A 114614-nucleotide genomic window follows, 5' to 3' on the forward strand; every position below is an offset into this window, starting at 1 on the left:
GCTCCAGCACGAGGTGCAGGTGGAATCGTTCGGCGGTGACGTCGTCGACGTCGAAGTGTCCGCCAAGAACAAGACCAATCTCGACAAACTGCTTGAGATGATCGCGCTCCAGGCCGAAATCCTCGACCTCAAGACCAATTCGGAGCGCCCGGCCGAAGGCACCGTGATCGAAGCCAAGCTCGATCGCGGCCGTGGTCCGGTTGCGACCGTGCTGGTCCAGCGCGGCACGCTTCGTGTCGGTGACATCATCGTCGCCGGCGCCGAGATGGGCCGTGTCCGCGCGCTGATCTCGGATCAGGGCGAGACGGTGCAGGAAGCCGGCCCCTCGGTGCCGGTCGAGGTGCTCGGCTTCAACGGCCCGCCGGAAGCCGGCGACCGTCTCGCGGTGGTCGAGAACGAAGCCCGCGCCCGTCAGGTCACGAGCTACCGTGCCCACCAGAAGCGCGAGAACGCGGCGGCCTCGATATCGGGCATGCGCGGCTCGCTCGAACAGATGATGTCGCAACTGAAGACGGCGGGCCGCAAGGAATTCCCGCTGATCATCAAGGCCGACGTGCAGGGCTCGCTGGAAGCGATCCTCGGCTCGCTGGAGAAGCTCGGCACCGACGAAGTCGCCGCCCGCATCCTGCATGCCGGCGTCGGCGGCATCTCGGAATCGGACGTGACGCTCGCGGAGGGCTTCAACGCCGCGATCATCGGCTTCTCGGTTCGTGCGAACAAGGAGGCCGCTGCGGCCGCCAAGCGCAACGGCATCGAGATCCGCTACTACAACATCATCTACGACCTCGTGGACGACGTGAAGAAGGCGATGAGCGGCCTGCTCGCGCCGACCTTGCGCGAAACCATGCTGGGCAACGCCTCGATCCTGGAGATCTTCAACATCTCCAAGGTCGGCAAGGTTGCCGGCTGCCGCGTCACCGACGGCACCGTGGAACGCGGCGCCAATGTGCGCCTGATCCGCGACAACGTCGTCGTGCACGAAGGCAAGCTGTCGACGCTGAAGCGCTTCAAGGACGAAGTGAAGGAAGTCCAGGCCGGTCAGGAATGCGGCATGGCCTTCGAGAACTATCACGACATGCGTGCCGGCGACGTGATCGAGTGTTATCGCGTGGAGACGATCCAGCGCTCCCTGTAAGTCCAAATCTTACCGAAGCGCCCGGATCTTTTTGAGCTGAAATTGCGGGAGTGCGATGGCCGGATTTTTTCCGGCCATCCACGCTCCATTCGTTTCAACAGGACAAATGACAATGCTCGTGTCCCAACGCGGGCACGACGAGGTGATTTTCAACCATGCCACGGCATCATCAGAAAAAGAGTTCCGCGCCCGGCGGCTCGCAGCGCCAGCTGCGCGTCGGCGAGCAGGTTCGCCACGCGATAGCCGATATTCTGGCGCAAGGCAGCGTGCATGATGCGGATCTCGAAGGCCACATCATCACCGTGCCGGAGGTGCGGATGTCGCCCGACCTGAAGCTCGCGACAATCTACGTGATGCCGCTTGGTGGCCGCGACACCGAGCTCGTCATCGCTGCGCTCGATCGCAACAAGAAATTCCTGCGCGGCGAAGTCGCGCGGCGCGTTAACCTGAAATTTGCACCTGACATTCGCTTCCGCGTCGACGAACGATTCGACGAAGCGGAACGGATCGAGAAGCTTTTGCGAACACCTGCGGTGCAAAAGGACTTGGACAGGAATCCGGATCAGAATCCGGATTCGGATCGGGAAGAAGAACAATGATGATGGACCCCGCACACGGCACGATCGCCAGCGAAGAGCCCGATACGCGCGACGTGCAAAAAAATAGTTTTGCCGATGCCGTCGGCAATGGAATGCCGCATCAGGAGACGCGTCGCGTCAACAGCGATCCGCGCGCGGGCAAGCAGAAGGGCAATCAGGTGCGCCGCGACCGGCGCGACGTGCACGGCTGGGTCGTGCTCGACAAGCCGATCGGCATGACCTCGACGCAGGCCGTTGCCGTGCTCAAGCGCCTGTTCAATGCCAAGCGCGCGGGCCACGCCGGCACGCTCGATCCGCTCGCCTCCGGCGGCCTGCCCATTGCACTTGGGGAGGCCACCAAGACGGTCCCCTTCGTGATGGACGGCCGCAAGCGCTACCGCTTCACCGTATGCTGGGGCGAGGAGCGCGACACCGACGATATCGAAGGCCAGGTTACCGCGACGTCCGACCAGCGTCCGACCCGCGAGGCCATCCTGGCCCTGCTGCCGCGCTTCACGGGCGTGATCGAGCAGGTTCCGCCGCGCTACTCGGCGATCAAGGTCCAGGGCGAACGGGCCTACGACCTGGCCCGCGACGGCGAGGTCGTGGAGCTGGCGCCCCGTCCTGTCGAGATTCACCATTTAACCCTTGTAGATCAACCGGATAACGACAGAGCCGTGTTCGAGGCCGAGTGCGGCAAGGGTACCTATGTCCGGGCGCTCGCCCGCGATATGGGCCGGATTCTCGGCACTTTCGGCCATATCTGCGCGCTGCGGCGGACCCTGGTCGGCCCATTCAGCGAAAATGACATGATTCCGCTGGATCAGCTGGAGGCTTTGTGCGATAGAGCCGCGTCCGGCGAGGGAAGCCTCGCCGACGCGCTGATGCCCGTTGAGACCGCGCTGGACGACATCCCGGCACTGGCCGTCACTCGGGCTGATGCGGCAAGGCTCCATCGGGGCCAGGCCGTTTTGTTGCGCGGACGGGATGCGCCCACAAGTAGCGGCACAGTCTATGTCACGGTGGCAGGCCGTCTTTTGGCGCTTGCTGAGGTTGGCAATGGCGAAATCATCCCCAAGCGTGTGTTCAACCTGACCGGCTTGACTGCCTCAACCGGTCGCAACGAGAGAAATTGACGATGTCGATTGCCGCAGAACGCAAAGCGGAAGTCATCAAGACGAATGCTACCAAGGCCGGTGATACCGGTTCGCCCGAGGTTCAGGTCGCGATCCTGTCGGAACGCATCAACAACCTGACCAGCCATTTCAAGACCCACGTGAAGGACAACCATTCGCGTCGTGGCCTCTTGAAGCTGGTCTCGACCCGCCGCTCGCTCCTCGACTACCTGAAGAAGAAGGACGAGGCGCGGTACAAGGCGCTGCTCGAGAAGCACAACATTCGTCGTTAAGAGTTCTTGCGCGCGCCACTGGCGCGCGTTTTTGCGCGTGGTTTCGAGCAAAAGCGCTTATTGCAGGGTTTTTGATCGAGGCTCACGCGGACGTCCGGTGCGAGCCAATGATGCTTCGCATCCGGGGGCATGAAGCGCGAAGACCGCGGTTCGGTGTTCGCGAACGTGCCGACTGACAGTCCAGCAGCAATCCGGCGGCTGGGCGCAACGGGCAAGGTGCCCGTATGACCCGAAAGGATGGACGCCATCCGACATCCAAAGACCATGGCAGGATCGCAGGACGCTGATCACCCGCTCCGATCAGCGTCCTGCAATCTTGACATGGTTTTTGTTTTTCGAGCCGTCCCTTCTTTCGAGAACCCATGAAAGAAGACCTCTATGTTCAATAAGCATTCAGTCGAGATCGACTGGGGCGGACGCCCTCTCAAGCTCGAAACCGGCAAGATCGCACGACAGGCCGACGGCGCCGTCATCGCCACCTATGGCGAGACCGTGGTGCTCGCCACCGTCGTCGCGGCGAAGGCGCCGCGTGAAGGCGTCGACTTCCTGCCGCTGACCGTCGACTATCAGGAGAAGACCTACGCAGCCGGCCGCATTCCCGGCGGCTATTTCAAGCGCGAGGGTCGCCCGACCGAGAAGGAGACGCTGGTCTCCCGCCTGATCGACCGTCCGATCCGTCCGCTGTTCGTCGACGGCTGGCGCAACGAGACCCAGGTGATCGCCACCGTGCTGTCGCACGACATGGAGAACGATCCCGACATCGTTGCTCTGGTGGCCTCGTCGGCCGCGCTCACCCTGTCCGGCGCGCCGTTCAAGGGCCCGATCGGCGCCGCCCGCGTCGGCTTTGCCAATGACGAGTTCATCCTCAATCCGACGCTCGACGAGATGGTCGACACCCAGCTCGACCTCGTCGTCGCCGGCACTGCGGATGCCGTGCTGATGGTGGAATCGGAAGCCAAGGAGCTGAACGAGGACATCATGCTCGGCGCCGTGATGTTCGGTCACCGCCACTTCCAGCCTGTCATCAACGCGATCATCGAGCTCGCCGAGAAGGCCGCCAAGGAGCCGCGCGAAGTCACCGTGATCGACAACGCCGCGCTCGAGAAGGAAATGCTGGGCCTGGTCGAGGCGGAGCTGCGCGCCGCCTATGCCATTCCGGTCAAGCAGGATCGCTACGCCGCGGTCGGCAAGGTCAAGGAAAAGGTGATCGCCCACTACTTCCCCGAGGGGCAGGAGCCGAAATACGACAAGCTGCGCATCAGCGCCGTGTTCAAGGAGCTCGAGGCGAAGATCGTTCGCTGGAACATCCTCGACACCGGCAAGCGCATCGACGGCCGTGACTCTAAGACCGTGCGCAACATCATCGCCGAAGTCGGCGTGCTGCCGCGCGCCCACGGCTCGGCGCTGTTCACCCGCGGCGAGACCCAGGGCCTGGTCGTGACCACGCTCGGCACCGGCGAGGACGAGCAGTACATCGACGCACTGTCGGGAACGTACAAGGAGACGTTCCTGCTGCACTACAACTTCCCTCCCTACTCGGTCGGTGAGACCGGCCGCCTCGGCGGCACCAAGCGCCGCGAGATCGGCCACGGCAAGCTGGCCTGGCGCGCGATCCATCCGGTGCTGCCGCCGCATCACGAGTTCCCGTACACGATCCGCGTGGTCTCCGAGATCACCGAATCCAACGGCTCCTCGTCGATGGCGTCGGTCTGCGGCGCCTCGCTCGCGCTGATGGACGCCGGCGTGCCGTTGAAGCGGCCGACCGCGGGCATCGCGATGGGCCTGATCCTCGAAGACAAGCGCTTCGCGGTTCTCTCGGACATCCTCGGTGACGAGGACCATCTCGGCGACATGGACTTCAAGGTCGCCGGCACGGAAGCCGGCATCACCTCGCTGCAGATGGACATCAAGATCGAGGGCATCACCGAAGAGATCATGAAGGTGGCGCTCGGCCAGGCCAAGGAAGGCCGCATCCACATCCTCGGCGAGATGGCGAAGGCGCTCACCAACGCCCGCGCCGAGCTCGGCGAATATGCGCCGCGCATCGAGACCTTCAAGATCGCCACCGACAAGATCCGCGAAGTGATCGGCACCGGCGGCAAGGTGATCCGCGAGATCGTCGAGAAGACCGGCGCCAAGGTCAACATCGAGGACGATGGCACCGTGAAGGTCGCATCCAGCGACGGCGAGGCGATGAAGGCCGCGATCAAATGGATCAAGTCGATCGCGTCCGATCCGGAAGTCGGCCAGATCTATGACGGCACCGTCGTCAAGGTGATGGAGTTCGGCGCCTTCGTGAACTTCTTCGGTTCGAAGGACGGCCTCGTCCACATCAGCCAGCTCGCGGCCAACCGCGTGCAGAAGACCTCCGACGTCGTCAAGGAAGGCGACAAGGTCAAGGTCAAGCTGCTCGGCTTCGACGACCGCGGCAAGACCCGCCTGTCGATGAAGGTCGTCGACCAGACCACCGGCGAGGACCTCGAAGGCAAGGACAAGGGCGGCGAGGGCGAGAAGGCCCCGCGCGAAGCGGCCGGCGAGTAATCGCTTCAGCCACATCGGAAACACGAAGGGCGGCCGAAAGGCCGCCCTTTTTGTTTGTGTTCGGGAGTGAGCGACCTCTCCCGCGAGCGGGAGAGGTGCAACAAACTCAGGCCACGATGTCGAACCGGTCGAGGTTCATCACCTTGGTCCAGGCCTTGGCGAAATCAGCCACGAACTGCTGCTTGGCGTCCGACGAGGCATAGACCTCGGCGAAGGCGCGGAGCTGCGAGTGCGAGCCGAAGATCAGATCGGCGCGCGTGGCGGTCCACTTCACCGCGTTGGTCTTGCGGTCGCGGCCCTCGTAGGAGCCGTCGGCCGCCGGCGTCCACGCCGTGCTCATGTCGAGCAGGTTGACGAAATAGTCGTTGGACAGCGTTCCCACCTTTGAGGTGAAGACGCCGGCCTTCGAGCCATTCGCATTGGCGCCGAGCACACGCAGGCCGCCGACCAGCACGGTCAGCTCAGGCCCCGTGAGCTTGAGAAGCTGCGCGCGATCAACAAGCGCCTCTTCCTGATGCATGAACTGATGCTTCTTGCCGACATAGTTGCGGAAGCCATCGGCCCGCGGCTCGAGCGGAGCAAAGGACTCGACGTCGGTCTGATCCTGCGTCGCATCCATGCGGCCCGGCGTGAAACCAACCTTGACGTCGACGCCGGCATCCTTGGCGGCCTTCTCGACCGCGGCAGAACCGCCGAGCACGATCAGGTCGGCGATCGAGACCTTCTTGGCGCCCGACGAGGCGTTGAAGTCCTTCTGGATCGCTTCGAGCTTGCCGAGCACCTTGGAGAGCTGGGCCGGCTGGTTCACCTCCCAGTCCTTCTGCGGGGCAAGACGGATACGCGCACCGTTGGCGCCACCGCGCTTGTCCGAGCCGCGGAACGTCGAGGCCGAAGCCCAGGCGGTCGAGACCAGCTCGGACACCGAGAGACCCGAAGCCAGGATCTTCGACTTCAGCGATGAGATATCCTGTTCGGATACCAGCTCGTGATTCACCGCCGGAATCGGATCCTGCCAGATCAACGTCTCCTTCGGCACCAGCGGGCCGAGATAGCGCTGGACCGGGCCCATGTCGCGGTGGGTGAGCTTGAACCAGGCGCGGGCAAAGGCGTCCGCGAACTGATCGGGGTTTTCCAGGAAGCGGCGCGAGATCTTCTCATAGGCCGGATCGAAGCGCAGCGAGAGGTCGGTGGTCAGCATCGTCGGCCGGTGCTTCTTCGACTTGTCGAACGGATCTGGAATGATCGCGTCGGCACCCTTGGCGGTCCACTGGTTCGCACCGCCCGGGCTCTTGGTCAGCTCCCATTCGTACTTGAACAGGTTCTCGAAGAAGTTGTTGCTCCACTTCGTCGGCGTCGTGGTCCAGGTCACTTCGAGACCGCTGGTGATGGAATCACCGGCGAGGCCCGTGGCGTGCTTGCTCTTCCAGCCGAGGCCCTGGTCTTCCAGCGCGCCCGCTTCCGGCTCGGGGCCAACCAGCGACGGATCGCCGGCGCCATGGGTCTTGCCGAAGGTGTGGCCGCCCGCGATCAGCGCGACGGTTTCCTCGTCGTTCATCGCCATGCGGAAGAAGGTCTCGCGGATGTCCTTGGCCGCGGCGACCGGATCCGGCTTGCCGTTCGGGCCTTCCGGATTGACGTAGATGAGGCCCATCTGCACCGCACCGAGCGGCTCGGCGAGCTGACGCTCGCCGCTGTAGCGCTCATCGCCCAGCCAGGTGCCTTCCGGACCCCAATAGAGCTCTTCCGGCTCCCAGACGTCGGCGCGACCGCCGGCGAAGCCAAACGTCTTGAAGCCCATCGACTCCAGCGCGACGTTGCCGGCGAGCACCATCAGATCGGCCCAGGAAATCTTGCGGCCGTATTTCTGCTTGATCGGCCAAAGCAGCCGGCGCGCCTTGTCGAGATTGGCGTTATCGGGCCAGGAGTTGAGCGGAGCGAAGCGCTGCTGACCGGCACCGGCGCCGCCGCGGCCGTCGGTGATGCGGTAGGTGCCCGCGCTGTGCCAGGCCATGCGGATCATGAGGCCGCCATAGTGACCGAAGTCGGCGGGCCACCATTCCTGCGAGTCCGTCATCAGGGCGGTCAGGTCCTTGATGACCGCGTTCAGGTCGAGCGACTTGAATTCCTTGGCGTAGTCGAACGCCTCGCCCATCGGATCGGACAGGCCGGAATTCTTGTGCAGCATCTCGATGCTGAGATTGGTGGGCCACCAGTCGCGGTTCGCTGGCACGCGTTTGCCGCCCGAAAACGGGCACTTCGAAGTGTCGTCCATGAATACCTCCTCTGGTGGCGTCGCACTCGCGCCATTGACCAGGTCGAGGCACTGTAAGCGCCGCGTTCGATCAGGGGAAGTTGACTTTAGTGATCGCTGCGATAGGATTTTCTGATGATCAATCTGACGCTACGCCAGCTGCGCTATTTCGACGCATTGGCGCGCCATGGTCATTTCGGCCGCGCCGCGGAGTCTTGTTCCATCTCGCAGCCGGCGCTGTCGATGCAGATCAAGGAACTCGAGGAGGCGCTCGGCGGGCTGCTGCTGGAGCGCAGCGCCCGGCAGGTTGCGCTGACCCGGTTCGGCGAGGAGCTCGCGCAGCGCGTCCGTGACATCCTGCGTTCGGTCGATGAACTCGGCGATTTCGCCCGCGCCTCGCAGGACCGTTTTGCCGGGCGCCTGCGCATCGGCATGATCCCGACCATCGCACCGTACCTGCTGCCCAAGATCACCAAGAACCTCACGCGGATGCATCCGGAGCTCGACATCCGCGTGCGCGAGACGATGACGCCGCGGTTGATCCAGGAGCTGGTCGAAGGCCGGCTCGACACCGCGATCGTCGCCCTGCCGGTCTCCGAGCCCTCGCTCACCGAGGTCGCCTTGTTCGAGGAGAAATTCCTGCTGGTGCGGCCGGGTACGGATGCGGGCACCCCGGCGCCGTCGCGCGAGATGATGCGCGAGATGCGGCTGTTGCTGTTAGAGGAGGGCCATTGTTTCCGCGACCAGGCGCTGTCGTTCTGCAACATGCAGTCGGCGCCGCCGCGCGAGATGCTGGACGCAAATTCGCTGTCGACGCTGGTCCAGATGGTCAGCGCGGGCATCGGCGTCACGCTGATTCCGGAGATGGCCGTGTCGGTGGAGACGCGATCGGCCTCGGTCTCGCTGTCGCGCTTCCGCGATCCCGAGCCTTCGCGCACCATCGGCATGGTCTGGCGCAAGACCAGCCCGCTGGCGCGCCAGCTCCTGCAAATCTCCGAGGTGGTGTGCCTGTCCGCCGGCAAGGCACGACCGCGGCAGGCCGCGCGCGGGCAAAAGGCTTGAAGCCGCTATGTCAGATCTGATCATCCGCCCGGCCCGCACCGACGAATATGACGAGATCGGCCGCGTCTGGATGGAGAGCTGGGTGTCGACCGGTCTCGCCGAGGTCAGCGAATTCCTGCTGGCGAACCTGCGTGCACGCATCCGACGCGAGATCGAAAACGGTTGGACCCTGTTCGTCGCCGACGATTTCGGCACAATCGCCGCCATGCTGGCGCTGCATCTGCCAAAACTCTATCTCGACATGCTCTTCGTCGGGCCCGCCTACCAGGGCCAATCGCTCGGTCGCAAGCTGCTCGCCTTCACGCGCACGCAGATGCCCGACGAGATGTCCCTGCGCTGCGTCCGCGAGAACGAGAAGGCCTGGCGCTGGTATGAGCGCGAAGGCTTTGTGTTCGAGAAGGAAGAGGTCGAGCCGTCGAATGGGTTCGTGATGAAATACTACCGGTGGAAGCGGCCCACGCGGTAGGCGTCGAACTCCGGCCGCAGCTTGCGGTTGTCACGATCCCCACCTAGTGTGGCGAGACTGACGACCTCCTGCCTCTGATCTCCCGGAATCCATGCTCCGCATTGCTGTCTCGCTGATCGTGCTCTCGTCCATTTGGACCTCGGCAGTCGCGCAAACTCCTCCAACACCCGCCGTGCCTCCCGCTCGGACTGCGGCGCCGGCCAAGCCGGCGGTCAAGCGGGCAGCGCCGAAGGCCAAGCCGGCTGCACAACAGCCGGTCGCGGCGGAGAGCGTCCCGTGTCAGATCCATTGCTGCGTGACAGCACACGCAGCCTGCTCACGACTCAGCTGGACAAGTATCTACCCGCATACATCAAGGGCGAGTGAGCACCCTTGCTGACGGGACGCGACAAAGCATATCGCTGGTCCGCTTCCTGCGGCTGGCCGCATTTGACGTTCTGGCTCGGGTGGTCGTCACTGCGGCTGTCCTGTGGTGCTTTTCGACATCTGCTTCGGCGCAGACCAAATCGGAAACACGAGGGACGCAGACGGCAGGACCGGCGGTCAAGCAAGCCAACAGCAAATCGGCTGCTGGTCGTGAAGCGACGGGCAAGCCCGTGGCCGGTGGCTCGTGCGACTTCGGTGTCGTGGTCACCACCGGCGATGAATTCACCGTGCAGACGACCGGGCTCACCATATACCAGTATAAGAAGGTGGTGGTCCCGATCCCGGGCTGGGGGCTCAAGGATCTGATCTTCGCGCGGACTCGCGCCGCGATCCCTGCCGGCGTGTCCGTTCTGAGAATCCCCTACAACCCGGCGAAATTTCCTCCCCGCGATGAGTCCAAGGACACATTGAAGGATAGGTTGTTTCGCGATCTCGACGCGGAGCTGTCCGGATACATGCGCGAGGTCGCGAAAGGAACGAATTGCCGGCACTACATCCAGATCCTCAATTCAATCAGCCCTATCGGCACATCGAACTATACGGTCCGCGGTTTCGGCATCCTCAACCAGGATGTGGTGCTAGGGCGTCGCATCTTTCTGTATGCCCTGGCGTTTATCCGCATTTTTGACGGGCGCGACTTCTCCGTTGTCAGACAGAGCTCTGCGCTGATCAACCTGCATCATTCCCTGGTGGTACAGAGGCTTCTGGGCAGGCTAGTCGGCGGCCCCTATCGCGAATTACCTGCAGAATCGTTTCCAACGCGCCCTGAAGATGCCGCCGAAAATCCCGCACTGCGCGACGGCGTGCGCGCCATGCTGACCGAAAGCCTCGACAAGACGCTGCCGCTTTTGCTCGGGGTTCGATCAGCAGCGCGTCAAAGCGGCGCAAAAGAACGTTGACCCACATGTCGTTCACACCGCTTGCCGTCTGCCTAGGCGTAGTGCGTTGCGGATAAACGGCAAACGCGGCATGAATTGCGCGCTGTTGGCCTTCCGACGATGAAAGGTTACCACCATGATCAAGCTCTACTGGTCGCCGCGTTCCCGTTCGTTCTCGACACTCTGGCTGATGGAAGAGAGCGGGCTGCCCTATGAGCGCGTGCTGACCGACATCTCGACGGGCGCGCAGAAGGCGCCGGACTATTTGAAGATCAACCCGATGGGCAAGGTGCCGGCGCTTGCCGATGGCGACGCCGCGCTCGGCGAAGCCGCGGCGATCTGCGCCTATATTGCTGACCGCTATCCGGAGACGAAGCTCGCGCCAGCCGTGACCGACCCGCGCCGCGCGCGTTATCTGCAATGGCTGTTCTTTTCGCCGAGCTGCATCGAGCCGGCGATCATCCAGATCTTCACCAAGATCGAGGTGCCGACTTCGACCGCCGCGTGGGGCAGCGCGACGCAAGTGTTCGACGTGCTGGAAGCGGCGCTCGAAAAGGGGCCGTGGATTCTCGGCGAAGAGTTTTCCGCGGCTGACATCACGATCGGCGCGGGTTTGAATTTCGCGGTGCGCCTGTTCAAGATGGTGCCGTCGCGCCCGGCCTTCGATGCCTACATCGCACGCTGCATGGCGCGGCCGGCGTTCCAGCGCGCGGAGAAGATCGCGGCGGGTTAGCCGTCCGCCTTCAAATCGTCCGGCCGCGGCATCAGCACGATGTTGTAGCCGGAATCGACGTAGTGGATTTCGCCGGTCACGCCGCCGGAGAGATCGGACAGCAGATACAGCGCCGAACCGCCGAGCTCGTCGAGCGTGACGCCGCGGCGAAGCGGCGAATGCTTCTGCATGAAGGCGAACATCGCCCGCGCCTCGCCGATGCCGGAGCCGGCCAGCGTGCGGATGGGGCCGGCGGAGATCGCATTGACGCGGATGCCGTGCGGTCCGAAATCGGAGGCGAGATAACGCACCGAGGCTTCCAGCGCCGCCTTGGCCACGCCCATCACGTTGTAGTTCGGCATCGATCGCTCCGAGGCGCCGAAGGTCAGCGTGATCATGCTGCCACCGTCCGTCATCAGCTCGGCCGCGCGTTTTGCCACCTCGGTAAACGAGAAGCAGGAAATCACCATGGTACGCGAAAAGTTCTCGCGGCTGGTGTCGGCGTAGCGGCCCTTCAGCTCGTTCTTGTCGGCGAAGCCGATCGCGTGGATGACGAAATCGAGTTTGCCCCACTTCTCACGCAGCGCAGCGAAGGTCGCATCGACGCTGGCGATGTCCTCGACGTCGCACGGCAGCACCAGCTCCACGCCAAGCGATTCCGCCAGCGGCTTGACGCGCTTGCCGAGCGACTCGCCCTGGAAGGTGAAGGCAAGCTCGGCGCCGTGAGCATGCAGCGTCTTCGCCATGCCCCAGGCGATCGAATGATCATTGGCGATGCCCATGATCAGACCGCGCTTGCCGTTCATCAAACCTTCCATTGCCTAGCGGCTCCCATGATTTCGGTGTCATCGCCCGGCTTGACCGGGCGATCCAGTATTCCAGAGACAGCAGCAATTGAATCGAGAGGCCACGGCGTACTGGATGCCCCGGTCAAGCCCAGGGGAATCGCATGTGGGTTTGAGGGTGGTATTGCGCGGGCCAGCGATATGGATTCTGAAGAGGACTCCCGATTCGGCGTGGGGGTCCTATGCGCAAGATTCGCAGTATCTTCAGTACGTTGCCAGATCCGCGTGCACCCAACGCACTGCACGACCTGCTGGACCTCATCGTCATCGCGCTGGCAACGGTGTTGTGCGGAGGACAGGGCGCGACGGATATGGAGGTTTTCGCGTCGTCCAAGGAAAAGCTGTTGCGGCAATTCCTTCGGTTGGAGCACGGAATCCCCAGTCACGATACGTTCAGCCGGGTCTTCAACGCGCTCGATCCGGGGGCTTTCGAACAGGCCTTCCGAAGCTTTATGGCAGCATTCGCAGAGGCCAACGGGATCAAGCTCACCGGCGTGGTGGCAGTCGATGGCAAAGCTGTTCGAGGAGCTTACGAACGCGGTCGCAGCGCCACGCCACTGCACATGGTCAATGTCTTTGCAACCGAAGCCCGCATGGCCCTGGCTGCATGCAAGGCGCCAGGCCGCAACGAGGCCCAAGGTGCCCTGGATGTGCTGCAAATGCTTTCGCTCGAAGGCTGCATCGTCACTGCCGACGCCCTGCATTGCAATCGTCCCTTCGCCAAGAAGGTGCTCGAGCGTGGCGCCCACTACGTGCTGGCTCTCAAGGAAAATCAAAGCAAACTGTTCGCGGAGGTCGAGCGCTGCTTTGCCCGCTCGGGCAAGCGCAGCGTGGCTCAACGACGCGAGCCGAGCACGCACGATCGATGCGAATCCCGGCGCGCCACCGTCATGCGCAACATCAGTCTGGGTACGACAAACCGCTTTCCCGGAGTGGCGGCCGTGGCTCGCATCACTTCGCGCCGCCGACTGCATGGCAAACCCGCCGGCAAGCCGTCCGTGCGATATTACTTGTTGTCCAAATACCTGCCCGCAAGACGATTGTTGCAGGTCGTCCGAGGCCATTGGAGCATCGAGAATCAGTTGCACTGGGTGCTCGATGTCGTCTTTGGCGAAGACGCTTGCCGAACCAGAAAAAACAACGGCCCCGAGAACTTCGCGATCTTGCGGCGAGCTGCAATCAATCTCATTCGAGCCCACCCCGCCCGCATCTCCATGCGACAGAAGGTCAAACGAGCAGGCTGGGAAGACGAATTCCTTCTCAGCCTTATCGGTCACATGCGATAGCCCTGCGGTCAAGCCGGGGCATGACAGCGAGCTGGCCGTCACACGTCCATCCGGCTAAACACCAGCGTGGCGTTGGTGCCGCCGAAGCCGAACGAATTCGACAGCACGGTGCCGATTTTGACGTTGTCGATGCGCTTGCGCACGATCGGCATGTCGGCGAACACAGGATCGAGCTCCTGGATGTGCGCGCTCTCGCAGATGAAGCCGTTGTTCATCATCAGCAGCGAGTAGATCGCCTCCTGCACGCCGGTCGCCCCCAGCGAATGGCCGGTCAGCGCCTTGGTCGCCGAGATCGGCGGGCACTTTTCGCCGGCGCCGAACACGCGACGGAGCGCGTCGATTTCCGGCGGGTCGCCGGCCGGCGTCGAAGTCGCATGCGGGTTGATGTAGTCGACCTTGGTCTTCACCGTCGACATCGCCATGCGCATGCAGCGCTCGGCACCTTCGCCCGACGGCGCGACCATGTCGTAGCCGTCCGAGGTCGCGCCATAGCCGACGATCTCGCCATAGATCCGCGCGCCGCGCGCCCTGGCATGCTCGAGCTCTTCCAGCACCAGCACGCCGGCGCCGCCGGCAATGACAAAACCGTCGCGATTGACGTCGTAGGGACGCGAGGCAGTGGCGGGCGTGTCGTTGTACTTCGAGGACATCGCGCCCATGGCATCGAACAGCACCGACAGCGACCAGTCGAGCTCCTCGCAGCCGCCGGCGAAGATGACGTCCTGCTTGCCGATCTGGATCGTTTCATAGGCATTGCCGACGCAGTGGTTCGACGTCGCGCAGGCCGAGGAGATCGAGTAGTTCACGCCCTTGATCTTGAACCAGGTCGCAAGCGTCGCCGACGCCGTGGACGACATCGCCTTTGGCACGGCAAACGGACCGACGCGCTTCGGTCCCTTGGTGCGGGTGATGTCGGCAGCTTCGACGATGGTGCGAGCGGACGGGCCGCCGGAGCCCATGATGATACCGGTGCGAATGTTGGAGACTTCATCAGGCGACAGACCGGAGTCCTGGATCGCCTGTTCCATTGCGATGTGATTCCACGCAGCGCCCTGACCGAGGAAACGCATCGCACGGCGGTCGACGACCGTGGAAGGATCGAGCGTGGGCGCACCTTGCACCTGCGACCGGAAACCGAGCTCGGCATATTTCTCGGCCCGCGAAATGCCCGACTTCGCCTCGTGAAGGCTTGCAAGCACTTCCTGGGTGTTGTTTCCGATCGACGAGACGATACCCATCCCGGTGACCACAACCCGCCTCATGACAGCCTCGCCTAAATCGTTGTCTTCTTGGTGATGCGCTTAGCCCAGGCTCGTGCCTTGCTTGAACAGGCCGACCTTCAGATCCTTGGCGCGATAAATAATCTGGTCGTCGACCGAAAGCCATCCGTCGGCAATGCCGAGCACCAGCTTTGAACGCATCACGCGCTTGATATCGACGTTGTACACAACCTTGCGAGCCTCGGGCAGCACCTGGCCGCCGAACTTCAATTCGCTGAGGCCAAGCGCACGGCCGCGACCTTCGCCACCGACCCAGCCCAGATAAAAGCCGACCATTTGCCACAGCGCATCGAGGCCGAGGCAACCCGGCATCACCGGATCGTTCTTGAAGTGGCAGCCGAAGAACCAGAGGTCGGCCTTCACGTCGAGCTCGGCGCGCACCAGGCCCTTGCCGAATTCGCCGCCATTGTCGTTGATTTCCGTGATGCGGTCGAACATCAGCATCGGCGGCAGCGGCAATTGCGCGTTGCCGGGGCCGAACATCTCACCGCGGGCACATGCCAGCAAGTCTTCGTATTCGTAACCGTTGCGCCTGTTCAGCATGCGGAAGCCTCTGTTTGAACCCCGATTGAGCGGCGTTTCTGGCAAAAATGGGCCCCGTCCTGCTCGGAAGGCAACACCAATTGCCGTCCTCAGGCGCCGATACCGAGAGCCGGATCGACCGCGCGCCGGGTCCCAATGCCTGGCCGCGCCAAAATCGGTTGGGCGGAACCGCGCGCTCTCTAACACAGGCCTTTTCGGGTAGCAAAGCCGTCCCATGAAGGTAAAATGACGGAGCTTCGGGTGGGTTCCTGAGCTGATTAGAACCACTCTAGTTGCGAGAAACTTGCATCTGCATCTATCTGTCCATATATTGCAGGTAGATAGTGTTCACGCGTGCCCGAATTCTGGAAATGAGCGAAAACAACGCGATCCGTCACGACGAAGATGCCCATGCGGCCCTTCTGTCCGGCCGCCAGCCGGCCCTGACCGGCTGCCCCTGGCACGACGTCAACGAAATGCTCCAATCTGCCGGCTTGCGCCCGACGCGTCAGCGCATGGCGCTGGGCTGGCTGCTGTTCGGCAAGGGTGCGCGCCATCTCACGGCTGAAATGCTCTATGAGGAAGCGACGCTGGCCAAGGTCCCGGTCTCGCTCGCGACCGTCTACAACACGCTGAACCAGCTGACCGATGCAGGCCTGCTGCGCCAGGTCAGCGTCGACGGCACCAAGACCTATTTCGACACCAACGTCACCACCCACCACCATTACTACCTCGAGAACAGCCACGAGCTGGTCGATATCGAGGACCCGCATCTGGAGCTGTCCAAGATGCCGGAGGTGCCGGAGGGATACGAGATCGCGCGCATCGACATGGTCGTGCGGCTGCGCAAGAAGCGCTGAGATCACCCTAGAATCGAACTGAGATCACCATGGCCGGGCTTGTCCCGGCCATCCACGTTCTCGGGGCTAGCGAAGTACGCGGATGCCCGGGCCTTCGCCTCGCCGAAGCGGCTTCGGCCGCGCAGGCGGGACAAGCCCGGGCATGACGGCAGTAGCTCGGGCTTCAGCCTACGGCGTCAATTCACCTGCTCGTCCGCGTAGACGCCCCAGAGGCGTTCCTGCTGGATCCAGCCGTCAAAGCCGTTGCCGGTGACGTGGCACCAGCTGGTGTTGCATTTTTTCACTGACGTCACGACGCCGGCCTGGAGCTTTGCGGCCACTGCGCTGTCGGGATCGGCGCGGTCATAGATCGGCGCGAGCTCGGCCTTGTTCTTCATGGTGACTACCGCAGTGCGGCGGCCCGACAGCAAGGAGTGATAGACCCAACCCTCAGCACCTTCGGAATCGCGTACCCGGCGCCAGTTCTCGAACTCGGCGGTGATTTCGACCGGCAGGCCGGCGCGGGTGTAGACCCAGGCCACGTCATTGTCCTTGGTGGGGCCGGCGCGGACGTTGACGTGATCCGATTTGAGACTGACATAGCGCGGCACCGGCAGACCGCTGGCGGTCTGGGGTGTGGGGTCCTTGGCCGAGTGCGAGGGGCCGACCGAAGCGCTCCACCAGGTGCAAACGAGCGCCATCACCGAACAAAAACGCCCCAACGCCATCAACCCGTCTCCTGTCGAAGTCCCGGCTGAACCGGGTCCTCACCCCAAATTCCAAAACCTGCCGCGTACGCCCCCTCTCCCGCCCCACGCGGGTGTTCCCGAAGCGCCAGCCCTGGTTCTTGTCTTGGCCCGGCCTTCTGCTAGAGAGGACGGACATCTGAACAACCAGTTTGCCCCGATTTTCCGGTCGGAAAGCGGGGTGATAGCTTGAAGGAAACGCCGGGGACGACACGGCAAAAGCAGTGTCGAACAACCGGGTTAATGAGGCCTCAACAGCCGGCCATTGGCGACAAAGGCGGCCTGCAACGCCTCATGAGGGCAGGACATGTCGGTGAAGAAAAAGCCCCTCGTCGTCGTGACGCGCAAGCTGCCGGACTCGATCGAGACCCGGATGCGCGAGCTGTTCGACGCACGCATCAATCTCGACGACACGCCGATGTCGGCCGAGCAGATCGCGGAGGCCGCCCGCACCGCCGACATCCTGGTTCCAACGGTGACCGATCATATCAGCGCCGACGTCGTCAACCAGCCCGACTGCAAGCTGAAGCTGATCGCCAATTTCGGCAATGGCGTCGACAATATCGACGTCGAGGCCGCACATGCCCGCGGCATCACCGTCACCAACACGCCGAAGGTCCTGACCGAAGACACCGCCGACATGACCATGGCGCTGATCCTGGCCGTGCCGCGCCGGATGATCGAAGGCGCCTCGGTGCTGACGGAAGGAAAACCCTGGGCCGGCTGGTCGCCGACCTGGATGCTGGGCCACCGCATCGGGGGAAAACGCCTCGGCATCGTCGGCATGGGCCGCATCGGCCAGGCGGTCGCGCGCCGCGCCCGCGCCTTCGGCCTCCAGATCCACTATCACAACCGCCGTCCCGTCGCCCCGAAGATCGCCGAAGAGCTTGGCGCGACCTATTGGGAAAGCCTCGACCAGATGCTGGCGCGGATGGACATCATCTCGGTGAACTGTCCGCACACGCCGGCGACCTATCATCTGCTGTCCGCGCGACGGCTGAAGCTGATCCGCAAGGATGCCTACATCGTCAATACCGCGCGCGGCGAAGTGACCGACGAGGACACGCTGATCAAGTTGATCGAGGGCGGCGAGATCGGCGGCGCCGGGCTCGACGTCTACGAGCACGAGCCGGCGGTCAATCCGAAGCTGGTGCGGCTTGCAAAGGCCGGCAAGGTGATCCTGATGCCGCATATGGGCTCGGCCACGATCGAGGGCCGCGTCGAGATGGGCGAGAAGGTCATCATCAACATCCGCACCTTCCTCGACGCCCACAAGCCGCCGGACCGCGTCCTGCCGAGCATGCTGTAAGGCGCGAGAACTGATCGCACTCAGGTGCGATGGACGCTGAGATCCGACATCACCGGCCCGTCGCCATTGAGCGGATTGGCCGGATCGCGCCCATAGCGCAACGTTTCGAAGCGCATCGCGCGCGCGTCGATCATCAGGAGACGGCCGACCAGGCCCTCGCCGAAACCGACGATCTCGCGGATCGCCTCCAGCGCCATCATCGAGCCCATCACGCCCGCGAGCGCACCCATGACGCCAGCTTCCGCGCAGGCCGGTACGGTGCCGGGCGGCGGCGCTTCCGGAAACAGGCAGCGATAGGTCGGGTTGAATTCGCCCTGCTCGTTCGTCTCATGCGCGCGGATGGTGGTGAGCGAGCCATCAAACGTGCCGAGCGCCGCCGTGATCAGCGGCCGCTTCGCGAAGAAGCAGGCATCGGAGGTCAGATAGCGCGTCGAGAAATTGTCGGAACCGTCGAGCACCAGATCGTAATCGCCGATCAGCGCAAGCGCATTGTCGGCGTTGAGCCAGGTGGCATGGCCGACGAAGGAGACATGCGGATTGAGGGCTGCGATCCGTTCGGCCGCGCTCTCGACCTTGTGCCGGCCGATATCGGGCGTGGTGTGGATCACCTGGCGCTGCAGGTTGGACAGCGACACCACGTCGTCATCGACCACGCCCAGCGTACCGACGCCGGCGGCAGCCAGATACATCAGCGCCGGCGCGCCGAGCCCGCCGGCGCCGATCACCAGCACCGAGGCTCGCTTCAGCGCAGCCTGGCCCGGTCCGCCGACATCGCGCAGCACGATATGGCGGGCATAGCGCTCGAGTTCGTCCGGGCTCAACACTGTCTGTTACTCCTGAACCACCGCAACATTGTTCGCGACCAACGAGATGTGCTTCAATGGCTGTGCGTTCAATGGGCTGGCTGGATTTGTCATGAGATCGATGCTTGCGGCAACACTGATGTTGGCGTCCGCCACAGGCGCCAGCGCCCAGATGACGACGCCGCAGCTCCCCGGCTCCAAGCCGAAAGTGGTCCAGACCGTTCCGATCAAGCCGCCCGCGCTGCAAACGCCGTCGGAAACGGCCGACGCGATGGCGCAGGCCGAGCGGCTGTCGCTCCAGTCCGACCTCGCCTGGGTGGGCCAATATAACGGCGCCATCACCGGCGACGTCAGCTCGCGCATGGTCGACGCCATCAAGGACTACCAGAAGGCCAAGGGCGGCAAGCCGACCGGCGTGCTCAATCCGCAGGAGCGCGCCGCGCTCGCCGAGACCGCACGGCGCAAGCAGGACAGCGTCGGCTGGAAAATCGTAACGGAGATGACCAGCGGCGCGCGGCTCGGCATTCCCGGTAAGCTGGTGCCAAATCAAGCGACCGACGCCAACGGCTCGAAATGGACTTCGCCGACCGGCACGGTGCAGGTGCTGCTGAGCCGCCGCAAGGAGGCGAACCCGACCACCGCAAAACTCGCTGACACCGAGAGGAAAGAGCCGGCCGGTCGCAAGGTCGATTACACCGTGGTGAAGCCCGACTTCTTCGTGATGTCGGGCTTGCAGGGCCTGAAGAAATTCTACGTGCGCGGCACCTTCAAGGGCGACGAGGTCCGCATCATGACGATCCTCTATGACCAGGCCATGGAGAACACGGTCGAGCCCGTCGTGATCGCGATGTCGAGCGCGTTCAGTGCGTTTCCCTCGGGGCCGCAAGCCGGACCGCCGCCGCGCAAGACCGTCGAATACGGCACCGGCATTATCGTCAGCGAGGACGGCGCGATTCTGGCGGACCGTCTCGTCACCGATTCCTGCCTCGCCATCACGATCGGCGGCTACGGCAATGCCGACCGCCTCGCCGAGGACAAGGAGCACGATCTCGCGCTGCTGCACATCTATGGCGCCCGCGGCCTGAAGCCGCTCAGCCTCGCGAGCGGCGCGGCGAAGACTGGCGTCGATGTCGTCGGTATCGCCGATCCGCAGAGCCAGGGCGGCGCAGCCGGCGTGTCGAGCGTCAAGGGCGCGCTGGTGCCGGTCACGGCGAGCGATTCCGCGCTGACGCCGCCACCCGCCGTCGGCTTCTCAGGCAGCCCTGCGATTGACGGCGATGGAAAGTTCGCGGGCATCGCGCTGCTGAAGCCGGCGATGGTTGCAGGCCCCGCGACGACTTTGCCGGCATCACAGGCGGTGATGGTTTCCGCGGAGACGGTGCGCGATTTCCTGAAAGCGAATGCCGTCACCGCGAATGGCACGTCGACCGACGCGAAGGCCGCCGTCGTGCGCGTGATCTGCGTGCGGAAGTAACTCGCTTGTCCCGGACGCACTGCGGCACGCAGTGACGCCGCGCAGAGCCGGGACCCATGCCACTTCAGGGTCGGTGCACGAAGATTCTGGGCCCCGGCTCAGCAGCGCATCACACCGGACGATGCTTCGCATCGCCGGGGGTGCTGCGCTGCGTCCGGGGCACGAGACTAGCTCAACCTGAATCGTACACCAGTCTTCGCAAGCCCGCCGGAGATCCCGACCGGCGTGCCATCCGCGCGCCAGCAGGCGGCGCCGGTCATGGTGCCGTCGTCGTGGAAGGCGATGCCGTTCATGCCGCCGGCGACGGTCGCGACGGGCTGGACCTTGTGTCCGAGCGCCGTAAGTTTTGAGCGCACCGCTGCCGGCACAGCCTGTTCGACCTCGAGCGCATTGCCTTCGGTCCAGACGCGGGGCGCTTCGACCGCTTCCTGCAACGTCATGCCGTGATCGATCAAATTGACCAGCGCCTGCATCGCGCTCGGAAAGATGCGCTTGCCCCCGGGCAGGCCGAGCGCATAGCGCAGCTTGCCGCCGCACAGCGCCATCATCGGCGACATCGAGGTCGTCACGCGCTTGCCCGGCGCCAGCGACAACGCATGGCCGGGACGCGGGTCGAACAGGTTCATGTAATTATTGGCGATGGCTCCTAAGCCCGGGATCATGATCTTGGCGCCGAACAGATTGTTGATGGTCTGCGTCGTCGCAACCACATTGCCGAAACTGTCCGCCGCCGTCATGTGCGTGGTGTGCGCGCTTTCGAGTTGCGTCACACCGGCGCCAAAAGCCTGCGCACGCGCCGAATCGATGGCGCGACGGCGCTCCTCGGCATAGGCCTTCGAGGTCAGCTTCTCCACGGGCACGCCGACATAATCAGGATCGCCGCTGGCCGCGGCGCGATCGGCGAAAGCGATTTTGAGGACTTCGGCGAGGTAGTGAATGGTCTCCGATGTACCGAAGCCGAGGCCGCCGATGTCGTAACCTTCGAGAATATTCAGCATCTGCGCGATGTGGACGCCGGAGGCCGCGGGCGGCGGCGGGCCCAAAATGGTCCAGCCGCGATAGTCGGCGCGGATCGGCTGCCGCTCGACCGTCTTGTAGCTCGTCAGATCATTGCGGCGGATGAAGCCGCCCGACTTCTCCATGTAATCGACCAGGATGTCGCCGAGCGGCCCGTCGTAAAGAGCCTTCTCGCCATGCTCGGCGATGTGGCGCAGGGTCTCGGCATATTCTGCCTGCACCACGCGCTCGCCGACCTTGAGCGGCTCGCCATCGGGCAAATAGATTGCCGCGATCGGCTTGTCCTGGCGCATCGTGGCGGCGCTCTCGCTGATGCATTCGTGCAGATAGGGCGTCGCCGCATAGCCGCGCGCGGCGTGCTTGATCGCGGGCTGCATGACGTCGGCGAGGCTCATGGTGCCGAACCTTTGCAGCGTCTCGCACCAGGCTTTCAGCGAGCCCGGCGTCGCGACCGCTTTCGGCCCGTTCAAATTCTCGTTGCCGACGGTATCGAACACGTCGTGAGCCGAGCCCGGCTTCGAAATGTAGGTGGTGTCGCGCACGGAAGCGGGCACGGTGCTTTGGCCGTCGATGATGCGGTGGCTGCCGTCGGCGAGGCGGATATGCGCCATGCCGCCCCCGATGATGCCGACCATCATCGGCTCGACCACGGTCAGCGTGAACAGTGTGGCGATCGCCGCATCGACAGCGTTGCCGCCGGCCGCCAGCATCTCGGCGCCGGCGCTGGACGCCAGCGGGTGGTTGCTCACGACCATGCCGCGGCTCGACACCGCCGGCATCTTCTGACATTCAAAGCTCGTCGCCGTCCGGTCGCGCCAGTTTCCGCCCATGCCTGATGTCCTTCTTGTTCACGATAGCGAGCACATCACACGCAGGATTACGGGTCCAGTAATGGTACGGATTAGCTGGCATTCCTGATTCTGCCATCATCGTTAGCGTTGATTCGGACATCCGCGGTCCCCCCTTTGGATCGGGCAAGGCACGTCCTGAGCGAGAAGAGCTCAGCATCGAAAAAGCGATGCACGTTCGCGTGGCGTTATCCCAGACCCAAGCACTCCAAAGGATTCAACTCTCCATGCACACGATCGTACTCGCCACCCAAAAGGGCGGCAGTGGCAAGAGCACCCTCGCCATCGGCCTCGCGCTGGCTGCAAAGCAGGCCGGCTTCACCGTCCGCCTGATCGAGACCGACCCGCAGGGCACCCTGTCCAACTGGGCGCGCCGCCGCAACAATGACGATGTCGTCGTCGAGCCGATCTATCACGCCGCCGATTTCGCGCCGCGGCTGAACATGCTGGCCGACAGCGGCCTCCAGCTCGCGATCGTCGACACCGCGGCCGGCCTGTCCGCCGCCACCACCGCCGCGATCCGCCACTCCGACCTCTGCCTGATCCCGGCCCGCCCGAGCGTCGCCGACATCGAGGCCACCGTCTCCACCGTCAGCGTCGCGCGCGCCTGGAAGCGCCCCTACAGCTTCGTGCTGAACCAGACGCCGATCCGCGGCCAGCGCATCGACAACGCGGCGAGCGCGCTCGCCGAGGAAGCCGCCCTCGATCTCACTGACGTGCTCGCCCGCCCGCTGATCGTGATGCGCAACGACCACCAGGACTCGCTCGCCTCGGGCCTCGCCGTCAGCGAGTTCGCGCCGAACGGCAAGTCGACCGAGGAGGTGCGCGGCCTCTGGCGCTGGATCGAGACCCGCCTCGAGCTCTCCGCCGGCAATCTCCTGATCGATCAGGTCATGTCGGCGGCGGACGGAGTGCTGCATGCCGCCACCGAGCTTTCGGCGGACGAGACTACGGTTCTGGCGTCCTGAGCGGGGCGATCGCTCAAGGTCCAGACGGGCTCTTCGCCATCCGGTGAATGAGCCCAAGCGACGAAGCAATCCGGCCACCAGCCCGGCCGGATTGCTTCGCTTCGCGTTTCAGGCGGGAACGAACGCGGCCCCGGCCAAAATCTCGAAAACAACCCCATGCACAGTAGGACCGCGTCCAGCCGAGTTATCGCGGCGACGGCACGCAGATGTCTGACTTGTCGGGCAAAATGGCTGTTCGCGAGCGACGGCGCTCTATCCCGTCATTGCGAGCGCAATGACGTGGTGGGGCCGTCGTCTTCGCCGAGACTCACGACCTGTCGGCGGCAGGCCCGATCTTCACTTCTGACATTTCGGACACCAGAACGTCGATCGCCCGTTCTGGGTGAAGCGCTTGATGGTGCCGCCGCAGCGCGGCGTCGTGCATGTCTCGCCTTCGCGGTCATAGACGTTGAAGGAGTGCTGGAAATAGCCGAGCTCGCCGGAGGTCTGGCGATGATCGCGCAGCGACGAGCCGCCGGCCTTGATGGCGTCGTTGAGCACGGTGTGGATGGCGCCGACCAGTCGCTTGGCATGATCCGTGGCTTCGCCCTTCTTGGTCGAGAGCGTCGCGGCGATGCGGCGCGGCGACAAATGCGAGCGGTGCAGGGCTTCGCAGACATAGATGTTGCCGAGGCCGGCGACGACGCGCTGGTCGAGCAGCGCGGCTTTCAGGCTGGTAGCCTTGTCCTGGCAGGCGCGCGCCAGCATCGCGGCGTCGAACTCGTTGCCGAGCGGCTCGGGGCCGAGGCCGCGCAGCAGCGGCTCGTCCTCGAGCGCACTGCGCGCGATCACTTTCATGTAACCGAAGCGCCTGGGATCGTTGAAGACGATGTCGGCGCCCGAGGACATCCGAAACAGCACGTGGTCGTGCGCGGAGTCCTTCCCCTTGGGATAGTGAAACTCGCCTGATACCGCCTCGTTGTCCGGCTTGATGACGCGGAACGAGCCCGACATGCCCAGATGCATCAGCAGCACGTCGCCGGAGCCGAGATCGGCCATGAGATATTTTGCACGTCGGCCGAGCCCCGTGACGATCTGTCCCTGCAGCCGGGCCACGAAATCGGGCTGGAACGGAAAGCGCAAATCGGGCCTGCGGGCCTCCGCGACCATGATTTTCGCACCCTCCATGACGGGCTGAAGGCCGCGGCGGACGGTCTCGACTTCGGGCAATTCAGGCATGGTCAGGCATTCACCTTATGAGGGCGGTGTGATAGCGCCATTGCGGCGGGCGGGCTATGGTCCGCCCAGTGGAGTAGAGTAATGGATCGGCCGGGCGAAACTACGCATTTTGGCTTCAAAGACGTTCCCCTGGGGGACAAGCAGACGCTGGTGAACGATGTGTTTCACAGCGTGGCGTCGCGCTATGATTTGATGAACGATTTGATGTCCGGCGGCCTGCACCGGGTCTGGAAGGACATTATGATCAACACGCTCGACCCGCCCCGCGGCGACCGGCCGTTCGCGCTGCTCGACGTGGCCGGCGGCACCGGTGACATCTCGTTCAGGGCCGCCAAGGCGGCGGGCCCCGGCTTCCACGCCACCGTCTGCGACATCAATTCCGACATGCTCGCCGTGGGCCGCGAGCGCGCCGCCAAGCGTCATCTCGAGAGCCAGGTCGATTTCGTCGAAGGCAATGCCGAAGCGCTGGCCTTCGCCGACCGCAGCTTCGACGCATATACGATCGCTTTCGGCATTCGCAACGTGCCCCAAATCGACAAGGCGCTGCGCGAGGCCTATCGCGTGCTCAAGCCCGGCAGCCGTTTTCTCTGCCTGGAATTCTCCACGGTCGAGGTGCCCGGGCTCGACAAGCTCTATGATCTGTTCTCGTTCAAGGTGATCCCGCCGCTCGGACGCATGGTCACTGGCGATGCCGAGTCGTATCAGTATCTCGTCGAATCGATCCGCAAGTTTCCCAAGCCCAACGCCTTCGCCGACATGATTCGCGAGGCCGGCTTCTCCCGCGTCAGCTGGCAGACCCTGACCGGCGGCATCGTCGCACTGCATTCGGGCTGGCGTTTGTGATTTCTGCCATCACCCACATCACGCGCCTGATCCGCGCTGCGTTCGTGTTTGCGCGCGAGGGCGTGTTCGGCGCCGTCGACCCGAGCCTGGTGCCGCCGCCCGGTCAGCTTGCGCTGAAGCTGGCGCGTCTCGTCGAACGCCGCGGCGTCAAGCAGGGACCGCGGCTCTCGCGCGCGTTGACGCGCATGGGCCCGGCCTATCTCAAGCTCGGCCAGTTCCTCGCAACGCGCCCCGACGTCGTCGGCTTCAACATGGCCCGCGACCTCGAAAGCCTGCAGGATCGCCTGCCGCCGTTTTCGCAAGCCGAGGCGGAAGCCGCGATCGCGACGTCGCTGGAGCGGCCGCTGAAGGATATTTTCGTCACATTCGGCCCGCCGGTGGCGGCCGCCTCGATTGCGCAGGTGCATCGTGGCGAAGTGATGCGTGACGGCATCCGCAAGGCAGTGGCGGTCAAGGTGCTCAGGCCCAACGTGGCCTCGCGCTTCCGCCGCGACCTCTCCGATTTCTTCTACGTCGCGCACAAGGCCGAAGCCTATTCGGCCGAGGCACGGCGGCTGCGCCTCGTCGAGGTCATCAACACCATGTCGCGCTCGGTCGCGATGGAGATGGATTTGCGGCTTGAAGCGGCCGCGCTGTCGGAGATGGCGGAGAATACGGAAGGCGATCCTGATTTCCGCGTACCTGATGTCGACTGGGACCGCACCACGCACAACGTGCTGACGATGGAGTGGATCGACGGCATCGCGCTGAACGATCACAAGCGCCTGGAAGAGGCGCAGGTCGATCTGCCCGATCTCGGCCGCAAGGTGATCCAGAGCTTTCTGCGCCACGCGCTGCGCGACGGCTTCTTTCACGCCGACATGCATCCGGGCAATCTGTTCCTCGATGACGCCGGCCGCCTCGTCGCGGTCGATTTCGGCATCATGGGCCGGCTCGGCATGAAGGAGCGGCGCTTCCTCGCGGAAATCCTGCTCGGCTTCATCACCCGCGACTATCGACGCGTCGCCGAAGTGCATTTCGAGGCGGGCTATGTACCCTCGCATCACTCGGTCGAGAATTTCGCGCAAGCGATCCGCGCCATCGGCGAACCGATCCACAACCGCACCGCCGAGGAGATCTCGATGGCGCGCCTGCTCACGCTGCTGCTCGAGGTCACCGGCCTGTTCGACATGACGACGCGGCCCGAGCTGATCCTGCTGCAGAAGACCATGGTGGTGGTCGAGGGTGTGGCGCGCGGCTTCGATCCCAGGCTCGACATCTGGAAGGTCGCCGATCCCGTCGTCCGCGAATGGATCGAGCGCAATCTCGGACCTGTCGGCCGTATCCAGGGCGCGATGTCCGGCGCCGGTGTGCTGGGTCACCTGCTTTCGAAACTACCCGAGATCGCGAACCGCGCCGTCACCGTGCTGGAGCAGATGGAAGACATGACTCGCGAGGGTCACTTCCTGTCGCCGGACACGATCGAGGCCTTGGGTCGCAAGGAGGCCAAGAAAGCCCGTGTCAGCACAATCGCGCTCTGCGTCATCGCTGCCGCCTCCATCGGCATTCTCGTCGCCCTGTTGCGCATGTGATTGCATTGCAATCACGCTAATGATAGCATCGCTATCATTCCGTGCTGGAGGGCGTCATGGCAAGCCTGACCATCCGTAAGCTCGACGACACCGTCAAAGCCTATCTGCGGCTGCGCTCGGCCAGGAATCACAGGTCGGTCGAGGAAGAGGTCCGGGTCATCCTGCGGGAGCTGATCGAGGGCCGTGAGGAGCCGCTGACGCCGTTCTCGGCGCCGCCCGAGGCATCTCCCGCGCCGGCGCCCGTGCGCTCCAGCGCCGTCCCCGAGGCCAGCGTCACCCTCATTATCGGCGGCGGGATCGCGGCCTTCAAATCGCTCGACCTGATCCGCAGGCTGAAGGAACGGCGCATCGAGGTGCGCTGCGTACTGACCAAGGCGGCCGAGCAATTCGTCACGCCGCTCTCGGTCAGCGCGCTCTCCCATGAGCGCGTCTATATTGATCTGTTCGATCCCCAGAGCGAGTTCGACGCCGGCCATATCCGCCTGGCGCGCGACTGCGACCTGATCGTGGTGGCACCGGCGACCGCCGATCTGATGGCGAAGATGGCAAACGGCCATGCCGACGATCTCGCCAGCGCCATCCTGCTCGCGACCAACCGCAAGATACTTCTGGCGCCGGCCATGAATCCGCTGATGTGGAACAACGCCGCGACCCGCCGCAACGTCGCGCAGCTTCAGCGCGATGGCGTGCTGCTGATCGGCCCCAATTCCGGCGAGATGGCGGAAGCGGGCGAAGCCGGCGTCGGCCGCATGTCGGAAGCAATCGAGATCGCCAATGCTGCCGAGAAACTGCTACGGCCGCCGCTGCCGCGGCCGCTCGCCGGCAAGCGCGTGCTGATCACCGCGGGCCCCACGCACGAGCCGATCGATCCGGTGCGCTATATCGCCAACCGCTCCTCCGGCAAGCAGGGTTTTGCCATTGCTGCCGCAGCGCAAGCCGCGGGCGCGGAAGTGATCCTGGTGAGCGGCCCTGTGGATCTCGACGATCCCGCCGGCGTCACCGTGAAGCACGTGGAATCGGCGCGGCAGATGCTGGAGCAGGTGCAATCGGCGCTTCCCGCCGACATCGCGATCTTCGCTGCCGCCGTCGCCGACTGGCGCGTTGCCGTCGAGGGCGAGCAGAAGCTGAAGAAGACCGCGGCCGGCATGCCGCCGCTTCAATTGGTCGAAAACCCCGACATCCTCGCCACGATCTCGAAGCTCGCCGACAAACGTCCGCCGCTGGTGATCGGCTTCGCCGCCGAGACCGAGCATCTCATCGACAACGCGAAGTCGAAACTCGCGCGCAAGGGCTGCGACTGGATCGTCGCCAACGACGTCTCGCCTGCATCAGGCGTGATGGGCGGCGACCGCAACACCGTGCATCTCATCAGCAAGAATGCCGAGAACAACGGCGAGCTCACAGTTGATTCCTGGCCCGTCATGACCAAGGAACAGGTCGCCATCGAACTGGTCGCGCATATCGTGAAAAGCGTGACCGACAAATCCGTCGACAAATCGTTGGAGCCGGCCTCTTGAGCAGCAAAGTCACGGTCGAACTGCAACGCCTGCCGCACGCGGAAGGCTTGGCCCTGCCGGCGTACCAGACCGCAGAGGCCGCCGGCCTCGATCTGATGGCGGCGGTGCCGGAGGGCGAGCCGATGACGCTCGCGCCGGGCCAATACGCGCTGGTGCCGACCGGGCTTGCGATTGCCTTACCGCCCGGGCACGAGGCCCAGGTGCGGCCGCGCTCCGGCCTTGCGGCCAAGCACGGCGTCACCGTGCTGAACTCGCCCGGTACTGTCGACGCCGACTATCGCGGTGAGATCAAGGTGATCCTGATCAACCACGGCCCGGCGCCATTCGTGATCAAGCGCGGCGAGCGCATCGCGCAGCTGGTGATTGCGCCCGTGGTGCAGGCCGCGCTGGTTCCGGTGGCGACGCTGTCGCCGACCGATCGCGGCGCCGGCGGGTTTGGGTCGACGGGGCGGTAAGCCGAGCTGCGAGTTGGTCTCACCTCTCCCGCTTGCGGGAGAAGTCGCGCCGAAGGCGCGGGTGAGGGTTCTTTCCTCCGGGGGAGTGTCCCGGTGTGGAGAGAGCCCTCTCCCCAACCCTCCCCCGCAAGCGGGGGAGGGAGCGCACCTTGCTTCGCGGAAACAATCTCATCAGCCGCTAACACCCAGCACCACCAACCAAATCACCGCAGAATTACGTGAGGCTGGAACTCCTCGCCGCGCATTTTTTTGGGGCCGGGTTTGCGTTCACGGTCTGGACTCTTACCGGTGGAGTCGCGGTGGGGGTATTGTCGTTTGATTCGCGCGCGACGGGGGTCGCCGCGAGGTCAATTCGTGCGGTCTTGGGGCAACTATGTCAGGCGTGATCGTGTCGATGCGTCGGACGCTGCTGTCGTGCACTTCGTTGGCGCGCAACAGCCTGTTGGGAGGCGCTCTCGCGGCGCTGTTGCCGGCTGAGCCGGCTGATGCCGCCGACCTCGTCGACACACTCTCGATATTGCTGGATTTCAACCGGCAGGAGCTCGCGGTGCTCGCCACCGCGCTGGCTCTGCTCGGCTTCACGGTCGTGGCTGCAATCCTGTTGATGCGGACTCGCGTGCGCACGGCCAAGAACGAGGCGGCGCTGCAGGAGCGGATCCGGGAACTCCAGTTGCAGACCGACCGCTTCGGCGCACTGCTGTTCGCCGAGCCGCAGATCCTGATCTCGTGGCCGGCGGGCGATGATCGCGCGCAAATCTCGGGCGACATCTCCATGGTGGTGCCACGCGACTCGTCGCCGCAGCGCGTGCTCGCCTTCGGAACCTGGCTGCCGCCGGAACCGGCGCTGCAAATGGATCACGCCGTCGACGGCTTGCGCGAGCGCGGCGATGGTTTCCAGCTGACGCTGACCACCGCCAACGGCCATACGCTGGAAGCGCTGGGCCGCGCCATCGGCGGCCAGGCCATTGTCCGGATTCGCGAACTCTCCGGCCTGCGGCGCGATCTCGCCGAGACCAATCTGCGCTACAAGGCGCTCTCGGACGAGACCGAGATGCTGCGCGGCTTCGCCACCGCCGCGCCATGGCCGATCTGGGCCAAGGGCGAGAACGGCGCGCTGACCTTCGCCAATCCGGCCTATGTGCGGGCGACCGAGGCCACGAGCATCGCGGATGCCCAGGACCGCAGGCTCGAGCTGCTCGATAGCGCCGACCGCAGCGCGATGGAGCGCAGCCTGAAGGATACCGCTCACTTCACCTCGCGGCTGCCGATCGTGATCAGCGGCGAGCGGCGCATGTACGACGTGCGCTCCGTCAATGTCGGCCACGGCAGTGTCGGTGTCGCGATCGACGCATCCGAAGCCGATGCCCTGAGCGCGGCGCTGGTGCGGATGGCGGAGGCGCATCGCCGCACGCTCGACCAGCTCTCGTCGGGCGTTGCCGTGTTCGACGGCCAGCGCCGTCTTGCCTTCTACAACGATTCCTACCGGCGGCTGTGGGACCTCGATCGCAATTTCCTCGACACCCACCCCGACGATTCCAGCGTGCTCGACCAGCTTCGCGCCGCGCGCAAATTACAGGAGCAGCCTGATTTCCGCGCCTGGAAGGCCAAGCTGCACGAGGCCTATCGCGCGGTCGAGGCCGCCAAGGACACCTGGTACCTGCCCGACGGCCGCGCGCTCTCGGTCGTCACCACGCCGAACCCCGAGGGCGGCGTCACCTATCTGTTCGACGACGTCACCGAGAGCCTCGAGCTCGCCCGCCGCTTCGACGGCATGATCCGGGTGCAGCGCGAGACGCTGGACAGCCTCGCCGAGGGCGTCGCCGTGTTCGGCAGCAACGGCAAGGCGCAGCTGTTCAATCCGGCTTTCCTGCGGATGTGGAAGCTCTCCAACGACGCCATGCGCGAGGAGCCGCATATCCAGACCGTCGAAGGCTGGTGCCATCAGCTGTTCGACGATCCCGTGGTGTGGCGCCAGATCCGCGAGGCCATCACCTCGATCGAGAACCGCAGCGACGTGCCGCTCAAGCTGGAGCGCAAGGACGGCAGCGTGCTCGACGGCATGATCCGGCCGCTGCACGACGGCGCGACCATGCTGACTTTCCTCGACATCACCGACACCGAGAATGTCGAGCGCGCGCTGCGCGAGCGCAACGAGGCGCTGGAGGCGGCCGACCAGATGAAGGTGGATTTCGTCCACCACGTCTCCTACGAGCTGCGCTCGCCGCTCACCACCATCATCGGCTTCGCGCATTTCCTCAGCGATCCCTCGACCGGGCCGCTGACGCCGAAGCAGGCCGAATATCTCGACTACGTCACCAAATCGACCAACGCGCTGCTGGCGCTGACCAACAACATCCTCGATCTCGCCACCATCGATGCCGGCGCCATGAAGCTGGAGCTCGGCCCGGTCGACGTCAGCAAGACCATCGAGCTTGCCGCCGAAGGTATCCAGGACCGGCTCGCCACCGATCGCATCCGCCTCAAGGTCGAGATCGCGCCCGATGTCGGCAGCTTCATCGGCGACGAGAAGCGCGTGGTGCAGGTGCTCTATAACCTCCTCGCCAATGCCGTCGGCTTCTCGCCGCAGGATTCCACCGTCGGCATCAGCGCGCGCCGCACCGAGCGCAGCGTGGTCTTCATTGTGACAGATTCCGGACCTGGAATACCTGCCGACATGAAGGACAAGGTGTTCAACTGGTTCGAAAGCCGCTCGCAAGGCTCGCGTCATCGCGGCGCCGGCCTCGGGCTGTCGCTGGTGCGCTCCTTCGTCGAGCTGCATGGCGGCAAGATTCAGGTGGATTCGGTCGTCGGCAAAGGCACGGTCGTCACTTGCGACTTCCCGACCGACCAGGCGGCGCATCGCGACGCCGCCGAATGAGCGAACCCGCCAAACTCTCCGTCGCGCTCCACAACGAGACGGCGACCGCGCAATTGATGGCCGACCTCGCGCTGCTGGTCGGCCCCGGCGACACCATCACGCTGACAGGGGATCTCGGTGCCGGCAAGACGGCCGCGGCCCGCAGCCTGATCCGCTATCTCGCCGGCGACGACGCGCTGGAAGTGCCGAGCCCGACCTTCACGCTGGTGCAGAGTTACGAGCTCGCAGCCTTTGCCGTGATGCATGCCGACCTCTACCGCGTCGAGGACGAGAGCGAGCTCGAGGAGATCGGATTGTCGCCGCTGCCCGACGCGACGCTGGTGCTGATCGAATGGCCCGAGCGTGCGCCATCGGCCATGCCTGAAGACCGCATCGACATCGCGCTGACACATCGCCCGGCGCTGGGCTCGAATGCGCGCGCCGCCGACATCACCGGCTACGGCAAGAGTGCAGCCACCGTTGCTCGGCTGAAGACGCTGCGCGAATTCCTCGAGGCGTCAGGCTATGTCGATGCGACGCGCAAGCACATGCCCGGCGATGCCTCGACGCGCTCCTATGCGCGCCTGATCCGCGACGACGGCAGCGTCATCCTGATGAACTCGCCGCAGCGCCCGGATGGCGCTGCGACCTACAATGGAAAGTCCTACAGCGCCGCGGTGCATCTGGCTGAGAACATCAAGCCGTTCGTCGCGATCGACGAAGGTTTGCGCGCGGCGGGGATCTCGGCGCCGAAAATCCACCATTGCGACCTCGACCATGGCTTTCTGATCTCGGAAGATTTCGGCAGCGAAGGCGTGATCGAAGGCAATCCGCCGCGGCCGATTCCCGAACGCTATGAAGCCGCGACCGACGTGCTGGCCGTGCTCCACGGCAAGACGCTGCCGGAGACGCTGCCGCTGGACGGGCAGACCTATGCCATTCCGGCCTGGAACACCGAGGCGCTGCTGATCGAGATCGGCTTGATGGCTGAATGGTATCTGCCCGATCGCAACGCGCCATTGAGCAGCGAGAAGCGCGCGGAATTCTTCGCGATGTGGCGCGAGCTCCTGAAGAAGCCACTGGCCGCGCCAAAGACCTGGGTCATCCGCGACTACCATTCGCCGAACCTGATCTGGCTCGCGGATCGCTCCGGCATGGCGCGCGTCGGCGTGATCGACTTCCAGGACACCGTGCTCGGCCCGCGCGCCTATGACGTGGTGTCGCTGCTTCAGGACGCCCGCATCGACGTGCCCGAGAGCCTCGAGCTGACGCTGCTGTCGCGCTACATCAAGACGCGCCGTGCAGGAGACGCGAGCTTCGATGCGGCCGGCTTTGCCGAGCTCTATGCCATCATGTCGGCGCAGCGCAACACGCGCCTGCTCGGCACCTTCGCCCGGCTCAACCGCCGCGACGGCAAGCCGCATTATCTGCGCCACCAGCCGCGGATCTGGACCTATCTTCAGCGCTCGCTCGCGCATCCGGCCCTCGTGCATTTGCGCGACTGGTATCTCGCCAACGTCCCGCCGCCGCAAAGGCCGCCTGGAGGCTGAGCCGGAACCGATTTACCGGCTGTTAGCCATCACACCGGTATCATCGCCCGCGGGCAGCCGGACAAGGACGGGCTGGAGCTTGAGGCAGATGGCGGTCAAGACGGATCATCGCGGGAATAACAGGGTTGTTTTCGAGCGCGGGGTTTTGGCCCAGATGATGGGCATTGACGGCACCTGGCGGCGCGAATGCACCATGGAGGACGTCTCCGAGAGCGGCGCCAAGCTGACCATCGACGGCTCGGTCGAGGGTCTGCATCTGAAGGAATTCTTTCTGGTGCTGTCGTCCACCGGGCTCGCTTATCGGCGCTGCGAACTGGCCTGGGTGAATGGCGACCAGATCGGCGTCAATTTCCTGAAGGTCGGCGACAAGAAGAAAAAGGCGCGTTCCACAGCCGTCGGGGCGTGACGGCAACACACGTCGCACAACCGTCACGGCGGGAGCTTAAGGCCGTTGAGATGCGGTGCGGCCGACTGCGGTCCGTGCTAGGATTGCTGCAAACGCGAATTCGAGGTTCGAGAAAGCCAAAGCATGTCCGTCAAACCGACCAAAGCCATGGTGCTCGCCGCGGGGTTCGGCCTGCGCATGCGTCCGCTGACGGACAAGATGCCGAAGCCGATGGTGCCGGTGGCCGGCCAGCCGCTGCTCGACCACGTGCTCGACAAGCTCGCCCAGGCCGGCGTCACCGACGCAGTGGTCAACGTGCACTATCTGCCCGACCAGATCATCGCGCACACCAGAGCGCGCCAGCATCCGCGCGTGACCATCTCGGATGAACGCGACCAGGTGCTCGGCACCGGCGGCGGCGTGGTCAAGGCACTGCCGCTGCTCGGCGATGCGCCGTTCTTCCACGTCAATTCCGACACGCTGTGGATCGACGGCGTGCGCTCCAATTTGACGCGGCTCGCGGAAAATTTCGACCCCGCAAGCATGGACATCCTGCTGCTGATGGCGCCGACCGCAACCAGCATCGGCTATAGCGGCCGCGGCGATTACGGCATGCTGCCCGACGGCGCCCTGCGCAAGCGCAAGGAAAAAGAGATCGTCCCGTTCGTCTATGCGGGCGCGGCGATCCTGTCGCCTAAGATCTTCGAAGGCGCGCCGCAGGGCGAATTCTCGCTGACCAAGATGTTCGACCGCGCCAACGAGCAGGAGCGCCTGTTCGGCCTTCGCCTCGACGGCGTCTGGATGCATGTCGGCACGCCCGATGCGGTCCACGCCGCGGAAGAGGCTTTTCTGGAGAGCGTGGCGTAGGGGCCGCTCCTGTGTCCCCGACGCGGTGCGGCGCGAAGTGCCGCTCCGCAGAGCCGGGCACCACGTCGCCACAATCACTATGACGCAGCATGGGCCCGGCTCAGCAACGCGTCATTTCTTGCCGCGTTGCATCCGGGGCACGCGACCGGTCGCAAACAGCGGGGACTATCTCCTCCCCACCCATGACCATTCTCGCCCGCGTCCCTATATTGCCTGATCCTTCGAATCAGGCAGCTCATGCGCGTATTCAGCGTTCCCCTCTCGGTTCCGTTCCTGCGCACGATCGTCACGAGCCTGCTCGACGGCCGGCTGGTCGAGGGATTCGAGGCGCGCAAGGAACCGGCGCGGCTGGCTGACGCGACGCTCTATCTGCCCACACGTCGCGCCATGCGCGTGGTGCGCGAGATCTTCCTCGACGAGATGGCAGCCGACGCCGTCGTGCTGCCGCGTATCGTCGCGCTCGGCGATATCGACGAGGACGAGCTCGCTTTCGCCGACGAAGGCGAGCCATTTTCAGGCACCACGCCGCTCGAGATTCCGCCGCGGCTCGGCGAGCTCGAACGGCGGCTGACGCTGGCGCAACTCGTCGCCGCCTGGGCCAAGGGCCCGGTGCTGGCGCCGCTGGTGGTCGGCGGCCCCGCCTCGACGCTGGCGCTGGCCGGCGACCTCGCGCGCCTGATCGACGACATGGTGACGCGCGGCGTCGACTGGAGCAAGCTCGACGGGCTCGTGCCTGACATGCTCGACCGCTACTGGCAGCACTCGCTCGAGTTCCTGCGCATCGCGCGCGTTGCCTGGCCCGCTCATCTCGCCGAGATCGTCAGGATCGAGCCGGCGGCGCGGCGCGATCTCCTGATCGCGGCGGAAGCAAAGCGCCTGACCGCGCATCCGCATGGCCCGGTGATTGCGGCCGGTTCGACCGGCTCGATGCCGGCCACCGCAAAATTCCTGCATGCGGTTGCCTCGCTGCCGCACGGCGCCGTTGTGCTGCCGGGTCTCGACACCGATCTCGACGAGGAAGCCTGGCGGATCATCGGCGGCAGCAGGGACCTGCTGGGCGTCACCGAGAATCCCACCTCGAACCATCCGCAATATGCGATGCACGGATTGCTCCAGCGCTTCGGCATCAAGCGCAGCGACGTCGAGATCCTGGAGCCAGCTGCACCGCACGGGCGCGATCTCCTTGCTTCCGAATCAATGCGGCCGTCGAGCGCAACCGAGAAATGGCATGACCGGCTGAAGCAGCCGGATGTCGCCGCGAAGATCGCAGGCGGCATGAAGAACCTCGCCGTGGTCGAGGCGCCCAATCCGGAAATGGAAGCGCTCGCGATCGCCATCGCCATGCGCGAGGCGCGGCATCTCGACAAATCAGCGGCGCTGGTGACGCCCGACCGCGCGCTGGCGCGCCGCGTGATGGCCGCGCTGACGCGATGGGATCTCGCCTTCGACGATTCCGGCGGCGACGCGCTGATGGAAACATCCGCCGGCGTCTTCGCGCGCCTTGTGGCGGAGACCGCGACCAGGGGCTCGGAGCCGCCGACGCTGCTGGCGATGCTGAAGCATCCGCTGTGCCGGCTCGGCCGCGCACCCGGCGCATGGAAGGCGGCGATCGGGGATCTGGAGCTTGCGGTCCTGCGCGGCACGCGCCCGCCCGCGGGCACCGGCGGTCTGCTCCGCGAATTCAATCGCTTTCGCGAGGAGCTGGCAAAGCTCTGGCGCAGGGAAGTCTCCGCGCTGCACGCGGCCGAGCCGCGCGCGCGTCTCAAGGCGGAAGATCTCGATGGCATCCAGGCGCTGATCGATTCGTTGCAGAAAGCCCTGGCGCCGATCGAGAGCCTCGCAGCATCAAAGCCCTTCGACTTTGCCGAGCTCGCGCACCGCCATCGCGAGATCATGATCGAGCTGTCGCGCGACGAGCAGGGCATTTCGCTCGCCTTCGAGGAGCGCGAAGGCCTCGCGCTCGCCGGCGCCTTCGACGATCTCCTGCGCGGCGGCACCACCAGCGGATTGATGGTGACGCTGCCCGATTATGCCGACGTCTTCCAGACCGCGTTCAGCGACCGCGCGGTACGCCGCAGCGACAAGCCCGGCGCGCGCCTGCAGATCTACGGCCCGCTGGAATCGCGCCTGATGCAGGCCGACCGGATCATCATCGGCGGGCTGATCGAGGGCGTCTGGCCACCGGCGCCGCGCATCGATCCCTGGCTGAGCCGGCCGATGCGGCATGAGCTGGGTCTCGATCTGCCGGAGCGCCGCATCGGGCTCTCCGCGCATGACTTCGCCCAACTGCTCGGCGGCAATGAAGTCATCCTCACCCATTCCGCCAAGGCCGGCGGCGCACCGGCCGTCGCCTCGCGCTTCCTGCATCGGCTGGAAGCTGTTGCGGGCGACGAACTCTGGATGGCGGCTGTCCGCGCCGGCGAAAAATACGTGCAGTTCGCAGGCGCGCTGGACCAGCCCGCCGAGGTCAAGCCGATCAAGCAGCCCGAGCCGCGACCGCCGCGCGCGACGCGGCCGCTGAAGATGTCGGTGACCGCGATCGAGGACTGGCTGCGCGATCCCTACACGATCTACGCCAAGTACATCCTGCGGCTCGATGCGCTTGATCCCGTCGACATGCCGCTGTCGGCGGCCGATCGCGGCTCGGCGATCCACGATGCGATCGGTGAGTTCACCGAGACCTACGCTGCACGCCTGCCCGATGATCCCGCCCGCGTGCTGCGTGCGATCGGCGAAAAGCATTTCGCGCCGCTGATGGAGCGGCCCGAGGCACGGGCGCTGTGGTGGCCGCGCTTCCAACGCATCGCGCGCTGGTTCGGCGAGTGGGAGACGGCGCGGCGCGACGCGATCGAAGCCATCACCGCGGAAACCCGCGGCGAGATCTCGATCCGGCTCGACCAAGAGCGCAGCTTCATTCTCTCGGCCCGCGCCGACCGCATCGAGCGGCGCCAGGGCGGCGGCTGCGCGATTCTCGATTACAAGACCGGCCAGCCGCCGACCGGCAAGCAGGTCCGCATGGGCCTGTCGCCGCAGTTGACCCTGGAAGCCGCGATTCTGCGCGAGGGCGGTTTCCCCGACATCGACGCCGGCGCGTCGGTGAGCCAGCTCGTCTATGTCCGCCTCAGCGGCAACAACCCGCCGGGCGAGGAACGCATCCTGGAGCTCAAATACAAGCCGGGCGACGAGCCGCAGCCGCCCGATACGGCTGCAGCCGAAGCGCGGGCCAAGCTGGAGGCGCTGATCCGCGCCTTCGACGACGAGAACCAGCCCTACACCTCGCTGAACCTGCCGATGTGGACCAACCGCTACGGCGCCTATGACGATCTCGCCCGGATCAAGGAATGGTCCGCGGCCGGCGGCCTGGGGATCGAGGAATGGTAAGGCTGCCGCGCCCCATCCCCGACGAGGTGCGCGCGCGGCAGGCGCGCGCATCCGATCCGACTGCGTCGGCCTTCGTGTCGGCCAATGCCGGCTCGGGCAAGACGCATGTGCTGGTGCAGCGCGTGATCCGCCTGCTGCTATCGGGCGTGCCGCCGGAAAAGATCCTCTGCATCACCTTCACCAAGGCCGCCGCCGCCAACATGGCGGAGCGCGTGTTCACGACGCTGGGACATTGGGTGACGCTCGACGATACCAGTCTCGATGCCGCGATCCGCGCCGTCGGCATCCCCCATCCCGATCGCAAATTACGCCGGGAGGCGCGAAAGCTGTTCGCCTGCGCGCTGGAGACGCCGGGCGGATTGAAGGTGCAGACCATCCACGCGCTCTGCACCCGCCTGCTCCAGCAATTCCCGTTCGAGGCCAACGTGCCGGCGCGGTTCGCCGTCATGGACGATCGCGACCAGACCGACATGATGGAGCGCGCCAATCTGAAAGTGCTGCTGGAGGCCGCGCGCGATCCTGACAGCGTCACCGGCCGCGCATTGCTGACCGCGATGGCGAGCGCCGCCGACGTCACCTTCAAGGAGGTCGTGCGCGAGGCGTGCCTGAGCCGCGACCACTTCATGGCCTGGACCGACGAGGCCGGCAATGCGGGGGCTGCGGCCGAACAGATGGCAGCCGTGCTGGGCGTCGACGCGAGCGACCGCATCGAGGATGTCGAGACCGAAATCCTCGACGGCCCTTTCCTGCCGCGCTCGCGCTGGGACGATATCGCCTTCGCGCTGGAAGACGGCAGCAAATCCGACAACGACCAGGCGGGCCGCCTTCGCGAGGCCAAGGCGTTTTCCGGCGCGGCGCAGGTCGATGCGTATCTGTCCGTCTTCCTCACCGACGAGAAGCTGCCGCGCAAGGCGGTGCTGACCAAGAAGTTCGGCGAGCAAAATCCGTCCGTTGCGCGGCTGTTCGAGAACGAGGCGTCTCGCCTGTGTGGCCTGATCGAGAAGCGCCGCGCCGTCACCATGCGTGACCGCACCGCGGCCCTCCTGCACATCGCGACCGCCGCCGCCGCAAACTATCGCCGCGAGAAGCAGGAACGCGGTCTGCTCGACTACGACGATCTCATCGACAAGACGCTGGCGATGCTGAATCGCATCTCCTCCGGCTGGGTGCATTACAAGCTCGACCGCGGCGTCGATCACGTGCTGATCGACGAGGCCCAGGACACCAGCCCGCGGCAATGGGACATCGTCGCGCACATCATCTCGGAGTTCACGGCCGGCGAAGGCGCACGCGAGGGGCTCAACCGCACGGTGTTCGCGGTCGGCGACGAGAAGCAGTCGATCTTCTCGTTCCAGGGCGCGGCGCCCCACGAATTCGACGCGCGCCGGCGCGAGCTGCACCGCAAGTTCACCGCGGCCGGGCTGAAATTCGATCCGGTCGCTTTCACCTATTCGTTCCGCTCGGGTGCTGCGATCCTGCATTCGGTCGACCACGTCTTCCGCGATCCCGCGATCTACAGGAGCATCCACTCGGTCGAGATCGGCCATCCCCTGCACAACGCGCTGGCCGATGCCGGCCCGAGCGTGATCGAGCTGTGGGATCTCGCCGAGGCCGACGACCGACAGGAGATCGAGGGTTGGCGCGCGCCGTTCGACGGCGTCGCCGTCACCAGCCCCGAGGTCAAGCTCGCGCGCCGCATCCAGGCCGAGATCAAGCGGCTGGTCGAGAGCGGCACGCTGACGGGGCACGAGGGCGAGCGACGCCCCCTGCGCTATGGCGACATGCTGATCCTGGTGCGCCGGCGCGGCAATGCGTTCGACGCGGTGATCCAGGCGCTGAAGCACGCCGGCGTCCCCGTCGCCGGCGCCGACCGGCTGAAGCTGACCGAGCACATCGCCATCATCGATCTGATGAACCTCGCCGATGCGCTGCTGCTGCCGCAGGACGATCTTGCGCTGGCGGTGGCGCTGAAGAGCCCGCTGTTCGGTCTTGATGACGACGATCTGTTTCAGCTCGCTCATGACCGCAAGGGATCGCTGCGCCGCGCGCTCGGCGAGCATGCGGCTGACAGCGAGAAATTCGCGACCGTGCTGCGTCGCCTGGAAGCCTGCGAGATTCGCGCCCGCGAGGAGACGCCGTTCGCCTTCTACGCCTGGCTGCTCGGCGGCGATGGCGGCCGCGCGCGCATCCTGCGCCGGCTCGGTCATGAAGCGAATGACGCGCTCGACGAATTTTTGGAGCTGGCGCTGAATTGCGAACGCAAGGCACCGGCCTCGCTGCAAGGCTTCATGGCCTGGCTGCGCTCCGCCGACACTGAAGTGAAGCGCGACATGGAAATCACCCGGGACGAAGTCCGGGTGATGACGGTGCACGGCGCCAAGGGCCTCGAGGCCTCGGTCGTGTTCATGGTCGACACCACGTCGTCGCCCGCGGACTCCCAGCGTATCAGGCTCATCAACGTGCCGCGCGGCAATGGCGGCGAGGTGGTGGTGTGGGCCGGGCGCAAGGCGGATGATCCAAAACCCGTCGCCGACGCGCGCAAGGCGATGCTGGAGGAGACCGAAGACGAATATCGCCGCCTGCTTTACGTCGCGATGACGCGCGCGGCCGACCGCCTGATCGTCGGCGGCTGCATGCCCGGCAATATGCGGACGGTCCGCAAGCTGAGCTGGTACGACCTAATCGATACCGGGCTCACCGGCTCGGGCCTGGATAAGCAAACGGTCGAGACGCCACTCGGCAAGGTGACCCGATTCGCCCGTCCCGAGGATGCGGCGGCGCTGGGCACGCCGGCGGCATCCGAGGACCAGACCATCACCTTGCCGGGCTGGCTGCGGACGCCGGCACCGCGCGAATTGATCGACGACGATCCGGTTCGCCCCTCCGGCCAGCCGGCCGAGGAAGGCCGCGCGGTCCGATCAGGTGAATCAGTTCAGTCCCGCGCACTGGCGCTCCAGCGCGGCACGCTGGTGCACCGGTTGCTGCAGTCGCTGCCCGACCTCGCCACCGAGCGCCGGCGCGAGGCGGCGCTCGGCTTCATGGCCCGCAATGCGACTGACTGGACCGAGGCCGACCGCGCCGTTTTGGCCGACAAGGTGCTCGCCTTGATCGCCGAGCCGCGATTCGCTGCGGTCTTTGCCGCGGGCAGCCGGGCCGAGGCCGCCATCGTCGGCCGGCTGGAGCGGCCGGGCCGCTCGCCAGCGCTGGTGTCGGGGCAGATCGACCGGTTGGTGGTGACGCCATCAGAGGTTCTGATCGTCGATTTCAAGACCAACCAGACGGCTCCGAAGAGCGCCGCCGATGCGCCCGCCGCCTATGTCAGGCAGCTCGCGCTGTACCGGGCGGTGCTTTCGCGGCTTTATCCCCAAAGGCCCATCCGCGCCGTGCTGCTCTGGACCGAGACCCTTGAATATATGGAGATTTCGGCCCCCGCGCTGGACGCGGCGCTGGCATCTCTTCATCTCGGTGTGAGCGTCCTTGACCCGGCAAGGGGCCGTTCATAGGTTGACGCCATGATCCCCGGCGCGATTCCAGGTCGCGCCGATTCTCTTTCAACCGAGTGAGGTACTCCAATGGCCGTTGGCAAGGTTTCCGATAGCGATTTCGAAGCCGAAGTGCTCAAGGCGAACGGCCCCGTGGTCGTCGATTTCTGGGCCGAGTGGTGCGGTCCCTGCCGCATGATCGCCCCCGCCCTCGACGAGATCGCCGGTGCGATGGGCGACAAGGTCAAGATCGTGAAGCTCAACGTCGACGAGAGCCCGAAGACCGCATCGAAATACGGCGTGATGTCGATCCCCACCCTGATGATCTTCAAGGGCGGCGAGATGGCCTCCCGCCAGGTCGGCGCCGCGCCGAAGGCGAAGCTGCAGCAGTGGATCACCTCCGCGGTCTGATCCACGCCGCAATGCGGTGATTTTCGACAACGGCCGGCGCTTCGCCGGCCGTTTTATTTTGCTCGTAGCCCGGATGGAGCGCAGAGCTGCGCCCCATCCGGGCTACTCATCAGCGCGCTCATTGCCTTCGACGAGTGCCTGAAACATCGCGACCAGCCGCTTGGTATCGGACCCCAGTGGCTCAAAGAACGCGGTGTCGGCCTCCTCGACCGCCACCACGGCCTTGCGGGCAAGATCACGTCCCGTCTTGGTGACCGAGATTGCCTTGGCGCGCGGATCCTCGGGGTGGTCGATCCGCTGGATCAACTGCGCCGCTTCCAGCGCCCGCAGCACCTGCGACGTCGTCATGGGATCGACGCCGCAGAGCTGCGAGAGCCGCGCCTGGGTCAGCGTCTCCGAGCTACCGAACCACGTCGCCGTCGCCAGCAGCACGAATTGGGAATGCGTGAGCTCATAGGGCTGGAGCGCGGCCCGCTGCCGCCGCTGCCAGGCGTTCGAGATCTTCCAGAGCAGAAAGCCCGGGCTTTCGGCGGGGCCGGACAGACGGGTCGGGAGCGGCGACTTCGTCATCGCGTCCCTTCAGCCAGTTTGGCAAGGCTGGCCAGCACTTCGGGAAAGTCGGCGGAAACGGCCGGACCGATCTCGGCGGCCTGCGGCCCTCGGGCATCGACCGCGTAAACGATGCGCGTGCGCGCCGGGCCAAGCGGCTCGATGCGATGGACGACAAGGATGGCGAGATGGCCGACCCGCGTTTCATCGACGAAGCAAACGTTCTCGCGAACATCGACCAGGAGCGATCGCAGCGCCTCCTCGCCGGGCGGCTTCATGGTGAACCAGGTGCCTGATGCAAACGGCCCGTCGATGGCGATCTGCTCGATGCCCGCATTCCAGTTCTTCCAGGCGGGAACATCGCGAAAGATGCTCCAGATCGTCTCTGGAGAAGCCGACGTCTCGATGGCGTATTCGCTCCGCCAGGTGCTTTCGTCGCGCATGCATGACCTCCCGCTTGATATGTGCGCTTATAATAAGCGCGCATATGATATTGTCAAGCCAGGAGCCCGGATTGCGCTGCGCTCAATCCGGACTAGGGGGGATTGGTCTACTTGATCCACCCCGTCGCCAGCGCGTTCGCCAGCCCCGGCTGGTTGTTGCGGCGGGCGAGTACGGCCATCGCTTCATGGTCATAGGCGATCTGGCGGAACGTCACCTGCCAGGCGCCATCGACTCGTTCGAGGATCGCGTAGCGCGCGTGTGGCGTGCCGGCTTCGACGACGTGCGGGAATGGATGCTTGTCGCGATAACCGGGGCAGCCGACACTTCCGGGATTGACGATCAACCTGGCGTCGCGAAGCCGTACAGCGCGGGCGAGATGGGTGTGGGCGCACAAGATCAGCGACTGCGTGACGCCTTGCGCGAACTGCTCGATGCGGTCGAGCGGTGATAGCGCCACGGTGCCATCAGGGTGCACGGTATCGAGCCAATAGATTTCGTCATCCTCGGGCGTCGCGTGGCAAAGGAAGACCTGATCCCGAAACACGCGCGTCATTGGCTGCGCGCGCAGCCAGTCGAGCTGTGCGGCATTGAGCTGCGCATGCGCCGGGCGATCCCACGAGCCCATCTTTTCCGGCGGACGATCGAGCAGATAGCGGTCGTGATTGCCGAGCACGTGCACGGCATCGAGCGCCATCAGGATCTCGATGGTGCTGACAGCATCGAGCGGACCGCTCAGCATGTCGCCGAGATTGACGATGTCGGCAATGCCTTGCGCGCGGATGTCGGCGAGCACCGCCTCCAGCGCGAGATGGTTTCCGTGGACGTCGGCAATCGCGGCGAAACGCATTTGGGATTCTCTCTTGCCCCGGACGTAGCGCAGCACGTCAGTGGTGCGCTGCTGAGCCGGGGCCCATGTGGCGGCATTCTGGGTCCCGGCTCTGCGCAGCAACGCTAGGGCGTTGCAGCGCGTCCGGGACACGAGAGCTCATGCAGGAGGCGTGCCGTTGAGTCCGAGCACGTGGCCGGCGAGATAGAGCGAGCCTGTGATCAGGATGCGCGGCGGCACCTCATAGGCGAGCTTCGCCAGGGAGCGCAGCGCGGCCTCGATACCGGGCGCGATCTCGACGCGCATGCCGAGGCTGCGGACGGCATCCGCAAGACGGTCGACCGGCATCGCATTCTCGGTGTCGGGAATAGGCACCGCGATGATGTGACGCGTGAGCCCGGCGAAATTGGCGAGAAACGCCTTCGCATCCTTGTTGGCCATCATGCCCGCGATGACGACGAGGGGCCGCGACACCCGCTCTTCGAGATCGCCGAGCGCGGCGGCGGCGACGCGGCCGCCTTCGGCATTGTGCCCGCCGTCGAGCCAGATCTCCGACCCCTGCGGTCCGAGAGCGAGCAACTCGCCCGAAGTGAGCCGCTGCATCCGCGCCGGCCATTCGGCGCTGAGGATGCCGGCCTCGAACGCCGCCTGATTGACCCCAAAAGTCTGGATCGCACGCAGCGTCGCAATGGCAAGGCCGGCATTGTCGAACTGGTGGCGGCCGAACAGGCGCGGCGCAGCGAGATCCATCAGGCCGCGCTCGTCGGAATAGACCAGGCGGCCATGCTCGACATTGACGTGCCAGCTCTCGTTCGCGGCAAACAGCGGCGCCCGCATCTGCCTGGCCTGCGCCTCGATGACGGCCATCGCCTCGCCCGTCTGCTCGGCACAAATCACCGGCACCCCGCGCTTGATGATCGCGGCCTTCTCGGCGGCGATCGAGGCCAGCGTGTCGCCGAGGAAATCCATGTGGTCCATGCTGACAGGCGTGATCACGCAGGCCGCCGGCGTATCGACCACATTGGTCGAATCCAGCCGGCCGCCGAGACCGACTTCGAGCAGCACCGCGTCGGCAGGGTTTTGCGCGAACAGCAGGAATGCGGCTGCGGTCTTAAGCTCGAAGACCGTCGCAGGCTCGCCGGCATTGACGCGCTCGACCTGTTCCAGTGCCGCGCGCAATTCGTCGTCGGAGACGAGCACGCCGCCACCGGCGCGGCCGAGCCGGAAACATTCGTTGATGCGGACCAGATAGGGCGAGGTGTAGGCGTGGGCGCGCAAGCCGGCCTTCTCCAGCGTCGCGCGCAGATAGGCCACCGTCGAGCCCTTGCCGTTGGTGCCGGCGACGTGGATCACCGGCGGCAGCTTGCGTTCCGGGTGATCGAGCCGCTCGAGCAGGCGATGCATCCGCTCGAGCCCGAGATCGATACGCTTCTGATGCAGGGCCGACAGCCGCCCGATCACTGCATCGAGCGACGCCTTTGCGCTGTCAGGAGATGCGTTCACGCGTGCGGCGCGGCCGGGGCCGTCTCGGGAGCCGATACGATCTGCGCCGGGGTCGTCACCGGCTGGACCGATTTCGAGGCGCCATCAAGCGCCGGCGCCCTGGTCAGCAGCCGGCACAGCCGCGCCAGCGTCGGACGCAGCTCGTGGCGATGCACGACCATGTCGACCATGCCGTGCTCTTTCAGATATTCGGCGCGCTGGAAACCTTCCGGCAGCTTCTCGCGGATGGTCTGCTCGATCACGCGCGCGCCGGCAAAGCCGATCAACGCGCCGGGCTCGGCGATCTGCACATCGCCCAGCATCGCATAGGATGCGGTGACGCCGCCGGTGGTCGGGTTGGTCAGAACGACGATGTAGGGCTGCTTGGCCTCGCGCAGCATCTGCACCGCGACGGTGGTGCGCGGCATCTGCATCAGCGACAGGATGCCTTCCTGCATGCGCGCGCCGCCCGAGGCGGCGAACACGATGAAGGGCGACTTCTTCTCGACCGCGAGCTCGAGCCCGCGGACGATGGCTTCGCCCGCGGCCATGCCGAGCGAGCCGCCCATGAAATCGAAATCCTGCACGGCGACGACCACGCCGGCGCCTTCGAGCTTGCCGTAGCCGACCTTGATCGCATCGTTCAGATTGGTGCGCGCCCGGGCATCCTTGATGCGGTCGACATACTTCTTCTCGTCGCGGAACTTCAGCGGATCCGGCGTCACGTCGGGCAGGGCGACGTCGAACCAGGTCTCGTTGTCGAAGATCGACTTCAGCCGCGCCACCGCGCCCATGCGCATGTGGTAGTTCGAGCCGGGAATGACGAACTGGTTGGCCTCGACGTCCTTGTAGAACACGAGCTGTCCGGAATCCGGGCACTTGATCCAGAGATTCTCCGGCGTCTCCCGCCGCAGCATGTTGCGGATCTTCGGCCGGACCACATTGGTAAGCCAGTTCATGGTTTGCTCCGATGTGCGAACCCGCTGGGGATCGCCTGAAGGGATATATGGCGGCCGGGTCTTTGCCCGGCAAGCCGCGGTGCCGCCCGCGTTAGAGCATGATCCGGAAAAGTGTGAAGCGGTTTTCCGACAGGATCATGCTCAAACGAAAGCCAAAGCGGAATTATGGCCTATTCGGCCGCTTGTTTGGCGGCCTTGACGCCCTGGGCCAGGGCCGCAGTCAGCTCGGCCACGGCGTTAACGGTTTTGGCGGTTGCCCGTCCCTCGGCATCGAGGCTGTTCTTGAGCGCGTCGACCAGCGCGGTGCCGACCACCGAACCATCGGCCTTCTCGGCAATGGCGCGCGCCGCCTCCGGCGTTCGGATGCCGAAGCCGACGCAGATCGGCAGCCCGGTATGCCGCTTGATGCGCGCGACGGCCTGACCGACGACATTGGCATCCGCTGCTGCTGCACCGGTGATGCCGGCGATCGAGACGTAATAGACAAAGCCCGAGGTGTTCGTGAGCACTGCGGGCAGGCGCTTGTCGTCGGTGGTCGGGGTCGCCAGGCGAATGAAGTTCAGCCCCGCCTTCAGCGCGGGAATGCAGAGCTCGTCGTCTTCCTCCGGCGGCAGATCGACGATGATGAGGCCGTCAACGCCTGACGACTTGGCATCCGCCAAGAACTTGTCGACGCCGTAAATGTAGATCGGATTGTAATAGCCCATCAGCACCAGCGGCGTGACGTTGTCCACCTTGCGGAAGCCGCGCACGAGATCGAGCGTCTTCTTCAAGGTCATGCCGACCTTGAGCGCGCGCAAACCTGCCGCCTGAATCGAGGGACCGTCCGCCATCGGATCGGTGAAGGGAATGCCGAGCTCGATGACGTCGGAGCCGGCCTTTGGCAGCGCCTTGACGATCTCGAGCGACGTCGTGGGATCGGGATCGCCCGCCATCACATAGGTGACAAAGGCCGCGCGGCCCTGCTTCTTCAGCTCGGCGAAACGGGTGTCGATACGCGTGGTCACTTGCTCTTGCCCCTCAGGATGTCGCCGACCTGGGGGACGTCCTTGTCGCCGCGGCCGGAGAGATTGACGACCATCAGGTGGTCTTTCGGCCGCTTCGGCGCGAGCTCCATCACCTTGGCGATGGCGTGTGCGGGCTCGAGCGCGGGGATGATGCCTTCGAGCTTGGAAAGCAGCTGGAACGCGGCGAGCGCCTCGTCATCGGTCGCGGAGAGATAATTGACGCGGCCAACCTCATGCAGCCACGAATGCTCCGGGCCGATGCCGGGATAGTCGAGGCCGGCGGAAATCGAATGCGCGTCCTGGATCTGGCCGTCGGCATCCATCAGCAGATAGGTGCGGTTGCCATGGAGCACGCCGGGACGGCCGCCTGCGATCGAAGCGGCATGCAGTTGCGTGAGCCCGTGGCCCGCGGCTTCGACGCCAAAGATTTCGACGCTGGGATCGTCGAGGAACGGATGGAACAGGCCCATGGCGTTGGAGCCGCCGCCGATGCAGGCGACCAGCGAATCCGGCAGGCGGCCCTCGACCTCCTGCATCTGGGTCTTGGTCTCGTTGCCGATGATCGACTGGAAGTCGCGCACCAGCGTCGGATAGGGATGCGGGCCCGCCACCGTGCCGATGCAGTAGAACGTGTTGTGCACGTTGGTGACCCAATCGCGCAGCGCCTCGTTCATGGCATCCTTCAGCGTGCGCGTGCCCGACTGCACCGGGAACACCTTGGCGCCCAGCATCTCCATGCGGATGACGTTGGGCTGCTGCCGCTCGACGTCGACGGCGCCCATATAGACCACGCATTCCAGGCCAAAGCGCGCGCACAGCGTCGCGGTGGCAACGCCATGCTGGCCGGCGCCGGTCTCGGCGATGATGCGCTTCTTGCCCATGCGCCGCGCCAGCATGATCTGGCCGAGCACGTTGTTCACCTTGTGCGAGCCGGTGTGGTTGAGCTCTTCGCGCTTCAGGTAGATCTTGGCACCGCCGAGATGCTCGGTGAGACGCTCCGCGAAATACAGCGGCGAGGGTCGGCCGACGTAGTTCTTCAGATAGCCGTTCATCTCGGCCTGAAACGCCGGATCGGCCTTGGCCGCGGTGTAGGCCTTCTCCAGATCGAGGATCAGCGGCATCAGGGTTTCGGCGACGAAGCGTCCGCCGAAGATGCCGAAATGGCCGCGCTCGTCCGGGCCGCTGCGATAGGAATTTGGTTTGGCGATGTTCATCGAACGCTCAACTCTCGAGTGGCGCGCGCGGCGCGAATGAAGGCCTTGATCAGCTCCGGGTCTTTCACACCGGGGGCGCTCTCGACACCGGAGGAGACGTCGACGCCGCCGGCACGGGTGATGCGAACGGCCTCGGCGAGGTTTTCGGCATCAAGGCCGCCCGAAACCATATACGGCAGATCGAGCTCCAGGTTTTCCAGCAGATGCCAATCGAAGGGCGCGCCCAAGCCGCCGGGGCGGGTCGCATCCTTCGGCGCCCGGGCATCGAACAGGATGCGATCGGCGACCGCGGCATAGCCGGGCAGCACGGCGAGATCCGCGGATGTTGCAACCGGTACCGCCTTCATCACCGGGCGGCCGAACTTCTGCTTGATGTCGCGCAAGCGCGCCACGCTCTCCCGGCCGTGGAGCTGGAAGATGTCGGGCGACAGCGCGTCCATGATGTTGTCGAGCGTGGCATCGTCGGCATCGACCGTGAGCGCCACTTTCAGTGCGCGCTTTTTCACCTGCCGGCCGAGTTCGCGCCCCGTCTCCAGCGAGACGTGCCGCGGCGAGGGCGGAAAGAACACGAAGCCCACCATGTCGGCGCCCGCATCGAGCGCCGTTTGAAGCGTCTCGCGCGTGGACAGGCCACAGATCTTGACGAGCAGGGACATGGTCTCAATGCAGATGGTGGCCGCAAGTGGCGGCCGGGAAACGGGCTTTTCAGTTGGGCCGCTTCTACAACGTCGCGCGCTGCTTGTCTCGCCCGATGGCCCCGTAAAGGCCGACCCCTGAGGGCACCGGGAGGCGCTGGGCCTCGGGCTTTGCCGGGGCCGTCTGGGCCCGCAGGCCGGCCAGTTCGCTCCTTACGGCCCGGGCATCGGCCTCATGCCGGCGTGCGGCACGCCGCCAGTGCCGCTGGCCGAACCAGACGGCGCAGCCGCCGGCGATGACGCCCACGGCAGCCACCAGGATCAGCAGGAGAAACAGCGGCAGCGTGACCGACAGGGCCGGATCGGCCGCCATGAAGGGATCGAAGGAGACAGTGACGAAATGCCGGTTGGCGACGGCGAACGTCACCAGGATGAGACCCAGCGGAATCACGATCAGCGCGGTCAGGAATTTTCGCATCGCGATCGCTCGTCTTGAATCAAGCTTGCGGCCGCATCATGCGGCCATCAGGTAAAACCCGGACGACAGACTTAATCGGGCGCGCCCGGATCCGGATGGTCGCGGTTGAGCCGCTCGCGCATTTCCTTGCCGGTCTTGAAGAACGGAACGCTCTTCTGATCGACGGGGACATGGGCGCCGGTGCGCGGATTGCGGCCGGCGCGGGCGGGGCGATGCTTGACCGAGAAAGCGCCGAAGCCGCGCAGCTCGACGCGGTCACCGCGTGCGAGTGCCGCTACGATCTCTTCGAGAATCGCATTCACAATGTTCTCGACATCCCGCTGGTACAGATGCGGGTTGTGCTCGGCGATACGCTGAACAAGTTCGGATTTGATCATCGAGAGATAGGACCCGGAAGCGTGCGGATGACCATTTCCGTGAAAATGCCTTGATCTGTCAAGACGCTAAATGAAGGTTGCGCGTCGTGAAAATGCGTGACATTTGCCGAAAAAGCGGGCTGCGAAGCTACCCGCCAGACGGGAAAAAGGTCCGGAGCTCGCGCGGTTCCGTCAGTTTCAGGTCAATTCGACGCAGCCGGCTCCCACAGGGCCAGCATTCCATCCAACCCGGCACGATCGACCGCCTGCGCAAGGCCGGTTTGCTCGATTTGATGCGCAATCGCGCTGAATCCAAGCGCTTCCAGCGTTACTGAGGCCGCGGTCTTGAGGAACGTCAGGTCGCCGAAGCGGGGCTCGAGCTTGTAATCGCGCACCGAAAGACCCTTCTTGACGCCCTTCTGCTCCTCGAGCCAGGTCACCGCGGTCTTCTCGTCGCCGAGCTGATCGATCAGCTTGAGATCGATCGCCTGGCGGCCCGTGAAGACGCGGCCATCGACCACTTTTTCGAGCTGCGTGTCATCCATGCCACGGCGCTGCTTCACCAGATCCTTGAACCAGGCATAGGAATCCTTCACCAGCGCATCCAGCGCCGCGCGCGCTTCCGGACTGGTCGGCTCAAAACCGTTGGGCGCGGCCTTGAGCGGCGTGGATTTTACCTCCTCGACCTTGACGCCGATGGTCTTCAGCAGCTCGGTGAAGTTCGGAAACTGGAACAGCACGCCGATCGAGCCGACCAGCGAGCTTTGCTGGGCGATGATGTGATCGCTTGCGATCGCGGTGATGTAGCCGCCGGAGGCCGCAAGGCCCTCGACCACGACGACCAGCGGCTTCTTCGCCTTCAGGCGCGTCAGGGAATCATAGAGCTGCTCGGAGCCGGCGGTGGTGCCGCCGGGCGAATTGATGTGAACGATCACGGCAGCGGCCTGCGAATTCTCCAGCCGCTCCAGCGCGTGCGTGCGCTCGGCATCGCTGCGGATCAGGCCCTCGATCTGCACACGCGCGATGGAGCCTGCGGAGACGAAGCTGCCGCGCGCGCCAGGCGTCGCGATCATCGCAATGCCCGCGATCGCGGCGATCGCGATCAGCGCGGCCATCACGCGCCAGAACGTCAGCTTGCGGCGGATCCTGCGGCGATCGACGATGATGTCCGAATCGAGCGACATCGAGATATCTCCAAATGAAAGGCCGCTGGCAGTTGTGCCGTCACGACGTGACCATCAGCTTGTCTGGATACATCAATTGCGGCGCAATTTGAAGAAAACAAGGCCTGGTGAGAGCCAAGGAAGCCGCAACAAACTCATTCGTCATCCCCGCGAAGGCGGGGATCCATAGCGACCGCAACAAAAAAGCCCCGGCTCGCGCCGGGGCTTCCCTGTCAGCGAAACGAACGTTTCGCTTACTTGCTGTCGCGATTCTTGAGCGCGGTGCCCAGGATGTCGCCGAGCGTCGCACCCGAATCCGAGGAGCCGTATTGCGCGATGGCTTCCTTCTCTTCGGCGACTTCGAGCGCCTTGATCGACACCTGGACCTTGCGGGCCTTCTTGTCGAACTGGATCACGCGGGCATCGACCTTCTCGCCGACGGCGAAGCGTTCGGCGCGCTGGTCGTTGCGGTCACGCGCGAGCTCCGAGCGCTTGATGAAGGTCGAGAAGTCGGTCCCGGCGATCTTCACCTCGATACCGCTTTCCTTCACTTCGAGCACTTCGCAGGTCACGACGGCGCCCTTCTTGACATCGCCCGGCTCGGCGAAGGGGTCGCCTTCGAGCTGCTTGATGCCGAGCGAGATGCGCTCCTTCTCGACGTCCACATCGAGCACCACGGCCTTCACCATGTCGCCCTTCTTGTAGTTGTCGATCACCTGCTCGCCCGGAAGCTTCCAGTCGAGGTCGGAGAGATGGACCATGCCGTCGACGTCGCCCTCGAGGCCCAGGAACAGACCGAACTCGGTCTTGTTCTTGACTTCGCCCTCGACCACCGAACCGGTCGGGTGACCTTCGACGAAGACCTCCCAGGGGTTGCGCATGGTCTGCTTGAGGCCGAGCGAGATGCGGCGCTTGACGGAATCGACTTCCAGCACCTGCACGTCGACTTCCTGCGAGGTCGACACGATCTTGCCGGGGTGCATGTTCTTCTTGGTCCACGACATCTCGGAGACGTGGATCAGGCCTTCGATGCCCGGCTCGAGCTCGACGAACGCACCGTAGTCGGTGATGTTGGTGACGCGGCCGGTGAAGCGGGCACCCAGCGGGTACTTGGCTTCGATGCCCTGCCACGGATCGTCCAGCAGCTGCTTCATGCCCAGCGAGATGCGGTGCGTCTCGTGGTTGATCTTGATGATCTTGACCTTCACGGTCTGGCCGATCGAGAGCACCTCGGTCGGGTGGTTGACGCGGCGCCACGCGATGTCGGTGACGTGCAGCAGGCCGTCGATGCCGCCGAGATCAACGAACGCACCGTAATCGGTGATGTTCTTGACCACGCCGTCGATGACCTGGCCCTCTTCGAGGTTCTGCACCAGCTCCTGACGCTGCTCGGCGCGGGTCTCTTCGAGAACCGTGCGGCGGGACACGACGATGTTGCCGCGGCGGCGGTCCATCTTGAGGATCTGGAACGGCTGCGCGTTGTTCATCAGCGGCGCAACGTCGCGGATCGGACGGATGTCGACCTGCGAACGCGGCAGAAAGGCAACGGCACCGTCGAGGTCGACGGTGAAGCCGCCCTTGACCTGGTTGAAGATGACGCCCGTGACCTTCTCGTTGTTCTGGAATGCCTTCTCCAGCTTGCCCCAGCTCTCCTCGCGGCGCGCCTTGTCGCGCGACAGCACGGCCTCGCCGAGGGCGTTTTCGATGCGATCGAGGAACACTTCCACCTCGTCGCCAACCTTGATTTCGCTGTCACGGCCGGGGCCGGAAAATTCGCGCAGCGCAACGCGGCCTTCGGTCTTCAGGCCGACGTCGATGACGGCCATGTCCTTTTCAATAGCAACCACCTTGCCCTTGACGACGGAGCTCTCCTGCAGGTTGCCACCTGCGAAGGACTCGTCGAGCATCGCGGCGAAATCGTCACGCGACGGGCTATAGGTATCAGCGGAAGTCGAAGCCATTTGTTCTCCAGTTGCGGATGTCTTGCCGGCCGTTGGGTTCATGGGCGTATCGCGCACGCAGTGTCGGAAGGCCCGCAAGACCTTCGAGCGACCGCTCGTTGCTCCGGCCTGGAGCCGAAACAGCGAAAGCGGGCCGGCAGAGGCCCGCGCGTTCGATACGTGGAAATCGTTGTGTCCGGAGCCTGGATCGCGTCGGTCCCCAAGCAGGGACCGAGAGTATCGACCTCAAAGAGCGGGAGCGGGCGCTTCCTCCAATGACGGCTGCGGCTTAACCCCGCGACCGGCCCGCTCGGACGGCCTCGATAATGTCGATGGCGGCCCGGACGCCGCCTTCTATATCCAGTTGGGAGTTATCTAGCAAGTAAGCATCCGCCGCTGGTTTTAAGGGCGCAATCGGCCGGTTCTTGTCCCGTTCGTCGCGCTGGATGATGTCCGCCAGCACGGCTGCCTCGTCCGCCTCCTCGCCCCGCGCCTTGGCCTCCATGGTGCGCCGGCGGGCCCGAACCCTGGGGTCGGCCACGACGAAGATCTTCACGTCGGCATCCGGGCAGATCACGGTTCCGATGTCCCGTCCGTCCAGCACCGCCCCGGGCGGATCGGCGGCGAATTGCCGCTGGAAATTGACCAGGACCTCGCGAACCCTCGGGATGGCCGAGACAATGGAAGCGCCCTCGCCGGCCTTCTGGGTCTTTAGCGCGGGATTGCCGAATTTTTCCGGATCGAGTTCCAGGGCGGCCTGCACCGCGGCGACCTCGTCCCTGAGATCATGGCCTGATTCCATCAGGGCGTAGGCGACCGCGCGATAGATCACGCCGGTATCGAGATGACGATAACCGTAGTGATGGGCAAGGCGCTTGCCGAGCGTGCCCTTGCCCGAAGCTGCGGGTCCGTCGATGGCGATGATCATATGACTTAAACCTTGGCTGTCTGCGGCCGGCGCGCGCGTCGCAATGGCCGTTCTTCGGTGAAAATATTGCGGGACGCGAATTCTGCGGGGCTGGCGAAGGTGAGATATTCGCGCATTGCGTCGGACGGGGATGACGCGGTAAACCACGGCTCAGCTAGACGCCGGGCCGGATTGCAGACCCACGCCGGCACCCGGCCAAGCCGACGTTGCTTGGATAGATATTCGGCGATCGCGCCGACCAGGGCATCGAGCCGGTCGTTTTGCGTCAATGCCGGCTCGTCCTCGATTGTCTCGTATTGAGCCTCGCTCGATCCAGCCAAATCGAACGTGTCTACGAATTCGGCCAACGTCGCGTCCTGCGGTGCGCCGGCGCGAATGCAGTCGACAGCTTCAGCGAGGGTATTTGGGCGCATTCGCTCCTCCCCCGAGGTCCATGTGCTTCAACAAGAAGCGCTGCTTCTCCGAGGACGCCGCGCTCACCGGAAAATACCGGCCGAGCAGAACTATAGCTTCCTCTACGGTCGAGATCCCAACCACTTTCATCAAGTTCAAGATATCCAGCCGTTCCGTCTCCCCGCGTACGGGATCCGCGATGCGGAAAGCCTTCAATTTCAATGCGAGAAGGTAAGCAGCAGACGGCACCGAAACCTCAAGCCCTGGCGGTGAGCCGTCGCGCGGGAAACTGCCGAATTCGAGATGATCCGCGGCGCGGTCTGCCAACGGGCTGAGATGGAAGACGACGTGATCGTTGAGCCAGTCAGCGTCCCATCCGTTTCGCGCGGCGATTTCGGCTGTCGTCCGCGCCAGCCAATCGGGCAGGGGATGCTCCAGCTTCGAGACATCGACGTCTTCGGTCGCAAAGCGAAAATTGCTGGCGAGCATGAGGGCCGAGCCACCATAGACCGCAATTTGAAGCTTGGTTCCGGCCTCGGCCGCAGCACGGCCGATCGAATCGAAAGCATCCAGCAGAGCATCGCGGTCGAAGGCTGCGCTCATGGCAGCTGCCTCATGAAAACTCGGCCCCAAGCGAACGCATCATTGGAATGAAGTCAGGGAAACTGGTCGCGATGAACGCAGTGTCGTCGACGGTCACCGGCTGGTCGGAGGCGCAGCCCATCACCAGCGCCGACATCGCGATACGATGGTCCATATGCGTGGCGACGATACCGCCGCCGGGGACATGGCCGCGCCCCTCGACGATCAGATCGTCGCCGGAGACGGTGACCTTCACGCCGTTGACGCGAAGCATGTCGGCGGTGGCCTCGAGCCGGTCGGATTCCTTGACGCGGAGCTCCTGCAGGCCCCGCATGATCGTGGTGCCTTCGGCAAACGACGCCGCCACGGCGAGCACCAGATATTCATCGATCATCGAGGGCGCGCGCTCCGGCGGCACCTCGACGCCGCGCAGCTTTGAGGCGCGTACCCGCAAGCGCGCCATCGGCTCGCCGGCGTCGCCGCGCACTTCGCTTTCCTCGATGGACGCGCCCATCTCACGCAGCGTCGTGAACAGGCCGGTGCGGAGCGGATTGGTCATGACATCCGAGAGAACGATGTCCGAGCCTTCGACGATCAATGCCGCGACAACAGGAAAAGCCGCCGACGAGGGATCCGCGGGCACGATGACGGTGGCGCCATGCAGCTCGGGCTGGCCAACAAGCGTGATGCGGCGGCCGTGAGCGCCCTCGGCAATCGAAGTGACGTCGGCACCAAAATGCTTCAGCATCAGCTCGGTGTGGTCGCGGCTGGCCTCGTTCTCGATCACGGTGGTGGTGCCCGGCGCGGCGACGCCCGCCAGCAGCACCGCCGATTTGATCTGGGCCGAGGCGACCGGGGTCTTGTAGGTGAGCGGCAGCGGATCGCGCGCGCCCTGGAGGGTCAGCGGCAGGCGGCCGCCCTCGCCGCCAGAGACGACCTTGGCGCCCATCTTTTCGAGCGGATCGAGGATCCGGCGCATCGGGCGGCTGCGCAGCGAGGCATCCCCGTCGAAAATTGCCGAGATCGGGCAGCCGGCGACGGCGCCCATGACCAGCCGGCAGCCGGTGCCGGAGTTGCCGAAATCCAGCGCCGCCTTCGGCTGGGCAAAGCCGCCGACACCCACGCCGTTCACCTTCCAGGCGAAATCGCCGGTGCGCTCGACCTTGGCGCCGAGGGCCTGCATGGATTTGGCGGTGTTGAGGACGTCCTCGCCCTCGAGCAGGCCCGTAATGCGGGTCTCGCCGACCGCCAGCGCGCCCAGGATGAGGGCTCGGTGGGAGATCGATTTGTCTCCGGGCACCCGTACTTTTCCGGTCAGGGGACCGCTCGAGCTCGACTTCAGCGGTGTCGGCTTGTCGGAATGGGTCAAGATTGTGTCCTTGGATGCGCCTCAGAGGCTGGCGGGCACCTACCACATGGCCTCCCCGCCGTCACGAGCATGTCTTTCTCTCGTAATGCGCTATTGACAGCGGGCCGCCAACTAGCCAAGTGAAACACCGCTTTTCAGACATTCCCAGGATTCCTCTGCCGTGGCCAAGTCCGAACTCGGAACCAAACGTATTTGCCCGACCACGGGCAAGAAGTTCTATGACCTCAACAAGAATCCGGTGATCTCGCCCTATACCGGCGAAGTCGTGCCGATCGCGCCCGTGGCGCCAGCCCGCATGCCTCGCGGCGCCGAGGCTCGTCACGCAGCAGCCACCGATACCGCGCCGGAGCCCGCCGAGGTCGAGGAGGTCTCGCTCGAGGAGGCCGATGCCGAGGAGAACACCGGCAAGGTCAAGGCCGTCGTCCCCGAATCCGAGGACGATATCGAGGTCGACGAGACCCTCGACGACGACGATGACGATGATTCGACCTTCATTGCCGACGAAGAAGAGGGCGATGAGGACGTGACCGACATCATTGGTGATGTCGGAGGTGATGAAGAGACTTGAGATCAGTCCTGATCTGTGAAAAAGGGTGCACCGCGCGAGTCGGAAGGCTCGCCGGCCGGGAGTGATCCCCCAGGATCATCCCGAGGGTTAAGGGGCCATAGCTCAGCTGGGAGAGCGCTTGCATGGCATGCAAGAGGTCGGCGGTTCGATCCCGCCTGGCTCCACCAGGCTTCGCCCTTCGGGCTACGCGTGGCGCAGCCACGACGGAGCCTGAAGGGCGAAGCGTGGTGTCCGGCGAAGCCCGAAGGGCGAAGACGGACTGGTAGCGTTCTGAGATTCCTTCCTTCTCTATCTTTGTCCGACTGCCCAGACGCGAGCCGTCAATGTGGTACGTCTACATCCTCCGCAGCATCGAATTTCCGGATCAGGAATACATCGGCGCCACGGAAGATCTGAAGCGCCGACTTCCGGAGCACAACGCCGGCAAGTCCGCTCACACCGCCAAGTTCAAACCGTGGAAGCTGGTCTGGTACTGCGCTTTCCCCGACAAGATGAAGGCCTTGGCGTTCGAGACTTATCTCAAGTCACACTCAGGCCGCGCTTTCTCGAAAAAGCGGCTCTGCTGAGGCCCTACTCCCCAATCACCGCATTCAACCGGTCCCGCAACGCCACGATCTCGTCCTTCATCGCGACCAGCTCCGACACCGAGCAGTCCGAGGCCGCCAGGATCGACTGCGGCACGTTGCGCGCCTTGTCTTTCAGCGCGTGGCCCTGCGGCGTCAGCGCGATCAGCACCTGGCGTTCGTCCTCGCTCGAGCGCGTGCGCTTGACTAGATGCACGGACTCCAGCCGCTTCAGCAGCGGCGTCAGCGTGCCCGAATCCAGAAACAGCCTTTCGCCGATGTCCTTCACCGGTACGTCGTCGCGCTCCCACAGCACCAGCATGACGAGATATTGCGGATAGGTCAGGCCGAGCCGCTCGAGCAGCGGCTTGTAGACGCGGTTGAAGGCATGCGCGGCCGAATAGATCGCGAAGCAGATCTGATTGTCGAGGCGTTGCGGATCGAGGGTCGCTGATTTCCGGGCCATAGAGAATCTCTCGAGACTGACCCGCATTGTGGGACCGGGCGGATCTACATTCAATTGCGAACAATTAAATGTGAGACATGCCGATTTCAATTGCGCACAATCTAATTGTTTGCGATATGAAAGCCACCCAAACCGAAGCCCCCAAGGGAGACGAAAATGTCAGTGAACGTCCTGTACAAGACCAGCGCAAAGGCCACCGGTGGCCGCGACGGCCATGCTGCGACCCTCGACGGCGCGCTCGACGTCAAACTCACCACGCCGAAGGAACTCGGCGGTGGCGGCGGCGCCGGCAACAATCCCGAGCAGCTGTTTGCGGCCGGCTATGCCGCCTGCTTCATCGGCGCAATGAAGTTCGTGGCCTCGCAGGGCGGCCCGAAGGTTCCCACTGACGCCTCCGTGACCTCGACCGTCGGCATCGGTCCGCGCTCGGCCGGCGGCTTCGGCCTCGACATTGACCTCGCCGTCTCGTTGCCGGGCCTGTCCCGCACCGAGGCCGAGGCGCTGGTCGAGAAGGCGCATCAGGTGTGCCCGTACTCCAACGCCACCCGCGGCAATGTCGAGGTTCGCCTGACGGTCGTCTGATCCGACGGTGAATTGGCTGGCCCGGGATCCTCTCGGGCCGGCCGCTTCCATGAGATTTTCCACGCCGCGGATTGCGCGGCGACGCATACGCCCCCACGCGACAAGCCATTGCTGGCGCGATCGAACCTCGCTAGGCCTGAGATCAATTTCGACACAGGGGAAGCGACGGCATGACTGAAGCAGCCGGTTCTGAAGCAGCGTTGGGCGCAATGAGCGGATTGCGCGTCATCGATCTCACGCGCGTGCTCGGCGGTCCCTACTGCACCCAGATCCTCGCCGACCATGGCGCCGACGTGATCAAGGTCGAGCCGCCCGCCGGCGACGAGGTGCGCGATTGGGGCCCTCCCTTCCACGACGACGACGCGGCCTATTTCATCGGCATCAACCGCAACAAGCGTTCGATCGGCCTCGACCTCGCCTCGGAAGGTGGCCGTGTCGTGCTGCGGAAGATGCTGGAGACGGCCGACGTCCTGATCGAGAATTTCAAGCCAGGCACGCTGGAGAAATGGGGCATCGGCAACGATGTGCTCAGCAAGAAATATCCGCGCCTCGTGCATTGCCGGATCTGCGGCTTCGGCGCCGACGGCCCGCGTGGCGGCAATCCCGGCTATGACGCCATCATCCAGGCCATGACCGGCATGATCGCCGCGACGGGGTCGCCCGAGAGCGGCCCGATGCGGATCGGCGTGCCGCTGGTCGACATCACCACCGGGCTCTACGCGGCGATCGGCATCCTGATGGCGCTCTCCGAGCGGCAACGCTCGGGCAAGGGCCAGTTCCTGGAGACGACGCTGTACGAAACCGGCCTCGCCATCATGCATCCGCACACCGCGAATTATTTCATGCACGGCAAGCCGCCCGGCCTCACGGGCAACGAGCACCCGAACCTCGTGCCCTACGCGATCTTCCCGACCAAGACCGACAACATCTTCATCGGCGTCGGCAATGACGGCACCTTCCGCAAGCTTGCCAAGGAGATCGGCAAGCCCGAGCTCGGCACCGATCCGCGCTTTGCCCGCAACAAGGATCGCATCGCCAATCGCGAAGCGCTGCGCGCCGAGCTCGCCGCCGTGTTCAGCCAGCACGAGGCCGAGCCGTTGTGCAATCGCCTGCTCGCCGCAGGCCTGCCCGCAGGCCCGGTGCAGAAGATCGACCAGGCGCTGACAAACCCGCACACCATCGCCCGCGGCGATGTGATCGAGAAGGACTGGTACAAGGGCGTGGCTTCGCCGATCCGGCTCGATCGCAGCAAGCCGAGCCTGCGCCGACTGCCGCCGAAATTCAACCAACACTCCCAGGAGGTACTGGGCGAGTTCGGCTACTCAAAGTCGGAGATCGACGCCATGGTCGAGACCGGCGTGGTCTGCGGGCCGGAGCGCAAGCGCTAGATGCTGCGCTCCCTCGCCGCAAGCGGCGAGGGAGCAGAAAAACCCTGGCGATGCCGCACTGCGGCGCGGGCACAAGTGTGCACCGCGAACGATTGCGGCTGCGCGCGGCGCGTTCGCCTATTTGATGGCTTCCCTTTTCCAGCGCTTGCCGCTTTCGTTTCGGCCGCTTACACAGTCATGTGAACGTCATACGGCGCTGCTAGCGCAAGCGCTTCTTTATTGACGGCTGAGGGAGGTTTCTTGATGGCTCTTCGATTCTTTGGGGCGGCTGCCACTGTTGCAGTCGCTGTCGGCATGACGGCTTCGCCGGCGCTGGCCGTGACTGAAATCCAGTGGTGGCACGCGATGACGGGCCCCAACAACGACGTCGTGGTCAAGCTTGCCAACGATTTCAACGCATCTCAGAGCGACTACAAGATCGTTCCGACGTTCAAGGGCAGCTATGCCGACACGCTGAACGCGGGCATCGCGGCGTTCCGCGCCGGCAACGCACCCGGTATCATGCAGGTGTTCGAGGTCGGCACGGCGACCATGATGGCCGCCAAGGGCGCCATCAAGCCGGTCTCCGACCTCATGAAGGAGCAAGGCGAGAAGTTCGACCCGCAATCTTATCTGCCGGCCATCACGGGTTACTACTCGACTGCAAAGGGCGAGATGCTCTCGTTCCCGTTCAACTCGTCGAGCATGGTGATGTGGGTCAATCTCGACGCCCTGAAGAAGGCCGGCATCGACGCGCCGCCGAAGACCTGGCCCGAGGTGTTCGCCGACGCCAAGAAGTTGCACGCGACGAGCCCGACATGCGGCTTCTCCTCGAGCTGGATCACATGGGGCCTGATCGAACAGTTCTCGGCCTGGCACAACATTCCGATCGGCACCAAGGCCAACGGCCTCGACGGCTTCGACACCGTGCTGGAATTCAACAACCCGCTCGAGACCAAGCTGCTCGAAAACCTCGTCGAGCTTCAGAAGGACAAGAGCTACGACTATTCCGGTCGCACCAACACCGGCGAAGGCCGCTTCACTTCGGGCGAATGCGCGCTCTACATGACGTCGTCGGCCTTCTATCCGAACGTCAAGGCGAACGCGAAGTTCAACTATACGGCCGTTCCGATGCCGTACTTCCCGGACGCCAAGGATGCGCCGCAGAACTCCATTATCGGCGGCGCCTCGCTGTGGGTGATGGGCGGCAAATCCAGTGAAGAGTACAAGGGCATCGCGAAGTTCTTCACCTTCCTGTCCGACACCGATCGTCAGGTCTATCTGCACGAGGTCTCCGGCTATCTGCCGATCACCAAGGCGGCCTACGACAAGACCAAGGCGTCGGGCTTCTATGAGAAGAACCCGATCCTGGAAGTGCCGCTGAAGGAACTCACCAACAAGCCGCCGACCGAGAACTCGCGCGGCCTGCGTTTCGGCGGAATGGTGCAGATGCGCGACGTCTGGTCCGAGGAGATCGAGGCGGCGCTCGCCGGCAAGAAGTCGGCGAAGGAAGCGCTCGACGCTGCCGTCTCGCGCGGCAACCAGATGCTGCGTCAGTTCGAGCGGACCGCGACCAAGTAAGATCTCATCGGTCGTGGCTGCGGACGGTCCGCAGCCACGACTTTCAGCGAGTGAGGCGGGGGCTTCATGGAGAACCGGGCGATCTTTCCAGGCAGGCTGCTCGCCTGCCTCCTGGTGTTTCCGCAGCTTGCGGTCTCCCTGATCTTCTTTTATTGGCCGGCCGCGCAAGCCCTCTGGCAATCCTTCCTGGTGCAGGATGCCTTCGGGCTCTCGACCGAGTTCGTCTGGTTCGAGAATTACGCCAACCTGCTGAAGACGCCCGAATATTATCACGCGATCGGCACGACCTTCGTATTTTCACTGCTCGTCGTGTTCTTCTCTCTTGCGATCGGCCTGCTGCTCGCCGTCATGGCGAACCGAAACATCGCAGGCGTGCAGATCTATCGCACCTTCCTGATCATTCCCTACGCGGTCGCACCTGCAGTGGCGAGCGTGCTGTTCATCTTCATGTTCCAGCCCGGGCTCGGCATGATCGCGCGCGCCTTGCAGCGTAACGGCATCGATTGGAATCCGGTGCTCAATGGCACGCATGCCATGATCCTGATCGTCATCGTCGCGGTCTGGAACCAGATCAGCTACAATTTTCTGTTCTTTCTCGCCGGCCTGCAGTCGATCCCGAAGAGTGTGATCGAGGCCGCGGCGATCGACGGCGCACGGCCGATGCGGCGGTTCTGGACCATCGTATTCCCGCTGCTGTCGCCGACGACGTTCTTCCTGATCGTCGTCAACATCACTTACGCCTTCTTCAACACGCTCGGCATCATCGATACCGCAACCGAAGGCGGGCCGAACGGCTCCACCTCGACGCTCGTCTACAAGGTTTTCCTGGACGGCAAGGCGGGCTCGGACCTCGGCGGCTCGGCCGCGCAATCCGTGATCCTGATGATCATCGTCGTCGTGCTCACCGCAGTCCAGTTCCGCTACGTCGAAAAGAAGGTCCATTACTGACAATGGTCGAGCATCGACGATTTGGAAATCTGTTGCCGCACCTGGTGCTGATCGCCGGCGTGATCGTGGTCGCCTTCCCGGTCTATCTCGCGATCATCGCCTCCACCCACGACAACTCCGTGATCGCCAACGGCCAGATGCCGCTCTATCCGGGCAGCCACGCGCTGGACACCTACTGGAACACGATCATGTCCGGCACCGGCAAGACGACGCGCGAGCCGGTGGGCAGCATGCTGCTGTCGAGCTTCATCATGGCGGTCGGTATTGCGCTCGGAAAAATCGCGATCTCGATCATATCGGCCTACGCCATCGTGTTCTTCAATTTTCCGTTCAGGATGGCGACGTTCTGGACCATCTTCATCACGCTGATGCTGCCGGTCGAGGTGCGTATCTTCCCGACCTACAAGATCACGTCCGACCTGCACATGCTGGATTCCTATTCCGGCCTGATCCTGCCTCTGATCGCGTCGGCAACCGCGACGCTGCTGTTCCGGCAGTTCTTCATGACGGTGCCGAAGGAGCTGGTCGAGGCCTCGAAGATGGATGGAGCAGGTCCGATCCGCTTCTTCTTCGATACGCTGTTGCCGCTCTCGGTGACCAACATCGCCGCGCTGTTCGTGATCCTGTTCATCTACGGCTGGAATCAATATCTCTGGCCGCTCCTGATCACGACGCGCGACGACATGCAGACCATCGTGATCGGCATCAAGAAGATCATCGATGTGAAGGACGCACTCACCGAATGGTCGGTCGCCATGGCCACCGCGGTGCTCGCGATGCTGCCACCGGTGGCGGTCGTCGTGCTGCTGCAACGCCTGTTCGTCAAGGGCCTGATCGAAACGGAGAAATAGGCCCATGGCCAATGTTACGCTGCGCAACGTCCGCAAGGCCTATCCCAACGGCTTCGAGGCCATCAAGGGCGTCGATGTCGATGTGGCCGACGGGCAGTTCTGCGTGCTGGTCGGCCCTTCGGGCTGCGGCAAGTCGACCCTGCTCAGAATGGTCGCGGGGCTCGAGACCATCACCTCCGGCGAGATCGACATCGGCGGCCGTGTCGTCAACCAGGTCGAGCCGGCCGACCGCGACATCGCGATGGTGTTCCAGAACTACGCGCTCTATCCGCATATGAGCGTCTTCAACAACATGGCTTACGGCCTGCGCAATCGCGGCATGAAGGAAGCCGAGATCAAGACCCGCGTCGAGGAAGCCGCACGCGTGCTCGAGCTCGGGACCATGCTGACCCGCAAGCCGGGGCAGCTCTCCGGCGGCCAGCGCCAGCGCGTCGCCATGGGCCGCGCCATCGTGCGCCAGCCGAAAGTGTTCCTGTTCGACGAGCCGCTCTCCAACCTCGATGCCAAGCTGCGCATCGCGATGCGCGTCGAGATCCGCAAATTGCAGCGCCGGCTCAACGTCACCTCGATCTACGTCACCCACGACCAGCTCGAGGCGATGACGCTCGCCGACGTTCTCGTCGTGATGAACGGCGGCCAGGTCGAGCAAATCGGCAATCCGCTCGCGATCTACGAGAAGCCGGCGACGACCTTCGTCGCCTCCTTCATCGGCGCACCGCCGATGAATTTGATGTCGACGCGCGCGGACGAGATCAAGTCGCAGCTCGGCAGCGCGGGCGACGCCGGCATCCTCGGCATCCGCCCGGAGGACTTCGTCATCACCGACCAGACGCCAGCGGGCGGCGTTGCGCTGTCGCTGACGGTGGAAGCGATCGAGCGGGTCGGCGCGGAGACTTTCGTCTACGGCGCGCGCGCCCAGGACGAGCAGCGCGTCGCGGCGACGCCGGGCGAGCTGCCGCCGGGCGAGGTCATCGTCCGCATCCCCGGAACCGAGGCCCCGGCCATCGGCGCGAGGATCCGTGTCGCCGCTATCCGCAACAAGCTGCATCTGTTCAGCGGGGACGGGCGGACGCGGATCGAGATCTGACCGGTTCCGCCCCCGATCAGCGAAAACAACCCCATGCACAGTAGAAGGGGGTCTGTTTTCATTGGGATAATCGGCCGGAGAGTTTGTCACCGCCGTGCGAGAGCGGAAGCAGTGAATCCACAGCCCCCGGCCACGTCCTTGAACCCGCTCGGGGATATGACCATATTGCTGACCAAGGGGCGCCTTCCCGGGCCCTGAAATGCCAAAGTCGCTTTCCGCGAGGACTTTGTAAACTATGTCTCGTGTTCCAACGCTTTCCAGTCCGTTCCTTCTGGGCTTCGACGAAATCGAGCGCGTGCTTGATCGCGTCGTCAAGGGCGCCGACGGTTATCCTCCCTACAACATCGAGAGATGTGGCCAGGCGGACGGCCAGCCCGAGCGTTTGCGCATCACACTGGCGGTCGCCGGCTTCACCCGCGACCAACTCGATGTAACCATTGAGGAAAACCAGCTCGTGATCCGCGGGCGGCAGCAGGACGACAAGACCCGGCAATACATCCACCGCGGCATCGCCGCGCGCCACTTCCAGCGCACCTTCGTGCTGGCGGAGGGGATGCTGGTGCTGGGTGCGGATCTGAAGAACGGGTTGTTGTCGATCGACCTGGCCCGGCCAGAACCGGAGAGGATCGTTAAGACAATCGCTATCAATGAGCACGAATAATGGAACGAGTAGCGGACTCGACCGCTTAGTTTCTGTGAAGGAGTCGAGACCATGAGTGAAGGTCACGTTGCGTTCGAATACGAAGCCAAGAACGTCTCACCCGAGACGCTGGCAAACCTCGGCGAAGGCCACATCGCCTATGTGAAGCAGATCCGCTCCGAGGATGTGCCCGGCCTGTTTCCCGAAGCCCCGAAGATCGCGCCCGGCCTCAAGCTGTTCGCGCTCCACGCCGCCGACGGCACGCCGATCATGCTGACTGACAGCCGCGAAGCCGCGGTCGCCAACGCCTGGAGCAACGAGCTGCAAGCGGTGAGCGTGCACTGAGGCGCGCGCGAAGCACGAAAAGAGTTTTGGCGGGCATGCCTTCGCACGAAGGCGTGCCCGTTTTCATTTGCGATGTGATGTTTCGCGTCGCTATTGCGAGCCAACGGGATTCGATGATGCTCCTGCCCGCCTGCGGGGCGGGGCAATCGCATATGTTTGCATGATGCGGCGGCATCGGCACTAGGCTCCCTCTCCCGCTTGCGGGAGAGGGCTGGGGAGAGGGTGTCTCCGCAACGGGACAATCCCCAAGAGGAAAGAACCCTCACCCGCCACGCTCGGGACGATGCTTCGCATCGCCCGAGGCGTGTCCGCCTCTCCCGCAAGCGGGAGAGGCGGAGCAAACCACAGGCAATCCTCGTGAAACCCATATGCGATGTCCCTGCCCACATGCGGGGGCGGCCTCGGCTCACACGCGCGCACGAGACCGTCATCAATCCGTGATTTGACATTTCATCCATCTTTGTCAAATCTGACAAAATGCAGGCCAAGGCCCCACCCCAGGACCGCATCCTCGACGCCGCCATGCGCGTGTTTCGGCGCCACGGCTTCCGCCGCTCCTCGATCGAGCAGGCGGCGGAGGAGGCCGGGCTGACGCGTCAGGCGCTGTACCATCACTTCGCCTCCAAGGAGGCCCTGTTCCGCGCGGTGATCGAGCGGCTTTATGAGCAAGGGCTTGCCGCCGAGATCGAGGCGGCAAAGGCGGCCGAGGTGGAAGGCCTCGAGCTTGCGGAGATCCTGGTTGCCGAGATCGGCGCGCGGATGCAGTCGCTGCTCGCTTCGCTCAAGGACTCGCCCCATACCGAGGAGCTGTTTTCCGAGCACCTCGCGCAGGCGCGCGACCTCTACCAGAGCTATTCCAGCCGCTTCGCCGACGAGATCGCAACCACGATTGCGCGGGTGTGCCGCAAGCGAAAGTTCACGCTCGCAAGCGGCATCACGGTGCGCGAGCTCGCGCGCTGCGTCGAGATGGCGGTCCACGGCACCAAATCCGCTTTCCCTGCCATGCAGCCGGTCGAGGCGTTTCTGAAACAGCTCGAGACCATGCTGCGCATGCTGATCGCCGGCGCGATGGCGCCGTCAGCGAAGAAGTCCCCACGCAAAACGGGAGTTCGAAAATGACCACCACGACCGTCAATGGAAGGCCTTTTGCGCTCCCAGACGATCCGGATGCGCTCTTGATCGACGTGATCCGCGACGGCGGCCTCACCGGCACCAAGCTCGTCTGCGGCTCCGGCGTCTGCGGCGCCTGCACCGTGCTGCTCGACGGCACGCCCGTCGTGAGCTGCCTGTTGCCGGCGCAGGCGGCCGCCGGCAAATCGCTGACGACCATCGAGGGCATAGGAGCTGCCGGATTGCATCCGGTGCAGAAGGCGTTCATGGCGCACGACGCCCTGCAATGCGGCTTCTGCACGCCCGGCTTTGTCGTCGAAGCCACCGCCTTCCATGACAGCTGGCGCGCGACCAGGGGCGCGGCGACACCCTCGCGCGAGGAGATCGCCGCCGCGCTCTCAGGGCATCTCTGCCGCTGCGGCGCCTATGAAGGCATTTTTCGCGCGGTGGCGGAGGCTTGCTCGGGCCGCTTCGACGGCAACGATCCCATCGCACCGCGGCTGGAAGCCCGCGACAAGGTGACGGGCCTCGCCCGTTACACCGTCGACATCCACCATGACGGCCAGCTCGAAGGCGTCATCCTGCGCGCGCATGTCGCGCATGCGCGGATCACCTCGCTTGATCTGGCGCCGGCGCGCGCCGTGGAAGGTGTTGCCGCGGTCGTTCCGCTGCTCGACGACGACAACATGATCCGCTTCGTCGGCGCGCCGATTGCAGCCGTCGCCGCCAGGGATCGCCGCACCGCGCTGAAGGCGATCGCCGCGATCACCTTCAAGCTAGAACCTTTTCCCGCGGTGATCGGGCTCAATGCCGCGCGACGCGACGATGCGCCCGTCGTGTTCGACAAGAAGGACCGCAAGCGTGCCGGCAACGTGTCCGAGGGCGCCGGCGGCGCTCCGGTGTCGTGGAAGGGCAATGTGCGCGGGCCTTCGGCGCCGTTCTCGCAGAAAGCCAAGCAGGCCAAGAGCTGGCTCGACGAGGCGCGGGCGCAACGCAATCCGCTGCTGGTCGAGGAAACCTTCCGCGTCTCGACGCAACAGCACGCAAGCCTCGAACCGCATGCCGCCGTGGCCAGGCTCGATGGCGATCAGCTCACCGTGCACATCTCGACCCAGGCCATTCACGAGAGCATGGAGAAGATCGCCAAGCGCTATGGCCTTCCGCACGACAAGGTGCGTGTGATCGCCGATCATGTCGGCGGCGGATTCGGCTCCAAGGGCAGCGTTGGGCTGGAGACCATCGCCGCGATCGAGCTTGCGCGCGCCGCCAAGGCGCCGGTGCGGGTCGCCTTCGATCGTGAGGAGGAGCTTTCCGTCACCGGCTATCGTCCGGCCGCCGAATTGAAGCTCTCCTTGCTGCCTTCGGCGGACGGCCGCCTCAAGGCGCTGTCGCTCACCGCGCATGCCGATACCGGCGCTGCCGTGAACTCGCTGATCGCCGGCCTGGCGCGGCTGATCTATCCGGCCGAAGCAAAAGAACTCGTCGACTTCGACGTGCTGAGCAATCTGCCGCCCGGCGCGCCGTTCCGCGGCCCCGGCGGTCCGCCGATGTCGTTTGCGCTGGAGCAGGCGGTCGATGAAGCCGCGCTCAGGATGAACGTCGATCCGATCCAGTTGCGCAAGCGCTGGGATACCGATCCCAACCGGCAGCGGCTTTACGACTGGGCCGCCGGCCTCGACGTCTGGAAGAACCGCAAGCCGGCCGCCTCGCAAACCGGCCGTTTCAGGCGCGGCGTCGGCGTCGCCACCGGCTACTGGCTCTATCTCTGGCAGACCGGCTCCTCGGTCGAGCTCGCGATCAAGGGCGGCCGCATCGTCGCAAGCTGCGCGGTGCAGGACATCGGCACCGGCACGCGCAGCGTGATCGCGAACACCGTCGCGAAGGCGTTCGATCTCGACCCGCAGGACGTGGACGTTCGCATCGGCCGCTCCGACCTGCCGCCCGGGCCGGGCTCCGGCGGCAGCCGCGTCACCGCCTCGGTGGTGCCGCCGACCCTGCTCGCCATCGACAAGCTGAAAGCGGAAATCAAGCGCACCGCGTCTCGCACGCCTGCTCCGGGCTCGAACGCGCCCTGGCGAGAGATGATCGCGGCGTCCCCTGATATCGCCGTGTCGGCGAAACGCCAGGAGGACGGCAAGCCGCCGCCCGGCGTCAGGCCCGCGCTGCACGAGGCTGGCATCATGGGCCGGGTGTTCGGTTGGGTGCTGCGCTTGATGAACCACATGGTGGTCGGCGCCGGCGTGCCGAGCTCGGTGCAGGTGATGGAAGTCGAGGTCGATACCTGGCTCGGCCATGTGCGCGTGCTCAACGCCTATACGGGCCTTGCGATCGGCAAGCTCGCCGCGCCGGCGCTGGCGCGAAGCCAGGCCGCAGGCGCGGTGATCCAGGGCATCGGCTACGCACTCTATGAAGCGCGAGAGACCGATCCTTCGAGCGGCCACATCCTGAGCGGCAGCATGGAGGATTACCGCATTCCCGGGATGGCCGACATGCCGAAACTGGACGTGCATTTCGACGAGGCCGGTTTCGAGCATGTGCCGGGCGGCAGCGTCGGCATCGGCGAAGTCGCGACAGTGCCGACCTCGCCCGCGATCGCCAACGCCATCCGCGATGCGATCGGCGTGAGGCTGACCGAAATTCCGTTCCGGCCCGATCGCCTGGTGGCCGCGCTGAAAGGGAGGGATGCAGCATGAGTGTTGCGGTCATGACCGCCGAGCCGACTGCCAAGCCCACGCCTGAATTCCGCGCCGGAGGAACCGACCTCAGCGAACGCCGCCGCAGTGGCGTCTCGCAGGGACTACTGATCGATATCTCGGCCACCGGCGACAAGGCGATCACCTGGGCCGCCGACGGATCAGCCAAGATCGGCGCGCTCACCACCATCGCCTCGATCGCGACGGACGCGCGCATCGCCGCGGCCTATCCCGGCATGGCGGCGGGCGCACAGGGCCTCGCCACGCCACAGGTGCGCCAGGTTGCGACGCTCGGCGGCAATCTCGCGCAGCGTTCGCGCTGCTGGTATTTCCGCCGCGCCGACATCGATTGCCTGAAGAAGAGCGGCAGCACCTGCCCTGCCCGGTCTGGCAATCATCTCTACGGCGTTGCCTTCGATCTCGGCCCGTGCGTCGCGCCGCATCCCTCGACCATGGCGGCGGCGCTGCTCGCCTATGATGCGACCATCACAACAAGCCAGCGCAGCGGGCTCTCGATCGCGGATCTGCTCGGCGACGGCTCGCTCGCGCACGCCGATCATGCCCTCGCAGCCGGCGAGATGATCAAGAGCATTGCGCTTCCTGCTCCGCTCGAGGGCGAGCGCGCCTCCTACAAGCGCGCGATCAGCCGGAGCCATGCGGAATGGCCGCTGGTGGAGCTCTGCGCCCGCGTCGTGATAGCAGACGGCAAGTTCCTTCTCGTGCGTCTCGCTGCCGGCGGCATCGCGCCCGTGCCGCTTCGCCTCACCGCCGCCGAAGTCGCGCTCAATGGCAAGATTGCCAATGCGGCATCGATCGCAGACGCGGCGAAAGCTGCGACCTCGGGCGCCAAACCATTGCCGATGGCGGAATACAAGCTCGATCTCCTGCAAGGGCTGGTGCGCGACGTGCTGGAGCGGCTTGTGGATTAGCTGGTCGCGCACGCGTGTCCCGGACAAGCCGCAGCGCGAAGCGTTGCGGCGCAGCGTCCGGGGCACGAGAGCGAATTGTTGGAGATTACGCCGCGGTTGCCGGCGGCAGGGCGAGCACCGAATAGATCGCCTGGGCGTCGCGCGAGGCGCGGAGCTTCTTGGCGATATCCTGGTCGCGCAGGAGGCGTGCGATGCGGGCGAGCGCCTTGAGATGATCGGCACCGGCGCCTTCGGGCGCGAGCAGCAGGAACACGAGATCGACCGGCTGGCCGTCCATCGCCTCGAAATCGATCGGACGATCGAGCCGGGCAAACAGGCCAAAGATCTTCTCGAGCTTGGGCAGCTTGCCGTGCGGAATGGCAACGCCGTAGCCGACCGCGGTGGTGCCGAGCTTCTCGCGCTGGAGCAGCACCTCGAACACCGAGCGCTCGTTTTGGCCGGTGAGTTCGGCGGCCTTGGCCGCGAGCTCCTGGAGCGCCTGCTTCTTGCTGTTGACCTTCAATGCCGGGAGAATCGCCTCGGGGGCGACCAGATCGGTAATCGGCATGGAAGTGTTCCGAGGTGAATTAAACCGTCAGGTTCCGAATTGGCCGTCTCGATCAGATCGAGCCCGACCGGCGTCAAGAAGGTCAAGCAGGAGGGGGACTTAGCCCCGGTCCTGATGTGGGGCGCTTCTACTCCAACGCAATCCCGGTGCCAACTCCCGCGTGCGGCTTTGCAACGGTCATTGTTAAGACCTGTGGTTGATACGGGGTTGCCCCCGGACACCGGGGTAGATTCTTTGTTTGACGCGTTTTCTTCACGCGAACCGGCATCCACTTCGCTCGAAAACGCTCTAATCGCCCGGTTTGGCACCCGGCGGGTCGATCCAGCCTACATTGCCATCGGCCCGGCGGTAGATGATGTTCACCCGGCCGGAGGAGCCATGCTGGAATACCAGGCAGGGTGCCCCGCTGAGGTCGAGTTCCATGACCGCCTCGCTGACGGACATCTGCTTCAGCGCCGTCGTGGCCTCGGCGATGATCACGGGGCTGTAGCCGGTGACCTCGTCCTCGTCGTCGCCCTCGCCGGGGGCCTCGAGCACATAGGCGGTGGCGTCGAGCGCGGCCAGCGCCGCGGAGGCGACATGGGCCTTGCGAGCCGAACGGTCCTTGAGCCGGCTCTTGTAGCGCTTGAGCCGCTTCTCGATCATGATCAGCGCCTGGTCGGCGCTGGCATAGGCATCCTGCGCATTCGAATCGGCTTCCAGCGTGATCCCGGAATCGAGATGCAGCGCGCAGTCGGTGCGGAAGCCGAAGCCATCCTTGCTGAGCGTGATGTGGCCGGAATAGTTGCCGTCGAAATATTTCCGCAGGACCTCTTCGGTCCGGTCGGTGACGCGGCCGCGGAGGGCCTCACCGACGCTAACGCTCTTGCCCGAAATCCGAAGAGTCATGTGATGCCTCGCTTGGTTCAATTGGCTGAGATGCGACGACGCGTCATCGCATCTCAGGTCATTTCCCTGCGCATGATCTTGTCGGAAAACCGCCGGACACTTTTCCGGATCATGCGCCTGCTTGGATCGGTCGCGATTGGGGGAGGAGAGTAGCGCGATTTCGCGCCAGCGCAATCAGGCCGGCTCGGTGTTGCGGGAGCGATCGGGCATTGCGGTGGAAAGGACGTTACCAAGAGCGCTCTGCTTGTCGCGGCGGCGTTGCACCGAGGACGGAATGCGCATGGCTTCGCGGTACTTCGCGACCGTGCGGCGGGCAATATCAATGCCCGAAGCGCGCAAGCGTTCCACGATGGTATCATCCGACAGGATCGCGGTAGGCAGCTCCGAATCGATCAGCTGCTTGATGTGGTGACGCACGGCTTCGGCCGAATGCGCCTCGCCGCCGTCGGCCGAGGCGATCGAGGCCGTGAAGAAATATTTCAATTCGAATGTGCCGCGATTTGTCGCCATGTATTTGTTGGCGGTGACGCGCGACACCGTGGATTCATGCATCTGGATGGCGTCGGCAACCGCTTTCAGATTCAACGGCCTCAAATGTGCGACACCATGGGTGAAGAAGCCGTCCTGCTGGCGCACGATCTCGGTCGCGACTTTCAGGATGGTGCGGGCGCGCTGGTCGAGCGCGCGCACCAGCCACGTCGCGTTCTGCAGCGCATCCGTGAAATACGACTTGTCGCCGTCCTTGCCGATCTTCTTCGACAGCTCGGAGTAATAGGTCTGGTTGACCAGGACGCGCGGCAGGGTGTCGCTGTTGAGCTCGACGTGCCAGCCGCCATCCGGGCCCGGGCGGACATAGACGTCGGGCACCATGGCCTGAAGCCGCGCGGAGCCGAACTTCATGCCGGGCTTGGGATTGAGCCGCCTGATCTCGCCGATCATGTCGGCGATGTCCTCGTCGTCGACGCCGCAGAGCTTGCGCAGGGACACAATGTCGCGCTTGGCGAGGAGATCGAGATGCTCGACGAGGGCCTGCATCGCGGGATCGTAGCGGTCGAGCTCGCGGAGCTGGATCGCGAGGCACTCGCTCAGGCTACGCGCACAGACACCGGGCGGATCGAATTTTTGCAGCACGGCAAGAACGTCCTCGACGTCCTGTTGCGTTGCGCCAAGCCGCTCGGCCGCGCCGCCGAGATCGGGCGGCAGATAGCCGGCTTCGTCGACGAGGTCGATCAGATACTGCCCGATCATGCGCTGCGCCGCGCCGGTGAAGGCCACCGACAGCTGCTCGGCGAGATGGTCGGAGAGCGTCATCTCTGCCGCCACGAAGGCTTCGAGATTGTAGTCCTCGTCACCAGAGGCGCCGCCGCCCCATTCGGTGTAGGTGGTCGGCGCGGCATCCTGGGCGTTGCGCGCGGCCGCCTCGGCCGGCTCCTCGGAGAAGACGTTGTCCAGGCCCGTGTCCAGGGTCTGCTCGATCTCGGCGCGGGTGCCAAGATCCTTGCTCATCCATTCTTCCTGGCCCGGCTCGAAGGCCTCGCCGCTGCCGCCAAAGCCGTCGGCATCACCCTGATTGCCTGAATCATCGCCATCATGGTCGCTAAACTGGCCAGCCTCCGGGGCTTCGCCACCGCCCTCCTCGTTGGCCCGCTCCAGCAGAGGGTTACGCTCGAGTTCCTCTTCCACGAAGGTGGTGAGATCGAGATTGGACAATTGCAGCAGCTTGATCGCCTGCATCAACTGCGGCGTCATGACCAGCGACTGCGATTGCCGGAACTCTAATCTCTGCGAAAGCGCCATCTAACAAGAACCGTTCCCGAAAATTGGTCCGATTCTTGCTTATCTTAGTCCCAGCCCGATGTACACGGCTTGACGAAACCGAAAAAAGGGCTAGAGGCGGAATTCCTCGCCAAGGTAAAGGCGACGGACATCCGGATCCGCGACGATCTCGTCCGGGCTGCCCTCTGTCAGGATTTCACCGGCATAGACGATATAGGCGCGATCGGTGAGGCCGAGCGTCTCGCGGACATTGTGGTCGGTGATCAAGACGCCGATGCCGCGATTGGTGAGGTGGCGGACGAGGTCCTGAATGTCACCCACCGCGATCGGATCGATGCCCGCGAACGGCTCGTCGAGCAGCATGTAGTTCGGACGCGTTGCCAGCGCGCGCGCGATCTCGACACGGCGGCGCTCGCCGCCCGACAGCGCGATCGAGGGCGATTTCCGCAGGCGCGTGATGTTGAATTCGTCGAGCAGCGAGTCGAGCTGCTGCTCGCGCTTCTTGCGCGAAGGCTCGACCACTTCGAGCACGGCGCGGATGTTCTGCTCGACGGTGAGGCCGCGGAAGATCGAGGCCTCCTGCGGCAGATAGCCGATACCGAGCCGCGCGCGCTGATACATCGGCAGCTTGGTGACGTCGTGACCGTCGAGCTCGATGGCGCCGCGATCGGCCTTGATCAGGCCTGTGATCATGTAGAACACGGTGGTCTTGCCGGCGCCGTTCGGACCGAGCAGACCGACCGCTTCGCCGCGGCGCACATAGATGCTGACGCCGCGCACGACCTGGCGGCTGCCAAAACTCTTTTCCACGCTATGCACAGCCAGGAAGCCGGGCCGCCGCAACAGCTGCGGCCCGCCAGCGCCATTGGACCTTGCCGCAGGCCTGGCTTTGGGCGGTTGAGCGGCCGCCGCCGGCCGCAGCCGTGCCGGAGCCTCGACGCCATAGGGATCCGCGGCGTGCATGGGCTGGTCACGCGCGATCGGGGGCGCATCCCTGACAGGGCTCGGCATGAGCCCGCCGACGCTGTCCCCGAGTGCCGTGATGTCCTGACGGGCAAATCCTGGCCGGCCGCGCTTGGCGGGGCGCCGTCGGAACATGCTGAATAGATCGACCATCCCCGCCTTCTAGCCTTTCACGACAATCTTGCACGACGATCGTGCGTGATCTCGCGATCTGCTGCACCGGCCCCAGCGATTCGCCAGCACAGCATGAGTGAAGGGATGTCTCATGCCCAGTGAAACACGCCCGAAAAGCGGCGAACCCCGCTTCGAAAGCCCGTGCGGTAGATACAATCTTGTCAGGCCGGCTTCAACCTGGCGCCCCTAAATTATTATGTAACGTATTGATTTACTTCGGCTTACCCGGAATCAGCGAGGGCATGGCCGGGCCCGAGCCGCCCGTAACGGGTGTCCCGCATTTGCCGTTGCCGCCGCCCTGGGACTGGATGAACAGGCCCTGCACCTTGCCGCTGTCGGATTCCACGCGGGAGACGCCGGTGGTCATGTCGACCATCAGACGGTCGCCGCGCAGCACGTTCTGGCACTGGGTCAGAACCACCTGGCCGCCGGCCCCGCCCAGCATGGTGATGAGGTTGGTCTTGGTGTCGAACACGGCGGTCTCGCCGGTGACCACCTGGTCCTTCTGGGTGACGACGACATTGCCGCGCGCTTCCAGCCGCTTGATCGAGGACGCGCCGCCCGGCCCTGGCGAAGCGGCCTGCATCGGTGGCGCCGCCTTCGCGCCCTTGGCAGGCGCGGCCGCGGGCTGCTTGTCGCTGCTGGATTCGTAGAACACCACCAGCGTCTTCGAGGTCATGGTGGTGTCGCCCTGCACGACCTTCACGTTGCCGGAGAAGGTCGCCTCCTTCTTCTTGTCACGCATTTCGAGCGAGGCGGCCTCGATCTGGATCGGCTGATCGCGGTTCTGCGAAAAGCCCTGCATCGCGTTCGGCACGCCCTGCATCGTGCTCTGCGCGACGGCAGCGCCTGTCGCGATGAACAGCGCAGAAGCTGCGATGATGGCGCGACGCCTGCTGTCGTTGCGCGGGAAAAAATCAGCCATGAAAATCACTTTGAGTTTGCGGATCTGTTCTTCGACTTCGTCGGCGGTGGCGTCGGCGCCGGCTGCTCGACTGGCGCATCGGTGCTGATCTTGTCCAGATGCATCACCACATTGCCTTCGAAACGGATGACGTCGCCGCCTTCCGTGATGCGCAGCTTGTCGGCTGTCAGCGTGCCGTTGGTCAATTTGACGTCGACATGCTCGTCCGACGAGACCGTACCCTTGTTCATGTCGACAAAGGCCGAGTTCAGCCGTGCCTCGTAGCCGGTCGAGGTGCGCACGAAGACGTCCTTGTGCAGATCGAGCTGCTGCTGCTTGTTGTCGAAGCGGCCGGTGCGGGCATCGAGGAACACGGTCGACTGGTCTTCCATCAGCACCTTCGAGCGCAGATCGGCGAGATCGACATGATCGGGGTCGGTGATGTCCTGCGTCGCGGTCTTGGCCCAGAGCTCGTAGGGCCGCTGATCCGTCGTGAAGCCGGACATGTGCGGCGATTCCATCGTGATCTTGGTGCCGGTCACCACGAGGTTTCCGGAATCGACCTTGATGGGGATCATGGAGAAGGGATTGAGGAAGGTCGAGACGGCGACGATCGAGGCCATGGCCAGAACCACCGTCACCGGCACCGCGATGCGCAGAATCCGCACCAGGCGGCTGTGGCGCGCCGCCTGGGCAAACTTCGCCGCTAGCGCGGCGTCGTAGGTGGGAAACTGGGCCGAATTCACCGCTGCTCCGGAGGCATTGCTTGCCTGGTCAGAAGGCTCCAATCGAGGGCGCCCCATTGTACCCGCGACCGCTGGAATATGCAGCCCGCGACAAACCGGTACGAAAGTGTCCGAAACGGGGCGGGTCGTCTCTCCCTCTCCCGCTTGCGGGAGAGGGTCGGGGAGAGGGTGTCACCGCAATGGGACAGCCCCCTAGAGGAGAAAACCCTCACCCGCGCCTTCGGCATAGCCGAGGCTCCGCCTCGGCGTCTCCTAAGAACGGCCGCTGAAGGCGGCCTATGCTCTCCCGCAAGCGGGAGAGGTTAAGGGACCTAGGAGTGCTCGAAAATGTCCTCTTCCTCCCAACCCTGGAGGTCGAGCAAAGCGCGGGTCGGCAGGAAGTCGAAACAGGCTTTTGCCAGCGCGCTGCGGCCCTCCCGGACCAGCATGGCATCCAGCCGCTCGCGCAAGCCATGCAAATGCAGCACGTCGGAGGCGGCATAGGCCAGCTGCGGCTCGGTCAGGCTGTCGGAACCCCAATCGCTGGATTGCTGCTGCTTGGAGAGATCGACATTGAGCACCTCGCGGACGAGGTCCTTGAGGCCGTGGCGATCGGTATAGGTGCGGGTCAGGCGGGAGGCGATCTTGGTGCAGTAGATCGGCCCGGTCATCACGCCGAAGGTCTGGTACAGCACGGCGACGTCGAACCGCGCGAAATGGAAGATCTTGGTGTTCGCGGGATTGGCGAGCAGCGCCTTCAAATTCGGCGCGTCGGTGTGGCCCTTGGGGATCTGCACCACGTCGGCGCTGCCGTCGCCGGGCGAGAGCTGGACCACGCAGAGCCGGTCGCGGTGCGGGTTCAGGCCCATGGTCTCGGTGTCGATCGCGACCGCGCCGGTGTAGCGGGAGAGGTCAGGCAGGTCGCCGCGATGCAGGCGTACGGTCATGGCGTTTCAAACCCTTCAATCGAATCGATCGGTCGGCAGCATAAGCTAATCGGATGGCCCGCGATTTAGCCATTAGGGACAGGGCGCGCAAGCAGCGATGGCTCAGATCGCCGCCAGCATGATGCAGACCATCGCCGCAACGGTGGTGCGGCTGGCGCCGTCGCGGAAGGCGTAGATGATGGGGTCATCGGGCATCTCGCGGCGATGCGCGATCATCAAGGCCCGGCCGAACCAGTAGAGCAGCAAGGGCGCGAGCAGCCACAGCATCCAGGGGCGGCTGTAGAGCGGCGTCACCGCCGAGGACGAGACGTAGAGCGCGAACACCGTCACCGCATTCATCGCGCTCGCGGCCGCCATCGCGGCGATGATGTGCAGGTCGCTGACGCGGTAGTCGCGGTTGGAGGGATCGGCAAGGCCTTCGCCCTGGCGCATGCTGAGCTCGCTGAAGCGCTTGATCAGCGCCAGCGAAGTGAACACGAACAGCGAGAACACCATCAGCCATTCCGACAGCACCACGCCGGCCGCGACGGCGCCGGCAACGATGCGCAGGCAATACAGGCCGGCCAGCGTGACGACGTCGACCAGCATCTTGCGCTTGAGCACCAGCGAATAGGCGATGGTGGTGACGAGATAGGCGACGAGCACGCCGAGGAACGTCAGGGAGATGCAGAGGCTGGCACCGAAGGCAAACAGCCACAGCACGGGGATCGCCGACAGCGCCGACGAGATCGGCAAATCACCCGCCGCCAGCGCGCGATGGCGCTTGGTCGGATGCTGGCGATCGGCGGCGAGGTCGAGCAGATCGTTCATCAGATAGGCGCCCGACGCGCAGGCCGAGAACGCCAGGAACGCCAGCAGCGTGGCGCCGAGCGTTGCGAGGTTCACCTGATGCGCGGTGAGAACGGGCACGAACACCAGCGTGTTCTTGGCGTATTGATAGAGGCGCAGCGCCTTCGCCCAGGTTCGCAGGCTGACGCGATCCCTGACGACATGGTCGATCCGCTCGATCGCGGCGCGGTCGAACGGCAGATTTTCGCCGGCCGCAAGATCTGCCGGCGTCACGACGCCGTCGAAGCCGAGATGCGCCGAGATGCCGGCCGCCTGATCGGCGAAGCGGCCCGCGACCAGAAAAATCTTGCCGCCCCGCGCCCGCGCCGCCAGCGCCCGGTTCAGCACGTCGGCATCGTAGGGAAGGTGGGCGTAGTCGATCCTGGCGCGCGCCAGAACATCCGTCAGTGCCGCCATGCCCGGACGACCCCGCGCGCCGAAACGGGCCAGCATGCGGGCGGGGCTGGAGAACAGCGCCTCCATCAGCAATTCCGAGCGCAGCAGGGCGCCTTCGAGATCGACGACGAGGGTACGGGCCGGCGCCGCCGGCGCCTGCGGCGCGGCCTCGCTCCGATCGTACTGCCAGACGGGCTGCTCCATCCGAAAACGCTCTGACTGACCGCGACACGGCCGGCCCAAGGATTGGGGAGGCCGGGGAGCAGGAAAATGGACGGCCGCGAGCCTAAGGAGCATTCGCTAAGGGCGGCTTAATCCGGCCGGGGACGGGTCGGCAAGGAGGTCCCGCCGCCAGCTGTTGCAGGGATCCCACAATCCGGCACGCGCCGAAATATACCAGCGGAACCTGCGGCCCGGGCCGGTGGTAATCGGCGGCGCCGACCCTATCTGAGCCCAGCTTTCTCACCACACCCCAGGTACCATGACAGACCAGACGCTCGCCGCGCCGATCGACGATCAGCAGGAACGCCAGCGCGGCTTTACGCGCTACCAGTCGCTTCTCGTGGCGCTGCTCGCCTTCGCCCAGTTCACGATCATTCTCGACTTCATCATCATGTCGCCGCTCGGCGCCATCATGATGCCCTCGCTCGACATCACGGCCGGGCAATTCGGCGTCGCGGTGTCGGCCTACGCGTTCAGCGCCGGATTGTCGGGCATCCTGGCCGCCGGCTTTGCCGACCGCTTCGACCGCAAGCGCCTGCTGCTGTTTTTCTATGCCGGCTTCACGCTCGGGACCCTGCTGTGTGCGCTGGCGCAGAACTACCAACTGCTGCTGCTGGGCCGCGTCGTGACCGGTCTGTTCGGCGGCGTGATCGGCTCGATCGTGCTCGCCATCGTCACCGATCTGTTCGCGCTGCATTTGCGCGGCCGCGTGATGGGCTTCGTGCAGACGGCGTTTGCCGCGAGCCAGGTGCTCGGCGTACCCACCGGGTTGTTCCTGGCCAATCGCTGGAGCTGGCATGTCTGCTTCTTCGCGATCGTCGGCCTGTCGATCCTGTCGATCGCCATCATTGCCTTCGCCATGGCGCCGGTGGATGCGCATCTGAAGCTGAAGCAGGACAAAAACCCGTTCCACCATCTGGTCGCGACGGTCAGTGAGCCGCGCTACACGCTGGCCTTCGCGGTCACGACATTGCTGGCAACGGGCGGCTACATGCTGATGCCGTATTCGAGCGCCTTCACCGTGAACAATGTCGGCATCGACATCGTGCATCTGCCGACGATCTATCTGGTCTCGGGCCTGTTCAGCATCGTCACCGGACCGCTGGTCGGCCGCGCCTCCGACACCTTCGGCAAATACCCGACCTTCGTGTTCGGCTGCGCGATGACCGTCGTCATGGTGCTGATCTACACCCATCTCGGCCACGTCTCGCTGGTGACAGCGATCGCCGTCAACGTGCTGCTGTTCGTCGGCATCTTCTCGCGCATGATCCCGTCGCAGGCGCTGATCTCGGCGATCCCCGACCAGAGCCAGCGCGGCTCCTTCAGCGCGATCAGCGCCTCGCTGCAGCAGCTCTCCGGCGGCCTCGGCTCGGTGCTCGCGGCCGCGATCATCTCGCAGCAAGCCGACGGCTCGCTGCTGCATTTCGAGCGGATCGGCTATGTCGTCGTGACGACGACGATCATCACGCTGGTGGCGATGTATTTCGTACAGAAGGGGGTGGCGGCGCGGGCTGGGCGGAGTGTGGTGTGAGGGCTTACAAGGCCGATTGGCCCGAAGGCGTTCATCACCGCTTGATGAAAAGGCCATCCAATAATAGTTATTGGGCTGAATACCGACGGAGAAGCGCGGCATGGCAGTCAGTGCAGATCTGGGCGAAGCCCTTGAAAACTTTGTGACAAAGCTAGTTGCTTCGGGCCGTTACCACTCCAAGAGCGAGGTGCTGCGGGAGGGCGTGCGGCTCATTCAGGAGCGCGAAGCGCGGCTGGCGGTATTAGACGCCGCGATCGCTCGCGGGCTTGATGACGCCGACGCGGGCCGAACCAAGCCAAGCTCCGAAGTCTTCGACCGGCTAGAGGCCAGACTGGCGAGTAAAGCGGACCGCACGTGATCGTCGTCATCACCGCGGAAGCCGAAGCTGATCTCGAGGACATCGCGTCATATGTCGCCGAGCAGAGCCCGCGGAGTGCGCTCACGCTGCTGCGCGGGCTACGAGAGAAGTGCGAATCGCTTGCTGACGCACCGCGCGGCTATCCCTTGGTCCCCCGCTACGAACGCACGGGTATTCGTCGTCGCCCGTTCGGCAACTATTTGATCTTCTATCGGGTCGGTAACGATGCGATCGAAGTGATCCACATCCTTCACGGCGCGAGGGATTACGAGCCGCTGCTTTTCCCGGAGGACTGAGATTCTCGCGAAGCGCCCGCCGAACAACGGCTGCACCAACCTAAAATGGTGCCCAGGAAAGGACTCGAACCTTCACGGCCGTTAAGCCACTGGCACCTGAAGCCAGCGCGTCTACCAATTCCACCACCTGGGCATGCCGTTTGGGGCACGGAGGCGGTTACTACGGTTCGGTGACGCCGTTGTCAATTCATGGTTCTGGATGCCGATTGCGCATCGCACACCGCCCCGATACAAGCCTGATATCGCGCACTCTTCCGCAGGAATGGACCTCCATGGCATCGAATCTGGAAACTCTCGTCACGGTTTTCGGCGGATCGGGGTTTTTGGGCCGGAATGTCGTCCGCGCGCTGTGCCGGCGGGATTACCGGGTCCGCGTGGCGGTCCGGCGGCCGGAATTGGCCGGTTACCTCCAGCCCTCGGGCAAGGTCGGCCAGGTCCACACCATCCAGGCGAACCTGCGCTACCCTGGATCGGTCGAGGCGGCGGTGCGTGATTCGCATGTCGTGATCAACCTGGTCGGCATCCTCACGCAAGGCGGCGCCCAGACCTTCGACGCCGTCCAGGCCAAGGGCGCCGAGACCGTCGCCAAGGCGGCGGCGGCCGCGGGGGCCGGCCTGATCCATGTCTCGGCAATCGGCGCCGACGCTGATTCGCCCTCGCACTACGCCAGGGCCAAGGCGGCCGGCGAGGCCGCGGTGTCGGCAGCGGTGCCGTCGGCCACGATCTTCCGCCCCTCCGTGATGTTCGGCCCCGAGGACCAGTTCACCAACCGCTTTGCGGCGCTGGCGCGGATGTCGCCGGTGCTGCCGCTGATCGGCGGCGCGACCAGGATGCAACCTGTTTACGTCGGCGACGTCGCCACCGCGATCGCGGATGCCGTCGACGGCAAGGCCAAGGCGGGCGCGACCTACGAGCTCGGCGGGCCCGAGGTGCTGACCATGCGCGAGATCATCGAGGCGATCCTCGCCATCACCGACCGCGAGCGCACGCTGGTGCCGCTCTCGTTCGGCCTCGCCCGCCTCAAGGCCGCCTTCCTGCAATTCGCACCCGGCGCGTTCAAGCTGACGCCGGATCAGGTCACGCTGCTCGAGCGCGACAATGTCGTGTCTGACACGGCGAAGGCCGCCGGCCTGACGCTGGAAGGTCTCGGCATCACCCCCGATTCGCTGGAAGCGATCGCCCCGCAATATCTCTGGCGCTTCCGCCCGCAGGGCCAGTTCCAGCGCATGGGCGTGTAGTCGACGGCGGTCTATCTTAACCTCTCCCGCTTGCGGGAGAGGTCGCCGCGGAGCGGCGGGTGAGGGCTTTCTCCTCTTGGGGAGTCTCTCTGCGGAGACACCCTCTCCCCGACCCTCTCCCGCATCCGCCTTCGCCCGAAGGCGGGCTTCGGCGAGACAAGAGCGGGAGAGGGAGCGCACCATTTGCGCGGCTACGATCTCAAAACTTCAGCTTCTTGAACACCGCCTCCGGCAGCATCTTGATGATCAGCATCACGAGACGCCAGACGCCGCTGACGTAGACGACATCCCTCTTCTTCGCGACGGCATTCAGGATCGCATCGCCGACGACAGGCGCCTCGACGGTGAGCGGGCCGATCAGCTTCATGCCTTCGGTCATCCTGGTGCGGACAAAGCCCGGCTTCACGGTGACAACATGCACGCCGCCGCGGCTGGCGCGGGCGCGCAGGCCAGAGAGGAAGGCGGAGAAGCCTGCTTTCGCCGAGCCGTAGACATAGTTCGAGGCGCGGCCGCGATCGCCGGCCACCGACGAGACGCCGACAACAGTGCCGTTGCCGCGGCTCAAGAATCTCTCCGCGAACAGGCCGAGGATCAGCGACGGCCCCTCGTAGTTCGAACGCATGATCGTGGTGGCATGGGCGAGATCGTGCTCGGCATTCTGCTGCACGCCGAGCAACCCGACGATCGAGATCACGACGTCAGGCAAGACAGGAAGGCCGGCGACGAAGCCGTCGAAAGACGCGGTGTCGAGCACGTCGAACGTCCACGTGCTCGCTTCGATATTGTAGCGCGCGCGGAGGTCGGCGGCGTCGGGCTCGAGCGCAGCGGCATCACGGCCTGCAAGGCCGACATCATAACCGGACTTGGCAAAGGCGCGCGCGGCGGCGCGGCCGATATCGGAGGAGCCACCGAGCACCAATACTGACTTGCGTGACGTCACGGCTTAAACCTCATCGAACAGGCGTTGTGACAATTTCGAGCGGATATTGCCGGCCGGATCGAGCGATTTGCGGATCGCCTTGAAGCGCCCCAGCGCCGGATAGCCGGCCTCGAACGTCGCGCGCGACTGGCGGGCGTCCTTCGCCAGATAAAGCCTGCCGCCGGCGGCGACGATCAGGCGGTCGATCTCGTCGAGGAAATCCAGGATGTCGTCCTTGACGGGGAAATCCAGCGCCAGCGTGTAGCCGGGCAGCGGAAACGACAGCAGGCCGTCGCCATGGCCGAGCTTTTTGAGCACCGCGAGGAACGAGGCATCGCCGCGCCTTGCGACGCGATCCAGGATGTCGCCGAGCACCTCGCGCGCGCCGGCTTCGGGGATCACGCATTGATGCTGGAGAAAGCCGCGCCGCCCGTAAATGCGATTCCAGTCGCTGAGACTGTCGAGCGGGAAGAAATACGGATAGAGCGAGACCACATGCTGGCTGCCGGCACGCCGCGCGCCCATGCGGTAATAGAGCTCGTTGAAGGCACCGACGCTGTAGCGATTGAGCGTGATCGACGGCAGGTCGAGGGGCACCGCGAGCCCCGGAGGCTTGCCGACGGGAAACACCACGGCGCCTTCGGCCAGCTCATCCCTGCCGGCGTGCTCCCCGAGATAGATCAAGGAACGGCCGAGGTTGCGCCCGCGCGCCACGCAGTCGATCCACGCCACCGAATAGGTCGCGGAATCGCCGGCCTCGAGTGCGCGCATGGCGGCATCGAGATCGGACGCGGAGATCACCCGCTCGCGGATCCAGCCTGTTGCGACGGAGCGCAGCCGCAGCGTCGCTTCGAGGATCACGCCCGTGAGGCCCATGCCGCCGACGGTCGCGAAGAAGACATCGGAATTCTGCTCGCGCGAGGCTTCGATGGTCTCGCCGGCCCCTGTACGCAGCAGAATGCTGTCGACATAGCGGCCGAAACCGCCCTCGCCGTGATGGTTCTTGCCATGCACGTCGGCCGCAATCGCGCCGCCGACCGAGACGAAGCGCGTGCCCGGCACCACTGACGGCAGGAAGCCGCGCGGACCAAAGGTATCGATCAGGTCGGACAGCAGCACGCCGGCTTCCAGGCGGATGCGGCCCGTCGCCGGATCGAACGACCTCACCCGGTCGAACGCCGTCATTCCGATGGTTCTGGCGGCGCCGATCGCGGCATCGCCATAGGCGCGGCCATTGCCCCTCGCGATGGAGCCGGTCACGTCGGCGACGGCCCGGCTTACGGCCTCGAACGACCGGGGCCGCAGCATTTCGGTATCGACGACCGGGAAGCGCCCCCAGCCGCTGACTGTCGTCATCGTTCAGCTCCGCTTGCGGGCGCACGCCGCCCGCTCCGGAGACTGCCTAGCGGTCAAAAGCTGATATTGCGTTGAGGCCCGTCAGCAAAGGTTAATGGCCGAGCGCCAGCGCGATCAGGCCGAGCGTGCCGACGATGACCCGCCACCAGGCGAACACCACAAAGCCGTGGCGGGTGACGTATTCCAGAAAACTCTTCACCACGATGATCGCGGTGATGAACGACACCACGAAACCGATCGCGACGATGCCGATATGGTCCATCGTCATCTCGGCGCGGCTCTTGTAGAAATCGTAGGCGAAGGCGCCGATCATGGTGGGGATGGCGAGGAAGAACGAGAACTCCGCCGCCGCCCGCTTGTCCGCGCCCAGGAACATCGCCGCGACAATGCTGGCGCCAGAGCGCGACACGCCCGGGATCATCGCGATGCACTGCGCGATGCCGATATAGAGATACGTCAGCAGCGGAAACTTGGTGGCATCATGCTCGCGCGGCTTGAGATCGAGCTTGTCGACCCAGAGCAGGATGGCGCCGCCGACGATCAGCGTGAAGCACACGACCCATGGATTGAACAGCACGCTCTTGATGTATTTGCCGGCAATGAGGCCGACGACGACAGCCGGCAGGAACGCCACCAGCACGCCGATCACGAAACGGCGCGCATAGGCATCGCCCGTGAAGAAGCCGATCGCGACGTCCCACAGCTTCTTGAAATAGAGGCCGACGATCGCGAGGATCGCACCCAACTGGATCAGAACCGTAAACGAATCCCAGAACGCACCCTCGCCGAGGCCGAAGAAGCGCTCGGCCAGCAGGAGGTGGCCGGTCGAGGACACGGGAAGGAACTCGGTCACACCCTCGATGATGCCAAGGATCACTGCCCGTATTGTATCTGACATATTTACGGTCCATTTCCGCTGGAAAAGCGGGGCTCTTCTCGCCTATTCGCCCCTCGCTCGCAATCGCAAAATGCGCTATCGCGCCTTTGCCTCGCTGATTTGAAGGACTAGTGTGGCGCCGCACAAACATTGATGGATTCTTAAGCACCATCAAATAGTCAAAGGCTTCATGTTTACGCTGTTTCATCATCCGTTCTGCCCGCATTCGCGCTTCATCCGCCTGATCGCGGGCGAATACGGGCTCGAACTGAAGCTCGTCGAGGAGCGCAGCTGGGAACGGCGCGAGGCATTCCTGCTGCTCAACGCGGCCGGCACGACGCCTGTGATGGTGGACGACGAGCAGCCGCCGATCCCGGGCGCGGCCATCATCGCCGAGTATCTCGATGAGGCCTATGGCGCCGAGATGGGACCCAAGCGTCTGATGCCGGAGACGATCGCCGAGCGCGTCGAGGTGCGCCGGCTGATGGCCTGGTTCAACGAGAAGTTCTTCGAGGAAGTCTCGCACCCGCTCGTCACCGAGCGCATCTACAAGCGCTTCATGAGCGAGGACAATGGCGGCGGCCCACCGTCGGCCGACGTGATGCGCGCCGCCAAGGCCAATGTGCGCTATCATCTGGCCTATATCGGCTGGCTGGCGCAGACGCGCAACTTCCTCGCCGGCGACCGGCTCACTTACGCGGATCTCGCCGCCGCGGCGCATCTCTCGGCGATCGACTATCTGGGCGACGTGCCATGGAGCGAGGACGACGCAGCAAAGGCGTGGTACGCGCGGGTGAAATCCCGCCCGTCGTTCCGCCCGCTGCTCAGCGAATGGCTGGCCGGCGTGCCGGCGTCGCGGACCTACGTGGACCTGGATTTCTGACCAATGATCCGACTGAACTGAAGGCTCAGTTGACGCGCGAGGCGCGCGCGCTCGGCTTCGACTGTATCGGGATCACCGAGCCAGGCACGATCGAGCAGGCCGGTGCGCATTTCCTCGAATTCATCGCCTCCGGCGGCCATGGCGACATGGACTGGCTCGCCGCGCAGCCGGAGCGGCGCGTCGATCCGCGCGGATTGTGGCCCGACGTGCGCAGCGTGATCATGCTCGGCGTCAATTACGGCCCCGACCAGGATCCGCTCGCGATCCTGAAACAACGCACGCGCGCGGCGATCTCGGTCTATGCGCAGGGCGACGACTATCACGACCTCATCAAGAAGCGCCTGAAGGCGCTGGCACGCTGGCTGGTCGCGGCCGCGACTCGTGAAGTGAAGACTTGCGACGTGAAAGTGTTCGTCGATACCGCCGCGGTGATGGAGAAGCCGCTGGCGCAAGCCGCGCATCTGGGCTGGCAGGGCAAGCACACCAATCTCGTCTCGCGCGAGTTCGGCTCGTGGCTGTTCCTCGGCGCGATCTACACCACGCTCGACTTGCCGCGCGATTCCGCCGAAATCGATCATTGCGGATCATGCCAGGCCTGCCTCGACATCTGCCCCACCTCGGCATTTCCCGCACCCTACAAGCTCGATGCGCGACGCTGCATTTCGTACCTGACCATCGAGAACAAGGGGCCGATCCCGCAGGAGTTTCGCAAGGCCATCGGCAACCGCATCTATGGCTGCGACGATTGCCTCGCCGCCTGCCCCTGGAACAAGTTCGCGCAGGAGGGACGCGAAGCAAAGCTTGCCGCGCGCGATGAATTGCGCGCGCCCGGTCTTGCGGAGCTTTCACGGCTCGACGACGCGGCGTTCCGCGCGCTGTTCACGAAGTCACCGGTGAAGCGGATTGGTCGCGATCGCTTCTTGCGGAATGTGGGGATCGCGATTGGCAACTCGGGTGATGTTGCGTTGGCCGAGGAGGCGCGGCGCTTGCTCGGCGATGCGAGCCCGCTGGTGCGTGGCGCCGCGGTGTGGGCGCTGTCTCAGTTGCTGGGGCGGGATGAGGTCGTGGCGATGAAGAACGTTGCGGTGGGCTTGGAGTCCGACGAGAGCGTGCGTGAGGAGTGGCACTCTGCAACCTGACCCACCGCAGTCATTCCCCGCGTAGGCGGGGAATCCAGTACGCCGCGGCCTCTCGGCTCAATCACTGCTGCCTCGGAGTACTGGATCGCCCGGTCCCGGCTCCGCCAAGGCTACGCCGAGGCTTACACCAACGCTCGGCTCGCCGAAGCTTCAGCGAAGGCGGCAAGCCGGGCGATGACAGCGGAGCATGAGGACGGAGCATCTTGATTTCCCCACCGCTTCCTTCAATCTCGCGCGCCATGACAACCAACATGCCCTTTTTCACCCGCGACGGCGACACATTCCATCCGACGGAAGTGGCCAACGGCCCGTGGGACCCGAAATCGCTGCACGGGCGGGTCATCGTCGGCCTGCTCGGCTTTGCCATCGAGGAGCGCCATTCCGGTCCCGAATTCGTGCCGGCACGGCTCACTGTCGACATGTTTCGGCTGCCAACCATCGACAAGCCGATCAACGTGACGACGTCGCTGGTGCGCGATGGCCTGCGCATCCGCGTGGTGGAAGCCGAGTTCGTCTCCGGCGGCGTCAGCATGGCGCGCGCCTCGTGCCAGCTGTTGCGGCGGACGCAGAATCCCGAGGGCAATGTCTGGTCGCCGCCGAACTGGGACGTGCCGAGGCCATCAGACATTCCAAAGCCGACCGACCCCAGGCTCGGCATGAACGGCAAATGGATGACGCGACCCATTGTCGGCCATATGGGCTCGCTCGGGCCGCGCCGGCTGTGGATGAGCGAGGTGCGCGAGCTGGTTGCGGGCGTGCCGATGACGCCGTTCGTGCATGTTGCCGTCGGCGCGGATTTCGCAAGTCCGTTTGCCAATGCCGGCGACCAGGGGCTCGGCTACATCAACAGCGACGTGACGATCTATCTGCACCGCCTGCCGGTGACGAACTGGATCGGTTTCGAGGTGGTGAACCACCATGCGACCGACGGCGTGGCGATCGGCGAATGCTGGCTCTACGACGAGCAAGGCCCGATCGGCACCGCGACTGTGGCGGCGCTGGCGCAGCGCAAGCCGATGGCCAATCCATCGAAGCGGTAGTTGCTCGCTGTCATTCCGGAGCGCGCGAAGCACGAGCCCGGAATGACAGCTAGGCGAGATGCCGCTTCATCTCCGGCCGCGCCTTCAACTCCGCACCCTGCTTGCCGACGATCTTCGCAATTCTTTCCGGCGCAAACTTCAGATCGACAAACGCGGGCGCGGTGTTGGCGACCTCGTGGTAGCACGCGATCTTGCCGTCACGCAGCTTCATGATCGCGACGCCCTCAAACATCGCCCGCGCACCGTTCGCTTCCGGGAGCGTCGATTTGTAGCTGAAAGTGTAGCGCGCATAGAGCGTGGCGCCGTCAGAGACGGGATCGTGCATGTCCCAGCGGAAATCCGTCGCCGTGCGATAGAACCAGTCGTCGATCATGGCGGCGATTTTTTCGCGCCCTTCGAACGCGCCATAGAACACGTCGTGATAGATGCCGTCCTCGGTGAAGAGGTCGGCGAAGGCACGACCGTTGCGCTGTTCGACCGCGTCGCAGAAGGCGCGCAGCATGGCGGTGGTGGTCATTGGCGCTTCTCCCGGTGTTTATTGTTGTGCCCTCTCCCCTTGCGGGAGAGGGCAGCTCCGCTCGTCGATACGCATCCACTCGGGTGAGGGGTATGTTTCCGCGACTCCAACTCTCGCTGGAATGCGCGGAAACAACCCCTCATCCGGCGCGCCACCTTCTCCCACAAGGGGAGAAGGAAGAAAGACAACTTCATCCGATCTCCGCCACGGCGGCAAGAATGCGCGCGATGTCTTGAGGGCGGGAGAGGCGGTGATCGCCGTCCTGGATCAGGGTGAGCACGACATCGTCGGCCGGCAGGCGATGCGTCAGCGCGAAGGCGTGCTGCCACGGCACATCGGGATCCCGCGCGCCTTGCAGGATGCGGACGGGACAGCCGAGATCGATGGCGCTGCCGAGCACGAGGTGGTTGCGTCCCTCCTCGATCAGCTTGCGCGTGATCGGATAGGGCGTGCCGTCGCCATATTCGGATGGTCTGAGCCAAAAGCCCTTGGTCTCGATCTCTCGCTTCACCTCGGGCGAAAAGTTCTTCCACATCAGCTCTTCCGTGAAGTCGGGCGCCGGCGCGATCAGCACGAGGCCCGCCAGCGAGGCCTTGCCGGAACGCTTCTTGATCTCGCGCGCGAGCAGCAGCGCCATCCAGCCGCCCATGGAGGAGCCGATCAGGATTTGCGGACCGGTGCAGAAGCGCTCGAACACGGCGACGCTGTCCTCGAGCCAGCTGCCGATGGTTCCCTGCGCGAAATCGCCGCTGGATTCGCCATGACCGGAATAGTCGAACCTCACGGCGGCGCGGCCATGCTCGCCGGCCCAGCCATCCAGCGCCACCGCCTTGCCGCCCTGCATGTCCGATTTGAAGCCGCCGAGCCAGACGACGCCCGGCCCCTGACCAGACGCTTGCCCGGCGCGATGGCGCACCGCGATCCGGCGCGCCGACGAACCCTCGCCAACATTGATGAAATCGAGCGCGGCATCGGGAATTGCTGAAATCATGGAACGTTTACTCTTGTTGTACGGTTTGAGGCCCTGAGGCGCCGGCAACCCTATCTTGGCATTGTCCCTTTGGGACGCTTGCGGAACAGAGGCAAGGTGTCTATGTCGAGCACCGTGCCGACGGGCGTGACCAAAATGCCTCGCATTTGAGGGTTTTTCGCTCTCGCACGGGCGACTTGCTTGCCGGCATCAGCATCTTCCTACAAAATAGCCGCTTCCTTTCACAACTTTGGAGAACCACCCATTCGCCGTCCCAATAGAGCCCCGGCCCCAGCCGCCAAAGACGGGCCGCGCATCAATGATGATATTCGCAATGCGCAGATCCAGCTGATCGATCAGACCGGTGACAACAAAGGCACGGTCGAGACGATGCTTGCCATCAAGATGGCCCAGGAAGCCGGCATGGATCTCGTCGAGATTTCGCCGAATACCAGCCCTCCCGTCTGCAAGATCATGGACTACGGGAAGTATAAGTATTCCGCCCAGAAGAAAGCCGCCGAAGCCCGCAAGCGGCAGAAGACCGTCGAGATCAAGGAGATCAAGCTCCGCCCGATGATCGACGATCACGATTACGACGTGAAGATGCGCGCGATGCTGCGGTTCTTCGAAGAGGGCGACAAGGTCAAGATCACCCTGCGCTATCGCGGCCGCGAAATGGCGCACCAGGAGATCGGCACCAAGCTGCTGGACAAGATCAAGACCGACGTCGCCGAGCTCGCCAAGGTCGAGCAGGACGCGCGTTTCGAAGGCCGTCAGGTCGTCATGGTGCTGGCGCCGCGCTGAGGCCGGCCCCGTCGCCGCCGAAATTTCAACGGCCCGTCCGGATTTCCGGCGGGCCGTTTTGTTTTCAGCTCCTGGTCGCCTGCCAGGTCCCGCTGCACTGGTCGCCCGAGATGATGCCCTTCCACGAGCCAGCCCCGGCTGCGCCGGCGAGCCGTCCGCCGCCGCTGGCGTGGGAGGCGCCGACCGACACCTGGACCGCGACGGCGCCGCCGCGATTGACGGTACCGGAGACCCGGCCGCCGCCGGCGGACGACACCCGGTTGCCCGTGACGGTGAAGGGCACGCTGTAGCCCGAGCTGCAGGCGCCGCGGGTGGTGGCGAAGGTGACATTCCAGACGCCGTCATAACCGCCCATACGGGCATCGGCGCTCGATGGGACAGCGGCCGCGGCGAGCACGGCGAACAGTGCAAGGTGACGCGGGCGGGTGAAACCAGACAAAATCGATTGGGAAAAATGGGCCATTTTGGTCCTGCTCCGGGCGATGCGGCTTGGACATGAGGGTATCAACCCCGAATAGTCGGCGGCCAGGTTTCACCGGTTCATCGTTGCCAATTCGCCCGTTGTCTGTCATAAGCCCGGCCTTCATCGCCCGGCTGATTTAGGGCTGCCGTGGCGGTGTTTCGTGCGGGTTTTGCGCTTGTTCGCTAAAACCTGAGCACAATCAACGCTCTAACGAGCATTTTTGACGGCCAGGCCGCCTTCGCGGGCGGATTTCGCTGGCCATTAGGAGAGCCAAATGCCCAAGCTGAAGACCAAATCGGGCGCTAAAAAGCGCTTCAAGGTGACTGCCACCGGTAAAGTGATGTTCGCCCATCGTGGCAAGCGTCACGGCATGATCAAGCGGACGAAGAAGCAGATCCGTCAGCTCCGCGGCACCAGCGTGCTGTTCAAGACCGACGGCGACAACGTCAAGAAGTACTTCTTGCCGAACGCCTGATCGCGTCCAAGGACGTCGAAGATCATTGCCATCTCCGCCGCGGCTTTCGCGGCGATCCGAAAACAAAGTCATCTCTGAAGGATATTCGTCATGTCTCGCGTCAAACGCGGTGTGACCGCCCACGCCAAGCACAAGAAAGTCTACAAGGCCGCCAAGGGCTTCTACGGCCGCCGCAAGAACACCATCCGCGCCGCCAAGCCGGCCGTGGAGAAGGCCCAGCAATACGCCTTCCGCGACCGCAAGCGTAAGAAGCGCACCTTCCGCGCGCTGTGGATCCAGCGTCTCAACGCGGCGGTCCGTCCGTTCGGCCTGACCTACAGCCGATTTATCGACGGTCTCGCCAAGTCGGGCATCACCGTGGACCGCAAGGTGCTGTCGGATCTCGCGATCCACGAGCCCGCGTCGTTCCAGCTGATTGCCGAGAAGGCCAAAGCTGCGCTAGCCGCCTAAAAGGCCGCTCTCGCGGCCTGATCGGGCCAGTGCTAGCGGGCCTTCTGGCCCGCAGCCTTCAGCGCGCGCTCGGAGTATCGCTGGGCGACCTCCGCCCGGCAGAATGCCGTGAACGAGAGATACATGGTGCCGGACTTGTTCCGGTACTTGATGTCGCATGCGTGCATCTCGCGCTTGTAGGCCCGTGTCTGCGCGGCACTGAGGCCGGGCTTGAAGTCCGCCTCGCATTTCTTTTCGACGGCGGCCCCGAGCTGGACATCGCCGCTCGCGGTCAGTTCGCAATCCCTGAAGACCTTCATCGCGCTTTCGCAGCCCTTCTGCGCGCTGATGGCGCCCACGACCTCGTCCAGCGTCATGGATGTGTCCATGCAGACCATGGCACGCACAGGCGTGGCGGCGACCGACAGGACGATGGCCAGGACGGCAAGAGAAGCAGCAGGGCGGCATTTCGAAAGCATCGCAAAGGTCTCCTCGTATCCAGTCTTGGTGCCCGGCCCCCGCGCGAGGTTCAACCCAGCCGCTCGAGAAGCCGAAATGACCGGCTTTTTGCTTGACGTTACGCCCTTCGGGCGGCGACAACCCAGCCGAATTTAGAGCCAAGGATTTGACAGTGTCCGACCTCGCAACGCTCGAAACTTCCATCCTCGACCAGATCGCCGCCGCCGGTGACGAAGCCGCGCTCGAAGCCGTGCGCGTCGCCTCCCTCGGCAAGAAGGGTTCGATCTCGGCGCTGCTCGCCACGCTCGGCAAGATGTCGCCCGACGAGCGCAAGACGCAAGGCGCCGCGATCAACCAGGCCAAGGACAAGATCACCGAAGCGCTCGCCGCACGGCGCGACGTGTTGAAGTCGGCGGCACTCGACGCGCGGCTCGCGTCCGAGACGGTCGACGTCACGCTGCCGTTGCGCGATGCTGCGACTGATGCCGGCCGCATCCATCCGCTGAGCCAGGTCTGGGACGAGTTGACCACGATCTTCGCCGACATGGGTTTCTCGGTCGCCGAAGGCCCTGACATCGAGACCGACGACTACAACTTCACCAAGCTGAATTTCCCGGAAGGCCATCCGGCGCGCGAGATGCACGACACGTTCTTCTTCCATCCGAAGGAGGACGGCTCGCGCATGCTGCTGCGGACCCACACCTCGCCGGTGCAGGTGCGCACCATGCTGAGCCAGAAGCCGCCGATCCGCGTGATCTGCCCGGGCCGCACCTATCGCATCGATTCTGATGCGACCCACACGCCGCAATTCCACCAGGTCGAAGGCCTCGTCATCGACAAGCATTCGCATCTCGGTCACCTCAAATGGATCCTGCACGAGTTCTGCAAGGCGTTCTTCGAGGTCGACCACATCAACATGCGTTTCCGCCCGTCGTTCTTCCCGTTCACCGAACCGTCGCTGGAAGTCGATATCCAGTGCCGCCGTGACAAGGGCGAGATCCGCTTCGGCGAGGGCGAGGACTGGCTCGAGATTCTCGGCTGCGGCATGGTGCACCCGAACGTGCTGCGCGCCTGCGGCATCGATCCCGATGAGTACCAGGGCTTTGCCTGGGGCATGGGCATCGACCGCATCGCCATGCTGAAATACGGCATCGCCGATCTGCGCCAACTGTTCGACAGCGACGTCCGCTGGCTGAGCCATTACGGCTTCAAGCCGCTCGAAGTGCCGACGCTCGCGGGAGGGCTGAGCTCGTGACGCTCGCTTTCGAACATACGGTGACTCTCTTTGTTCCCTCCGCGGAAAGAGCCCTCTCCCTGACCCTCCCCCGCAAGCGGGGGAGGGGACGGATAGAGTGTGCGCGTCGCGGCTATCTCATGGATACGTATTCTCCGGCCGCACGACAGGTCGAACTCCCTCCCCCGCCAGCGGGGGAGGGTTGGGGAGAGGGTGTTTCCTCGATGGGGTTGCCAATGGTCGATCCAGATCATCCGGACTGGAAAGTGCCGGCCAAGCTGCGGGCCAATGCGCGCGCGCTCAGACGGGACTCGACCGACGCAGAACGTATTCTCTGGTCAGAACTCCGCGCCGGCCGATTGAATGGGACGAGCTTCCGCCGCCAGGTGCCCATCGAGCGCTACGTCGCGGACTTCATCTGCCACGCGGCCAAGCTCGTCATCGAGCTCGATGGCGGCCAACACTTCTCTGATGCAGGCGAGCGCGCGGACGCGCGCCGCTCGGCCGCGATCGAAGCGAAGGGCTTCAAGGTACTTCGCTTCAGCAATCTCGACGTCATGACCAACCGTGCCGGCGTTCTCGAAACAATCGCGACTACCATCGCGGAGAGAGCCCCCACCCCAGCCCTCCCCCGCAGGCGGGAGAGGGAGCAGACCGTCTCCGTGGAGAAAAAGCAGCCATGAAATTCACCCTCTCCTGGCTGAAGGATCATCTCGAGACCGACGAGCCGCTGGAAAAGCTTGCCGACAAGCTCACCATGATCGGGCTCGAGGTCGAGAACATCGAGGACAAGGCGAAGGCGCTGAAGCCGTTCACCATTGCGAAGGTGATCTCGGCCGAGCAGCACCCCAATGCCGACCGCCTGCGTGTCTGCATGGTCGACACCGGCGACGGTGGCGCGCCGGTGCAGGTGGTGTGCGGGGCGCCGAATGCGCGCGCCGGGCTCGTCAGCGTGTTCTCGCCGCCCGGAACCTACATTCCCGGCAAGGACATCACATTGGGCGTCGGCACCATCAGAGGCGTCGAGAGCCGCGGCATGCTGTGCTCGGCGGCCGAATTGCAGATCTCCAACGACCATGACGGCATCATGGAATTGCCGGCGGATGCGCCCATCGGCGCTGGCTACGCCGAATGGGCCGCGCTCGGCGATCCCGTGGTCGAGATCAATCTGACCCCGAACCGGCAGGACTGCACCGGCGTGCACGGCATCGCGCGCGATCTCGCCGCCGCCGACATGGGCAAGTTCAGGGATCCCGGCATCAAGCCGATCAAGGGCGAATTCCCCTGCCCCGTGAAGGTGACCGTCGAGGACGCCAAGCTGTGCCCGGGCTTTGCACTGCGCCTCGTGCGCGGCGTCAAGAACGGCCCGTCGCCGGAATGGCTGCAGAAGCGGTTGACGGCGATCGGTCTGCGTCCGATCAACGCGCTGGTCGACATCACCAACTTCATGACGTACGACCGCGCGCGCCCGCTGCACGTGTTCGACGCCAAGAAAGTGAAGGGCAATCTCGTGGTGCGCCACGCTCGCGCGGGCGAGACGCTGCTCGCGCTCGACGGCCGCACCTACAACCTCGATCCCTCGATCTGCGTCATCGCCGACGAGCACGGGGTCGAATCGCTCGCCGGCATCATGGGCGGCGAGGCCTCGGGCTGCGACGAGAACACCACCGACGTGCTGATCGAATCGGCGCTGTGGAACGAGATCAACATCGCCCAGACCGGCCGCAAGCTCAGCATCAATTCCGATGCGCGCTACCGCTTCGAGCGCGGCGTCGATCCGGCTTTCATGGTCCCCGGCCTCGAGCTCGCCACCAAGCTGGTGATGGAGCTGTGCGGCGGCACGCCGTCCGAGAACGTCGTGGTCGGCAAGGCTTTCGGCGATGACCGCATCATCGATTTCCCCGTCACCGAGGTGAAGCGGCTTTCCGGCATCGAGGTGCCGATGCCGGAGATGAAGCGCATCCTGACCCATCTCGGCTTCATGATGGCGGGCCCCGGCCCGGTCGTGAAGGTCGCGGTGCCCTCATGGCGCTCCGACGTGCATGGCAAGGCCGACATCGTCGAGGAAGTCGTCCGCATCTACGGCGTCGACAAGGTGCCGATGACGCCGTTCGAGCGCGGTGAGGATGCGCGCAAATCGGTGTTGACGCCGCTGCAGCTGCGCACCCGCCGCGCGCGTCGCGCGCTGGCGAGCCGTGGCATGACCGAAGCAGTGACGTGGTCGTTCATCACGAAGGCCGCGGCACAATTGTTCGGCGGCGGCCAGCGCGAGCTCGAAGTCGCCAACCCAATCGCCGTAGATCTCTCCGACATGCGGCCGAGCCTGCTGCCGGGTCTGGTCGCGGCTGCGCAGGCCAATGCCGATCGCGGCTATGGCGACGTCGTGCTGTTCGAGGTCGGCCAGGTCTTCAGAGGCGATCGTCCGCAGGATCAGTTCATGGCGGCGAGCGGCGTGCGCCGCGGCCTTGCGTCATCGGAAGGGCTGGGACGGCACTGGTCGGGCTCTGATCAGGCCGATGTGTTCGACGCCAAGGCCGATGCGCTCGCGGTGCTGGCGGCGGCCGGCGCACCGATACAGGCACTGCAGATCGTCGCCGGTGGTCCCGCCTGGCTGCATCCGGGCCGCTCCGGCACGATCCAGATCGGGCCGCAGAACGTGCTCGGATATTTCGGGGAGATGCACCCCCGCGCGCTGGAAGCGCTCGGCGCCGACGGCCCGCTGGTCGTGTTCGAAGTGATCCTCGACCGCATTCCGGAAGCCAAGAAGAAGCCGACCCGCGCCAAGCCCCTGATCGAGCTCTCGGCCTTCCAGCCTGTGTCGCGCGACTTCGCTTTCATCGTCGACCGCAACGTGAAGGCCGGCGACATCGTCCGCGCCGCCCAAGGCGTCGACAAGAAGCTGATCACCGGCGTGGTCGTGTTCGACGTCTATGAGGGCAAGGGCATCGACGACGGCAAGAAGTCTGTCGGCATCGCGGTGACGATCCAGCCGCGCGAGAAGACTCTGACCGACCAGGAGATCGAGGCCGTGGCCGCGAAGATCGTGGCGGAGGTCACGAAGAAGACCGGCGGCACACTGAGGGCGTGATGCCCTGGAACGACAGGGCATGAGTATCACCGACTTCCTTCCCAAGGACGTCAGCCTCACCATCGCGATGGCGCTCTGCGCCATCGCTTTCGTTTCGGGCACTGCGCGCGGCTTCTCGGGTTTCGGCTCGGCGCTGATCTTCATGCCGCTCGCGAGCAGCGTCGCGGCCCCGCGGCTTGTGGCCGCGCTTCTCCTCGTCATCGACTTCGTTGCCGCCGCGCCGTTGCTGCCTGACGCCTGGCGGAAGGCGGATCGCAAGGCGACCGCCGTGATCGTGCTCGGCGCACTGGTCGGCGTCCCCCTCGGCACTTATTTTCTCAGCGTGCTCGAGCCCGTCACCACGCGCTGGATCATCTCCTGCTTCGTCGCCGCGCTGCTCCTTCTGCTGCTGTCAGGCTGGCGCTACCGCGGCAAGGACCACGCCTGGCTCTCGGTCGGTATCGGCGGCCTTTCCGGCTTTTGCAGCGGATTGGCGCAAACCGGCGGCCCGCCGATCGTCGGCTACTGGCTCGGTCGCCCCATCGCACCGATCGTCGCGCGCGCCAATATCCTGCTGTTCTTCGGCGCCTCGGATTTCTTCTCGATGGTCAGCTATGCCACATCAGGCCTGATCTCGCGCGAATCGCTGGCGCTGTCGCTGATCGTCGGCCCGGTCTACGCGATCGGCGTTGCGTTCGGTGCCTCGCTGTTCGGCCGCGCGAGTGAGGTGGTGTTTCGCAGGATCTGCTACGCGCTGATCGCGATCGCGGTGATCACAGGGCTGCCGGTACTGGACAGCGTGCTGCGCTAGCCGTCGTCCCGGCGAAGGCCGGGACCCGTAACCCCAGGGAGTGGTTGTGGGGACGAGCTGGTAACGCCGAATCTTCGCAGAACGATTGCTGCGGCGTATGGGTCCCGAATCTGCGCGCGCCTAAGGGCGCGCTTGTCCGGGACGACGGCAGGGGTCGTTGCGGCTTGATTGCTTCTGCCCTACCGCCGCGGCGCGCGGCGCTTCTTGGTCGATTGCGTCGGCACTTCGGCCGGCTCGTCTTTCAGCGCGCCGATCTTGCGGAGCGCGGCATCCGCGGCGCGCTCGCCGCTGTCCCAGGCGCCATCGACGGTGCCCCACAGCGTCTCATGCGTGGCTTCGCCGGCGAGGAACAGATTGCCGATCGGCTCGGTCAAGATCCTGCGCGAAAGCTGCCCGCCAGGCGAGGACGCCGACATCGCCCCCATGACATGGGGCGAAGCGTTCCAGCGCGTCGCGGCCGTCTTCTGCACGGCCGCCGCCGCCTCGCTGCCGAACAGCTTTGCGATCCACTCCTTCGCAAAGGCCGTCATGGCGCTCTCGCCCTGCGCCGAGAGATCGCGACCGAACGAGCCGCCGATGTCGATCGAGCATAGCGAGGATCCGCCGATATTGGCGTACATCAGCGCGGTGCGCGTCGAGTTGCTCTGCTCGATCAGGGTGTCGTCGCGCGACAGCCCGAGCGGATTGCCCGGCAATTGCACCACGATGTGATCGTAGCTGCCGAGCGTGAGTTTCGATGCCGCATCCAGCGTGCGCTTGGGGATATCAGGCGCGAATTTGATCGCACCCGACATCAGCACATTGGACGAAACCGTGATGATGGCGGCGCGCGCGGCGATCTTGCCGGCTTGCGTCTCCACGCTGACATCGCGATTGCTCCAGACAATCCGGCTGGCCGGCGTCGAAAGCACTGTCGGCACCTGCTCACCGAGCTTGGCGATCAGGGTGCCCAAGCCCTGGCGACAGGCGATCGGGGCATTGCGGTCCTGCGCGCGCGCCTTGTCGATCGCGGACAGCTCCTTCAGATCCTTGCCGGCAAAGCTCGCGCCGAGCACGAACTCCGTCGCGCCCGCCCAGTCGCCGAGATCCTTCGGCAGCACCGACGCGCATGACGTGTCGAGCTTGCCGCGCGCGGCCTCGTCGATGGCCCTGTTGGCGCGCACCAGCGCCGCCAGAAACTCCTCGGTCTCGCCCGCGCGCGCATTGCGGCGGCCGATGCGCATCTTCTGGCCCGACGGTGCCGGCGAGACATCAAGCCCGGCGCTGCGCGCGAGCCGGATCATCGGATTGGTGTCCGGATTATGCATCCAGCGCGCGCCGCGATCGAACGGCGCGTCGAAGGTGGAACTATCCGTGATGCAGCGTCCGCCAATCTGCGATGCCGCCTCCACCACCACGACCCTGCGATTGGCCGCCATGATGCGCCGCGCCGCAGCGATGCCGGCCGCGCCGGCGCCAATCACGACGATGTCGGCCTCGCGCGGCAGGGGCGCTGCCGCGGCCCGCAGGACCGGCGCGGACAAAAAGGCCGCCGACGCCGATAGGAAGCTGCGGCGCGTGATTGTCATGTCATGGTTTCCGGAGACTTGCGGCGAACGGGAACAGGCTGCGAACCTTGCCGCATCTGATGTTGCGCAGCAACCATCATGGTGAATCAATCGTGCTTGAACTCACAGAGCCATGAACCGAATTGCAACAGGTTTCGACCATGATACAGATGTAAAAAAAGACGGCCAGAAAGGCCCCCGGGGGAGTTCATGGGGACGGTCCTAGATTCAGTCGGAAAGGTGATAGCCGCGTACCTCTCGAAAGAGGTGCCGGGCTATGAGCCGTTCACACCCAGCGACCCCGAGCATCTGCGCGGCGTCATCCAGCCCGGCGACGTCATGCTGGTCGAGGGCAACAACCGGATCTCCGGCATCATCAAATATCTGACGCAGTCGACCTGGTCGCATGCCGCGCTCTATGTCGGCCCGGTCGAAGGTGCGGTCGAGCCCGACGGCGAGCCTCATGTGCTGATCGAGGCCAATATCGGCGAGGGCGTCACCTCCGCGCCGTTGTCGAAATATTTCCCCTATCATACCCGCCTCTGCCGTCCGGTCGGGCTGTCCTACGAGGACCGCAACACGGTCTGCCGTTACGCGATCAACCGCATCGGCTTCGGTTACGACACCAAGAACATCCTCGATCTGATGCGTTTCCTGTTCCCGCTGCCGGTGCCGCAGCGCTGGCGACGGCGCATGATCGCGCTCGGCTCGGGCGATCCGACCAAGATCATCTGCTCGGCGCTGATCGCGCAGGCGTTCGACGCCGTGCGCTATCCGATCCTGCCCAAGATCACCAAGGCCGGCAGCCGCGCCGCCCGCCGCGAGATCCTGCACATCCGCGATTCCTCGCTCTATATGCCCCGCGACTTCGACATCTCGCCCTATTTCGAAGTCGTCAAACCCACCATCGTGCACGGCTTCGACTACACAGCCCTGCACTGGGCCGACAAGCAAAAGCCGCTCGAGGAGGTAGCGGGCTCGTTCGGTGTGTTTCCAGAAACGGTCAGTGCGCCGCCGCTCGTTCCTGAAGCGGCTGACGAAGAAGCGCCGGCTTCGACTGAGCAAGTGAGCGAGCAGCATGTCTCGCTGCTGAAGAGAATCGCCGCGTATCGCCCGCGGCGGCGCAGGCTAGCTCGCGAAAGAGCGGCATAAACAACTGTCGTCCCGCCCCCCGTGCGCAATTGCGCACTAGGCCGGGACGACGCTGGAGATGTGGCCCAAGTTTGCCTTCGCCACCATCGTTACGCGCCCTACCGCTCCGCCCGCCCGATCACCGCCATCAGCTCTGCGATCTTCTCGCGCTGATCCGCTTTGTCGCCGCTCGCAATCGCGTGCTCGACGCAATGCGCGACGTGATCCTTCAGGACCTCTTCCTCGACCCGGCGCAGCGCGGCGCGCACCGCCGAGATCTGCGTCACGATGTCGATGCAGTAGCGGTCTTCCTCTACCATTTTCGACAGGCCGCGAACCTGGCCCTCGATCCGGCCGAGACGTTTTCCGACGGATGCCTTGATGTCCTTGCGCATGGCGTCTATATACCCCTACCGGGTATAGGTTACAAGGCCGGAGTGAAGCAATGAGCGACGCAAAGCACGAGCATCATCACGACGGGGAACCGCAGTCCGGCTGCGGCTGTTCCGCCAAGACTGCCGCGCCTGCTCCCAAGCCCGCGGCCTCGTCATGTTGCGGCGGACATGGCGATCACGCCCATCATCATGAACACGGCGGCGCCACAGCCGAGGTCCTCGACCCCGTCTGCGGCATGCGCGTCGATCCCGCGACCTCGAAGCACCGTTTCGAACATCACGGCGAGACCTTCCATTTCTGCTCGGCCGGCTGCCGCACCAAATTCGCCGCCGATCCCGCCAAATATCTCATCAAGGACAAGGCGGCCGCGCCGGAGATGCCTGAAGGCACCATCTACACCTGTCCGATGCATCCCGAGATCCGTCAGGTCGGCCCCGGCAGCTGCCCGATTTGCGGCATGGCGCTGGAGCCGGAGGTTGCGAGTCTCGAGACCGGACCCAATCCGGAGCTCGCCGACATGACACGGCGCTTCTGGATCGGCGGCGCACTGGCGCTGCCGCCCGTGGTGCTGGAGATGGGCGGCCATCTCGCCGGTCCGCACAACTGGATTGATCCGACACTGTCGAACTGGATCCAGCTGGTGTTCGCCACGCCCGTCGTGCTCTGGGCCGGCTGGCCGTTCTTCGTCCGCGGCTGGCAATCCCTGCTGACGCGCAATCTCAACATGTTCACGCTGATCGCGATGGGCACGGGCGTAGCCTATGTCTACAGCCTGCTCGGCACCCTGGCGCCACAGATTTTCCCTGACACATTCCGCGGCCATGAAGGCGCGGTCGCCGTCTATTTCGAAGCCGCTGCCGTCATCACCGTTCTGGTCCTGCTCGGCCAGGTTCTGGAGCTGCGCGCCCGCGATGCGACCTCGGGCGCGATCAAGGCGCTGCTGCAGCTCGCGCCGAAAACCGCACGGCGCGTCGATGCTGACGGCAGCGAGCATGAGGTCGAGATCGATGCGCTCCATGCGGGCGATCGCCTGCGCGTTCGTCCCGGCGAGAAAGTGCCGGTCGACGGCGTGATCCTGGAAGGACGCTCGTCGCTCGATGAGTCCCTTGTCACAGGCGAATCCATGCCCGTCACCAAGGAGACTGGCGCCAGGGTGATATCAGGCACGCTGAACCAGTCGGGAAGCTTCATCATGCGCGCCGACAAGGTCGGGCGCGATACCTTGCTGTCGCAGATCGTGCAGATGGTTGCGGACGCGCAGCGCTCGCGCGCCCCGATCCAGCGGTTGGCCGACCAGGTCGCGGGCTGGTTCGTGCCGACGGTGATCGCCGTCGCCATCGCCGCGTTCGTGGCGTGGGCCTGGTTCGGGCCGGAGCCGCGACTGGCCTTTGGTCTCGTCGCCGCCGTCAGCGTGCTGATCATCGCCTGTCCCTGCGCCCTGGGCCTGGCGACCCCGATGTCGATCATGGTCGGCGTCGGCCGCGGCGCGCAAGCCGGCGTGCTGATCAAGAACGCCGAAGCGCTGGAGCGCATGGAGAAAATCGACACGCTGGTGGTCGACAAGACGGGCACGCTGACCGAGGGCAAGCCCAAGCTGGTCGCGATCGCGCCGGCATCAGGTTTTGCCGAAAATGACATCCTGGGGCTTGCGGCCAGCGTCGAGCGCGCCAGCGAGCATCCGCTCGCCGATGCGATCATGCGTGCGGCGAAGGAGAAGCAGCTTGCGCTCGGCCAAGTCGAAGAGTTCGATTCGCCGACGGGCAAGGGTGCGACGGGCAAGGTCGATGGCAAGAGCATCGTGCTCGGTAACGCAAGATATTTGTCGTCGATCGGCATCGACACGACAGTGCTCGATGCCGAGGCCGAACGCCTGCGCGGCGACGGCGCCACCGTCATCAACATGGCTATCGACGGCAAGCTCGCCGGCCTGTTCGCCATCGCCGATCCGGTCAAGGCTTCAACCCCGGAAGCGCTGAAGGCGCTCGCGGCCGAGGGCATCAAGGTGATCATGCTGACCGGCGACAACCGCACCACGGCGGAAGCGGTGGCGCGGCGGCTCGGTATTGCCGACGTCGAAGCCGAGGTGCTGCCGGACCAGAAGAGCGCGGTGGTCACCAAGCTGCAAAAGGCCGGGCGCAGCGTCGCGATGGCCGGCGACGGCGTCAACGATGCGCCGGCGTTGGCGGCCGCCGAAGTCGGCATCGCCATGGGCACCGGCACAGATGTGGCGATGGAAAGCGCCGGCGTCACGCTGCTCAAGGGCGACCTCACCGGCATCGTCCGGGCGCGAAAACTGTCGCAAGCGACCATGAGCAATATCCGGCAAAACCTGTTCTTCGCCTTCATCTACAATGCCGCCGGCATCCCGATCGCCGCGGGGATCCTCTATCCCGCCTTCGGCGTGCTGCTGTCGCCGATCATCGCGGCGGCGGCGATGGCACTGTCCTCGGTGAGCGTGGTCGGCAACGCCCTGCGGCTGCGCGCAACGCGGCTGTGAGTGAGTGTGCGTAGCCCGGATTGCGCTTCGCGAAATCCGGGCTACGATTCGGCGAACCTGGCGGCACCCCGCGGAGAGGACCTGATGCAGCGGATTACGATCACGATCGAGGACGATCTTCTGGCAGAGATCGATGCCGCGGCGGAAGCCCGCGGCTATCAGAACCGCAGCGAGATCATCCGCGATCTCACCCGCGCCGGGCTGCAGCAATCGAGCGAGGACACTGCACAGGCCGGGCCCTGCGTCGCCGGGCTCGTCTATGTCTACGACCACGCCGCGCGCGATCTCTCAAAGCGGCTGGTGCAGGAATTCCACGGCCACCACGACCTCGCACTGGCGACCCTGCACGTCCATCTCGACGACTCCAATTGCATGGAGATGACGGCGCTGAAGGGGGATGCTGCCGAGGTCAGGCACTTTGCCGATCACATCATTGCGGAGCGTGGCGTGCGTTACGGGCGCGTGGTGATGATTCCGACGGGCGACGGCAGGCCGAAGCTGCGGAAGCACGGGCATCGGCATGAGTGAGCCCAAGCGCTCGTGCCCCGGACGCAGCGCAGCGCTTCTTCAGCGGTGCGCTGCAGAGCTGGGGCCCATCTCACCGCAGGTGCAAACATCTGGGTCCCGGCTCTGCGTCGCGTCATTTCATGCCGCGCCGCGTCCGGGACACGAGAGTTGCATTTTGACGCTACAAGATCACGCCGCTCTGGCGTTCCCACCCGGCAACCCGGCCCTCGCCATGCCGCCATAGAGCTGCTCATTCGGCATCTCGTCACGCAGAATCTTGCGCACGGCTATCAGCTTGTCGAGATCGATCCCGGTCGCAAAGCCCTTGCTCTCGCACAGAAACACCAGGTCCTCGAATACGACATTGCCGGTCGCCCCCGGTGCGAAGGGGCAGCCGCCGAGGCCGCCGAGCGAGCCGTCGAGGATGCGGACGCCTTCGTCGAGCGCGGCGGCGGCGTTGGCGATGCCCATGCCGCGGGTGTCGTGGAGATGAATGCAGATCGGCCTCGAGCCGGCGAGCTTCACCGCGGCGCGCGACATCTCACCGACTTGTTTGGGCCCGGCATAACCGACGGTATCGGCGATCGCGACGAAATCGACGCCGGCTTCCAGGCATTTGTCGACGAGGCGCAGCACCTCCTTGGGATCGACCGCGCCCGTGATCGAGCAACCCAGCGCCATCGAGATCGCGGCATTCACCAGCGGCTTTTGGGCGCTGGCGTCGCGCAGCTCGCAGAGGCGCTTGATGTTGGCGATCGCGGACTCGCGCGAACGGTGTGCGTTGGCCTGGCTGTGCTCCTCGGTGGCCGAAACCACCGAGGCGATCTCGCCGACGCCCGATTCCAGCGCCTCGTTGACCCCACGCTCGTTGAGCGCCAGCGCGATGCCGTGTGCGCCCGGCAAGCTCGCCACCGTTCCAACGACATCACGAACGTCGACGAATTGCGGAAAGGTTTTTGCCGGCAGGAACGAGCCGACTTCGAAATGCCTGACGCCGGCGGCATATTCCTCGCGCACCCAGCGCTGCTTGGCGTCGGTCGACGGAAACTTTTTGACGAGCTGGAGCCCGTCGCGCAGGCCGACTTCGCGCAAGGCAACGCGGTCCGCGGGGTAAATGGTCTCGATCCGGCTCATGCGCGCCTCCCAGCGGCTTTTGACGTTGCATCGTTGTTGTCGAGTTCGGCGCGGACGGCGGATGTGTCGGCGCCGAGCGGCGCGACCTTCAGGCCTTCGCCAAAATGGCTGCCGTTCCATTCGAGCGGCAGTGTCGGCACGTGGAACGGCTTGCCGTCCGCGGTGACGTTGGTGACGAGCCCGCCGGGCCGCAACACGTGCGGATCGGTGAGGAGATCCTCAGGCCGGTTGATCGGCGAGAAGCAGATGTTGAGCGCATCGAGCTTTCGCGACAGCTCCGCCACGTCCTGCTGCCGGATGATCTCGGCCACGCGCGGAAGGATCCGTGGCCGCGCCAGAATGCGCTCGGTGGTGGTGCGCAGGCTCGGATCGTCGAGAAACTCGCTCAAGCCGAACTCGCGGCAGAACGCTTGCCAGTGGCCCTCGGTGACGACGCCGATGAAGATGCGCCCGTCGCCGGCGGCGTCAAAAATGTCGTAGATCGGCCAGGCATGCTCGCGCTCCGGCATCGAGCGCGGCTTGTTGCCGGTCATTTCATACTCGACCATGTGCTGGGCGACCAGAAACAGGCAGTTCTCGAACAGGCCGATGCGGATGCCGGCGCCGTCGCGCTTGCCGCCGCGCTTCTGATACAGCGCGGCGAGAATCGCGATCACGCCGAACATGCCGCCCATGATGTCGTTGGCGGACGAGCCGACGCGCTGCGGCTTCTCCTTCGTGCCGGTCATCGCGGCAAGGCCCGACATCATCTGCACGACCTCGTCGAGCGCCGGGCGATGCTCGTAGGGGCCGGACAGAAAGCCCTTGTGGCCGGCAACGATCAGATGTGGATGAGCGCGGCGCAATTCCTCGGCGCCCAACCCCTGCTTCTCGAGCTGCCCATCGCGAAAATTCTCCAGGAATACATCGGCCGTCTCAAGCAGCCGGTGCATGGTGTCGCGATCCCCTGGGATAGCGAAGTCCAGCACGACGCTGCGCTTGCCGCGATTGAACAGCGGGAAGAACGCCGTGCCCATGCCACCGAGGGAGCGGGTCTTGTCGCCGGCTGGCGGCTCGACCTTGATCACTTCGGCCCCTAACTGCGCGAGGATCATGCCGCAGGTCGGGCCCATCACCATGTGGGTCATCTCGACAACCCGCACGCCTTCGAGCGGCAATCCGGCGTCAGTCATGCGGCACTCCTGTTCGTTCGTCTAAGAGACTAGGCCTTCACAAGCCTTCTGAAAAATATAATCTGTCGAAGGTTGCCTTCGCAGTTCTAGAACGCTGAACCACCATGGATTCGCGCCAGCTCCGCTATTTCATCGCCGTCTACGAGCAGCGGAACCTGTCGCGCGCGGCGGACCAGGTGAACGTCGCGCAGTCCGCGCTCAGCCATCATATCTCGAATCTGGAGGCCGAATTCGCAACGCCGCTGTTCGAGCGCAAGTCGCGCGGGATGGATCCGACTGCGGCCGGCGAACGGCTCTACGAGCATGCCCGCATCATCCTGCGCGCGATGGCCGAAGCCGAGACCGAGGTGCGCGAAGGCGCGCGCGTCATTGCCGGCGAGATCTCGATCGGCATGGCCAATTCCGGTGTCAAGGCGATCGGCGTCGAGCTGATGCGCACGGTGCTGACCAGATATCCCAAGCTGAAGCTGTCGCTCACCGAGAGCCTGTCGGGCGCGACTCTGATGCACCTGATGATTTCCAACGTCGATCTTGCACTGGTCTATAACCCGCCGTCGGAGAAGGAGCTGATCACGGAAGCCGTGCTGGAAGAAGAGATGTTCCTGGTCGGCATTCCCAAGCTGGTCGGCAAGTCGAAGGCTCCGATCCGCTTCGAGGAGCTGAGCCGGCTGCCGCTGATCCTGCTGCGTTACGGCCTCGGCCTGTCCTCGCGCGCGCTGCTGGATGATCCCGTGCTGCTCAAGCGGCTGGAGGGCGGCGCGATCCTGCACGCCAACTCGATCACGGGCATGACCGGTGCGCTGGTCGAGGGGCTCGGCTGCACCATCGCGACAAAGCTGTTCGCGCGGGAGGAGCTCGCCGCCGGCCGCCTCGTCGCGCGCCGGGTGATCGATCCGAAGCTGACCCGCACGCTCTATCTCTGCCGCCTGCGCAACCGGCCGATGACCTACGCGATGGAGGAGATGCGGCGCTTGATGCTGGCGCTGATCGCCGAACAGGTGCGCGAGGGAGGCTGGCAGGCGGAGCTAGTGGGGTAGCCGCCTCCGCGGCGATGATGAGAGTTGAATCCGGCGCTCTTTCCCCGTCATTGCGCGCGGATAGACGCTCCAAATTACAAGCAGCCGGTCGGATTCGCGGAGAGTCCTCCTCACCCGCCCGCGGAGGAGAGGCGAAGAAAGGCCCCCTTCGAAAATCTCGAACGCTCCCATCGATATGTTCTTCTGGATTTCCGCTTCCGACCCGCCAACATGGCGCGGTCCGGCAGAGCTTACCGAAAAACCCCAGAGATGAGCCGCCGGGAACCGCGCGCGTCGAGCGCGCCTCGGGAGGACGTCATGAGCGTTGTCGGCATCGACACGGACCTTGAGCTCGGCGCTGCACCTTCAGGTCCGGACGAGATCTCGCGGCGGCTCGAGGCGATGCCGGCGACGGGCCATGTCTGGAAGCTCGTCATCCTGCTCTCGCTCGGCGGCTGCTTCGAGATCTACGATCTGTTCCTGACCGGCTATGTTGCGCCCGGTCTGGCCCGCAGCGGATTGCTAAGCACGACGACGCAGGCCTTCTTCGGCTTCTCCGGCATCGGCGCCTTCGTCGCCGCAACCTTTGCCGGCCTGTTCGTCGGCACCTTCTTCCTCGGCTTCCTCGCCGATCGGTTCGGCCGGCGCGCGATCTTCACCTATGCGCTGCTTGGCTATAGCGCGGCGTCGGTGATCATGGCGTGCCAGACCTCGTCTGGTGGCCTGCTGTTCTGGCGCTTCCTCGCCGGCATCGGCATCGGCATCGAGGTCATCACCATCGATGCCTACATCACCGAGCTGGTGCCGAGCCGGATGCGCGGGCGCGCCTTCGCGGTGAACCAGGCGATCATGTTCATCGCCGTGCCCGTCGTCGCCTTCCTGGCCTGGTGGCTGGTGCCGCTCGCGCCCTACGGCGTCGATGGCTGGCGCTGGGTGGTGCTGATTGGCGCCGCCGCCAGCATGATCGTCTGGGTGCTGCGCCTGTTCCTGCCCGAAAGCCCGCTCTGGCTGGCGCGCCACGGCCGCACCGGGGAGGCTCTTCGAATTCTCGCAGCGCTCGAAGCCAGAGGCGGCGTCGCGGCGCCGGGACCTTCAGCTTCGCTTGCGCGGCCAGCCTCGCAGACGGCCGTGCGCGTCGCCTTCGCCGATTTGTTCCGGCCGCCCTATCTCTCGCTCGTGGTGTTGTTCATGGTGTTCAACCTCTGCCAGGCCTTCGGCTTCTATGGCTTTGCCAATTGGGTGCCGACGCTGCTGGTGGAGAAGGGCATCACCGTCACCAAGAGCCTGCAATATTCCTTCATCGTCGCCTTCGCCTATCCGATCGCGCCGCTGCTCGCCGCGAGCTTCGCCGACAGATTCGAACGCCGCTGGATCATTGCCGGCGCCTGCATCGCCATCATCATCTTCGGCCTGGCGTTCGCGCAACTGACCCTGCCGGCACTCCTGATCGTCTGCGGCGTGTTGCTGACGGCCTGCAACACGACGATGTCCTACGCCTATCACGCCTATCAGACTGAGGTGTTTCCGACCCAGATCCGGGCGCGGGCCTCCGGCCTCGTCTATTCCATGAGCCGCCTCTCCGCGACCTTCTCGGGCTTCATCGTCGCCTACATGCTGAAGGAGGCCGGTGTCATCGGCGTGTTCGGTCTGATCACCGTGGCGATGCTGATCGTTGTGATCACCATGGCGCTGTTCGGCCCCAACGTGCGCGGCAAGGCGCTGGACACGGTGTAGCTCCGGCCACACCGTCACGCCGCTCCTCCGCGGTTTGTGACCGGAAGACAGATTGCCGGAATTCAACTATAGGTGTAATCTCGTCCGAGAATTTCTTCGGATACCGAACTATTTTTTTCAGAACCACTCTGGTTTGGCAGGCCATCGCTCTGCACGCCCCACATCGGCATGGAATTGGTCAATAGCCCAGACCATTCTGTGATCATGTTTTCGATCTAAGATTGCAACCGTCGGCCGGCTCGGCCGACCAATGAAATACGTTTGTCAAAATCAATTGGCGGAGACCAACACATGCCTGCTGACCGCAAATGGGTTGAGAAAAATCTCGGGTTTGATCCGATCGACACACCGCCGCCGGGCGAGACCTTCGTGGTCAAGAGCGTCGCGAATGCCGCGGTGAAGAAGACCGCGAAGGTCGCGCCCGAGGACTTCCAGCGCGAGATCATCGACTTCGATTCCGAAGGGACCGAAGGCCGCGAGTTCATGGCCTTCTCGACCTCGACCGGGCTGTCGCGCTTCACCGACATTCCCTGGCCGAAGGGGCTGGCGCCGAAGACCGGGCCGAAGCCGGGCAACGGCAAGGGGCCGCTGCCGCGCGCCGACGTGCTGGTCGTGACCTGGACCGTCGACGAAGGCCACGCGACCAGCCGCGTGCTGACGACGGGCAAGGACTCGCGCAATGACTACGTGCCTTACACGCACAATTACGCGACCATCTCGAAGAAAATGCGCAACGGCTGCCCTGCCAAGGAGCTGAAGCGGCTCGGCGCGTTCTGGACCACGATGATCGGCAAGAAGAAGGTCGTGGTCTTCAAATCCGACTCGCACATGTCGCAGGACGGCCCGCAGCTGCCGAACATCGACGTCTGGCGCCAGATCATCACCGAGGTCAAGCCCACGCTCGTCATCACCACGGGCACGGCCGGCGGCATCGGCAAGCAGGTCGAGGTCGGCGACGTCGTCGTCAGCCCGATCGTACGCTTCGACTGCCTCTCGAAGTTCAAGAAGCAGCCGTTTGCGCTAGCGCACTATTCCAGCAAGCCGGCCAAGACGACGAAATTCGCGGCGGCCAAGACCTTGTTCAAGGCCAATTCCGGGCAACTGCCGAAGACCAATACGCGGCCGCCGAAGATCTTCGTCGTCAAGCCGAGCCAGCTGTCGTCGTCGGTGGTGACTACCGATTTCTTCGGCTTCGACACCTCGGACAATCACTTCAAGCTCCAGGGGCTCGGCGACGTCTCCGAAATGGGCGACGCCATCCTGGGCCTCGTCGCCAAGGACATGGGCGCCAAGGCGCCGCGCTGGCTGGCGATCCGCAACGTCTCCGATCCGCAGATCAAGGCGGAGGGCACCTTGAAGCAGCAGGAACAGGCCGCCGCCGTGATCTACAAGGGCTTTGGTCGCTGGAGCACGGTCTGCAGCGCCATCACCTGCTGGGCCAGCATCGTGGCGGAGCCATAAGTCGCGGCGGGGATAGAGTCGGCCTCTCTTGCCGAAGCAGCCAGGGGTGTCTACCTCTCGCGGAGAGTTTCGTGAGAGGTTCCCATGCTGGATGCCGCCGTGAAGGCGCTGTCGCAAATGATGTCGCCGCCGATGCGATCGATCCTGTGGCGGTCGATCGGGCTGGCGCTGGTGCTCATCGTCGTGCTGGCGATCGGGTTGCAGCGGCTGCTGAGCTGGTTCGCCACCTATGGCGAGGTCTGGCTCGAAGGCTTGCTCGGGCCGGGCTGGCACTCGTCACTGGAGGTGTTGGCCTGGATCATCTCGATTGCCGCCGGCTTCGGCGTCGTGTTCGGCAGTGTGTTCCTGATGCCGGCGATCACTTCACTGGTGGCGAGCTTCTTCGTCGACGACGTCGCCGACATCGTCGAGCGCGAATATTATCCGGCCGAGCGGCCGGGCACGGCATTGCCGTTCAACCAGGCGATGCTCGAAGGCATCAAGACCGCGCTCCTGACCATCCTGGTCTATCTCGCCGCATTGCCGCTGGTGTTCCTGGCGGGCGCCGGTTTCCTGATCTTCTTCCTCGCCGCCGCATGGCTCTTGGGCCGCGAATATTTCGAGCTAGCCGCGATGCGCTTCCGTTCTCCGGAGGATGCGAAAGCGATGCGGCGCGACAACGCCGCGACGATCTTCACCGCCGGCCTCTTCATCGCCGCCTTCGTTTCGATTCCGGTCGTGAACCTGGCGACGCCGATCTTCGGCATGGCCTTCATGGTGCACATGCACAAGCGGCTATCAGGGCCGCGTCCGGAGCTGATCGAGCCGGCGCGACAAATGCGGTGAGTAGTTAGCTGTAAACCGAGAAGAAGGTGCGCTCCCTCCCCCGCTTGCGGGCAGGGGAATCGCATGTGGGTTTGAGGGTGGTATTGCGCGGGCCAGCGATATGGATTCTGAAGAGGACTCCCGATTCGGCGTGGGGGTCCTATGCGCAAGATTCGCAGTATCTTCAGTACGTTGCCAGATCCGCGTGCACCCAACGCACTGCACGACCTGCTGGACCTCATCGTCATCGCGCTGGCAACGGTGTTGTGCGGAGGACAGGGCGCGACGGATATGGAGGTTTTCGCGTCGTCCAAGGAAAAGCTGTTGCGGCAATTCCTTCGGTTGGAGCACGGAATCCCCAGTCACGATACGTTCAGCCGGGTCTTCAACGCGCTCGATCCGGGGGCTTTCGAACAGGCCTTCCGAAGCTTTATGGCAGCATTCGCAGAGGCCAACGGGATCAAGCTCACCGGCGTGGTGGCAGTCGATGGCAAAGCTGTTCGAGGAGCTTACGAACGCGGTCGCAGCGCCACGCCACTGCACATGGTCAATGTCTTTGCAACCGAAGCCCGCATGGCCCTGGCTGCATGCAAGGCGCCAGGCCGCAACGAGGCCCAAGGTGCCCTGGATGTGCTGCAAATGCTTTCGCTCGAAGGCTGCATCGTCACTGCCGACGCCCTGCATTGCAATCGTCCCTTCGCCAAGAAGGTGCTCGAGCGTGGCGCCCACTACGTGCTGGCTCTCAAGGAAAATCAAAGCAAACTGTTCGCGGAGGTCGAGCGCTGCTTTGCCCGCTCGGGCAAGCGCAGCGTGGCTCAACGACGCGAGCCGAGCACGCACGATCGATGCGAATCCCGGCGCGCCACCGTCATGCGCAACATCAGTCTGGGTACGACAAACCGCTTTCCCGGAGTGGCGGCCGTGGCTCGCATCACTTCGCGCCGCCGACTGCATGGCAAACCCGCCGGCAAGCCGTCCGTGCGATATTACTTGTTGTCCAAATACCTGCCCGCAAGACGATTGTTGCAGGTCGTCCGAGGCCATTGGAGCATCGAGAATCAGTTGCACTGGGTGCTCGATGTCGTCTTTGGCGAAGACGCTTGCCGAACCAGAAAAAACAACGGCCCCGAGAACTTCGCGATCTTGCGGCGAGCTGCAATCAATCTCATTCGAGCCCACCCCGCCCGCATCTCCATGCGACAGAAGGTCAAACGAGCAGGCTGGGAAGACGAATTCCTTCTCAGCCTTATCGGTCACATGCGATAGCCCTGCGCTTGCGGGGGAGGGTTGGGGAGAGGGTGTCTCCGCAATGGGACAATCCCCTAGGGAGATAACCCTCACCCGGCACTACGTGCCGACCTCTCCCGCAAGCGGGAGAGGTGCTAAGCCTGCGGCACGATTGATCTACCCCTCACGACACCTGCACCCCGCACTTGCGCAGCACCCTCTTGGCGAAACCGAACGGCGCCGGCATGAACGGACCCGGCGGGGCTCGCGTGATCAGTGCGATGAAGCCGAGTCCCGCCACTGCCAGCCAGAAGCACAGCCAGAAGCCGTCGATATAGGCGAGCACATTGGCCTCGCGCGCGACGAAGCTCGCAAGCGTGCCGACCGCGCGCGCCTGCGCCGAGCCGGCGCCGTGGGCGGCGAAATGATCGGCGAGCTGCTTCAGCGCGCGCACCACGTTGACGTCGCCGACCTCGAGGTTCTGACCGATGTAGAAGGAATGGATCTGCTCGCGGACGCGCAGCCAGGTTCCCATCAACGCCACGCCGATCTCGGCGCCGCCGAGCCGCATGATCTGGATATAGGCAGCAAATGAAGTCGCGCGGCTCGGATCGGAATTCGACAACGCGATAATGATGAGCGGCAGCAGCGTGGTCGACTGGCCGATCGCTTGCAGCAGGGCGATGCCGACGAAATCCTCGCGTGCCCATTCATGGGTGAGCTGGGTGCCCCAGAGATTGGCGGCGGCAAAGCAGGCAAATCCCACCACCGTCACCGCGCGCGCATCGAAATGGCGCAGCAGCCAGATCGAGATGGGCACCAGCACGAACATTGGCAGCGCGCCATAGGTAAGCAGCAGCAGACCGCTCTGCTCCGGCCTGAGCAGGCCGACATTGCCGAGGAAGTTCGGCACCAGCGACGAGTTGGAGAGCGAGCTCAGCGTGTAGAGCAGGATCACCACCAGCGACAACCCGATATTGCGCGAGAACAGCACGTTGACATGCGCCCAGGGTTGCCGCACCAGCGATTCATTGACCAGGAAGGCGACGAACAGCACGCCGCCGCCGACCAGCAGCGCCATCACCGTGCCGGAGCCGAGCCAGTCCAGCCGGTTGCCCTGGTCGAGGCCGGCATAGATCATCCCGACCGAGGCCCCGAGCAGCAGCATGCCGCCCCAATCGGCCTCGCGCAGCAGGGCGCGATTGACCGGCTCGCCGGGCGTGCCGAGATAGACCATCAGGCCCATCAGCGGTGCGATCACGACGCCCTGCCAGTACAGCCATTGCCAGCCGAGATGCTCGACATAGAAGCCGACCAGCGAGCTCGACGTGTCCAAGGCGAAACCGACGCGGATCGAATAGAGCGCGATCGCCGGCAGCCACCAGCGGATCGGCAGGTTGCGGAACACGATCATCAGCGTTGCCGGCACGAAGGTGCCGAGCAAGAGGCCATGCACGACGCTGAGCGCGATCAACGTCGGATAGTCGTGCACGAAAGGAATGACCAGCGAGACGAATGCGTAAACGAGGCTGGGAATGCCGAGCACACGGCGCAGGCCGAACACGGTGGCAAGCCAGGCGACCGCCGGCGCGATGAAGATCTGCGAGCCGATGCCTGCCGTGGAGAGCCACGCACCCTCGTCGAACGAGAGCCCGAACGCACCGCGCAGATCGGGCAAGCCGATCGTGGTCAGCCGGCTGTCGAAATTGGCGAGGAATGAGCCGAGCAGCACGGCCGCCACGGCAAACAGCGGCTGTCGCGCGACCCCACCGCGCGAGATCGGTCCGTGGCCGGCATCGTCACTTGCCGCCATTCGCGTCCTTCGTGTCGATGCGGGTGACGACCGACATGCCCGGCACGAGCCGCGTCAGCAGCGGCTGATTGTCGTCGAACTGAATGCGGACGGGAATGCGTTGCACGACCTTGGTGAAATTGCCGGTGGCGTTGTCAGGCGGCAGCAGCGCGACCTGCGCACCGGTCGCGGGCGCGATGCGCTCGACCTTGCCGCGCAGCTTCTCGCGCGGAAAACTGTCGACGGTGATCTCGACCGGCTGCCCGGGCTGCACATGCGTGAGCTGGGTTTCCTTGTAGTTCGCGATCACATAGACCTTCGGCAGCGGCACCACGTTGATCAGGTTGGTGCCGATATTGACGTAGTCGCCCGGCTGCACCTGGCGCTCGCCGACGACGCCGTCGAACGGCGCCGTGATCTTGGTATAGCCGAGCTTGAGCCTGGCGCTTGCCAGCGTCGCCTTGGTGGCATCGAGATCGGCTGCGCGCTGCTTCTTGGTGCCCTGCAGGACCTCGAGCTGGTGCTGCTGCGCCGCGATCACGGCGCGGCTGGCGCGCACATCGGCCTGCGCCTTGGCAAGACCCGCGACCGCCTGCTCGAGCCGCTGCCGCGTGCCTGACTCGGTCTGCGACAGCGATTGCTGGCGCTCCTGCTCCTGCTTGGCCTCGACCTCGAGGGCTTCCGCCGACAGGCGCGCAGCCTCGGCCTGCGCGATGGTGGCATATTGCAGCTCGATCTGGTTGGCGAGATTGTCGAGCACCGCTTGCGCGGCCGCCACGGCCGCCTCGGACTGCGCGACTTGCGCCTCGTAATCGGCGGGATCGATCTGGATCAGGAGATCGCCTGATTTGACGCGCTGGAAATCGTCGACGGCGACGGTCAGCACCTCGCCGGAGACGCGGCTGGAGAGCCGGGTCAAGTCGGCGCGCACATAGGCGTCATTGGTCGTCTGAACCACCTCATTGCCGACCCAT

General features: G+C 64.7%; 106 protein-coding genes and 2 tRNA genes (2 of these 108 cut by a window edge). 61 read left to right on the forward strand and 47 right to left on the reverse strand.

Annotated elements, in window-relative coordinates; all coding sequences use genetic code 11:
- The 5 genes from infB to pnp form a co-directional block, all read left to right on the forward strand.
- Positions 1-1135, forward strand: the final stretch of a protein-coding gene (infB, locus tag XH91_RS00255) for a translation initiation factor IF-2 (RefSeq protein WP_128948737.1). 1556 nt of this gene lie to the left of the window's left edge; 1135 of the gene's 2691 nt are visible here — the last part of the coding sequence; the start codon falls outside the window, past its left edge; its stop codon occupies positions 1133-1135.
- 155 nt (positions 1136-1290) lie between these two features.
- The gene (rbfA, locus tag XH91_RS00260; protein WP_128948738.1) at positions 1291-1734 is read left to right on the forward strand and encodes a 30S ribosome-binding factor RbfA; all 444 of its coding nucleotides are present in this window, start codon (positions 1291-1293) and stop codon (positions 1732-1734) included.
- Complete coding sequence (gene truB, locus XH91_RS00265; protein WP_164938233.1) at positions 1731-2849, forward strand: tRNA pseudouridine(55) synthase TruB; 1119 nt, start codon at positions 1731-1733, stop codon at positions 2847-2849. Before rbfA ends, truB begins: the two co-directional genes overlap by 4 nt.
- Before the next feature lie 2 nt (positions 2850-2851).
- Positions 2852-3121 (forward strand): 30S ribosomal protein S15, encoded by a 270-nt coding sequence (gene rpsO, locus XH91_RS00270; protein WP_028133641.1) that lies wholly within the window; start codon positions 2852-2854, stop codon positions 3119-3121.
- Positions 3122-3499: 378 nt separating this feature from the next.
- Positions 3500-5662: a polyribonucleotide nucleotidyltransferase gene (gene pnp, locus XH91_RS00275; protein WP_128948739.1), complete on the forward strand. Its 2163-nt coding sequence runs from the start codon at positions 3500-3502 to the stop codon at positions 5660-5662.
- Between the two features lie 106 nt (positions 5663-5768).
- On the opposite strand, the gene katG is transcribed toward pnp, so the two are convergent.
- On the reverse strand, positions 5769-7934 hold the full coding sequence (gene katG / locus XH91_RS00280; RefSeq protein ID WP_128948740.1) for a catalase/peroxidase HPI: 2166 nt from the start codon (positions 7932-7934) through the stop codon (positions 5769-5771).
- A 114-nt stretch (positions 7935-8048) separates the two neighbouring features.
- Here katG and XH91_RS00285 point away from each other — a divergent pair, with 114 nt between their 5' ends.
- From XH91_RS00285 to XH91_RS00305, 4 genes are all read left to right on the forward strand, one after another.
- On the forward strand, positions 8049-8975 hold the full coding sequence (locus XH91_RS00285; protein WP_128948741.1) for a hydrogen peroxide-inducible genes activator: 927 nt from the start codon (positions 8049-8051) through the stop codon (positions 8973-8975).
- A 7-nt stretch (positions 8976-8982) separates the two neighbouring features.
- Positions 8983-9441, forward strand: a complete 459-nt coding sequence (locus XH91_RS00290) for a GNAT family N-acetyltransferase (RefSeq protein ID WP_128948742.1) — start codon at positions 8983-8985, stop codon at positions 9439-9441.
- A 362-nt stretch (positions 9442-9803) separates the two neighbouring features.
- The gene (locus tag XH91_RS00300; protein WP_245477259.1) at positions 9804-10766 is read left to right on the forward strand and encodes a hypothetical protein; all 963 of its coding nucleotides are present in this window, start codon (positions 9804-9806) and stop codon (positions 10764-10766) included.
- A gap of 115 nt (positions 10767-10881) precedes the next feature.
- Entirely contained in the window at positions 10882-11478 is a 597-nt protein-coding gene (locus XH91_RS00305; protein WP_128948743.1) for a glutathione S-transferase family protein, read from the forward strand.
- On the opposite strand, the gene fabI is transcribed toward XH91_RS00305, so the two are convergent.
- Positions 11475-12275, reverse strand: a complete 801-nt coding sequence (gene fabI, locus XH91_RS00310) for an enoyl-ACP reductase FabI (protein ID WP_128948744.1) — start codon at positions 12273-12275, stop codon at positions 11475-11477. The genes XH91_RS00305 and fabI overlap by 4 nt on opposite strands.
- A 209-nt stretch (positions 12276-12484) precedes the next feature.
- Here fabI and XH91_RS00315 point away from each other — a divergent pair, with 209 nt between their 5' ends.
- Positions 12485-13588, forward strand: coding sequence for an ISAs1 family transposase (locus tag XH91_RS00315; protein WP_100175217.1), 1104 nt, complete (start codon positions 12485-12487; stop codon positions 13586-13588).
- Between the two features lie 38 nt (positions 13589-13626).
- Here XH91_RS00315 and fabB read toward each other — a convergent pair whose 3' ends face one another.
- Positions 13627-14850, reverse strand: a complete 1224-nt coding sequence (gene fabB / locus XH91_RS00320) for a beta-ketoacyl-ACP synthase I (RefSeq protein ID WP_128948745.1) — start codon at positions 14848-14850, stop codon at positions 13627-13629.
- Between the two features lie 39 nt (positions 14851-14889).
- Positions 14890-15411 (reverse strand): bifunctional 3-hydroxydecanoyl-ACP dehydratase/trans-2-decenoyl-ACP isomerase, encoded by a 522-nt coding sequence (gene fabA / locus XH91_RS00325; RefSeq protein WP_128948746.1) that lies wholly within the window; start codon positions 15409-15411, stop codon positions 14890-14892.
- Positions 15412-15761: 350 nt separating this feature from the next.
- Between fabA and irrA the strand changes: the two genes are divergently transcribed.
- On the forward strand, positions 15762-16250 hold the full coding sequence (gene irrA, locus XH91_RS00330) for an iron response transcriptional regulator IrrA (RefSeq protein ID WP_128948747.1): 489 nt from the start codon (positions 15762-15764) through the stop codon (positions 16248-16250).
- Between the two features lie 176 nt (positions 16251-16426).
- Here the strand turns inward: irrA and XH91_RS00335 are convergent, their stop codons facing one another.
- Positions 16427-16957: an SH3 domain-containing protein gene (locus XH91_RS00335; protein WP_128948748.1), complete on the reverse strand. Its 531-nt coding sequence runs from the start codon at positions 16955-16957 to the stop codon at positions 16427-16429.
- A 325-nt stretch (positions 16958-17282) separates the two neighbouring features.
- Here XH91_RS00335 and XH91_RS00340 point away from each other — a divergent pair, with 325 nt between their 5' ends.
- Entirely contained in the window at positions 17283-18284 is a 1002-nt protein-coding gene (locus XH91_RS00340; RefSeq protein ID WP_128948749.1) for a 2-hydroxyacid dehydrogenase, read from the forward strand.
- Between the two features lie 20 nt (positions 18285-18304).
- Here the strand turns inward: XH91_RS00340 and XH91_RS00345 are convergent, their stop codons facing one another.
- On the reverse strand, positions 18305-19108 hold the full coding sequence (locus tag XH91_RS00345; RefSeq protein ID WP_128948750.1) for a HesA/MoeB/ThiF family protein: 804 nt from the start codon (positions 19106-19108) through the stop codon (positions 18305-18307).
- 91 nt (positions 19109-19199) lie between these two features.
- Between XH91_RS00345 and XH91_RS00350 the strand changes: the two genes are divergently transcribed.
- Positions 19200-20561, forward strand: coding sequence for a serine protease (locus XH91_RS00350; RefSeq protein ID WP_164933566.1), 1362 nt, complete (start codon positions 19200-19202; stop codon positions 20559-20561).
- Between the two features lie 167 nt (positions 20562-20728).
- On the opposite strand, the gene ggt is transcribed toward XH91_RS00350, so the two are convergent.
- On the reverse strand, positions 20729-22408 hold the full coding sequence (gene ggt, locus XH91_RS00355; protein WP_128948751.1) for a gamma-glutamyltransferase: 1680 nt from the start codon (positions 22406-22408) through the stop codon (positions 20729-20731).
- A gap of 245 nt (positions 22409-22653) precedes the next feature.
- On the opposite strand from ggt, the gene XH91_RS00360 reads away from it, so the two are divergent.
- On the forward strand, positions 22654-23394 hold the full coding sequence (locus XH91_RS00360; RefSeq protein ID WP_128948752.1) for a ParA family protein: 741 nt from the start codon (positions 22654-22656) through the stop codon (positions 23392-23394).
- Between the two features lie 336 nt (positions 23395-23730).
- On the opposite strand, the gene mutM is transcribed toward XH91_RS00360, so the two are convergent.
- Positions 23731-24612: a bifunctional DNA-formamidopyrimidine glycosylase/DNA-(apurinic or apyrimidinic site) lyase gene (mutM, locus tag XH91_RS00365; protein ID WP_128948753.1), complete on the reverse strand. Its 882-nt coding sequence runs from the start codon at positions 24610-24612 to the stop codon at positions 23731-23733.
- Positions 24613-24693: 81 nt separating this feature from the next.
- Between mutM and ubiE the strand changes: the two genes are divergently transcribed.
- From ubiE to trxA, 11 genes are all read left to right on the forward strand, one after another.
- Entirely contained in the window at positions 24694-25455 is a 762-nt protein-coding gene (gene ubiE / locus XH91_RS00370) for a bifunctional demethylmenaquinone methyltransferase/2-methoxy-6-polyprenyl-1,4-benzoquinol methylase UbiE (protein ID WP_128948754.1), read from the forward strand.
- Positions 25452-27026, forward strand: a complete 1575-nt coding sequence (ubiB, locus tag XH91_RS00375) for a 2-polyprenylphenol 6-hydroxylase (RefSeq protein WP_128948755.1) — start codon at positions 25452-25454, stop codon at positions 27024-27026. The genes ubiE and ubiB overlap by 4 nt, the downstream gene beginning before the upstream one ends.
- A 56-nt stretch (positions 27027-27082) precedes the next feature.
- The gene (gene coaBC, locus XH91_RS00380; RefSeq protein WP_128948756.1) at positions 27083-28543 is read left to right on the forward strand and encodes a bifunctional phosphopantothenoylcysteine decarboxylase/phosphopantothenate--cysteine ligase CoaBC; all 1461 of its coding nucleotides are present in this window, start codon (positions 27083-27085) and stop codon (positions 28541-28543) included.
- Positions 28540-28998: a dUTP diphosphatase gene (gene dut / locus XH91_RS00385; RefSeq protein ID WP_128948757.1), complete on the forward strand. Its 459-nt coding sequence runs from the start codon at positions 28540-28542 to the stop codon at positions 28996-28998. Before coaBC ends, dut begins: the two co-directional genes overlap by 4 nt.
- A 373-nt stretch (positions 28999-29371) precedes the next feature.
- Entirely contained in the window at positions 29372-31876 is a 2505-nt protein-coding gene (locus tag XH91_RS00395) for a PAS domain-containing sensor histidine kinase (protein ID WP_128948759.1), read from the forward strand.
- Positions 31873-33405, forward strand: a complete 1533-nt coding sequence (gene tsaE, locus XH91_RS00400; RefSeq protein WP_128948760.1) for a tRNA (adenosine(37)-N6)-threonylcarbamoyltransferase complex ATPase subunit type 1 TsaE — start codon at positions 31873-31875, stop codon at positions 33403-33405. The genes XH91_RS00395 and tsaE overlap by 4 nt, the downstream gene beginning before the upstream one ends.
- Before the next feature lie 88 nt (positions 33406-33493).
- Positions 33494-33811 (forward strand): PilZ domain-containing protein, encoded by a 318-nt coding sequence (locus tag XH91_RS00405; RefSeq protein ID WP_128948761.1) that lies wholly within the window; start codon positions 33494-33496, stop codon positions 33809-33811.
- Positions 33812-33934: 123 nt separating this feature from the next.
- Complete coding sequence (locus XH91_RS00410; RefSeq protein WP_128948762.1) at positions 33935-34657, forward strand: nucleotidyltransferase family protein; 723 nt, start codon at positions 33935-33937, stop codon at positions 34655-34657.
- A gap of 237 nt (positions 34658-34894) precedes the next feature.
- On the forward strand, positions 34895-38038 hold the full coding sequence (addB, locus tag XH91_RS00415) for a double-strand break repair protein AddB (RefSeq protein ID WP_128948763.1): 3144 nt from the start codon (positions 34895-34897) through the stop codon (positions 38036-38038).
- Positions 38032-41541 (forward strand): double-strand break repair helicase AddA, encoded by a 3510-nt coding sequence (gene addA, locus XH91_RS00420; RefSeq protein ID WP_164938234.1) that lies wholly within the window; start codon positions 38032-38034, stop codon positions 41539-41541. Before addB ends, addA begins: the two co-directional genes overlap by 7 nt.
- A 69-nt stretch (positions 41542-41610) precedes the next feature.
- A complete protein-coding gene (trxA, locus tag XH91_RS00425) occupies positions 41611-41931 on the forward strand; it encodes a thioredoxin (RefSeq protein WP_092289405.1) in 321 nt (106 codons plus the stop codon).
- Positions 41932-42033: 102 nt separating this feature from the next.
- On the opposite strand, the gene XH91_RS00430 is transcribed toward trxA, so the two are convergent.
- From XH91_RS00430 to aroA, 16 genes are all read right to left on the reverse strand, one after another.
- A complete protein-coding gene (locus XH91_RS00430; protein ID WP_128948765.1) occupies positions 42034-42501 on the reverse strand; it encodes a MarR family winged helix-turn-helix transcriptional regulator in 468 nt (155 codons plus the stop codon).
- Complete coding sequence (locus tag XH91_RS00435; RefSeq protein ID WP_128948766.1) at positions 42498-42923, reverse strand: SRPBCC family protein; 426 nt, start codon at positions 42921-42923, stop codon at positions 42498-42500. The genes XH91_RS00430 and XH91_RS00435 overlap by 4 nt, the downstream gene beginning before the upstream one ends.
- Positions 42924-43030: 107 nt before the next feature.
- Entirely contained in the window at positions 43031-43771 is a 741-nt protein-coding gene (locus XH91_RS00440) for a metallophosphoesterase family protein (protein WP_128948767.1), read from the reverse strand.
- A gap of 138 nt (positions 43772-43909) precedes the next feature.
- Complete coding sequence (locus tag XH91_RS00450) at positions 43910-45253, reverse strand: bifunctional folylpolyglutamate synthase/dihydrofolate synthase (RefSeq protein WP_128948768.1); 1344 nt, start codon at positions 45251-45253, stop codon at positions 43910-43912.
- Positions 45250-46191: an acetyl-CoA carboxylase, carboxyltransferase subunit beta gene (gene accD / locus XH91_RS00455; RefSeq protein ID WP_128948769.1), complete on the reverse strand. Its 942-nt coding sequence runs from the start codon at positions 46189-46191 to the stop codon at positions 45250-45252. Before accD ends, XH91_RS00450 begins: the two co-directional genes overlap by 4 nt.
- A 170-nt stretch (positions 46192-46361) precedes the next feature.
- On the reverse strand, positions 46362-47198 hold the full coding sequence (gene trpA, locus XH91_RS00460; protein ID WP_128948770.1) for a tryptophan synthase subunit alpha: 837 nt from the start codon (positions 47196-47198) through the stop codon (positions 46362-46364).
- Entirely contained in the window at positions 47195-48412 is a 1218-nt protein-coding gene (trpB, locus tag XH91_RS00465; protein ID WP_128948771.1) for a tryptophan synthase subunit beta, read from the reverse strand. Before trpB ends, trpA begins: the two co-directional genes overlap by 4 nt.
- Positions 48409-49068: a phosphoribosylanthranilate isomerase gene (locus XH91_RS00470; protein ID WP_128948772.1), complete on the reverse strand. Its 660-nt coding sequence runs from the start codon at positions 49066-49068 to the stop codon at positions 48409-48411. Before XH91_RS00470 ends, trpB begins: the two co-directional genes overlap by 4 nt.
- 64 nt (positions 49069-49132) lie before the next feature.
- Positions 49133-49525, reverse strand: coding sequence for a lipopolysaccharide assembly protein LapA domain-containing protein (locus XH91_RS00475; RefSeq protein WP_128948773.1), 393 nt, complete (start codon positions 49523-49525; stop codon positions 49133-49135).
- 71 nt (positions 49526-49596) lie between these two features.
- Positions 49597-49902: an integration host factor subunit beta gene (locus XH91_RS00480; RefSeq protein WP_007598410.1), complete on the reverse strand. Its 306-nt coding sequence runs from the start codon at positions 49900-49902 to the stop codon at positions 49597-49599.
- Between the two features lie 182 nt (positions 49903-50084).
- Complete coding sequence (gene sppA / locus XH91_RS00485; RefSeq protein WP_128948774.1) at positions 50085-51065, reverse strand: signal peptide peptidase SppA; 981 nt, start codon at positions 51063-51065, stop codon at positions 50085-50087.
- 233 nt (positions 51066-51298) lie between these two features.
- Positions 51299-53005, reverse strand: coding sequence for a 30S ribosomal protein S1 (rpsA, locus tag XH91_RS00490; protein ID WP_057752276.1), 1707 nt, complete (start codon positions 53003-53005; stop codon positions 51299-51301).
- Between the two features lie 268 nt (positions 53006-53273).
- Positions 53274-53912 carry a (d)CMP kinase gene (gene cmk / locus XH91_RS00495; RefSeq protein ID WP_128948775.1) on the reverse strand — a complete coding sequence of 213 codons (639 nt, stop codon included), beginning with the start codon at positions 53910-53912 and terminating at the stop codon, positions 53274-53276.
- 5 nt (positions 53913-53917) lie between these two features.
- Positions 53918-54259, reverse strand: coding sequence for a hypothetical protein (locus XH91_RS00500; RefSeq protein ID WP_245477261.1), 342 nt, complete (start codon positions 54257-54259; stop codon positions 53918-53920).
- A gap of 43 nt (positions 54260-54302) precedes the next feature.
- Positions 54303-54908 carry a hypothetical protein gene (locus tag XH91_RS00505; protein ID WP_128948777.1) on the reverse strand — a complete coding sequence of 202 codons (606 nt, stop codon included), beginning with the start codon at positions 54906-54908 and terminating at the stop codon, positions 54303-54305.
- Between the two features lie 10 nt (positions 54909-54918).
- Complete coding sequence (aroA, locus tag XH91_RS00510; protein ID WP_128948778.1) at positions 54919-56256, reverse strand: 3-phosphoshikimate 1-carboxyvinyltransferase; 1338 nt, start codon at positions 56254-56256, stop codon at positions 54919-54921.
- A gap of 160 nt (positions 56257-56416) precedes the next feature.
- Here aroA and XH91_RS00515 point away from each other — a divergent pair, with 160 nt between their 5' ends.
- The 3 genes from XH91_RS00515 (at position 56417) to XH91_RS00525 (ending at position 57390) form a co-directional block, all read left to right on the forward strand.
- Positions 56417-56824, forward strand: a complete 408-nt coding sequence (locus tag XH91_RS00515) for a TIGR02300 family protein (RefSeq protein WP_128948779.1) — start codon at positions 56417-56419, stop codon at positions 56822-56824.
- 91 nt (positions 56825-56915) lie between these two features.
- A tRNA-Ala gene (locus XH91_RS00520) sits at positions 56916-56991 on the forward strand.
- Between the two features lie 156 nt (positions 56992-57147).
- Positions 57148-57390 carry a GIY-YIG nuclease family protein gene (locus XH91_RS00525; protein WP_128948780.1) on the forward strand — a complete coding sequence of 81 codons (243 nt, stop codon included), beginning with the start codon at positions 57148-57150 and terminating at the stop codon, positions 57388-57390.
- A gap of 4 nt (positions 57391-57394) precedes the next feature.
- Here XH91_RS00525 and XH91_RS00530 read toward each other — a convergent pair whose 3' ends face one another.
- Positions 57395-57853, reverse strand: a complete 459-nt coding sequence (locus XH91_RS00530) for a MarR family winged helix-turn-helix transcriptional regulator (RefSeq protein WP_128948781.1) — start codon at positions 57851-57853, stop codon at positions 57395-57397.
- 156 nt (positions 57854-58009) lie between these two features.
- On the opposite strand from XH91_RS00530, the gene XH91_RS00535 reads away from it, so the two are divergent.
- The 11 genes from XH91_RS00535 to XH91_RS00585 all read left to right on the forward strand — a co-directional run bounded on the left by XH91_RS00535 (position 58010) and on the right by XH91_RS00585 (position 69986).
- Complete coding sequence (locus XH91_RS00535) at positions 58010-58435, forward strand: organic hydroperoxide resistance protein (RefSeq protein ID WP_128948782.1); 426 nt, start codon at positions 58010-58012, stop codon at positions 58433-58435.
- Between the two features lie 170 nt (positions 58436-58605).
- A complete protein-coding gene (locus XH91_RS00540; RefSeq protein WP_128948783.1) occupies positions 58606-59823 on the forward strand; it encodes a CaiB/BaiF CoA transferase family protein in 1218 nt (405 codons plus the stop codon).
- 243 nt (positions 59824-60066) lie between these two features.
- Positions 60067-61383: a sn-glycerol-3-phosphate ABC transporter substrate-binding protein UgpB gene (ugpB, locus tag XH91_RS00545; protein ID WP_128948784.1), complete on the forward strand. Its 1317-nt coding sequence runs from the start codon at positions 60067-60069 to the stop codon at positions 61381-61383.
- 66 nt (positions 61384-61449) lie between these two features.
- Positions 61450-62331 (forward strand): sn-glycerol-3-phosphate ABC transporter permease UgpA, encoded by an 882-nt coding sequence (ugpA, locus tag XH91_RS00550; RefSeq protein WP_128948785.1) that lies wholly within the window; start codon positions 61450-61452, stop codon positions 62329-62331.
- Between the two features lie 2 nt (positions 62332-62333).
- Positions 62334-63182, forward strand: a complete 849-nt coding sequence (gene ugpE / locus XH91_RS00555; RefSeq protein ID WP_128948786.1) for a sn-glycerol-3-phosphate ABC transporter permease UgpE — start codon at positions 62334-62336, stop codon at positions 63180-63182.
- A gap of 4 nt (positions 63183-63186) precedes the next feature.
- Positions 63187-64269, forward strand: a complete 1083-nt coding sequence (locus XH91_RS00560) for a sn-glycerol-3-phosphate import ATP-binding protein UgpC (protein ID WP_128948787.1) — start codon at positions 63187-63189, stop codon at positions 64267-64269.
- A gap of 235 nt (positions 64270-64504) precedes the next feature.
- On the forward strand, positions 64505-64930 hold the full coding sequence (locus tag XH91_RS00565) for an Hsp20 family protein (protein WP_008141238.1): 426 nt from the start codon (positions 64505-64507) through the stop codon (positions 64928-64930).
- Positions 64931-64981: 51 nt separating this feature from the next.
- A complete protein-coding gene (locus XH91_RS00570) occupies positions 64982-65254 on the forward strand; it encodes a BQ00720 family protein (RefSeq protein ID WP_128948788.1) in 273 nt (90 codons plus the stop codon).
- Positions 65255-65731: 477 nt separating this feature from the next.
- Positions 65732-66373 (forward strand): TetR/AcrR family transcriptional regulator, encoded by a 642-nt coding sequence (locus XH91_RS00575; protein WP_128948789.1) that lies wholly within the window; start codon positions 65732-65734, stop codon positions 66371-66373.
- On the forward strand, positions 66370-69057 hold the full coding sequence (locus XH91_RS00580; protein WP_128948790.1) for a molybdopterin-dependent oxidoreductase: 2688 nt from the start codon (positions 66370-66372) through the stop codon (positions 69055-69057). Before XH91_RS00575 ends, XH91_RS00580 begins: the two co-directional genes overlap by 4 nt.
- Positions 69054-69986 carry an FAD binding domain-containing protein gene (locus XH91_RS00585; protein WP_128948791.1) on the forward strand — a complete coding sequence of 311 codons (933 nt, stop codon included), beginning with the start codon at positions 69054-69056 and terminating at the stop codon, positions 69984-69986. Before XH91_RS00580 ends, XH91_RS00585 begins: the two co-directional genes overlap by 4 nt.
- 85 nt (positions 69987-70071) lie before the next feature.
- On the opposite strand, the gene ptsN is transcribed toward XH91_RS00585, so the two are convergent.
- From ptsN to XH91_RS00630, 8 genes are all read right to left on the reverse strand, one after another.
- Entirely contained in the window at positions 70072-70533 is a 462-nt protein-coding gene (gene ptsN, locus XH91_RS00590) for a PTS IIA-like nitrogen regulatory protein PtsN (protein ID WP_008141251.1), read from the reverse strand.
- Between the two features lie 288 nt (positions 70534-70821).
- On the reverse strand, positions 70822-71421 hold the full coding sequence (gene hpf / locus XH91_RS00595) for a ribosome hibernation-promoting factor, HPF/YfiA family (protein ID WP_128948792.1): 600 nt from the start codon (positions 71419-71421) through the stop codon (positions 70822-70824).
- Positions 71422-71595: 174 nt separating this feature from the next.
- The gene (rpoN, locus tag XH91_RS00600) at positions 71596-73218 is read right to left on the reverse strand and encodes an RNA polymerase factor sigma-54 (RefSeq protein ID WP_128948793.1); all 1623 of its coding nucleotides are present in this window, start codon (positions 73216-73218) and stop codon (positions 71596-71598) included.
- A 90-nt stretch (positions 73219-73308) separates the two neighbouring features.
- Positions 73309-74313, reverse strand: a complete 1005-nt coding sequence (gene lptB / locus XH91_RS00605; protein WP_128948794.1) for an LPS export ABC transporter ATP-binding protein — start codon at positions 74311-74313, stop codon at positions 73309-73311.
- A 232-nt stretch (positions 74314-74545) separates the two neighbouring features.
- Positions 74546-75259 (reverse strand): LptA/OstA family protein, encoded by a 714-nt coding sequence (locus XH91_RS00610; protein ID WP_164933569.1) that lies wholly within the window; start codon positions 75257-75259, stop codon positions 74546-74548.
- A 5-nt stretch (positions 75260-75264) separates the two neighbouring features.
- A complete protein-coding gene (gene lptC, locus XH91_RS00615) occupies positions 75265-75984 on the reverse strand; it encodes an LPS export ABC transporter periplasmic protein LptC (protein ID WP_128948796.1) in 720 nt (239 codons plus the stop codon).
- 311 nt (positions 75985-76295) lie between these two features.
- Positions 76296-76910 (reverse strand): ribonuclease D, encoded by a 615-nt coding sequence (locus XH91_RS00625; RefSeq protein ID WP_128948797.1) that lies wholly within the window; start codon positions 76908-76910, stop codon positions 76296-76298.
- Positions 76911-77012: 102 nt separating this feature from the next.
- Complete coding sequence (locus XH91_RS00630; protein WP_128948798.1) at positions 77013-78338, reverse strand: UbiA family prenyltransferase; 1326 nt, start codon at positions 78336-78338, stop codon at positions 77013-77015.
- Positions 78339-78615: 277 nt separating this feature from the next.
- Here XH91_RS00630 and XH91_RS00635 point away from each other — a divergent pair, with 277 nt between their 5' ends.
- From XH91_RS00635 to XH91_RS00645, 3 genes are all read left to right on the forward strand, one after another.
- Positions 78616-79887 carry an MFS transporter gene (locus XH91_RS00635; protein ID WP_128948799.1) on the forward strand — a complete coding sequence of 424 codons (1272 nt, stop codon included), beginning with the start codon at positions 78616-78618 and terminating at the stop codon, positions 79885-79887.
- Between the two features lie 100 nt (positions 79888-79987).
- A complete protein-coding gene (locus XH91_RS00640; RefSeq protein WP_128948800.1) occupies positions 79988-80245 on the forward strand; it encodes a type II toxin-antitoxin system ParD family antitoxin in 258 nt (85 codons plus the stop codon).
- Positions 80242-80541, forward strand: coding sequence for a type II toxin-antitoxin system RelE/ParE family toxin (locus tag XH91_RS00645; RefSeq protein WP_128948801.1), 300 nt, complete (start codon positions 80242-80244; stop codon positions 80539-80541). The genes XH91_RS00640 and XH91_RS00645 overlap by 4 nt, the downstream gene beginning before the upstream one ends.
- A gap of 46 nt (positions 80542-80587) precedes the next feature.
- On the opposite strand, the gene XH91_RS00650 is transcribed toward XH91_RS00645, so the two are convergent.
- A tRNA-Leu gene (locus XH91_RS00650) sits at positions 80588-80674 on the reverse strand.
- A gap of 139 nt (positions 80675-80813) precedes the next feature.
- On the opposite strand from XH91_RS00650, the gene XH91_RS00655 reads away from it, so the two are divergent.
- A complete protein-coding gene (locus XH91_RS00655; protein ID WP_128948802.1) occupies positions 80814-81779 on the forward strand; it encodes a complex I NDUFA9 subunit family protein in 966 nt (321 codons plus the stop codon).
- A gap of 199 nt (positions 81780-81978) precedes the next feature.
- Here XH91_RS00655 and XH91_RS00660 read toward each other — a convergent pair whose 3' ends face one another.
- From XH91_RS00660 to XH91_RS00670, 3 genes are all read right to left on the reverse strand, one after another.
- Positions 81979-82719 (reverse strand): SDR family oxidoreductase, encoded by a 741-nt coding sequence (locus XH91_RS00660; protein WP_128948803.1) that lies wholly within the window; start codon positions 82717-82719, stop codon positions 81979-81981.
- Between the two features lie 3 nt (positions 82720-82722).
- The gene (locus tag XH91_RS00665; protein WP_128948804.1) at positions 82723-84054 is read right to left on the reverse strand and encodes an FAD-binding oxidoreductase; all 1332 of its coding nucleotides are present in this window, start codon (positions 84052-84054) and stop codon (positions 82723-82725) included.
- Positions 84055-84145: 91 nt separating this feature from the next.
- Positions 84146-84952, reverse strand: coding sequence for an undecaprenyl-diphosphate phosphatase (locus XH91_RS00670; protein ID WP_128948805.1), 807 nt, complete (start codon positions 84950-84952; stop codon positions 84146-84148).
- Positions 84953-85121: 169 nt separating this feature from the next.
- Here XH91_RS00670 and XH91_RS00675 point away from each other — a divergent pair, with 169 nt between their 5' ends.
- From XH91_RS00675 to XH91_RS00690, 3 genes are all read left to right on the forward strand, one after another.
- A complete protein-coding gene (locus tag XH91_RS00675; protein ID WP_128948806.1) occupies positions 85122-85814 on the forward strand; it encodes a glutathione S-transferase family protein in 693 nt (230 codons plus the stop codon).
- Positions 85763-86953, forward strand: coding sequence for a tRNA epoxyqueuosine(34) reductase QueG (gene queG / locus XH91_RS00680; RefSeq protein WP_128948807.1), 1191 nt, complete (start codon positions 85763-85765; stop codon positions 86951-86953). The genes XH91_RS00675 and queG overlap by 52 nt, the downstream gene beginning before the upstream one ends.
- Positions 86954-87204: 251 nt before the next feature.
- Positions 87205-87993, forward strand: coding sequence for an acyl-CoA thioesterase domain-containing protein (locus tag XH91_RS00690; protein WP_206733471.1), 789 nt, complete (start codon positions 87205-87207; stop codon positions 87991-87993).
- A gap of 49 nt (positions 87994-88042) precedes the next feature.
- Here the strand turns inward: XH91_RS00690 and XH91_RS00695 are convergent, their stop codons facing one another.
- Together XH91_RS00695 and XH91_RS00700 are read right to left on the reverse strand one after the other, a co-directional pair.
- Positions 88043-88510, reverse strand: coding sequence for a nuclear transport factor 2 family protein (locus XH91_RS00695; protein ID WP_128948810.1), 468 nt, complete (start codon positions 88508-88510; stop codon positions 88043-88045).
- 190 nt (positions 88511-88700) lie between these two features.
- On the reverse strand, positions 88701-89501 hold the full coding sequence (locus XH91_RS00700) for an alpha/beta hydrolase (protein ID WP_128948811.1): 801 nt from the start codon (positions 89499-89501) through the stop codon (positions 88701-88703).
- A gap of 243 nt (positions 89502-89744) precedes the next feature.
- On the opposite strand from XH91_RS00700, the gene infC reads away from it, so the two are divergent.
- Positions 89745-90284 (forward strand): translation initiation factor IF-3, encoded by a 540-nt coding sequence (gene infC / locus XH91_RS00705; protein ID WP_128954669.1) that lies wholly within the window; start codon positions 89745-89747, stop codon positions 90282-90284.
- 64 nt (positions 90285-90348) lie between these two features.
- Here the strand turns inward: infC and XH91_RS00710 are convergent, their stop codons facing one another.
- Complete coding sequence (locus XH91_RS00710; RefSeq protein WP_128948812.1) at positions 90349-90747, reverse strand: hypothetical protein; 399 nt, start codon at positions 90745-90747, stop codon at positions 90349-90351.
- 274 nt (positions 90748-91021) lie between these two features.
- On the opposite strand from XH91_RS00710, the gene rpmI reads away from it, so the two are divergent.
- Positions 91022-91222 carry a 50S ribosomal protein L35 gene (gene rpmI / locus XH91_RS00715; protein ID WP_027535561.1) on the forward strand — a complete coding sequence of 67 codons (201 nt, stop codon included), beginning with the start codon at positions 91022-91024 and terminating at the stop codon, positions 91220-91222.
- A 90-nt stretch (positions 91223-91312) separates the two neighbouring features.
- Positions 91313-91672, forward strand: coding sequence for a 50S ribosomal protein L20 (gene rplT, locus XH91_RS00720; RefSeq protein WP_092239381.1), 360 nt, complete (start codon positions 91313-91315; stop codon positions 91670-91672).
- Between the two features lie 32 nt (positions 91673-91704).
- On the opposite strand, the gene XH91_RS00725 is transcribed toward rplT, so the two are convergent.
- Positions 91705-92130 carry a hypothetical protein gene (locus XH91_RS00725; RefSeq protein ID WP_128948813.1) on the reverse strand — a complete coding sequence of 142 codons (426 nt, stop codon included), beginning with the start codon at positions 92128-92130 and terminating at the stop codon, positions 91705-91707.
- Between the two features lie 152 nt (positions 92131-92282).
- On the opposite strand from XH91_RS00725, the gene pheS reads away from it, so the two are divergent.
- From pheS to XH91_RS00745, 4 genes are all read left to right on the forward strand, one after another.
- Positions 92283-93365 carry a phenylalanine--tRNA ligase subunit alpha gene (gene pheS, locus XH91_RS00730; protein ID WP_128948814.1) on the forward strand — a complete coding sequence of 361 codons (1083 nt, stop codon included), beginning with the start codon at positions 92283-92285 and terminating at the stop codon, positions 93363-93365.
- 215 nt (positions 93366-93580) lie between these two features.
- Positions 93581-94027, forward strand: a complete 447-nt coding sequence (locus XH91_RS00735; protein ID WP_206733472.1) for an endonuclease domain-containing protein — start codon at positions 93581-93583, stop codon at positions 94025-94027.
- Positions 94024-96432: a phenylalanine--tRNA ligase subunit beta gene (gene pheT / locus XH91_RS00740; RefSeq protein WP_128948815.1), complete on the forward strand. Its 2409-nt coding sequence runs from the start codon at positions 94024-94026 to the stop codon at positions 96430-96432. The genes XH91_RS00735 and pheT overlap by 4 nt, the downstream gene beginning before the upstream one ends.
- A 19-nt stretch (positions 96433-96451) precedes the next feature.
- On the forward strand, positions 96452-97222 hold the full coding sequence (locus XH91_RS00745) for a sulfite exporter TauE/SafE family protein (protein ID WP_128948816.1): 771 nt from the start codon (positions 96452-96454) through the stop codon (positions 97220-97222).
- Positions 97223-97401: 179 nt separating this feature from the next.
- Here XH91_RS00745 and XH91_RS00750 read toward each other — a convergent pair whose 3' ends face one another.
- Positions 97402-98790 carry a flavin monoamine oxidase family protein gene (locus XH91_RS00750; RefSeq protein ID WP_128948817.1) on the reverse strand — a complete coding sequence of 463 codons (1389 nt, stop codon included), beginning with the start codon at positions 98788-98790 and terminating at the stop codon, positions 97402-97404.
- Positions 98791-98979: 189 nt separating this feature from the next.
- Between XH91_RS00750 and XH91_RS00755 the strand changes: the two genes are divergently transcribed.
- Positions 98980-99921, forward strand: a complete 942-nt coding sequence (locus XH91_RS00755) for a YiiX/YebB-like N1pC/P60 family cysteine hydrolase (RefSeq protein WP_128948818.1) — start codon at positions 98980-98982, stop codon at positions 99919-99921.
- A gap of 98 nt (positions 99922-100019) precedes the next feature.
- Here XH91_RS00755 and XH91_RS00760 read toward each other — a convergent pair whose 3' ends face one another.
- On the reverse strand, positions 100020-100295 hold the full coding sequence (locus XH91_RS00760; protein WP_007598521.1) for a metal-sensitive transcriptional regulator: 276 nt from the start codon (positions 100293-100295) through the stop codon (positions 100020-100022).
- 50 nt (positions 100296-100345) lie between these two features.
- On the opposite strand from XH91_RS00760, the gene XH91_RS00765 reads away from it, so the two are divergent.
- Positions 100346-102793, forward strand: coding sequence for a heavy metal translocating P-type ATPase (locus XH91_RS00765; RefSeq protein WP_128948819.1), 2448 nt, complete (start codon positions 100346-100348; stop codon positions 102791-102793).
- A gap of 84 nt (positions 102794-102877) precedes the next feature.
- Complete coding sequence (gene nikR, locus XH91_RS00770) at positions 102878-103321, forward strand: nickel-responsive transcriptional regulator NikR (RefSeq protein WP_128948820.1); 444 nt, start codon at positions 102878-102880, stop codon at positions 103319-103321.
- A gap of 168 nt (positions 103322-103489) precedes the next feature.
- Here nikR and XH91_RS00780 read toward each other — a convergent pair whose 3' ends face one another.
- Positions 103490-104434, reverse strand: coding sequence for a hydroxymethylglutaryl-CoA lyase (locus XH91_RS00780; protein WP_128948821.1), 945 nt, complete (start codon positions 104432-104434; stop codon positions 103490-103492).
- Positions 104431-105606, reverse strand: a complete 1176-nt coding sequence (locus tag XH91_RS00785; RefSeq protein WP_128948822.1) for a CoA transferase — start codon at positions 105604-105606, stop codon at positions 104431-104433. The genes XH91_RS00780 and XH91_RS00785 overlap by 4 nt, the downstream gene beginning before the upstream one ends.
- 104 nt (positions 105607-105710) lie before the next feature.
- On the opposite strand from XH91_RS00785, the gene XH91_RS00790 reads away from it, so the two are divergent.
- The 5 genes from XH91_RS00790 to XH91_RS00810 all read left to right on the forward strand — a co-directional run bounded on the left by XH91_RS00790 (position 105711) and on the right by XH91_RS00810 (position 111887).
- Positions 105711-106643 carry a LysR family transcriptional regulator gene (locus XH91_RS00790; RefSeq protein WP_128948823.1) on the forward strand — a complete coding sequence of 311 codons (933 nt, stop codon included), beginning with the start codon at positions 105711-105713 and terminating at the stop codon, positions 106641-106643.
- 297 nt (positions 106644-106940) lie between these two features.
- On the forward strand, positions 106941-108356 hold the full coding sequence (locus XH91_RS00795; protein ID WP_164933571.1) for an MFS transporter: 1416 nt from the start codon (positions 106941-106943) through the stop codon (positions 108354-108356).
- Positions 108357-108647: 291 nt separating this feature from the next.
- Positions 108648-109817: a phosphorylase family protein gene (locus XH91_RS00800; RefSeq protein ID WP_128948825.1), complete on the forward strand. Its 1170-nt coding sequence runs from the start codon at positions 108648-108650 to the stop codon at positions 109815-109817.
- A gap of 84 nt (positions 109818-109901) precedes the next feature.
- On the forward strand, positions 109902-110642 hold the full coding sequence (locus tag XH91_RS00805) for a sulfate transporter family protein (protein WP_128948826.1): 741 nt from the start codon (positions 109902-109904) through the stop codon (positions 110640-110642).
- 141 nt (positions 110643-110783) lie between these two features.
- Entirely contained in the window at positions 110784-111887 is a 1104-nt protein-coding gene (locus XH91_RS00810; protein WP_100175217.1) for an ISAs1 family transposase, read from the forward strand.
- A gap of 145 nt (positions 111888-112032) precedes the next feature.
- On the opposite strand, the gene XH91_RS00815 is transcribed toward XH91_RS00810, so the two are convergent.
- Both XH91_RS00815 and XH91_RS00820 read right to left on the reverse strand, forming a co-directional pair.
- Positions 112033-113661, reverse strand: a complete 1629-nt coding sequence (locus tag XH91_RS00815; protein WP_128948827.1) for an MFS transporter — start codon at positions 113659-113661, stop codon at positions 112033-112035.
- On the reverse strand, positions 113648-114614 hold the 3' portion of the coding sequence (locus XH91_RS00820; RefSeq protein ID WP_128948828.1) for an HlyD family secretion protein. The gene runs 158 nt beyond the window's last position; 967 of the gene's 1125 nt are visible here — the last part of the coding sequence; the start codon falls outside the window, past its right edge — the gene reads right to left on this strand; it ends in the stop codon at positions 113648-113650. Before XH91_RS00820 ends, XH91_RS00815 begins: the two co-directional genes overlap by 14 nt.

This window comes from Bradyrhizobium guangzhouense (assembly GCF_004114955.1).
Classification (GTDB): Bacteria; Pseudomonadota; Alphaproteobacteria; order Rhizobiales; family Xanthobacteraceae; genus Bradyrhizobium; species Bradyrhizobium guangzhouense.

Excerpts from the sequence above, each read along its gene's own strand:
- rbfA (WP_128948738.1), top strand. The coding sequence starts at position 1,291 with ATGCCACGGCATCATCAGAAAAAGAGTTCCGCGCCCGGCGGCTCGCAG.
- truB (WP_164938233.1), top strand. The coding sequence starts at position 1,731 with ATGATGATGGACCCCGCACACGGCACGATCGCCAGCGAAGAGCCCGAT.
- rpsO (WP_028133641.1), top strand. The coding sequence starts at position 2,852 with ATGTCGATTGCCGCAGAACGCAAAGCGGAAGTCATCAAGACGAATGCT.
- pnp (WP_128948739.1), top strand. The coding sequence starts at position 3,500 with ATGTTCAATAAGCATTCAGTCGAGATCGACTGGGGCGGACGCCCTCTC.
- katG (WP_128948740.1), bottom strand. The coding sequence starts at position 7,934 with ATGGACGACACTTCGAAGTGCCCGTTTTCGGGCGGCAAACGCGTGCCA.
- XH91_RS00285 (WP_128948741.1), top strand. The coding sequence starts at position 8,049 with ATGATCAATCTGACGCTACGCCAGCTGCGCTATTTCGACGCATTGGCG.
- XH91_RS00290 (WP_128948742.1), top strand. The coding sequence starts at position 8,983 with ATGTCAGATCTGATCATCCGCCCGGCCCGCACCGACGAATATGACGAG.
- XH91_RS00305 (WP_128948743.1), top strand. The coding sequence starts at position 10,882 with ATGATCAAGCTCTACTGGTCGCCGCGTTCCCGTTCGTTCTCGACACTC.
- fabI (WP_128948744.1), bottom strand. The coding sequence starts at position 12,275 with ATGGAAGGTTTGATGAACGGCAAGCGCGGTCTGATCATGGGCATCGCC.
- XH91_RS00315 (WP_100175217.1), top strand. The coding sequence starts at position 12,485 with ATGCGCAAGATTCGCAGTATCTTCAGTACGTTGCCAGATCCGCGTGCA.
- fabB (WP_128948745.1), bottom strand. The coding sequence starts at position 14,850 with ATGAGGCGGGTTGTGGTCACCGGGATGGGTATCGTCTCGTCGATCGGA.
- fabA (WP_128948746.1), bottom strand. The coding sequence starts at position 15,411 with ATGCTGAACAGGCGCAACGGTTACGAATACGAAGACTTGCTGGCATGT.
- irrA (WP_128948747.1), top strand. The coding sequence starts at position 15,762 with ATGAGCGAAAACAACGCGATCCGTCACGACGAAGATGCCCATGCGGCC.
- XH91_RS00335 (WP_128948748.1), bottom strand. The coding sequence starts at position 16,957 with ATGGCGTTGGGGCGTTTTTGTTCGGTGATGGCGCTCGTTTGCACCTGG.
- XH91_RS00340 (WP_128948749.1), top strand. The coding sequence starts at position 17,283 with ATGTCGGTGAAGAAAAAGCCCCTCGTCGTCGTGACGCGCAAGCTGCCG.
- XH91_RS00350 (WP_164933566.1), top strand. The coding sequence starts at position 19,200 with ATGAGATCGATGCTTGCGGCAACACTGATGTTGGCGTCCGCCACAGGC.
- ggt (WP_128948751.1), bottom strand. The coding sequence starts at position 22,408 with ATGGGCGGAAACTGGCGCGACCGGACGGCGACGAGCTTTGAATGTCAG.
- XH91_RS00360 (WP_128948752.1), top strand. The coding sequence starts at position 22,654 with ATGCACACGATCGTACTCGCCACCCAAAAGGGCGGCAGTGGCAAGAGC.
- mutM (WP_128948753.1), bottom strand. The coding sequence starts at position 24,612 with ATGCCTGAATTGCCCGAAGTCGAGACCGTCCGCCGCGGCCTTCAGCCC.
- ubiE (WP_128948754.1), top strand. The coding sequence starts at position 24,694 with ATGGATCGGCCGGGCGAAACTACGCATTTTGGCTTCAAAGACGTTCCC.
- coaBC (WP_128948756.1), top strand. The coding sequence starts at position 27,083 with ATGGCAAGCCTGACCATCCGTAAGCTCGACGACACCGTCAAAGCCTAT.
- XH91_RS00395 (WP_128948759.1), top strand. The coding sequence starts at position 29,372 with ATGTCAGGCGTGATCGTGTCGATGCGTCGGACGCTGCTGTCGTGCACT.
- tsaE (WP_128948760.1), top strand. The coding sequence starts at position 31,873 with ATGAGCGAACCCGCCAAACTCTCCGTCGCGCTCCACAACGAGACGGCG.
- XH91_RS00405 (WP_128948761.1), top strand. The coding sequence starts at position 33,494 with ATGGCGGTCAAGACGGATCATCGCGGGAATAACAGGGTTGTTTTCGAG.
- XH91_RS00410 (WP_128948762.1), top strand. The coding sequence starts at position 33,935 with ATGTCCGTCAAACCGACCAAAGCCATGGTGCTCGCCGCGGGGTTCGGC.
- addB (WP_128948763.1), top strand. The coding sequence starts at position 34,895 with ATGCGCGTATTCAGCGTTCCCCTCTCGGTTCCGTTCCTGCGCACGATC.
- addA (WP_164938234.1), top strand. The coding sequence starts at position 38,032 with ATGGTAAGGCTGCCGCGCCCCATCCCCGACGAGGTGCGCGCGCGGCAG.
- trxA (WP_092289405.1), top strand. The coding sequence starts at position 41,611 with ATGGCCGTTGGCAAGGTTTCCGATAGCGATTTCGAAGCCGAAGTGCTC.
- XH91_RS00430 (WP_128948765.1), bottom strand. The coding sequence starts at position 42,501 with ATGACGAAGTCGCCGCTCCCGACCCGTCTGTCCGGCCCCGCCGAAAGC.
- XH91_RS00435 (WP_128948766.1), bottom strand. The coding sequence starts at position 42,923 with ATGCGCGACGAAAGCACCTGGCGGAGCGAATACGCCATCGAGACGTCG.
- XH91_RS00440 (WP_128948767.1), bottom strand. The coding sequence starts at position 43,771 with ATGCGTTTCGCCGCGATTGCCGACGTCCACGGAAACCATCTCGCGCTG.
- accD (WP_128948769.1), bottom strand. The coding sequence starts at position 46,191 with ATGAACTGGCTTACCAATGTGGTCCGGCCGAAGATCCGCAACATGCTG.
- trpB (WP_128948771.1), bottom strand. The coding sequence starts at position 48,412 with ATGAACATCGCCAAACCAAATTCCTATCGCAGCGGCCCGGACGAGCGC.
- XH91_RS00470 (WP_128948772.1), bottom strand. The coding sequence starts at position 49,068 with ATGTCCCTGCTCGTCAAGATCTGTGGCCTGTCCACGCGCGAGACGCTT.
- XH91_RS00475 (WP_128948773.1), bottom strand. The coding sequence starts at position 49,525 with ATGCGAAAATTCCTGACCGCGCTGATCGTGATTCCGCTGGGTCTCATC.
- XH91_RS00480 (WP_007598410.1), bottom strand. The coding sequence starts at position 49,902 with ATGATCAAATCCGAACTTGTTCAGCGTATCGCCGAGCACAACCCGCAT.
- sppA (WP_128948774.1), bottom strand. The coding sequence starts at position 51,065 with ATGTCGCTCGATTCGGACATCATCGTCGATCGCCGCAGGATCCGCCGC.
- rpsA (WP_057752276.1), bottom strand. The coding sequence starts at position 53,005 with ATGGCTTCGACTTCCGCTGATACCTATAGCCCGTCGCGTGACGATTTC.
- cmk (WP_128948775.1), bottom strand. The coding sequence starts at position 53,912 with ATGATCATCGCCATCGACGGACCCGCAGCTTCGGGCAAGGGCACGCTC.
- XH91_RS00505 (WP_128948777.1), bottom strand. The coding sequence starts at position 54,908 with ATGAGCGCAGCCTTCGACCGCGATGCTCTGCTGGATGCTTTCGATTCG.
- XH91_RS00525 (WP_128948780.1), top strand. The coding sequence starts at position 57,148 with ATGTGGTACGTCTACATCCTCCGCAGCATCGAATTTCCGGATCAGGAA.
- XH91_RS00530 (WP_128948781.1), bottom strand. The coding sequence starts at position 57,853 with ATGGCCCGGAAATCAGCGACCCTCGATCCGCAACGCCTCGACAATCAG.
- XH91_RS00535 (WP_128948782.1), top strand. The coding sequence starts at position 58,010 with ATGTCAGTGAACGTCCTGTACAAGACCAGCGCAAAGGCCACCGGTGGC.
- XH91_RS00540 (WP_128948783.1), top strand. The coding sequence starts at position 58,606 with ATGACTGAAGCAGCCGGTTCTGAAGCAGCGTTGGGCGCAATGAGCGGA.
- ugpB (WP_128948784.1), top strand. The coding sequence starts at position 60,067 with ATGGCTCTTCGATTCTTTGGGGCGGCTGCCACTGTTGCAGTCGCTGTC.
- ugpA (WP_128948785.1), top strand. The coding sequence starts at position 61,450 with ATGGAGAACCGGGCGATCTTTCCAGGCAGGCTGCTCGCCTGCCTCCTG.
- ugpE (WP_128948786.1), top strand. The coding sequence starts at position 62,334 with ATGGTCGAGCATCGACGATTTGGAAATCTGTTGCCGCACCTGGTGCTG.
- XH91_RS00560 (WP_128948787.1), top strand. The coding sequence starts at position 63,187 with ATGGCCAATGTTACGCTGCGCAACGTCCGCAAGGCCTATCCCAACGGC.
- XH91_RS00565 (WP_008141238.1), top strand. The coding sequence starts at position 64,505 with ATGTCTCGTGTTCCAACGCTTTCCAGTCCGTTCCTTCTGGGCTTCGAC.
- XH91_RS00570 (WP_128948788.1), top strand. The coding sequence starts at position 64,982 with ATGAGTGAAGGTCACGTTGCGTTCGAATACGAAGCCAAGAACGTCTCA.
- XH91_RS00575 (WP_128948789.1), top strand. The coding sequence starts at position 65,732 with ATGCAGGCCAAGGCCCCACCCCAGGACCGCATCCTCGACGCCGCCATG.
- XH91_RS00580 (WP_128948790.1), top strand. The coding sequence starts at position 66,370 with ATGACCACCACGACCGTCAATGGAAGGCCTTTTGCGCTCCCAGACGAT.
- XH91_RS00585 (WP_128948791.1), top strand. The coding sequence starts at position 69,054 with ATGAGTGTTGCGGTCATGACCGCCGAGCCGACTGCCAAGCCCACGCCT.
- ptsN (WP_008141251.1), bottom strand. The coding sequence starts at position 70,533 with ATGCCGATTACCGATCTGGTCGCCCCCGAGGCGATTCTCCCGGCATTG.
- hpf (WP_128948792.1), bottom strand. The coding sequence starts at position 71,421 with ATGACTCTTCGGATTTCGGGCAAGAGCGTTAGCGTCGGTGAGGCCCTC.
- rpoN (WP_128948793.1), bottom strand. The coding sequence starts at position 73,218 with ATGGCGCTTTCGCAGAGATTAGAGTTCCGGCAATCGCAGTCGCTGGTC.
- lptB (WP_128948794.1), bottom strand. The coding sequence starts at position 74,313 with ATGGTCGATCTATTCAGCATGTTCCGACGGCGCCCCGCCAAGCGCGGC.
- XH91_RS00610 (WP_164933569.1), bottom strand. The coding sequence starts at position 75,259 with ATGGCTGATTTTTTCCCGCGCAACGACAGCAGGCGTCGCGCCATCATC.
- XH91_RS00625 (WP_128948797.1), bottom strand. The coding sequence starts at position 76,910 with ATGACCGTACGCCTGCATCGCGGCGACCTGCCTGACCTCTCCCGCTAC.
- XH91_RS00630 (WP_128948798.1), bottom strand. The coding sequence starts at position 78,338 with ATGGAGCAGCCCGTCTGGCAGTACGATCGGAGCGAGGCCGCGCCGCAG.
- XH91_RS00635 (WP_128948799.1), top strand. The coding sequence starts at position 78,616 with ATGACAGACCAGACGCTCGCCGCGCCGATCGACGATCAGCAGGAACGC.
- XH91_RS00640 (WP_128948800.1), top strand. The coding sequence starts at position 79,988 with ATGGCAGTCAGTGCAGATCTGGGCGAAGCCCTTGAAAACTTTGTGACA.
- XH91_RS00655 (WP_128948802.1), top strand. The coding sequence starts at position 80,814 with ATGGCATCGAATCTGGAAACTCTCGTCACGGTTTTCGGCGGATCGGGG.
- XH91_RS00665 (WP_128948804.1), bottom strand. The coding sequence starts at position 84,054 with ATGACGACAGTCAGCGGCTGGGGGCGCTTCCCGGTCGTCGATACCGAA.
- XH91_RS00670 (WP_128948805.1), bottom strand. The coding sequence starts at position 84,952 with ATGTCAGATACAATACGGGCAGTGATCCTTGGCATCATCGAGGGTGTG.
- XH91_RS00675 (WP_128948806.1), top strand. The coding sequence starts at position 85,122 with ATGTTTACGCTGTTTCATCATCCGTTCTGCCCGCATTCGCGCTTCATC.
- queG (WP_128948807.1), top strand. The coding sequence starts at position 85,763 with ATGGCTGGCCGGCGTGCCGGCGTCGCGGACCTACGTGGACCTGGATTT.
- XH91_RS00690 (WP_206733471.1), top strand. The coding sequence starts at position 87,205 with ATGCCCTTTTTCACCCGCGACGGCGACACATTCCATCCGACGGAAGTG.
- XH91_RS00695 (WP_128948810.1), bottom strand. The coding sequence starts at position 88,510 with ATGACCACCACCGCCATGCTGCGCGCCTTCTGCGACGCGGTCGAACAG.
- XH91_RS00700 (WP_128948811.1), bottom strand. The coding sequence starts at position 89,501 with ATGATTTCAGCAATTCCCGATGCCGCGCTCGATTTCATCAATGTTGGC.
- XH91_RS00710 (WP_128948812.1), bottom strand. The coding sequence starts at position 90,747 with ATGGCCCATTTTTCCCAATCGATTTTGTCTGGTTTCACCCGCCCGCGT.
- rpmI (WP_027535561.1), top strand. The coding sequence starts at position 91,022 with ATGCCCAAGCTGAAGACCAAATCGGGCGCTAAAAAGCGCTTCAAGGTG.
- rplT (WP_092239381.1), top strand. The coding sequence starts at position 91,313 with ATGTCTCGCGTCAAACGCGGTGTGACCGCCCACGCCAAGCACAAGAAA.
- XH91_RS00725 (WP_128948813.1), bottom strand. The coding sequence starts at position 92,130 with ATGCTTTCGAAATGCCGCCCTGCTGCTTCTCTTGCCGTCCTGGCCATC.
- XH91_RS00735 (WP_206733472.1), top strand. The coding sequence starts at position 93,581 with ATGGTCGATCCAGATCATCCGGACTGGAAAGTGCCGGCCAAGCTGCGG.
- pheT (WP_128948815.1), top strand. The coding sequence starts at position 94,024 with ATGAAATTCACCCTCTCCTGGCTGAAGGATCATCTCGAGACCGACGAG.
- XH91_RS00745 (WP_128948816.1), top strand. The coding sequence starts at position 96,452 with ATGAGTATCACCGACTTCCTTCCCAAGGACGTCAGCCTCACCATCGCG.
- XH91_RS00750 (WP_128948817.1), bottom strand. The coding sequence starts at position 98,790 with ATGACAATCACGCGCCGCAGCTTCCTATCGGCGTCGGCGGCCTTTTTG.
- XH91_RS00755 (WP_128948818.1), top strand. The coding sequence starts at position 98,980 with ATGGGGACGGTCCTAGATTCAGTCGGAAAGGTGATAGCCGCGTACCTC.
- XH91_RS00760 (WP_007598521.1), bottom strand. The coding sequence starts at position 100,295 with ATGCGCAAGGACATCAAGGCATCCGTCGGAAAACGTCTCGGCCGGATC.
- XH91_RS00765 (WP_128948819.1), top strand. The coding sequence starts at position 100,346 with ATGAGCGACGCAAAGCACGAGCATCATCACGACGGGGAACCGCAGTCC.
- nikR (WP_128948820.1), top strand. The coding sequence starts at position 102,878 with ATGCAGCGGATTACGATCACGATCGAGGACGATCTTCTGGCAGAGATC.
- XH91_RS00780 (WP_128948821.1), bottom strand. The coding sequence starts at position 104,434 with ATGAGCCGGATCGAGACCATTTACCCCGCGGACCGCGTTGCCTTGCGC.
- XH91_RS00785 (WP_128948822.1), bottom strand. The coding sequence starts at position 105,606 with ATGACTGACGCCGGATTGCCGCTCGAAGGCGTGCGGGTTGTCGAGATG.
- XH91_RS00790 (WP_128948823.1), top strand. The coding sequence starts at position 105,711 with ATGGATTCGCGCCAGCTCCGCTATTTCATCGCCGTCTACGAGCAGCGG.
- XH91_RS00795 (WP_164933571.1), top strand. The coding sequence starts at position 106,941 with ATGAGCGTTGTCGGCATCGACACGGACCTTGAGCTCGGCGCTGCACCT.
- XH91_RS00800 (WP_128948825.1), top strand. The coding sequence starts at position 108,648 with ATGCCTGCTGACCGCAAATGGGTTGAGAAAAATCTCGGGTTTGATCCG.
- XH91_RS00805 (WP_128948826.1), top strand. The coding sequence starts at position 109,902 with ATGCTGGATGCCGCCGTGAAGGCGCTGTCGCAAATGATGTCGCCGCCG.
- XH91_RS00810 (WP_100175217.1), top strand. The coding sequence starts at position 110,784 with ATGCGCAAGATTCGCAGTATCTTCAGTACGTTGCCAGATCCGCGTGCA.
- XH91_RS00815 (WP_128948827.1), bottom strand. The coding sequence starts at position 113,661 with ATGGCGGCAAGTGACGATGCCGGCCACGGACCGATCTCGCGCGGTGGG.